The sequence below is a fragment of the Pseudomonas sp. 5Vm1k genome (assembly GCF_056161485.1).
Window position 1 is genome coordinate 57672 of sequence record NZ_JBSPCZ010000008.1, and the last position, 113004, is coordinate 170675.

Annotated in this window: 109 protein-coding genes and 5 pseudogenes (2 of these 114 running past the window's edge); 56 read left to right on the forward strand and 58 right to left on the reverse strand. The window is 57.6% G+C overall.

The genetic code is table 11. The features are described from left to right. The 3 genes from ACWIKB_RS17080 to ACWIKB_RS17090 all read left to right on the forward strand — a co-directional run. Positions 1–975 carry the 3' end of a DUF927 domain-containing protein gene (locus ACWIKB_RS17080; RefSeq protein WP_475268309.1) on the forward strand. 1908 nt of this gene lie to the left of the window's left edge, so 975 of the gene's 2883 nt are visible here — the last part of the coding sequence; the start codon falls outside the window, past its left edge; the stop codon is at positions 973–975. Between the two features lie 92 nt (positions 976–1067). Next, a complete protein-coding gene (locus tag ACWIKB_RS17085) occupies positions 1068–1910 on the forward strand; it encodes a chromosome segregation protein SMC (RefSeq protein WP_475268311.1) in 843 nt (280 codons plus the stop codon). A gap of 64 nt (positions 1911–1974) precedes the next feature. Next, a complete protein-coding gene (locus ACWIKB_RS17090; protein ID WP_475268313.1) occupies positions 1975–2160 on the forward strand; it encodes a hypothetical protein in 186 nt (61 codons plus the stop codon). Between the two features lie 117 nt (positions 2161–2277). On the opposite strand, the gene ACWIKB_RS17095 is transcribed toward ACWIKB_RS17090, so the two are convergent. The 3 genes from ACWIKB_RS17095 to ACWIKB_RS17105 form a co-directional block, all read right to left on the reverse strand. Then, the gene (locus ACWIKB_RS17095; RefSeq protein ID WP_475268315.1) at positions 2278–7548 is read right to left on the reverse strand and encodes a hypothetical protein; all 5271 of its coding nucleotides are present in this window, start codon (positions 7546–7548) and stop codon (positions 2278–2280) included. 349 nt (positions 7549–7897) lie between these two features. Next, complete coding sequence (locus tag ACWIKB_RS17100; RefSeq protein ID WP_475268317.1) at positions 7898–9103, reverse strand: hypothetical protein; 1206 nt, start codon at positions 9101–9103, stop codon at positions 7898–7900. A gap of 1041 nt (positions 9104–10144) precedes the next feature. After that, entirely contained in the window at positions 10145–11230 is a 1086-nt protein-coding gene (locus tag ACWIKB_RS17105; protein WP_475268319.1) for a hypothetical protein, read from the reverse strand. Between the two features lie 595 nt (positions 11231–11825). Between ACWIKB_RS17105 and ACWIKB_RS17110 the strand changes: the two are divergent. The 3 genes and pseudogenes from ACWIKB_RS17110 to ACWIKB_RS17120 form a co-directional block, all read left to right on the forward strand. Beyond that, a pseudogene (locus tag ACWIKB_RS17110) lies at positions 11826–11981 on the forward strand (Arm DNA-binding domain-containing protein); the annotation flags it as partial. A gap of 47 nt (positions 11982–12028) precedes the next feature. After that, positions 12029–12247: a hypothetical protein gene (locus ACWIKB_RS17115; protein ID WP_475268641.1), complete on the forward strand. Its 219-nt coding sequence runs from the start codon at positions 12029–12031 to the stop codon at positions 12245–12247. Between the two features lie 622 nt (positions 12248–12869). Continuing rightward, positions 12870–13601, forward strand: a pseudogene (locus tag ACWIKB_RS17120) (integrase domain-containing protein); the annotation flags it as partial. Between the two features lie 763 nt (positions 13602–14364). Here ACWIKB_RS17120 and ACWIKB_RS17125 read toward each other — a convergent pair. Beyond that, the gene (locus ACWIKB_RS17125; protein ID WP_475268321.1) at positions 14365–15162 is read right to left on the reverse strand and encodes an acyl-CoA thioesterase; all 798 of its coding nucleotides are present in this window, start codon (positions 15160–15162) and stop codon (positions 14365–14367) included. A 239-nt stretch (positions 15163–15401) separates the two neighbouring features. Between ACWIKB_RS17125 and ACWIKB_RS17130 the strand changes: the two genes are divergently transcribed. From ACWIKB_RS17130 to ACWIKB_RS17170, 9 genes are all read left to right on the forward strand, one after another. Further along, a complete protein-coding gene (locus ACWIKB_RS17130; protein ID WP_475268323.1) occupies positions 15402–15974 on the forward strand; it encodes an acyl-homoserine-lactone synthase in 573 nt (190 codons plus the stop codon). Between the two features lie 230 nt (positions 15975–16204). Next, positions 16205–17467, forward strand: coding sequence for a beta-ketoacyl-ACP synthase II (fabF, locus tag ACWIKB_RS17135; RefSeq protein WP_475268325.1), 1263 nt, complete (start codon positions 16205–16207; stop codon positions 17465–17467). Positions 17468–18070: 603 nt separating this feature from the next. Further along, positions 18071–18760 (forward strand): flavin reductase family protein, encoded by a 690-nt coding sequence (locus ACWIKB_RS17140; protein WP_475268327.1) that lies wholly within the window; start codon positions 18071–18073, stop codon positions 18758–18760. Next, entirely contained in the window at positions 18760–18996 is a 237-nt protein-coding gene (locus tag ACWIKB_RS17145) for a hypothetical protein (protein ID WP_475268328.1), read from the forward strand. Before ACWIKB_RS17140 ends, ACWIKB_RS17145 begins: the two co-directional genes overlap by 1 nt. Before the next feature lie 49 nt (positions 18997–19045). Next, a complete protein-coding gene (locus ACWIKB_RS17150; protein WP_475268330.1) occupies positions 19046–20302 on the forward strand; it encodes a beta-ketoacyl-[acyl-carrier-protein] synthase family protein in 1257 nt (418 codons plus the stop codon). A gap of 1 nt (position 20303) precedes the next feature. Next, positions 20304–21098, forward strand: coding sequence for a MaoC/PaaZ C-terminal domain-containing protein (locus ACWIKB_RS17155; protein ID WP_475268332.1), 795 nt, complete (start codon positions 20304–20306; stop codon positions 21096–21098). Then, complete coding sequence (locus ACWIKB_RS17160; protein ID WP_475268334.1) at positions 21095–21829, forward strand: SDR family NAD(P)-dependent oxidoreductase; 735 nt, start codon at positions 21095–21097, stop codon at positions 21827–21829. Before ACWIKB_RS17155 ends, ACWIKB_RS17160 begins: the two co-directional genes overlap by 4 nt. Positions 21830–21901: 72 nt before the next feature. Then, a complete protein-coding gene (locus tag ACWIKB_RS17165) occupies positions 21902–22816 on the forward strand; it encodes an acyl-ACP desaturase (RefSeq protein WP_475268335.1) in 915 nt (304 codons plus the stop codon). A 65-nt stretch (positions 22817–22881) separates the two neighbouring features. Continuing rightward, a complete protein-coding gene (locus ACWIKB_RS17170) occupies positions 22882–23799 on the forward strand; it encodes a metal-dependent hydrolase (protein WP_475268337.1) in 918 nt (305 codons plus the stop codon). A gap of 75 nt (positions 23800–23874) precedes the next feature. Here ACWIKB_RS17170 and ACWIKB_RS17175 read toward each other — a convergent pair whose 3' ends face one another. Then, a complete protein-coding gene (locus ACWIKB_RS17175) occupies positions 23875–24594 on the reverse strand; it encodes a helix-turn-helix transcriptional regulator (protein WP_475268338.1) in 720 nt (239 codons plus the stop codon). 328 nt (positions 24595–24922) lie between these two features. On the opposite strand from ACWIKB_RS17175, the pseudogene ACWIKB_RS17180 reads away from it, so the two are divergent. The 5 genes and pseudogenes from ACWIKB_RS17180 to ACWIKB_RS17200 all read left to right on the forward strand — a co-directional run. Next, positions 24923–25588, forward strand: a pseudogene (locus tag ACWIKB_RS17180) (IS630 family transposase); the annotation flags it as partial. A 32-nt stretch (positions 25589–25620) separates the two neighbouring features. Beyond that, on the forward strand, positions 25621–25824 hold the full coding sequence (locus ACWIKB_RS17185; RefSeq protein WP_475268620.1) for a hypothetical protein: 204 nt from the start codon (positions 25621–25623) through the stop codon (positions 25822–25824). A 339-nt stretch (positions 25825–26163) separates the two neighbouring features. Continuing rightward, positions 26164–26493 (forward strand): hypothetical protein, encoded by a 330-nt coding sequence (locus ACWIKB_RS17190; RefSeq protein ID WP_475268340.1) that lies wholly within the window; start codon positions 26164–26166, stop codon positions 26491–26493. A 57-nt stretch (positions 26494–26550) separates the two neighbouring features. After that, on the forward strand, positions 26551–26916 hold the full coding sequence (locus ACWIKB_RS17195; RefSeq protein ID WP_475268342.1) for a hypothetical protein: 366 nt from the start codon (positions 26551–26553) through the stop codon (positions 26914–26916). Between the two features lie 349 nt (positions 26917–27265). Beyond that, positions 27266–27568 carry a hypothetical protein gene (locus ACWIKB_RS17200; protein ID WP_475268343.1) on the forward strand — a complete coding sequence of 101 codons (303 nt, stop codon included), beginning with the start codon at positions 27266–27268 and terminating at the stop codon, positions 27566–27568. 157 nt (positions 27569–27725) lie between these two features. Here ACWIKB_RS17200 and ACWIKB_RS17205 read toward each other — a convergent pair whose 3' ends face one another. From ACWIKB_RS17205 to ACWIKB_RS17225, 5 genes are all read right to left on the reverse strand, one after another. After that, on the reverse strand, positions 27726–28088 hold the full coding sequence (locus tag ACWIKB_RS17205) for a DUF7079 family protein (RefSeq protein WP_475268345.1): 363 nt from the start codon (positions 28086–28088) through the stop codon (positions 27726–27728). Next, positions 28073–28342, reverse strand: coding sequence for a hypothetical protein (locus tag ACWIKB_RS17210; RefSeq protein WP_475268347.1), 270 nt, complete (start codon positions 28340–28342; stop codon positions 28073–28075). Before ACWIKB_RS17210 ends, ACWIKB_RS17205 begins: the two co-directional genes overlap by 16 nt. Before the next feature lie 170 nt (positions 28343–28512). Continuing rightward, the gene (locus ACWIKB_RS17215; protein ID WP_429528499.1) at positions 28513–28881 is read right to left on the reverse strand and encodes a PH domain-containing protein; all 369 of its coding nucleotides are present in this window, start codon (positions 28879–28881) and stop codon (positions 28513–28515) included. 257 nt (positions 28882–29138) lie between these two features. Next, positions 29139–29921: an ATP-grasp domain-containing protein gene (locus ACWIKB_RS17220; RefSeq protein WP_475268349.1), complete on the reverse strand. Its 783-nt coding sequence runs from the start codon at positions 29919–29921 to the stop codon at positions 29139–29141. Positions 29922–30055: 134 nt separating this feature from the next. Further along, a complete protein-coding gene (locus ACWIKB_RS17225) occupies positions 30056–30493 on the reverse strand; it encodes a hypothetical protein (protein WP_475268351.1) in 438 nt (145 codons plus the stop codon). 377 nt (positions 30494–30870) lie between these two features. Here ACWIKB_RS17225 and ACWIKB_RS17230 point away from each other — a divergent pair, with 377 nt between their 5' ends. The 4 genes from ACWIKB_RS17230 to ACWIKB_RS17245 are packed head-to-tail and all read left to right on the forward strand — an operon-like array spanning position 30871 to position 35976. After that, the gene (locus ACWIKB_RS17230) at positions 30871–31350 is read left to right on the forward strand and encodes a formate dehydrogenase subunit gamma (protein ID WP_475268353.1); all 480 of its coding nucleotides are present in this window, start codon (positions 30871–30873) and stop codon (positions 31348–31350) included. Then, a complete protein-coding gene (locus ACWIKB_RS17235) occupies positions 31347–32879 on the forward strand; it encodes a formate dehydrogenase beta subunit (RefSeq protein WP_475268355.1) in 1533 nt (510 codons plus the stop codon). Before ACWIKB_RS17230 ends, ACWIKB_RS17235 begins: the two co-directional genes overlap by 4 nt. After that, positions 32876–35758 carry a formate dehydrogenase subunit alpha gene (fdhF, locus tag ACWIKB_RS17240; protein ID WP_475268357.1) on the forward strand — a complete coding sequence of 961 codons (2883 nt, stop codon included), beginning with the start codon at positions 32876–32878 and terminating at the stop codon, positions 35756–35758. The genes ACWIKB_RS17235 and fdhF overlap by 4 nt, the downstream gene beginning before the upstream one ends. Continuing rightward, complete coding sequence (locus ACWIKB_RS17245; RefSeq protein ID WP_475268359.1) at positions 35755–35976, forward strand: formate dehydrogenase subunit delta; 222 nt, start codon at positions 35755–35757, stop codon at positions 35974–35976. The genes fdhF and ACWIKB_RS17245 overlap by 4 nt, the downstream gene beginning before the upstream one ends. Positions 35977–36032: 56 nt before the next feature. On the opposite strand, the gene ACWIKB_RS17250 is transcribed toward ACWIKB_RS17245, so the two are convergent. Further along, positions 36033–36776, reverse strand: coding sequence for a tetratricopeptide repeat protein (locus ACWIKB_RS17250; RefSeq protein ID WP_475268361.1), 744 nt, complete (start codon positions 36774–36776; stop codon positions 36033–36035). A gap of 190 nt (positions 36777–36966) precedes the next feature. Between ACWIKB_RS17250 and ACWIKB_RS17255 the strand changes: the two genes are divergently transcribed. Further along, the gene (locus ACWIKB_RS17255) at positions 36967–38229 is read left to right on the forward strand and encodes a VWA domain-containing protein (RefSeq protein ID WP_475268363.1); all 1263 of its coding nucleotides are present in this window, start codon (positions 36967–36969) and stop codon (positions 38227–38229) included. A gap of 72 nt (positions 38230–38301) precedes the next feature. Here the strand turns inward: ACWIKB_RS17255 and ACWIKB_RS17260 are convergent, their stop codons facing one another. The 13 genes from ACWIKB_RS17260 to ACWIKB_RS17320 form a co-directional block, all read right to left on the reverse strand. Continuing rightward, positions 38302–38880, reverse strand: coding sequence for a TerD family protein (locus ACWIKB_RS17260; protein WP_475268364.1), 579 nt, complete (start codon positions 38878–38880; stop codon positions 38302–38304). 33 nt (positions 38881–38913) lie between these two features. After that, positions 38914–39489 (reverse strand): TerD family protein, encoded by a 576-nt coding sequence (locus ACWIKB_RS17265; protein WP_054045429.1) that lies wholly within the window; start codon positions 39487–39489, stop codon positions 38914–38916. 32 nt (positions 39490–39521) lie between these two features. Then, positions 39522–40556, reverse strand: coding sequence for a TerC/Alx family metal homeostasis membrane protein (locus ACWIKB_RS17270; protein WP_475268365.1), 1035 nt, complete (start codon positions 40554–40556; stop codon positions 39522–39524). Positions 40557–40567: 11 nt separating this feature from the next. Further along, positions 40568–41017: a tellurite resistance TerB family protein gene (locus ACWIKB_RS17275; protein WP_475268621.1), complete on the reverse strand. Its 450-nt coding sequence runs from the start codon at positions 41015–41017 to the stop codon at positions 40568–40570. A 48-nt stretch (positions 41018–41065) separates the two neighbouring features. Further along, complete coding sequence (locus tag ACWIKB_RS17280) at positions 41066–42244, reverse strand: TerD family protein (RefSeq protein ID WP_475268366.1); 1179 nt, start codon at positions 42242–42244, stop codon at positions 41066–41068. Further along, positions 42241–42828: a TerD family protein gene (locus tag ACWIKB_RS17285; protein ID WP_475268367.1), complete on the reverse strand. Its 588-nt coding sequence runs from the start codon at positions 42826–42828 to the stop codon at positions 42241–42243. The genes ACWIKB_RS17280 and ACWIKB_RS17285 overlap by 4 nt, the downstream gene beginning before the upstream one ends. After that, complete coding sequence (locus ACWIKB_RS17290; protein ID WP_475268369.1) at positions 42809–43585, reverse strand: HAD family hydrolase; 777 nt, start codon at positions 43583–43585, stop codon at positions 42809–42811. The genes ACWIKB_RS17285 and ACWIKB_RS17290 overlap by 20 nt, the downstream gene beginning before the upstream one ends. Further along, a complete protein-coding gene (locus ACWIKB_RS17295; protein ID WP_475268371.1) occupies positions 43582–44532 on the reverse strand; it encodes an HpcH/HpaI aldolase/citrate lyase family protein in 951 nt (316 codons plus the stop codon). Before ACWIKB_RS17295 ends, ACWIKB_RS17290 begins: the two co-directional genes overlap by 4 nt. Beyond that, positions 44532–45626: a cysteine protease StiP family protein gene (locus ACWIKB_RS17300; RefSeq protein ID WP_475268373.1), complete on the reverse strand. Its 1095-nt coding sequence runs from the start codon at positions 45624–45626 to the stop codon at positions 44532–44534. Before ACWIKB_RS17300 ends, ACWIKB_RS17295 begins: the two co-directional genes overlap by 1 nt. Then, positions 45619–46377 carry an HAD family hydrolase gene (locus ACWIKB_RS17305; RefSeq protein ID WP_475268375.1) on the reverse strand — a complete coding sequence of 253 codons (759 nt, stop codon included), beginning with the start codon at positions 46375–46377 and terminating at the stop codon, positions 45619–45621. Before ACWIKB_RS17305 ends, ACWIKB_RS17300 begins: the two co-directional genes overlap by 8 nt. Further along, complete coding sequence (locus tag ACWIKB_RS17310) at positions 46370–47503, reverse strand: phosphoribosyltransferase domain-containing protein (RefSeq protein ID WP_475268377.1); 1134 nt, start codon at positions 47501–47503, stop codon at positions 46370–46372. Before ACWIKB_RS17310 ends, ACWIKB_RS17305 begins: the two co-directional genes overlap by 8 nt. A 69-nt stretch (positions 47504–47572) precedes the next feature. Continuing rightward, a complete protein-coding gene (locus ACWIKB_RS17315) occupies positions 47573–48712 on the reverse strand; it encodes a trypsin-like peptidase domain-containing protein (RefSeq protein WP_475268379.1) in 1140 nt (379 codons plus the stop codon). A 79-nt stretch (positions 48713–48791) separates the two neighbouring features. Beyond that, positions 48792–49790 (reverse strand): ATP-grasp domain-containing protein, encoded by a 999-nt coding sequence (locus tag ACWIKB_RS17320; RefSeq protein WP_475268381.1) that lies wholly within the window; start codon positions 49788–49790, stop codon positions 48792–48794. Between the two features lie 249 nt (positions 49791–50039). On the opposite strand from ACWIKB_RS17320, the gene ACWIKB_RS17325 reads away from it, so the two are divergent. Then, positions 50040–50216, forward strand: a complete 177-nt coding sequence (locus ACWIKB_RS17325; protein ID WP_475268383.1) for a hypothetical protein — start codon at positions 50040–50042, stop codon at positions 50214–50216. A 22-nt stretch (positions 50217–50238) separates the two neighbouring features. On the opposite strand, the gene ACWIKB_RS17330 is transcribed toward ACWIKB_RS17325, so the two are convergent. Both ACWIKB_RS17330 and ACWIKB_RS17335 read right to left on the reverse strand, forming a co-directional pair. Beyond that, the gene (locus ACWIKB_RS17330; RefSeq protein WP_475268385.1) at positions 50239–51582 is read right to left on the reverse strand and encodes an ATP-binding protein; all 1344 of its coding nucleotides are present in this window, start codon (positions 51580–51582) and stop codon (positions 50239–50241) included. Next, on the reverse strand, positions 51579–52289 hold the full coding sequence (locus ACWIKB_RS17335) for a response regulator (RefSeq protein ID WP_475268387.1): 711 nt from the start codon (positions 52287–52289) through the stop codon (positions 51579–51581). Before ACWIKB_RS17335 ends, ACWIKB_RS17330 begins: the two co-directional genes overlap by 4 nt. Positions 52290–52455: 166 nt before the next feature. On the opposite strand from ACWIKB_RS17335, the gene ACWIKB_RS17340 reads away from it, so the two are divergent. The 3 genes from ACWIKB_RS17340 to ACWIKB_RS17350 are packed head-to-tail and all read left to right on the forward strand — an operon-like array spanning position 52456 to position 55459. Further along, entirely contained in the window at positions 52456–53247 is a 792-nt protein-coding gene (locus ACWIKB_RS17340) for an MlaA family lipoprotein (RefSeq protein WP_475268388.1), read from the forward strand. Continuing rightward, a complete protein-coding gene (locus ACWIKB_RS17345) occupies positions 53237–53488 on the forward strand; it encodes a hypothetical protein (protein WP_475268389.1) in 252 nt (83 codons plus the stop codon). The genes ACWIKB_RS17340 and ACWIKB_RS17345 overlap by 11 nt, the downstream gene beginning before the upstream one ends. Positions 53489–53548: 60 nt before the next feature. Then, positions 53549–55459 (forward strand): alkaline phosphatase D family protein, encoded by a 1911-nt coding sequence (locus ACWIKB_RS17350; RefSeq protein ID WP_475268390.1) that lies wholly within the window; start codon positions 53549–53551, stop codon positions 55457–55459. Between the two features lie 17 nt (positions 55460–55476). On the opposite strand, the gene ACWIKB_RS17355 is transcribed toward ACWIKB_RS17350, so the two are convergent. The 10 genes from ACWIKB_RS17355 to ACWIKB_RS17400 form a co-directional block, all read right to left on the reverse strand. Beyond that, positions 55477–55749, reverse strand: coding sequence for a helix-turn-helix domain-containing protein (locus ACWIKB_RS17355; protein ID WP_475268392.1), 273 nt, complete (start codon positions 55747–55749; stop codon positions 55477–55479). 33 nt (positions 55750–55782) lie between these two features. Beyond that, positions 55783–56391 carry a LysE family translocator gene (locus ACWIKB_RS17360; protein ID WP_475268393.1) on the reverse strand — a complete coding sequence of 203 codons (609 nt, stop codon included), beginning with the start codon at positions 56389–56391 and terminating at the stop codon, positions 55783–55785. Further along, positions 56384–57025, reverse strand: a complete 642-nt coding sequence (locus ACWIKB_RS17365; protein WP_475268395.1) for a site-2 protease family protein — start codon at positions 57023–57025, stop codon at positions 56384–56386. Before ACWIKB_RS17365 ends, ACWIKB_RS17360 begins: the two co-directional genes overlap by 8 nt. 11 nt (positions 57026–57036) lie before the next feature. Beyond that, complete coding sequence (locus ACWIKB_RS17370; protein ID WP_475268397.1) at positions 57037–58344, reverse strand: CDP-glycerol glycerophosphotransferase family protein; 1308 nt, start codon at positions 58342–58344, stop codon at positions 57037–57039. Next, the gene (locus ACWIKB_RS17375) at positions 58341–60185 is read right to left on the reverse strand and encodes a sulfatase-like hydrolase/transferase (protein ID WP_475268399.1); all 1845 of its coding nucleotides are present in this window, start codon (positions 60183–60185) and stop codon (positions 58341–58343) included. The genes ACWIKB_RS17370 and ACWIKB_RS17375 overlap by 4 nt, the downstream gene beginning before the upstream one ends. Beyond that, on the reverse strand, positions 60178–60870 hold the full coding sequence (locus ACWIKB_RS17380) for a YidC/Oxa1 family membrane protein insertase (RefSeq protein ID WP_475268400.1): 693 nt from the start codon (positions 60868–60870) through the stop codon (positions 60178–60180). The genes ACWIKB_RS17375 and ACWIKB_RS17380 overlap by 8 nt, the downstream gene beginning before the upstream one ends. 8 nt (positions 60871–60878) lie before the next feature. Then, positions 60879–61664, reverse strand: coding sequence for a phosphocholine cytidylyltransferase family protein (locus ACWIKB_RS17385; protein WP_475268402.1), 786 nt, complete (start codon positions 61662–61664; stop codon positions 60879–60881). Between the two features lie 13 nt (positions 61665–61677). After that, positions 61678–62877, reverse strand: coding sequence for a pyridoxal phosphate-dependent aminotransferase (locus tag ACWIKB_RS17390; protein ID WP_475268404.1), 1200 nt, complete (start codon positions 62875–62877; stop codon positions 61678–61680). Next, positions 62877–63788 carry a phosphoenolpyruvate mutase gene (aepX, locus tag ACWIKB_RS17395; RefSeq protein ID WP_475268405.1) on the reverse strand — a complete coding sequence of 304 codons (912 nt, stop codon included), beginning with the start codon at positions 63786–63788 and terminating at the stop codon, positions 62877–62879. The genes ACWIKB_RS17390 and aepX overlap by 1 nt, the downstream gene beginning before the upstream one ends. Positions 63789–64196: 408 nt before the next feature. Then, the gene (locus ACWIKB_RS17400; protein WP_475268406.1) at positions 64197–65339 is read right to left on the reverse strand and encodes an MFS transporter; all 1143 of its coding nucleotides are present in this window, start codon (positions 65337–65339) and stop codon (positions 64197–64199) included. A gap of 103 nt (positions 65340–65442) precedes the next feature. Between ACWIKB_RS17400 and gcvA the strand changes: the two genes are divergently transcribed. The 6 genes and pseudogenes from gcvA (at position 65443) to ACWIKB_RS17430 (ending at position 68713) form a co-directional block, all read left to right on the forward strand. Beyond that, positions 65443–66354 (forward strand): transcriptional regulator GcvA, encoded by a 912-nt coding sequence (gene gcvA, locus ACWIKB_RS17405; protein WP_475268407.1) that lies wholly within the window; start codon positions 65443–65445, stop codon positions 66352–66354. Between the two features lie 41 nt (positions 66355–66395). Then, positions 66396–66821 carry a bleomycin resistance protein gene (locus tag ACWIKB_RS17410; RefSeq protein ID WP_475268408.1) on the forward strand — a complete coding sequence of 142 codons (426 nt, stop codon included), beginning with the start codon at positions 66396–66398 and terminating at the stop codon, positions 66819–66821. Continuing rightward, on the forward strand, positions 66806–67390 hold the full coding sequence (locus tag ACWIKB_RS17415) for a DedA family protein (RefSeq protein ID WP_475268409.1): 585 nt from the start codon (positions 66806–66808) through the stop codon (positions 67388–67390). Before ACWIKB_RS17410 ends, ACWIKB_RS17415 begins: the two co-directional genes overlap by 16 nt. A gap of 259 nt (positions 67391–67649) precedes the next feature. Beyond that, positions 67650–68132 (forward strand): annotated as a pseudogene (locus ACWIKB_RS17420) (type 2 periplasmic-binding domain-containing protein); the annotation flags it as partial. A 75-nt stretch (positions 68133–68207) separates the two neighbouring features. After that, positions 68208–68462, forward strand: coding sequence for a type II toxin-antitoxin system prevent-host-death family antitoxin (locus tag ACWIKB_RS17425; RefSeq protein ID WP_475268411.1), 255 nt, complete (start codon positions 68208–68210; stop codon positions 68460–68462). Further along, positions 68459–68713 (forward strand): Txe/YoeB family addiction module toxin, encoded by a 255-nt coding sequence (locus ACWIKB_RS17430; RefSeq protein ID WP_475268412.1) that lies wholly within the window; start codon positions 68459–68461, stop codon positions 68711–68713. The genes ACWIKB_RS17425 and ACWIKB_RS17430 overlap by 4 nt, the downstream gene beginning before the upstream one ends. Before the next feature lie 8 nt (positions 68714–68721). Here the strand turns inward: ACWIKB_RS17430 and ACWIKB_RS17435 are convergent, their stop codons facing one another. Next, positions 68722–69897, reverse strand: coding sequence for an acetylornithine/succinylornithine family transaminase (locus ACWIKB_RS17435; protein ID WP_475268413.1), 1176 nt, complete (start codon positions 69895–69897; stop codon positions 68722–68724). Positions 69898–69999: 102 nt separating this feature from the next. Between ACWIKB_RS17435 and ACWIKB_RS17440 the strand changes: the two genes are divergently transcribed. The 4 genes from ACWIKB_RS17440 (at position 70000) to ACWIKB_RS17455 (ending at position 72922) form a co-directional block, all read left to right on the forward strand. Then, positions 70000–70905: a LysR family transcriptional regulator gene (locus tag ACWIKB_RS17440; protein WP_475268414.1), complete on the forward strand. Its 906-nt coding sequence runs from the start codon at positions 70000–70002 to the stop codon at positions 70903–70905. Positions 70906–70980: 75 nt separating this feature from the next. After that, on the forward strand, positions 70981–71994 hold the full coding sequence (locus ACWIKB_RS17445; RefSeq protein ID WP_475268415.1) for a sensor domain-containing diguanylate cyclase: 1014 nt from the start codon (positions 70981–70983) through the stop codon (positions 71992–71994). After that, on the forward strand, positions 71991–72395 hold the full coding sequence (locus ACWIKB_RS17450; RefSeq protein ID WP_475268417.1) for a GNAT family N-acetyltransferase: 405 nt from the start codon (positions 71991–71993) through the stop codon (positions 72393–72395). Before ACWIKB_RS17445 ends, ACWIKB_RS17450 begins: the two co-directional genes overlap by 4 nt. A gap of 44 nt (positions 72396–72439) precedes the next feature. Then, complete coding sequence (locus tag ACWIKB_RS17455) at positions 72440–72922, forward strand: N-acetyltransferase family protein (protein ID WP_475268419.1); 483 nt, start codon at positions 72440–72442, stop codon at positions 72920–72922. Here ACWIKB_RS17455 and msrA read toward each other — a convergent pair. The 3 genes from msrA to msrB are packed head-to-tail and all read right to left on the reverse strand — an operon-like array spanning position 72917 to position 75981. Continuing rightward, positions 72917–73624, reverse strand: a complete 708-nt coding sequence (msrA, locus tag ACWIKB_RS17460) for a peptide-methionine (S)-S-oxide reductase MsrA (RefSeq protein ID WP_475268421.1) — start codon at positions 73622–73624, stop codon at positions 72917–72919. The genes ACWIKB_RS17455 and msrA overlap by 6 nt on opposite strands. Positions 73625–73655: 31 nt before the next feature. Next, entirely contained in the window at positions 73656–75419 is a 1764-nt protein-coding gene (locus ACWIKB_RS17465) for a cytochrome c biogenesis protein DipZ (protein ID WP_475268423.1), read from the reverse strand. A 43-nt stretch (positions 75420–75462) separates the two neighbouring features. Continuing rightward, positions 75463–75981, reverse strand: a complete 519-nt coding sequence (msrB, locus tag ACWIKB_RS17470; RefSeq protein WP_475268424.1) for a peptide-methionine (R)-S-oxide reductase MsrB — start codon at positions 75979–75981, stop codon at positions 75463–75465. Positions 75982–76132: 151 nt separating this feature from the next. Here msrB and ACWIKB_RS17475 point away from each other — a divergent pair, with 151 nt between their 5' ends. From ACWIKB_RS17475 to ACWIKB_RS17490, 4 genes are all read left to right on the forward strand, one after another. Beyond that, a complete protein-coding gene (locus tag ACWIKB_RS17475) occupies positions 76133–76849 on the forward strand; it encodes a response regulator transcription factor (protein WP_054045482.1) in 717 nt (238 codons plus the stop codon). After that, the gene (locus ACWIKB_RS17480) at positions 76846–78363 is read left to right on the forward strand and encodes a sensor histidine kinase (protein WP_475268425.1); all 1518 of its coding nucleotides are present in this window, start codon (positions 76846–76848) and stop codon (positions 78361–78363) included. The genes ACWIKB_RS17475 and ACWIKB_RS17480 overlap by 4 nt, the downstream gene beginning before the upstream one ends. A 52-nt stretch (positions 78364–78415) precedes the next feature. Continuing rightward, a complete protein-coding gene (locus ACWIKB_RS17485) occupies positions 78416–78919 on the forward strand; it encodes a DUF6622 family protein (RefSeq protein WP_475268426.1) in 504 nt (167 codons plus the stop codon). 229 nt (positions 78920–79148) lie between these two features. Further along, on the forward strand, positions 79149–79853 hold the full coding sequence (locus ACWIKB_RS17490; protein ID WP_475268427.1) for a hypothetical protein: 705 nt from the start codon (positions 79149–79151) through the stop codon (positions 79851–79853). A 75-nt stretch (positions 79854–79928) separates the two neighbouring features. On the opposite strand, the gene ACWIKB_RS17495 is transcribed toward ACWIKB_RS17490, so the two are convergent. Further along, entirely contained in the window at positions 79929–80420 is a 492-nt protein-coding gene (locus ACWIKB_RS17495) for a RidA family protein (RefSeq protein WP_475268428.1), read from the reverse strand. Between the two features lie 138 nt (positions 80421–80558). Continuing rightward, positions 80559–81053 (reverse strand): RidA family protein, encoded by a 495-nt coding sequence (locus tag ACWIKB_RS17500; protein WP_475268429.1) that lies wholly within the window; start codon positions 81051–81053, stop codon positions 80559–80561. Between the two features lie 122 nt (positions 81054–81175). On the opposite strand from ACWIKB_RS17500, the gene ACWIKB_RS17505 reads away from it, so the two are divergent. Next, positions 81176–82585: an aminotransferase-like domain-containing protein gene (locus ACWIKB_RS17505; RefSeq protein ID WP_475268430.1), complete on the forward strand. Its 1410-nt coding sequence runs from the start codon at positions 81176–81178 to the stop codon at positions 82583–82585. 189 nt (positions 82586–82774) lie between these two features. Here ACWIKB_RS17505 and cyoE read toward each other — a convergent pair whose 3' ends face one another. The 7 genes from cyoE to hmpA form a co-directional block, all read right to left on the reverse strand. Continuing rightward, on the reverse strand, positions 82775–83662 hold the full coding sequence (gene cyoE / locus ACWIKB_RS17510; RefSeq protein ID WP_475268431.1) for a heme o synthase: 888 nt from the start codon (positions 83660–83662) through the stop codon (positions 82775–82777). Positions 83663–83673: 11 nt separating this feature from the next. Further along, a complete protein-coding gene (gene cyoD, locus ACWIKB_RS17515; RefSeq protein ID WP_475268432.1) occupies positions 83674–84021 on the reverse strand; it encodes a cytochrome o ubiquinol oxidase subunit IV in 348 nt (115 codons plus the stop codon). Then, on the reverse strand, positions 84021–84647 hold the full coding sequence (locus ACWIKB_RS17520) for a cytochrome o ubiquinol oxidase subunit III (RefSeq protein ID WP_054613570.1): 627 nt from the start codon (positions 84645–84647) through the stop codon (positions 84021–84023). Before ACWIKB_RS17520 ends, cyoD begins: the two co-directional genes overlap by 1 nt. Before the next feature lie 3 nt (positions 84648–84650). Then, positions 84651–86681 carry a cytochrome o ubiquinol oxidase subunit I gene (cyoB, locus tag ACWIKB_RS17525; RefSeq protein WP_213938522.1) on the reverse strand — a complete coding sequence of 677 codons (2031 nt, stop codon included), beginning with the start codon at positions 86679–86681 and terminating at the stop codon, positions 84651–84653. A 3-nt stretch (positions 86682–86684) separates the two neighbouring features. Beyond that, entirely contained in the window at positions 86685–87629 is a 945-nt protein-coding gene (cyoA, locus tag ACWIKB_RS17530) for a ubiquinol oxidase subunit II (RefSeq protein ID WP_475268433.1), read from the reverse strand. Positions 87630–88430: 801 nt separating this feature from the next. Further along, the gene (locus ACWIKB_RS17535; protein WP_149658143.1) at positions 88431–88940 is read right to left on the reverse strand and encodes a disulfide bond formation protein B; all 510 of its coding nucleotides are present in this window, start codon (positions 88938–88940) and stop codon (positions 88431–88433) included. A gap of 275 nt (positions 88941–89215) precedes the next feature. Further along, on the reverse strand, positions 89216–90397 hold the full coding sequence (hmpA, locus tag ACWIKB_RS17540; protein ID WP_475268434.1) for an NO-inducible flavohemoprotein: 1182 nt from the start codon (positions 90395–90397) through the stop codon (positions 89216–89218). Between the two features lie 148 nt (positions 90398–90545). Between hmpA and norR the strand changes: the two genes are divergently transcribed. The 5 genes from norR to ACWIKB_RS17565 all read left to right on the forward strand — a co-directional run bounded on the left by norR (position 90546) and on the right by ACWIKB_RS17565 (position 95028). Further along, positions 90546–92096, forward strand: a complete 1551-nt coding sequence (gene norR, locus ACWIKB_RS17545; RefSeq protein WP_475268435.1) for a nitric oxide reductase transcriptional regulator NorR — start codon at positions 90546–90548, stop codon at positions 92094–92096. Positions 92097–92368: 272 nt separating this feature from the next. Beyond that, positions 92369–93271: a chemotaxis protein CheW gene (locus ACWIKB_RS17550; protein ID WP_475268436.1), complete on the forward strand. Its 903-nt coding sequence runs from the start codon at positions 92369–92371 to the stop codon at positions 93269–93271. 26 nt (positions 93272–93297) lie between these two features. Beyond that, on the forward strand, positions 93298–93756 hold the full coding sequence (locus ACWIKB_RS17555; protein ID WP_475268437.1) for a GNAT family N-acetyltransferase: 459 nt from the start codon (positions 93298–93300) through the stop codon (positions 93754–93756). Between the two features lie 112 nt (positions 93757–93868). Next, on the forward strand, positions 93869–94195 hold the full coding sequence (locus tag ACWIKB_RS17560) for a hypothetical protein (protein ID WP_475268438.1): 327 nt from the start codon (positions 93869–93871) through the stop codon (positions 94193–94195). Positions 94196–94278: 83 nt separating this feature from the next. Then, positions 94279–95028 (forward strand): YkgJ family cysteine cluster protein, encoded by a 750-nt coding sequence (locus tag ACWIKB_RS17565; protein WP_475268439.1) that lies wholly within the window; start codon positions 94279–94281, stop codon positions 95026–95028. Between the two features lie 187 nt (positions 95029–95215). On the opposite strand, the gene ACWIKB_RS17570 is transcribed toward ACWIKB_RS17565, so the two are convergent. The 4 genes and pseudogenes from ACWIKB_RS17570 to ACWIKB_RS17585 form a co-directional block, all read right to left on the reverse strand. Next, positions 95216–96307 (reverse strand): methyl-accepting chemotaxis protein, encoded by a 1092-nt coding sequence (locus ACWIKB_RS17570; protein WP_475268623.1) that lies wholly within the window; start codon positions 96305–96307, stop codon positions 95216–95218. A 210-nt stretch (positions 96308–96517) separates the two neighbouring features. Next, positions 96518–96799: pseudogene (locus tag ACWIKB_RS17575) on the reverse strand (PAS domain-containing protein); the annotation flags it as partial. 118 nt (positions 96800–96917) lie between these two features. Continuing rightward, positions 96918–97376 carry a RidA family protein gene (locus ACWIKB_RS17580; RefSeq protein WP_475268440.1) on the reverse strand — a complete coding sequence of 153 codons (459 nt, stop codon included), beginning with the start codon at positions 97374–97376 and terminating at the stop codon, positions 96918–96920. Between the two features lie 123 nt (positions 97377–97499). Beyond that, positions 97500–97757, reverse strand: coding sequence for a hypothetical protein (locus ACWIKB_RS17585; RefSeq protein ID WP_475268441.1), 258 nt, complete (start codon positions 97755–97757; stop codon positions 97500–97502). Between the two features lie 374 nt (positions 97758–98131). On the opposite strand from ACWIKB_RS17585, the gene ACWIKB_RS17590 reads away from it, so the two are divergent. The 7 genes from ACWIKB_RS17590 to ACWIKB_RS17620 all read left to right on the forward strand — a co-directional run bounded on the left by ACWIKB_RS17590 (position 98132) and on the right by ACWIKB_RS17620 (position 108168). Further along, complete coding sequence (locus tag ACWIKB_RS17590; protein ID WP_475268442.1) at positions 98132–99292, forward strand: efflux RND transporter periplasmic adaptor subunit; 1161 nt, start codon at positions 98132–98134, stop codon at positions 99290–99292. Further along, entirely contained in the window at positions 99289–102390 is a 3102-nt protein-coding gene (locus ACWIKB_RS17595) for a multidrug efflux RND transporter permease subunit (protein WP_475268443.1), read from the forward strand. The genes ACWIKB_RS17590 and ACWIKB_RS17595 overlap by 4 nt, the downstream gene beginning before the upstream one ends. A gap of 9 nt (positions 102391–102399) precedes the next feature. Beyond that, the gene (locus ACWIKB_RS17600; protein ID WP_169373157.1) at positions 102400–103077 is read left to right on the forward strand and encodes a heavy metal response regulator transcription factor; all 678 of its coding nucleotides are present in this window, start codon (positions 102400–102402) and stop codon (positions 103075–103077) included. Next, complete coding sequence (locus tag ACWIKB_RS17605; RefSeq protein WP_475268445.1) at positions 103067–104431, forward strand: heavy metal sensor histidine kinase; 1365 nt, start codon at positions 103067–103069, stop codon at positions 104429–104431. Before ACWIKB_RS17600 ends, ACWIKB_RS17605 begins: the two co-directional genes overlap by 11 nt. Before the next feature lie 320 nt (positions 104432–104751). After that, positions 104752–104976, forward strand: coding sequence for a hypothetical protein (locus ACWIKB_RS17610; RefSeq protein WP_475268446.1), 225 nt, complete (start codon positions 104752–104754; stop codon positions 104974–104976). Positions 104977–105219: 243 nt separating this feature from the next. Next, positions 105220–106488, forward strand: a complete 1269-nt coding sequence (locus tag ACWIKB_RS17615) for an OprD family porin (RefSeq protein ID WP_475268624.1) — start codon at positions 105220–105222, stop codon at positions 106486–106488. Positions 106489–106668: 180 nt separating this feature from the next. Then, entirely contained in the window at positions 106669–108168 is a 1500-nt protein-coding gene (locus ACWIKB_RS17620) for a sensor domain-containing diguanylate cyclase (protein ID WP_475268447.1), read from the forward strand. 83 nt (positions 108169–108251) lie between these two features. Here the strand turns inward: ACWIKB_RS17620 and lpxC are convergent, their stop codons facing one another. The 5 genes from lpxC to ACWIKB_RS17645 all read right to left on the reverse strand — a co-directional run. Next, on the reverse strand, positions 108252–109163 hold the full coding sequence (gene lpxC / locus ACWIKB_RS17625; protein WP_054045542.1) for a UDP-3-O-acyl-N-acetylglucosamine deacetylase: 912 nt from the start codon (positions 109161–109163) through the stop codon (positions 108252–108254). Between the two features lie 112 nt (positions 109164–109275). Continuing rightward, the gene (ftsZ, locus tag ACWIKB_RS17630; protein WP_033061342.1) at positions 109276–110469 is read right to left on the reverse strand and encodes a cell division protein FtsZ; all 1194 of its coding nucleotides are present in this window, start codon (positions 110467–110469) and stop codon (positions 109276–109278) included. A gap of 66 nt (positions 110470–110535) precedes the next feature. Beyond that, a complete protein-coding gene (gene ftsA, locus ACWIKB_RS17635; RefSeq protein ID WP_054045544.1) occupies positions 110536–111795 on the reverse strand; it encodes a cell division protein FtsA in 1260 nt (419 codons plus the stop codon). A gap of 15 nt (positions 111796–111810) precedes the next feature. Then, entirely contained in the window at positions 111811–112680 is an 870-nt protein-coding gene (locus tag ACWIKB_RS17640) for a cell division protein FtsQ/DivIB (protein WP_054045546.1), read from the reverse strand. Positions 112681–112684: 4 nt separating this feature from the next. Continuing rightward, a protein-coding gene (locus ACWIKB_RS17645; RefSeq protein ID WP_475268448.1) for a D-alanine--D-alanine ligase crosses the window boundary here: on the reverse strand, positions 112685–113004 show its final stretch. The gene runs 649 nt beyond the window's last position; only the last 320 of its 969 coding nucleotides appear in the window; the start codon falls outside the window, past its right edge; it ends in the stop codon at positions 112685–112687.

A 113004-nucleotide genomic window follows, 5' to 3' on the forward strand; every position in this document is an offset into this window, starting at 1 on the left:
GGCGAAACGGTGTACATGCTCGGCAACGGCACCGGCAAGGCTCGCGCCAATGATCGCGGGCAAGCAGGCCGACAGGTGCAGGAGTGGCGTTTGCTGTTTCTGTCGACCGGCGAGAAGACCTTGGCGCAGCACATGGCCGAAGCCAACAAAGAACTGAAAGCCGGCATGGAGGTGCGGATGCTCGCCGTGCCGGCAGACGCCAGCAAGGGCCTCGGCATGTTCGACGTACTGAACGGTTTCGATGACGCCGCCGCCCTCTCCGATGCGCTTAAGGCACGAGTAGCGAAATACTACGGCACGCCCCTCACCGCCTTCCTGTCGGCCCTCTGTGAGCCTGGCAAGCGGCATGGCTGGTCGGCGATCTTGCGCCACACCTTGGAGGGATTCATCGCCAAAGCACTCCCGGCCTCTGCCAGTGGTCAGGCGCATCGTGCGGCCGCTCGTTTTGGACTGGCGGCCGCTGCCGGCGAACTGGCCACCGCGATGGGCATTACCGGCTGGCCAGACGGCACCGCCACCACTGCCGCTCGCGTATGTCTGAGTGCCTGGATGAATGAGCGCGGCGGCGCCGGGAACCTCGAAGGGGACGCGATCTTGGCGCGGTTGCGCCAGGTCATCGAGCGCTTCGGTGAAAGCCGCTTCACCCGTTGGGAGTCGGCCGCCGCGAAGATCGATGAGCACGGCCCGCGCACCATCGACCGACTTGGTTTTCGCAAGACGCTGGAGCACGGCTTGGGCGACGCATTGCACACCACCAACACCTACTACGTGCTGCCGGAGTCATGGCGCTCGGAGGTGTTCAAGGGCATGAACATCAACGCCGTGAACAAGGAGTTGATACGCCGAGGCGTCCTTGAGCCCGGGCCGGATGGCAAAGCCTCCTGCTCGGTCCGTTTACCGGGCCTGGGCACTCAGCGTTGTTACGTGGTGAAGACCGTGCCTGGAACGGAAGAAAGTGAGGCTCAGGCGGCCTGACGGTCAGTTAATTGATCGAGGCAATGCTGGCTCTCTTCCGGCCTGACCAGCCACTCATCGACACCACAATCTAATTACATAGGACAAGACACATGAACGGTATTCAAACACTGAAAGACACCCGCGTGAATCTGGTAGTTGAATTGGAAGGCATCCAACAGGAGCTACCACACATTGAGGCGGCACTTCAAAGCGACGAGGTCATCAACGAAGGCCGAGAAAGTAACGTCCGGCATGAGATCAGCGACCGAAAACGCCGAATCGACTCAATCAACCTCAAGATCCATATGCTGGATATGAAATTGGCTCGTCGGGAGGCTTTGGCCGACCGAGAAAGCCTGATGGCGGGTTATATAGCCGACATGGCGAACTGGACAGCGGATGAGCTGGAACTGAACGCGAAACGCGACAGCCTCAACACTCGCCTAGAGGAGATCCGCAAGCAAGCTCAGGAGGATATTGCCAGTGCACGGCGGGCCGAGACCGAGGCGGCCACGGCTTACGCACAAGCCGTGGCCTGGGGCGATGTAGAAGGCGAAAAAGCTGCGAACACCGATGCCCAGAAGGCGGCCAAAAACCTCTCATCTGCTACTGAACAACATCGTCGTCAGCAGCTGATTATCACTGCCCTGGAGCAGGAGCTCACCATCGTTGACCAGCACATCACTGAGGCTCAGGAAGAACACAAGAAAATAGAAAACCAAGCCCTGCACCTCGCGCACGACGCGTTAGAAGAAAAGTGGAATGAGGCCGCCCAGGCTCTACTCGATGTAGGCGGCAGGCTCTATGCCGCGACTCGCATGATCCAGCGGGATCCGGTGTCGCTGTTTAAGCTCGATATTCCTGAACAGGGCGAAAACTTTGGTAGCTGGAGGTGGGGTGACTTGGCAGACCGCGCCAGCGAACATCGTGTGCAAGACGTGCTCGCGATGTAACTGCTGATTACCCTGAAATGGCCCGCTTTCGCGGGCTGTTTAAATCACTCCAAGGATAGACGCCATGAACACAGCGGCACAAAACAGCTCATCCCAATCCGAAACACTGCAAGCGAGAAAAGCCTACCTAACCGCACTGCTCAAGATCGTGGATACCAAGATAGGAAAAAGCACAGCAACGCAGAAGCTCACCATCACCGCGATCAAGGCAGAAATGGGGCTAATCGAGCATAAGCTGAGAAAACGGTGATGAGGATAAGCGGAAGTTCGCAAAAACTTCCGTTATATGGAAATCGGCTGGCAGTTCCCGGCCAATTGCAGACATTGAGATTGGGGCGGCGAGCGAACTTCGTCTCGCCGGCCAAGCCTATCGCAGTTGCTTAATGCGTTCCTGGAGAGCCAGGGCGACTGGAATGTTCATAGCTGCAAGTGCAGCCGCTATCTCAATAAGCGCCAGCCGCGCCTGAGCGTGTTGCGACAGGAGCTGCGCGTCGGAACTCAATGCCGCCGCCACCAGCCCCACCAATGCGTCGCCCGTACCCTCGCGGTACCAGAGAGTGGATGGTTCGCGTTCCTTCAGCATGGCGGCGAGCCAGCGAAGCCCGTCAAGACGAAGCGGGGCTCCGAACTTTGTCGTCAGGAAGTGGCAGAAACGGGTGACGCATTCTTCGTCGCGAGCTAGGTGCGTAGCGGCCCAGCATTTATAGAGATCCTTCATCCGCAGAGCCGCGCCAGGGTGCAGCCGGGACAGAGCATCCTCGTTCCCGAAGCCAAGCAGGTCGCAAGTCAAGCGCTCGCCGTAGAACCAGAGGCCCGGTTGAGACCAATCGGCTGAGAGGCCGTACTCCGCGGTAGCGCGCCAGACGCGCTCAAATGCCACCGGGTCGTCACCTTTCCCGAGGCGCAGGAACAAGCCGCGAATGAAGTGCTGCAGCGCGTAGTGTGCGGCCGGACCGTGGACGAGAACGGGCTCCCAAACCGCGCGCTCTTCCCCTGCGGGCGCTGCGATCGACAGGCCGCCGAGCTTCAGAAGGATGTCGTAGCCGAGGTCCTGGCTCGGCAAGTCGTACTCGCCATGCTTTTTCGCGCGTGCCTTAGCGCGCGTGGTGTCGTAATCCCAGATGCGCAGCGCCAAGCGCGTGTCGAGATTGCGGTCGCCAGTACCACCGCCTTCGATAAGCCAGTTAAAAAGGACTTCGAGGAAGCGCCCGTCCAGCGAACCACCTCGTTCGCGCTCCGGCTTTCCGCGCCAAGTCTGATCGCCGGCATTGTAGAGCCGCGTCCGGCGCTGGAAGTCCAAACGCTCTCGGCCCGCGACAACACGCTTGAAGTCGAGATCATCCGGAGTCGCGTTCGCTCCACGGAGTGGAAAGCGCCGAAGCCGCGCGAGCCACACTTGCCAGGCGCGCTCCGTATAGGCGCCATCGCCATGATGTGGAGCGAGCAAGCAGAGGCCCGACCAGAGGAGACCGGCGCGGAGCAGCCGCCACCACGCGGTGCCGAGCTGCTCTCGATTGGCGTAAGCAACGCCGACCACCACGGCAGTTGCTCGCATGTCGCCGCTCGTCAGGAGGCGCAGGACGGCTGTCTCCCACTCAGGAACGCCATCACCATCGGCGAGCCAAAGGTGCATGATCGCATAGGCAACGAACTTCAGCTTGTCATCGAGGCCTCCTATGCGTTGACCGCGAATATCTTCTCCTGTCGACGCGACCGCCGCCACACAGGCGCGTACGACTTCGAGCGTATGCTTCTGTGCTTCGGGGTTCCGGGCGAGCCATGCGCCTCCCAATACGACAATCGTGCCGGCCGCAGCGATACGGCATTTCGATTTCGCGTCCTCATCTTCGGCTTCCGCTACGACCTCACACCCCTGAAACAGATTAAAGAGGTAAGAGGCTTCATCGTCGGTGAGCGGCTGGCCGCCACGTAGCCGCTGCTCGCACCGGTCCGGCATTTGCAGATACTCAAGGGTTGGCGCGCTTTCGGTCTGCCACGACTGCACTGCGAGGCGCAGTTCATCTGGGTATACGAGTTTCTCAGTATCCGCGCCCGTAGCCGGGTCGGTGACAGTCTGATAGTTGGCCCGGTCGAGTGCAGCGAATAACAGCTTGAACTCCAACGCCTCCTTCGGATCTTCAGGCAGCGCCCAGGTCGGCAGCAGCGCTTGAAGACGCCGTGCAATGTCGTCGTCGACCAATAGGAGTTCGACAACGACATGGAGGAACGTCTGCTGGCGGTGGGGTGCCAACGTCCAATCACGGGCGAAGTCAAACACCGTTTCGCCGTCCCTGAGCCAGCTCCAACCGATGAAGTTATAGGCAACCTGCTTCACGCGGGCATTGTCCCAATCGAACAGGTTCGGGAACGTAATCAGGGCCGCGAGGCCCCCCGTCAGCAGCGATGGCCGATACTTAGCGATGTTTAGGAGCACGCTCACGAACGCTGCAGAATTTCCCTCCAGGAGTATTCTTTCGATGTCAGCGGTAATATCCTCCCCCGCGTCGAGCCGTACTGTCAGCCAGCGCTCCAACGCATCTAGAGCGCAGAACAGGTTTCCGTTTCGCAGCGACTGATTGGACTGCGGCCAACCGAATACCTGCCACCAGCCAGGGAAGGTCTTCTCCGAACCGTCCGCAAATTGCAGCGTCACCCCGGGAGCCTTTCCGGTTCGCCCCTTCATGAATTCGGTGACCCAGCGCTCCGTGCAGAAGTTCACAAGCGCGATGAGCGAGGTGAGCGCAGTTTCCGGAGCCAGCTGCAAAAAGGGGAAGAACGGGCTTTTCCAAAAGGCCGTCGGATAAGCGTCCTGGGAGTACACGAGGCCGAGGTCCACTTCGAAACGCCCTGAGACGTACTCCCGCTCCGGCTGGTCTTCGATGATGAGCGCAAGCAGGATTTCGGCCGCCAACTCAGGCTGCATACGCATAAGAGACAGGATGCCGTTCTTTTTGATGCAGGCGGTCCGGAAATCCATATCGACCTTTTTGCTAGCCCCTAGCGGCCAAGGCGGCAATCGCTCGCTGAGCGATCCAAGGGCGCGCGGTATCTGCTTCCGTTCTTTATGCCACGCCTTATATTTGACATCGGTCATCAGGCGTATGGTGTGCGCCTTCGTCTTCTGTAGTCGAACTTCGGCAATGCGCCGTTTGACTTCAGCGTCGACCTCTCGGCGTCCCGCGAGTTCGAGTGCCCAGTTCCCGACCTCGGTTGGCAAGTCGTCCGCCCCAGCCAGTGGTGCGGTGTACAGCAACGACTCACTCGTCGAGTACATCACACCGTTGCCCTTCTCGACCTGCACGGTCCGAGCCATGGTCAGCGCCATCTCCACCATCTCCAGGCGGAAAGGCATCAGATTGCCGTTGCTCAGCGTGCGCGGCGTTTTCGTCAGCCAGGTCTCGATGACCTTCGCAAGAGCGGACGAAACAAGCCCGGCTACTCGCTCCCGCTGCGCGATGAGGAAGCAGAGAACAGGCGGCCATCGACCAAAAATAATCGAGCGATAGTGTGCCTCCATGTACAAGCCAACTGCCGCGTTCAATCCCATTCCGCCGCCAGTCGGCACGGTCGCGATGTGGTGGAAGCGCAGGAGCAGCCGGGTAAAGTGTTTCGCGCCGTTGTCGAGCAGAAGGTCGACGCGTTCGGTCAGGAAGCGTTCGGCGTCGGGGTCCAAGCAGAGCGCATCAAGGAGGATATCGCCTGCCAGGTCGTTCTTCGCGGCTTCCGCGGCCCCGAAGGCCACGTCCCAGACCGTGCCAGTCTCGGCCGGCTGTCGCAGCAGGAACTGGCCCAACATTCGGAGCGCGCTCGTCCAGAGCGGATTGCCGGCCAGGGCGGCCCACTGCGGCGTATCCGTCCAAATCTGTTTCAGGAACTGGAAGCGCGCCCAATCCGCCGCGAGATCGTGCTCGAACTCAATGCGGTTAGTCCGCTCGTTCAAGCGCAGCGGAAGCTCCACTGGCGGCCGCGTGAGTGTCGCCGCGTCCGCCGGTTCCATGTCGGTCAGCGCGAAGCTGCGCTCGAACGATGCTTCTCGTTGGGCGAGGCGCATCATCAACGCCTGCAAGTCGGCGCGGTCCTTCGTCCAATACTTCCAGAGGCGGTCGGCGATGGAGGTGTGAGACGCCAGTCCACCGACGTTCGCCCCCAGCGCCGCACCCGCCTTGATGACCCACGCCAATGTCCGCAGGTTAGTCAGCGCCGAAATGGTGTCGTCATGCGCGGCCAACCATCCCAAGGTGGGCGAAGGCAGAAGCGCCAGCTTCACCGCATTGCTCTTTAGTGCTTCGACCTCGAAAAGATGCGCTTTTCGCCCGCCAAGAATCGTCTCTTCGTCTTCGACCCAGCTATGCGTCTGCGTAACGATGACGACCCGCCAGGCATCCCCGGTCTCTTCGCCTTCACTCGCCAGGATAGCCTGAAGCAGCTGGCGGATGACGACGAACTCGCTGGTCTCGATCCGTTCCGCAGAGTCGATGACCAACACGTTCTGCGGCTTCACCGTGGCGTTTAGCACCAGCGAAAGTTCGTGCGTGAGAGGGAGGGCGCCGCGACGCGCGGCGCTAAGCGCCATCTTCAGGTCTTCCGGGCCGAACCACACTTGGTTCCAGGAGCGGTACGCGCCGTCCAACACAGACTTGATCAGCGCCGACTTGCCCGAACCCGAATCCCCGAAGACCACCGTGACTGGGTGGTCGGCGACAGCTGCCTGGAACGACGCTTTCTCCGCTGTCCGCGGGATGGCGTAGCCAGACGGTAACTCCGTCTCTATCCGCGCCTTGTAGTCCTCGGTGATGTTGAAGAGCGTCTCCCAATCACGCTCAAAGTCCGGATGATGGCGGAGGCCGAACTGAACCCGGAGCAAGGACAATAAGTCCGGTACGGTGATAGTACCGCTGCGAAGGCGTACCTCCTTCGCAACGTTGATGAGGCTCTTCCAAAGAGTCTGCGCTTCGTCGTCGCAGCCAGACGCGAGCAAGCGGCGGCATTGCGCGATCGCCTGGGTCTCGTTCTCAGAATGCGCGAACTGCAAGTCGGTCGGAAGCACGTGCAGGCGGCGAATTAGCTCGATGGTCTCCTCGTCGGACGCGCCACCGGGCTTCTGGACGCTGTCGAAGACGCCCGACTGCCTTCTGTTACTGCGGATACGGCTCATAGCGAGTGAGGTATCCGTGCCGCTGCACGCGTTCTTCACTTCGCGCCACGCCGGGTCGAACGCATGATGGGTGCCGAGCGTGACCAGGGCCAGCCCGTCGGCTGCTCGGTTGAACAGCCCCTGCGGGTCACGCCACTGTTCCCAAGCGCGCGTCACAAAGTCAGCAGGGAGGCCGGCCGAGGTCACCTGAAAATTGCCCTTCGCGGAGATCGCAAGCCGCCGCGGCGCGGTGGTGGTCTGGGCCGTCAGCAGCAGGTCGTCGATGCACCATCCCAAGGTCGAGACCTGGGCTTGTACTTGTATGACCACTCCGCCAATACCCGGTGCCTGCTCACCTGACAAGGCCTTCACCAACTGCCAAGCGCTTATCAGGTCCTCGAACTCGAACCCGGCGCCGCTCGTCGACCGCAGCGTCGCGGACGCGCGTTCCGCGCTGCCACCGCAAGTCGCTTTCGGCTTCGATTTGTTCTTAGATGGGGCCATTAGCTTCCGAACGCTTGTAGCTGTGCCATCTCGGCGAGAAGCAGGGGTACAGGCTTCTCGCAGCCATATGGTGGGCTTGAAGCGCCTAGTAAAACCCCGATTGCTTGTTCAGCAACACTGAGTTGCGCCGGCAAAGTGTACTGCCGAGGAGGTGCCGAAGCCACTGCGCCAACAATCAATTTTGGGGGTTACATCCGGGACAGGCCTCAGGAACGTTCCCAAAGGGTCGTAAGCGGACGAAGTCTAACGTCCGATGTTGGCCGAAAACAGTCGCTCGTGAACGTCTGCTTTTGGCCGAGAACGGAAATTTAGAGTCCCCCAAACCAACAGAATGGACCAGCCCCTAAAGTTAGGTATAGAAGGCAAGCTGATCGAGAGTAAGTATTACCTGAAGGGCTCGAGTCATTGTGTAGCTATCTTGCGGTGCCGCACCATGTCCTACGGCATGTCTTGAACTTGCGGTCCCAGTGTTGGACTCAGGGTCGAAGTTGGCGAAAGTTTGCTGGACAAGATAGTCAGCGAAGGCTTTGGAAAACATCAGTGTTTGTAATCCGCCGGTTTTCCTTTCTGCTGAATCCATCGCGAACTTCAACAGCCCTTTGAGTTTCGCCCCCTTACCTCCGTTCGCTGCTCGATGAGCATCGTTGAGAGCACCTTCAACCTCGGTCAGCAGTATCTTGATGACTGCAACTGGCTCTTTTCTGTTGAATGCATCAACTGCGGCCCGAAGCAGAGCCATCCTGGTTGCAAGATGCGGTTTTGCAGCCCATCGATTGAGCAACGTCTGCATCCGAGGTTCGTCGAAGCTGTTTAGAATTTTTTGCTCCAAATCCGTGATATCAAAGCCTGCTTCCAAGTGTTCTAACAGGTCTTTAATTTCTTGAATGATCTCCACGAACGGGAACCACCCCACGGATATCAGACGAGCAAAAAGCGCTGTATTTCCGAGAGCATCGTACAAGTGCCGATACCGTAGATCTCGTACAAGAGTCCCCAGTACCCGCTCGAACGCTTTAACGTCCAGATTTTTCCCATGATTGAAGTCGAATGCCATTCCGAATCTCCAACCCTCCCTGAAGATACAAAGCACCTTGTCTTTCGAACCAATGTCCACACGCGGAAAGCTCATTCCAACGATGTCAGCGATGTCATGCTCAAAAATTGCAGTGCCAGCGTTGAGCGCGCGCTTGGCCATGATCAACATCGCTACTGCTGCGGTATCCAACCAAAGCTCTGCGGTGTTATCTGGGCGCATCACCAACAGGGTTATGCTCGCCTGTTGAATGTTGACGGCCGTGCCGGCCTGGTTGGCCATGTGGTTGATTGTTCTCTGGAGGCTATCGGCGATCTTATGGAATATCGGCTCATCCGAGGTCAGAGCGAGTGCAGTCCAGATCTTGACTGGCCCGCCTTCCTGAACTGATTCTAAAGCTACTCCCGAAAAGTCTTCGACGTCCATGAAGCGATGTGGCTCACCAATATTCCCAACCATACCGACGTAGGGTGGTGGGGATAGCGAAGGTCCCTCCGGGATTTCTGCAGTGTCGTCCGCCACTCTGTATCTCCTCTGATCATTTGGCTAAAAATTGACAAAAAGGGAATTGATGAAAAATGGATCAATGATTATCGATTGTTCAAAGGCCCGTAAACTGATTAGTGCCTGGTTTTAACTGGCGAGAATCAACGGTGAAATAGTGGCTACAGCTCAGTTAACCCCCCGTAATTCCTTATTAAATCGAAGCAATACTATTGACTTCCCCTGACCCTAGATTCATCCGAAGATTTGCACTTGTCCGATTGCAGCATACGCCTTACCCAAATTTGCAACCGACGCTGTAACACCTATTTGCCTTGTAACACCCAAAGCACGTGAAAGAAAAACGGTGTGTAACACCAATAAATCCCAATAAATTCAAAGGGTTAATAGCATTCGCCACACCCGCAACACCTGTAACACGTCTTTTCAAGCCCCACACCCCATCGGTGAGAACACCGCCAGCGAAAGCAATACTGGCTTTGTTTCGAGCGTGGGGCAGAAAACGCAAACACGCCTGTGAGGTGCCGTCGAAAGAACAGGGAGATGCATCCACCGGGGCTGACATGGCTGGGGACCCTAGAGATTTTCGGTAGGTACGGGGTCGGAAACCCGCAGGACCTTGTTAGCGGGAGAACTCCCAGCTTAGTGAACAGGTGAACCCGGTGAACTGCCGGTTCACCTGTGCATTTGCCCTATTGAATGGCCTACCTGAGGTCACCATTACCGATACGGTAATGGTGGCTGTTTTTCGATGTGTTTCTTTCAATTTCAATGACTGAAATTTCAGTAACTATTGAGTCCTCCCACTAACGAAGCCCCGCGGGTTTCCGACCCCGTATCGGTTAGAACTCCTCAGGGGCCCCGGCAGAATCTCCCACCATCCCTAATACTTCCCAAACCTGAAGGAGGAAGAGCGACCTTGTGCGCAGAGCTGCCGAGAGACGCTCGATCAGAAAAACCGCAACTGTCCGCATCCCGACCTTAAGTCGTCTCTTGACGCCCAGCTCTGAACCCAATCACGAACGTTGTCCTATCTGAAACTCAATGGAGATTGTCTTCTCACCTCTTTGTAATCTTCAAGTCTATTGGTGTGATGATCGGAACTTCGGGAACAAAGGGGGATATGCCAGCAATTGAATTACAAAGTGCACCGAGCTGCTGCATAGAGATATGGGCATATTCAAGTGCGTCTCTAGCAGACTCCATATCTTCAATAAAGTTTATACCCCGCGCAAAATTCAAATCGGGATCATCAAAGTATTGCCCGGTAGTACGGCTATTCTTTACCTGCGCGGGTTTCAAGGGGATAGGCAACTGTATTGCTGGCAGTAGCTCCCCCTGAAACTCTATTGTCTTCGTAAAAGCCAATAGAGTTTTTGCTGCATTTGCTAAAGGCGCGACATGTACGACTAAATCGCGATACGCTCCAAGTTCATAGAGCCAATTGTCAGGCAGAGATGAAGCTCTCAGCTCTTTACCTACTTTATCCTGGGGAGGCTGAGATCGCCAAACCTTTAACAGGCCAACTAAAGCGGTAATTTTTGACGCAGATGGGTCATCCTTTCTTATTATTGCCTCAGCATAAAATTCCGAAAGATAATCTCTTAGGGTGCAGGCGTCTACCAGAAATGACTGCAGAGCCAAATAGCACAATGAGGTATAACCATCAAGAAAGCGGTCATTGGGCTTGAATGATTTCGAGAGTAAACGCCCATTTAACTGATCAGAGTATGCTTCAGATAGTTGTCGAAGCCTCCACTCACAAGCTCTTATCTGGTGGGAAATACGGGAAGCTATATCGTAAAACAGCCCATCTTTTTGTAAGAACGCGGAGTTTGCTATGAAAGACCAATTGTGCCCTTGATCCGTACAAAGCCACGGTGGGGTGGCTGCTGGATTGATAGACCTCCACTCTGGAGGGGCGAAACTCTTCGCTTGGTCTTCCGTATGGAAAAAATCACACCCGACGATCTGCAACCCTAACCGTTTTATGTCACCATAAAAACTTCCAAAGCTATTAATATTCAAGCTTGCGGATTTTCCACTCATCGCATTGGGGCTAAGATCTGCCTTTTGATCCATCCCATTAAGAACACGTCCACCACCATATAAGTGCAACTCTCTCAAAACCGGTAGCCAATCCATGCCATTGCTCCTTGTTTAGGTTAAATGCATACCGAACTACTGAAAAACACCCCAGCCACTAAGCCAGATAATAGCGAGCAGCTCAATAAAATCAGATCCGAGGCTTCATTGCTTGGGGTGCTTTACGCCTTCTGAAAGGCTTCAAGAACCACCTAAAAACGACCGAGCAAACCTACGGCCATTGTCGAAGGCCCTCAAATCGGCCCCGACGACACCATCTCGACTCCCCTAAAAAGCCCTGACCTAACCCGGTGCCCACCCGAATCATCACACGCTAGGCCCTTCGAAGGGTTTGCATAGTGCGCTACAGACTCTTCATACTTGTCCAGCGAGCGCGATCATGTATCCCTACATGTATCCCTAGATAGCAAACCTCTCTGGAGGCCTTGAGTTTACTGGAACACTACAGTCTCCCTCGGGCACCATTTTGCAGTACATAGACGACTACCAGCGTCTACGCAACACCCCTAGAGCCCGCTAACTGCGGGCTTTTTGGTCTCTGGGGTTCCATCCCCATCTCTTGCAAGCCAGCCTCTTTTTGGTACATTTTCTGTACATATTCCAGTTCGAGAACCGGAGGTGTACAGCGATGCCAATGACCGCCTTGCAAATCAAAGCGTCCAAGCCTGCCGACAGACCGTTCACGTTGAGTGATAGTTCGGGTCTTGCCCTGCTGGTGAAACCCAACGGCAGCAAGTATTGGCACTTCCGGTACACGTATCAGGGGCGGGCGGCGCGCATGTCACTGGGCGTGTATCCGAATATCTCCTTGCAGGAAGCCCGTGAACGAGCGGCAGAATGCCGCAACCACTCAAGCAAGGCACCAACCCCGGCACCAAACGCCGCGATGACAAGCTGCGACAGCAGGAGGCCGGGCTCAACACCTTCAGGCGAGCCGCGGAGCACTGGTACCAATTCAAATCAGACTCCGGCCGCAGGAGCGCGACGCTGAAGAAGATCCGCGACTATCTCGACAAGGATCTACTGCCTGCTCTCGGCGAGCAGCAACCCAGGTAGCCAGAACCTTTAAGGCTACGCCACACCGTGGTGGTTCACCCAAAGTGCGATTAGCGTCCGGCGGCTCGCACGCTCACAGCGATGTGATGGATACCTACTTCTACCAGAGTGCCCACTGCGGCAACTCACCCCCCCTTCGTAACTGCCCTGCAGCAACCTATCCGCTTGGCCATTTCCTTGCACCAACCTGCGCCCGTCTCTTTCTCCCGGAAAGAGACGGGCGATCCTACCGCTGCTGCAGCCCATCTCGTACAAGGCTTTGCGGCATTCCCCCTCGTGACAATCGGCGTGACAAACAACGAAGTCACCAGCAATAGCAATGCCGATGACTGACTGCCAGTCAGGCACGCCCCGGTCATCGCATCGCTGCCTTCACCCGACTCAGGATCACGCGGCGCTGGTCTCGTCAGCCAGCGCAGCCTCCAGCCGCCCACTTCCTCGGAAGTGCTCAGGGGCCAGATCATGAGATGCCCAAGCTCCCGGTCGTAAAGAGCCGCCAGTCCCGCGTTAGTGGACAACCCTCACAGGCCGCAGGGGCCTTGATCCCTGATAACACTCAACATCCGTGGCGGGATGACGTGGGGAAAGCTTCAAGGATTTTGGCTTCGAGATGAGTTGGATCATGGCATTGGTCGGTAGACGGGACGGGCGCAATTTTGGCTATGGACGGCAACTGAGTTATGCCGGGCCACAGGCGCTACGTGATCTGTTTGGCGGAGGGCATTACGGGACGGTCAAAGCGCACAGTGATAGGTGGCGGGCGTTTGTGCGCTGGTGTCGGTCGGAAGATGGGCCCAGGTTTAACGATGCTCGGCAGACTTTGCTCGATTACGCCAGACATCTGCGGCAGCAAGTTGAACAAGGTGAGCTCGCCATCGCCACCGCGCAAAACCGATTGTCCAGCGTGAACCGAACCGTGGCCGCGCTTCGCGGTGATCAGAATGTGAAAGTACCAAGTCTGAGCAAGGCGCTGGGAATGCGGCGCACCGGCGTTCATTGCTCGGTGCCGCAGGGCCAAGACCGCGAACACGTGAAGCGGATCGTCGATGTGCTTTGCGAACACCAAATGCAGCTGGCGCGAGCCACGGGTATGCGCTTTCGTGAGGCCGTTTTGGCCGACCTTCCGCGTCTAAAACGTGAGGCCGAACAGTACGGCAAGATCAACATCCAGGACGGCACCAAGGGTGGTCGCTCGGGAGCCTCGACCCCTCGGTGGATAACGGTAGATGAGTACATCCGCCATGCACTGGCATTCGCCCTTCAAGTCTCGCCCGACGGCAGCCGCAACCTGATTGCGTCGAACGAAAGCTATCTCGATTTCCAACAGCGAATTGTCCGCCCTGCCCGGTACATCTTCCAAATGCGCTCATTCGTCAGCGGCAGACTGCTCAGATTCATCCGTACCAGTATGTTGCCGCCTGCATCGAGTACATGATTGCCCCCCACGCCGGGTGGCAAAACCACGATCCGCGATGAACACATCGCCTTGCTGTACCGAAAATTGTGAAAGTGATTCACCCGTTTTGGTCGATGTCACTTGCACTTCGCAGCAACGCAGCGTGCGGATGTCCATTGTGTAATACAGTCGCCATGTCGATGTGATCGCGCGAGGCTCCGCCACGACACTGCCATCAGCAGCAAGTATCCGTCGCCCTTGCAGCGCCGGGCACTGCATGGCCACGACCGGCGATTGTTGGATCAACGGCTCTGTGATCCAACCCAGCCAGGTGTCCGATTTATTGACTCTCTTTAGAAGGCCCACATCTGATAACTCCACTCATTCCCCGGCGCGTGCTCGCCCTACCGTTTCGACCATCGAGCAATCAGCGCTCAGATACATCAATAAGGTGCGCAATAAACTCTCTGGCCCGCTGAATCGGCGACCAAACTTCAGCGGCCCTAGCTATTTTGCCTTGGCTTCCCATCCCTGCGGCAATAGCGCCAAGAGTTTTGGCCAGTCTTCATTGAGTTTTTGTGTGGCGTCTACTGTCACTGCTGATCACTTCCATGGAGAGTCAGTCTCGATTACATCTTTTGACGTTTGGTTAGCGCATATGGGTCATCACCCTGACGCTTTGATTTATGTAAAAACAGCTGGTCAAAGAATAAAAGCGGGGCTAACCGAACACCGCCACCGTTTGCCGACTGAGTGCCAGCAGTTGCCCATCAGGTGTCCAGAACGATGCCGAACAGGCACTGTAACCTTCCAGTGCGAAATCGGTTGAGGCGTGCATGGCGCACCAGGCATTTGCCGGAAGATTGATAAGCGGTTGTGGGAACTCCACGCTCCAGGTCAACGAGCTGCCCTGCGCCAGGCCGCGGTGCTGGGAGAATACCGCTGGCGGCCAGGCATCGAGCATCGTCAGTAACTGCGTTTCATCCAGCCTTGCATCGCAGGAAGTGTCTTTCAGTTGCATCCATCCGCTCGTCGCCCTTGATGAGGCACCGGTGAAAGGCATCCCGCCATCCCCCCAACGGATGTCGAAATGCTGCAAGTACCGAGGGGCAACATCTGGCAGCAAGGGCAAGGGTTCGCACTCTTCCAGGGTGGGCAATGCCGGCATCTGCGCGGCCGCAAGCATCAGCGTCGATGGTCTGGCGGCTCCAAAACAAGCATGAAACGATGTGACGGTCTGTTCCGACTGCACGGCCCGGCAGTGCAGTTGAGTCACCGCGCTACCTTCACGCAGGACTTCGGTTTCAAAAAAAAGAGGCTCGTTGACGGCCACGGGCCCTACGAATGTCAGCGATAGTGATCGTAGCGTGCGATCTCGAGGGACGAACTGACACATGGCTTCGTGTGCAAGTGCCGCGACGACACCACCGAAAGCGGCACGCCCCTGGCTCCAACTGGCAGGAATCACCAGGGGTCGGTGCTGCAGACGACTTGCTTCGATTAGCACTGAGAGATTCATTATTCGTTCACCGCTTGTATTAGGAACCTAATAATAAGTTAGTCCGCATTTGCTTGCGACCGCTAGTTATTTCCACTATTAGAAGTGATAGTTGCATTTAAAAAATGATGAATAAAAGTTATTGCAAGACTCCAAGTTAAGCCACTTCACTCTCAGCAGAATAGGCCGAGCTAACACTTTTGACAGTTACCATTCAGGGAGGTAAGCCAAATAATAAGAGCTTTGAAAAGGAGATAATAATGGCTATCGCAATTGGTTCCCGAATTGAGCTTGATAAAGCACGTCTTGAGCAAATGCACAGGCTCCGCGCCAAAATTTTCAAGGATCGCAAACGTTGGGATGTGTCGATTATCGCGGACATGGAAATCGATGGTTATGACGCGCTAAATCCCTATTATCTGACTCTGGATGATGAGTCTGCCTCTGAGAGTTTATTTGGATGCTGGCGGATCTTGCCGACCACTGGCCCCTATATGCTCAAGAACACCTTTCCCGAGTTGTTGCATGGTGCTCAAGCGCCCAATTGCGAACGCATATGGGAGTTAAGTCGTTTCGCGATCCTGTCACGAGAGATATCCCCCCAAGGCTTGTCGCTTGATTCCATCATGGCCATCAGAGCGCTGATCCAGTTCGCAATCGAACGGGGTGTCGAGCAGTTTGTGACAGTGACTACGCTTGGCGTGGAAAAATTACTGAAGCGAAAAGGGCTGGACATCAGTCGCTTTGGCCCGGCCATGCGCATCGGCATCGAAAACGCCATCGCCCTTCGAATAGAACTGAACGACGTCACTCGCCAATCCCTTTCCATGTGAAAGATGTACCAGCATAAATTTCTTGAAGACTGCCAATAGGCGAATGTCACGGCGAAATGTCGGCGTGGCTGTAATCGACTATCAGTTCTGATAGTCGCCCCGCACGCGGGTTGACCTGTCGCAGGTGCCCCTATCAAATGTTCTATTTGGTTTCAGCCTCCACGACCCTCCATTCAATGGAATGGGGGGGCTGAATGCTTGCCAAGTACCGAAACAGAGGAATCAACGCTATGACAAAACGAATTGTAATTACTGGCATGGGCGCGGTATCCCCATTGGGTGTAGGCGTTGAACACAGCTGGAAGCGTCTGTTAGAGGGCAAGTCTGGCGTTAGAAAGATCGATCGAATGGGGGATCTGCCGGTTGAGATTGCCGGCACTGTCCCTGACATCAGCTCCGACCCCGAAGCCGGTTTCGATGTCAGCACTTTCGTCAATCCGAAAGACGCACGACGCATGGATCGCTTCATCATTTTCGCCTTGGCCGCCGCCAGCGAGGCACTTCGGCAATCAGGCTGGACGCCGACAACCGATGAAGACAAGGCGCGTACAGCCACTGTCATCGCATCGGGAATCGGAGGCCTGAATTACATTCGTGATGCGGTGAATTCGATCAACGAAAGTGGCGTACGTCGAGTTTCGCCTTTTACCGTTCCTGGTTTTTTGGTGAACATGGCATCCGGACAGGTTTCGATCAAGTACGGTTTCAGAGGGCCGTTGGGAGCACCTGCAACGGCATGCGCTGCTGGTGTACAGGCGATTGGCGATGCGGTTCGCATGATTCAGAACGATGAAGCCGATGTCGCGATCTGTGGCGGCAGCGAGGCATGCATCAACGAAGTCAGCATCGGTGGGTTCGTCGCAGCCAAGGCGATGGCCACTATCTTCAATGACCGTCCACAAGAGGCTTCCCGTCCTTTCGATGTGGATCGCGACGGGTTCATTATTGCCGAGGGCGCAGGGCTGATGGTCATCGAGACCCTAGAGCACGCCTTGGCTCGCGGCGCCAAGCCTATTGCCGAGATTGTCGGTTATGGCACCAGCGCTGACGCCTACCATGTAACTGCCGCTCCTGCAGATGGCGCAGGCGCCCAGAGGTGTATGCGGGTCGCTCTGAAACAAGCGGGCGTTGAGCCAGGTGCGGTGAAGTACATCAACGCTCATTCCACTTCGACAATGGTCGGTGACAAAGGCGAGCTTGCGGCTGTGAAGGCCGTTTTCGGTCCGAAGAACGTTGCGGTGTCTTCTACCAAGTCATCTACCGGCCACCTGTTGGGTGCAGCCGGTGGACTGGCAGGTATTTTCACGGTCATGTCCCTGGTTAACCAAGTGGTGCCATTCAATCTCAACTGCCACCGACCTGATGAAGATGCTTTGGATGTCGATCTGGTGCTGGGCGAGCCGCGCTCGATAGAGATGAATTACGCACTCTGCAATGGCTTCGGATTCGGCGGGGTAAACGCCAGTTTGTTGTTCAAGGCATGGCGCGAGTGACACTTGCGCATGGTTCCTGATCGTCTCTGCTTGTCGCGGACCTGATCCCCGACTTGAACTTTTGGTGACATGTGACTGCCGGGTTCGCTCGGCAGCTCCCTCTTCCTGTACGGAATCACCTTGAGCGGCTAGACGCACTTTCAGTCATGTCTTATGGTTATCCACTAATCAGGGCTTCCTGCCCGCTACTTGCCGAGACGTCGTTTGCCGCAACGTTTTGATGGCAGCCTGGATTTACTCGATTCACTTCTCTCTTGCCGGTCTTTTTTCTTCATAACCCTCGCTTCGTTGTTGCTGTTAGAGCAATGACAAGTTGTGGCTGCGTGCAATTTAAGATTGATCCGCCAACTTGGTTTTTATCTCTGAAAAACCAGGTTTCAAACGAACTAGCAGTTGTGCTAGTTCGCATGCATCGCTGCAGGCACACAAATCTCCCGTGAGAGATCTCACACACGACGCTGTTGCTGTGTCATCAGTATATTGTGCAGCAAGTGCTGTGTTTTGGCTGGCACTGTTCATTGTGATAGTCAATTGGCGACGCCCTTGACTTAAAAAATATCAACTGCAAACATTAGTTAAACAAATAGAGAGCAATGTTTAAAAATGAAATACGATCCACAGGAAGATAACTGTCCGCTGCCTCATTCTCCGTTCAGGAGTTGTGTTGTTCCCCGTCCGATTGCCTGGATTTCCTCAGTTGATGAAAAGGGCAATGATAATCTCGCACCTTTCAGTCAGTGCGGCATTCTTACATTTGATCCGCCTATGGTCATGTTTGCTGCCAATCACTACCCAACAGGTCAGCGAAAGGATTCGGCAGTCAATGCTGAAAAGACCGGATGGTTTGTCTGGAACATGGCGACCGAAGCGCTCAAGGAGGCAGTGAACATCTCGGCGATGATTGTGCCTTCCGATCAGAGTGAGTTCGAACTGGCGGGCCTTGAAAAGATAAAAGCCGATCTTTCCGATGTGCCAATGGTGAAAGATAGTCCGTGTCACCTCGAGTGTCGTTATGTGTCGACGACTGTAGTGAAGGGTAGAAGCGAACTTGGAACAGTGGACCTCATCATCGGCGAAGTGATTCGCGTGCATATTAATGATGAGTACATAAAACCTGATGGCTGTGTCGATATTGAAAAGGTTCGACCTATTGGGCGGATGGGTTACCTCGATTACTCCGTGATCAATAACACCTTCTCCATGGAAGTACCGATGTCCGATGAAGTACGCGCCATTATGAGTGAAATCATGGCTGGCAGCGCCAAGAAAAATGAAACCACAGGAGTGGAATAATGAACGTAGAAACCGTGATTACCAATGTTATTGGGGAACTGACCGACTTCGATGTTGCAACCATTACAGAATATACCCTAATCAGCGATATTCACCTTGTCAGTCTCGATTACGTCAGCATTCAGGTTGCCCTTAAGAAAGAACTTGGCATCGCCATAGACGTTAATAAGCTTCCCGCGGCAAACCTGAGCACTATGGGTGATTTCTATACGTTCTGCCGAAACGAGCAAGCCTGATCCAGCCAGTCGACATGACAACGGTAATACCGCTCGAGAGGGATGCGCAGTGCAAACTAAGAAAAGGGTAGTCGTCACGGGGTTCGGCTCTGTCTGTGCTTTGGGTCGTAACACGGACGAAATCTGGGGTGCCATAAAAGACTATCAAATGGGTTATGCCCGGCACCCGATGAAAGATCAGTCAGTCACAGCAAAGTTTTTTGGAAAGATCGAATTTCCGATAGAGCTCAAGGCGGTGCCGAAACGCATCGCCAAGAATCTTCCTCGCTTTGCGCGAATCGGCATGTCCGCTTCGGAGCAAGCATTGTGCATGGCTTTTGGTGACGATCCGGTTGCAGAGATGGACAAACACTATTCGCCCTTTGATCGGGGTGTAGTGTTGGGAACAGGGTGGGGGGGCGTCGACTCAACCATCGACAATAACGACATGTATGTCGAGTCAGGTCTCGCTTCGCCGCTCAGTACAATTTTCTCCATGCACAGCGTATGGACCGGGTCGGCTTCAATGGCCTGGAATATGAGGGGTTACCAGAACACGCTGGTGGCAGCATGTGCCACAGGCAACATCGCAATCGGTGACGCGTGCGAACTCATTCGTAACGGCAGGGCCAAATGCATGCTTGCCGGAGGTAGTGAGAGCATTACAGGAGACTACAACGTCTGGTCTGTGGACATCCTGGGTGCCTTGAGCAAGGAACAGGAAGACTCGGCAAAGGCTTGTTGTCCGTTCAGTAAGGGGCGAAGCGGATTTGTGCTGTCCGAAGGTAGCGCCGTGCTGGTGCTCGAAGATCTGGATGAGGCGCTCAAGCGAGGCGCTACCATCTATGCCGAGATCGGGGGGTACGCCAACTATTCGGATGCTTACGATATCACCGCGCCGGCCGAGGATTTACTGGGTCGAGCGATGTCAATCGAAAAGGCTATCGAAGATGCGGGTCTTAATGTAACGGACATCGACTACATCAATGCACACGGGACCTCGACTCAGCTCAATGATCTGAATGAGACCAATACCATCAAGAAGGTCTTTGGCGAGCGAGCGCGCTCGATTCCCATCTCCAGTACGAAGTCTTATACCGGCCATCTGATTGCTGCAGCGGGTGCCATTGAGACTGTTTTCTGCATCAAGACCCTTCAGACCGGGATGGCGCCGGCAACAATCAATCTGGAGTGTCCCGATCCTCTTTGCGATCTTGATTACATCCCTAACGAACACCGGTATTTAGAGACTGTCGATAACGTACTGAACATCAACTACGGATTCGGCGGGGCAAATAGCTGCCTGGTTGTCAGAAGGTATTCGTGATATGCGTCGAAACTTTAATCATGAAGACCTTGAGAACTGGGCGGTATTTTCTGGAGATCGGAACCCAGTACATTTCGATGGCGATTTCGCCATCAAAAATGGTCACTCCGGGCGGATTGTTCATGGAATGCTTGCCATGTTGCCACTCAAGAACCATCTGGCGTTCGAAGCTCCCATTTGTGCCCAGACTTGCGAGATAAAACTGCACCTCAAGCATGCAGTGCCGATTGACCAGTTTGTAGACTACACACTAAGCCCGGTACAGAGCATCAAAGTCAGCTCTGACGGGAAGTCGCTGTATACAGGCAGCGTGAGGGCGCGAAGCGCTCCGGAAGCTACGGCGGTGACGGAGTCTGACGAGCGTCGACCGATACTGGAGCGCTATAGCGCCGAAGTGCTGGATGAAAAATACGAACTGTTGTCGACCCTTGTTGGCTCACGTTTACATCCGAGCGTGTACTGGGATGCCATCCTGTTTTCGATTTACATCGAAGACAACCGCAAGACTGCGCTGGCCAGTGATGTTCAGCGGTTTCTCGCCAGAGAAGGGATATCCAGCGACCGCCCTTATGTCGTCTATCAAATCTCCCATGCGCTGACGCTGATAGATACTGATTGGACTCAAGCGCCAGGTTCGAACTACGAATCAATTGCTTACAGCGTTAAGGGCAAGGATCTGATCAGAGTCAACGATTCTATTTTTGCCTCTGTTGTCTTCACCTTGTACTCGCATGACCGGCCGGTGCTGGCTGTAGAAATGGGATTGATCGCCAACCTGCTGGAGGAGTCGGCATGAAGCGTAAATGGATATTCGTCACGGGTGGGTCTCGTGGCATCGGCGCAGAGATCGTTAGTGTGGCCAGCCGGAACTACGATGTTGTATTTACATACAAGTCCAGCATGATCGAGGCCAAGGCACTGGCTGAGCAACTGAATAACGAGCCTGGTAAACAGGTAGAGGCGGTTCACTGCGATGTATCCGATGTGAGCCAGATTGAAGATGTAGCGCAATCGCTTATTCAGCGCTATGGACCGCCCTACGCAGTGATCAACAATGCGGGAGTCGCTGAGGACCGTCTTTTCTCGAACCTCGATGAACAAGCTCTGACCCATATATTCAGTCAAAATGTCTTTTCTGCATTTTCGGTTTCCCGGGCTTTTATCGGTTCGATGATGGGGGAGTCTGATGCTTGCATCATCAACATCAGTTCCGTTTCAGGAATCAAGGGGAATGTCGGCCAGTCAGCGTATTCGGCCACCAAGGCCGCACTGATAGGAATGACACGCTCGCTGGCTCTTGAAATGTCCCGATTTAATATGCGGGTCAACAGCATTGCTCCCGGCTATATCGAGACCGATATGACCAGGCATTTGAAAGACAACGGGGCTGGGCTGAAGAAGAGCATTCCGCTGCGTCGTTTCGGAAGCACGGTTGAGGTGGCGTCATTGGTTGATTACCTGCTAAGCGAGGGAGCGGCCTATATAACTGGCCAAACTCTGGTGATCGATGGCGGCCTGACTTGCTGATCGACTTTATTACCATCCAAGCAATAGCTGAGTTGCCCTCTGCCGGGTGACTCAATTCAGGGAGAATCTTGCATGTCAGGGATTAGCACCATCGTCAACTTCGGCTGCCTTTCCGATGAACAAAGGTGGGACGCGCAGCGTTATGACTGGAAATGGCTGGCCGAACTCGATGAGCATGATCGGGATATTGTCAACTTGCTCGACTGCTTGTCGGATGGAGAGTTTTCCGGACAGGCATCAGCGGTACAGTTTCATGACCTGTTGCTCACTGAAATCCGTGAAGGCTATCCTAAAATCCTGGCCAATGACTGGGGGCAGATTCTTGCCTATGTCAATATCATTGCCTATGAAGAGATGCGTCATGGCATCGCTCTTGCGACCGCCTATCATTATGTCTCTACCGGTGAGTTAGGTTATGTAGACAAACTCTCCGTCCGTGAATATTCGCAAAAGTACATCTGGTGCTATGAAGATAGAAAGTACTGGGATTTGTACAGCTATACTTTTGCCCACCTATTTGGCGAAGTGGTCAACACTGAGTTGTACCGGGATGTACGCAGTCAGGTGCATCACCCGGCCCTCCAGGCCCTAATAACCAACATTATGAAAGACGAAGCACGGCATACCCAGGCGTGGGCGGCTGTCATCGAAGAGTTGGTAAAATCCGATCCTGAGCACCTTGAGCGTTCGCTGGCGGTGATTGATGTCGGTCTTACTTATCATAATGCGATGGTCCACGAGACTTATTTTGAAGGGCAAAACAAACTGATGCAGCTGTTCCTGCCGGCCAAGCGGGGAGAAGGTGCAGTGGATCGCATCGTGCGTAAAAAAACTCAGTTGATGGAGCAGATCTTCGGTAACCGGAGTCCGTACAGCCAGGAACAAATGCGTGCACAGCATGTTTCGTTTTTGGTCAAAGGGTTGGGGCAGACCCGAGCGATTCATTCCCGGGAAAGTGAAGACGGGATTCTGTTTCTTCAGAACTGACAGTGCCGGGTAGGCACTCGTCCGGGGGACGAGTGCCTTTTCGCGATAGGCAGCCAGGACGCAGCATGAAAATTAGAAGAATTCCATTCGATATAAAAAAGGCCATGAAAGTCGGGGCGGATTTTGATTTCCGCTGGGCTTACGACGAACAGACTTCTCTTGTGGGATTGGGGTATTCCTTTTATCTGGAATACATTGAATATTTTTGTAATTTTGTCAGCAAACACTCCCGGTCGTTGATCGCCGATGAAGGACTGCTGGACCTTGAGCACACCTTCCTGGCACAGGAAATGCATCACGCCAAGGCACATAAATATCTGAATTCATTTCTTTGCCCAGGCAGCATATACAAGGATCAATTGCACCCTCGGGTATATCCATACCTTCACGAGTTTCACGTAAACCACTATGAACCTATTCTGCAGAGGGTCGCGAGGGGAGAGCGTGAAGGTGTCAGGGATGCGTTGCTGAAAATTGCGGTATTTGAAAGCAAAAACTGTATTTCCAGTTTTATTTTTTTCGAACAGCTGTTTTCTGGAAAGAATTTCGCTCGTACTTGCAGCATTTCAGCGAATCTCGGTGTGCTCTATCTATTGGGTTACCACTTCGCAGAGGAAATAGAACATTGCGACGTCGCCATCGATGTCTATCAACATATCTACCAGGAGCGGGTCTGGAATGCGGATCGCGTCCGGACGGAAGTCATGGAAGCCAGCCACTCTGAACACGAAGCGCTCGCCGCTGCGTTATATTGCGCAAAACGTCTTGGTATAGACACTGACGCCCGGCGTTTAGCCAGTTCTCCTTTCATGTCATATACCAAAGCCCGGCAAATCGAGCTTATCGGTGCTGACTTCGACTTAAATAGTCCGCAGATCCTAAAACAGCGTGAACACTATATACAACAGTGGGATGAAGTCTGGGAGCCAGCGCTCAGAGAGCGCGTGCTTATAGAAATCAAAAGCCGGACTTCCTTTGCATGAACGGCACAGCGACACATGGATTTTATTAGTGGGGCGCGATTTAGTCAGACAGTTGCCGGTTGACGACTGTCTGGTTCAGAATTCCAGCAAACCGGTTTGCAAGGCTTTAACGATTGCCATCCTCCTCGACCCTACATTGAACTTCTTTCTGACTTTGGCGAAGTGATAATTGATGTTGGCTTCCGAGCAACTGAGAATGCGAGCAATTTCCCAAGTGGTTTTGCCGAATGCACTCCATTTGAGTATTTCCAGCTCCCGATGCGTGAGCGCGATAGGCTCTTCAGCACTTTCCTTGCCAAGCAGATTGAGAAGCGTATCTAGGGCGTAATCGCGGATAAGCGTCAGATTGGGGAGAGTCCGCGCTAAATGGTATTTGAGTTGCCGTTCCGGAGTAGCCTCGAAACGGGCGCTCAGGATCCCCACTTGGCCGGCAGCGCCATGAACAGGCAAACTTACACCTTGTACCAGACCAAATTTTTTGGCTTCTTCTCTGAAACTCAGTTGTTGTACAGAGGTGTAAATATTGTCGAACCATACGATGGGCACTGTCGACGTTAAACAGTGAGAAACGACGGGGTCAATCCGGGCATAACCTTCAGCGTCGTATTTCTTGCGCCAGGCTGCTGGATAGTCGCTGAGGATAATGGCCTGGTCGTTATCAACATTGTTGTTCGATTTATACGCAAACAGCACGCCATCACAACCCAGAGCCGTGGTATTTATCTTAAGGGCTTCGAACCAGTCGCTCTTTCTCGACAAGCCCGACATGATGAGAAGTTCGTCCAATGAAATCATGATCCATTCCTTTACTGATGTCGTGCATTCCGCATAACTGCCCCGATGCCCGGATTACTGCAATCGGGATTCGGTTATGGGACTTTTTATGTTTACTGACGGTATTTAACAATGTCATCGTCAGTGGGCTTTCTCTCTTCTCGTGAGTGAGCTAGAGCTTATTTTCGAGTATTGATCCCAGGTCGGCGGCAGCCACGATTTTACATTGTCGGAGAGGGGTGAATACATTCACAAGTTAAATTTATTTTATAGGGTCATATAGAATCGTTTTGATTCTAACCCTGACCCCGGAAATACCGGTTAGTTAGCACTATAGTTCTAACTCGCCAAAGCTGTCCTGAATGGTACCTTCAAACTGTCAAACGACCCGCAGTTCGAGGAAAAACTCCGGGATGTCGTTGGCCTGTATCTGACCCCGCCAGACAAGGCGTTGGTGCTCTGCTGCGACGAGTGAAGTCAGGTGCAAGCCTTGGAACGCACACAGCCTGGGCTGCCTCTAGGGATCGGTCATGTCCAAACAAAATCCCATGATTACAGTCGTCACTGCACGGTCACGCTGTTCGCCGTACTAGATTATCTCGAGGGCAAACTGATCAGTAGCATTGAGCGTCAGCACCGCCATCAAGAGTGGTTGGCTTTCCTCAAGAAAATCGACAAGCCCCCCCAAGCACCTCCAGCTGTATCTGATCGTGGATAACTATGCGACACACAAGCACGTAAAGGCTTGGCTGGCAAAACATCAGCGCTTCCATGTGCATTTCACACCGAACTCCAGCTAGTGGATGATCATGGTCGAGCGGTTTTTCAGGGACATTACCGTGTTCTTGCGCAACGGCGCTTCGGCTCCGTACGTGAGTTGGAAGGCTCGATTACCGCCTTCCTGGCATTACGGAACGCGCGACTGACCCGGTACGTTTGGAACGCGAAGGGTGAGGAAGTTTTGAGCAAAATCCAGCGAGCACGCGAGGCGATGGAAGCGCAAATGGAAGGGTAAGTTATTTAGAAAACAGCACACTAGGAGCTCGTATCCCCAGATTAGCTTGTTCGCTTACACTCAAGATCAACGAAAACCAGCTCTCCCTTGAGGCCGCCATCATGGGGCTTTCGAACTGGGTAGAGATGCACGGATCGGCGGACGTCGCCGACAATGTTCGGGGCGCCCTGGACACGATCGATCGGAACGAGGAGTTCATCAAAATAACGCTTGCTGTGCTCATGACGCCCGAGTGATCGCATAAGTTCGCCATGTGTCGGTTTCGGCCCTTTTTGGCAGACTAGGGAGTCTATCCGTAACCAGTTTCTTGTAGATCTTATCTACAGCTCGTCGGAAATTGGATGGAGAAATCCGATCAAGCTTCCATCCACACCAGTCATTATTGGAGGCAGGCAGGATGTACACTTCACGGTACAACGTGGAAGCGTACACATGCATAAAACTATTTTCGCCTGCAATAAAGTGGCTGACACCCCACCACCCCGTAGGAGCTGCCGAAGGCCGCGATCTTTTGATCTTGCCTTTAAGGCGCCACAACCCAAACCCGCCCAGCCAACGAATCAAGGATTCACACAATGGAATTGCATCTGGAAACCGTTGCCCTGTTCGCCCTCAAGCTGGCGTATGAGCGGGAGGGGGAAAGCCCGATTCTGCGGGATGACCCGATCATGAGTGATTATGAGCGGGAGGTGTTTGGGTTGTTGGTGCGGCGGGGGGATGTCGATGCGATCCAGCTCAGAGTGGCGCATTGTGTGGGGTTAGCGCTGGAGACCTTGGGTGGGGTCGAGACACCACTCGGGCGCGAGCTGAATAAGTTGCTCACTGATTTCAACGTCGCACAAACGATGGAGCAGCTTGAAGCACCGGTCAATGCGCTTCGGGACTATTTGAAAGTTATTCTGTGAGTGATGGGGCGGTACATAAACCCAGCTCAAGGAAATGGATATCAAGGACAGCATCAAATGGAAGTGATTGGGGTGTCTTCTATCGCCGCTATTACGGCGTGTGTGTGGATTTGGGTGGTGAGGTGTCGCGGCACCAGGAATTTGTTGATTGCTAACCTTGCAGGCGCTGTCGGCGGTTTTATCGTCGCCCTGATGATTGTGTCAGTGGCTATCGAAATCCTCGGTTTGGGGCGACCAGGCAGCGCCGAGAAGTTGATGGTGTCGATGATCACCGCTGGCGCCGGCATAGGAACGTGGATTGGGGTGGATCGCATCCGACGAGCGCAGCATCCTGTCTTGCGCCTTTTAATCGGTGGGATATGCGGCCTCTTCGCGTCAGTCATCGCTTTTTTGCTGTCCGTCGTGATCCTTCAAGGCTCCTGAGCGAATCCGATGCTACGCACCTTGCTCGACTGGACAAGGTTTGAATCGTCTATACATCCGAGACCATCGCATGTCGATTTGCCCTCCTCCACCCGATTCCTCTCGCGTTATCACCAAGGCTTTTCCGTCTTTTCTTAAACAAGAGGCAGAGGCTCTCGACCAGGTTATAGGCCAACTTTTCCAGGCTCGCGTGGCCATGCATCGATTCATAGAAGTCAGCGTCGGAGAGGAAGAATTGGTCATTCCCTACCGGATATATCACCGGGGTCATGAGGAAGCCTTTGACCACTTGACTGAAACACAGAGCATTTTGTACTCGTGTCTTCTGACACGGCACCACGATGGTCATGTGCGGCAACGTCATCTGGAACGGATTCTCTCCGTGCATGAACCATGGGTTGTCCCGTTCGTGGTCCAACTGACGGGCGAGTACGTCATCGAGATACTTGAGACCGTTGAAGCGTATCTGCCGATGCTTGATTCGGCGCTTTACGGGCGCTTCATTCGGAACAATCAGGCGTACTTTCAAACGACCCAAGCACGCATGATCAGTTATTGGGATTGCTACTACCGACGTCTGTACAAATACCCATCCGACTATGTTGGGTTTCGCGTGTTTGCCAAGCTTTGTGAGTTTTCTGAAAGCAGCTAGTGCTCGACGCCGTGATACCCAACGTCAGCCCTCACGTTGCGCCCCCAAGGCTCTCCCGCCATGTGCTTTACCATGAGCAGGTCTTTTTTGGTGTCGACAGTGGGCAATAATAAATCTGTCCCCTTTTCCTCACAGCATCCTTAAAAATGAGAAAGACCTATTTTTCCAACCTACTAACAATCTCCTTCCAAATATACCCATAGTTATATTCCAGCCAACGCACAAATAACTTATCAAATTGCCTACGAAACCAATTGTTCTCCTTGGCCACACGCCGTTCTTCAATCATGGCATTGAGGGAATCAGGATCGAAGCCCGTCCACACTGTAGGAACTGCAGCCGCGATATTGGTGAAGCAGACAGGCGCTACTTCCGAATAAAGTATTTCGTAGAGCGTTTCATGGTCCACTCCTTTTACTTGCTTGGCGATGAAGTCGTAATCCACCGGAGAGTCATTAAATGGGTCCGATAGTGCGACTCTGATGTTTGTCAGCTCAGGCTGACTCAACGAATATCCCAATGTGAAAACTCCTCTAACTCTCCATCGAGCGAGTCCGTTACCGCTTCGTCTCCAATGCTTCCAGCAATCGTTCCCACGATTAGTGCACCTGGACCACAGAGAGTGCTAACTCCAAGCCCTGCGAGTAGACCACCTACCGCACCACTTCCAATTATGATGCCTTGACGCGCCGTCTCTTTCGTTTTGTTTTCAGCATTGAAAATTTGATAAGAAGCTAGGGCGGCGGTCGTCAGGATCCCGAGTTTGCCCATCATCCTCATTTTCCTGGTGACATTGGTGAACTTGCTTGTGACGGGGGTGTGCCAGTTGGTTTCGGAGTTGACTGATACACCGATTTCGCGAGCAAGCTTTGCTCCTACGGGGATTGTGGTTTTTCCAAAAGAGCGTTTTAGCCCCGAGTTTTCGGGGCTTTTTCGTGTTTGGGTCAGAGGACGTGTTGGGAGATCAGTTTTGAGATTTCTACCATTGATGTCCTGCCGGTGAATTCGAATTTCACTTTGCCCAGCGACGAGAAGTAGATCTCCAGTTCGGAATCCAGATCAAACGTGCCGGACGTTTCCACCGAGTACGCGACGATGTTTTTGTACGGCAGCGAGGTGAAGTCTTTTTTGCTGCCGGTGATGCCCTGGACGTTGACAGCGATGATGCGTTTGTTGGTGAAGACCACGCCGTCGCGCATGGATTTGTAGGCGTCGATGACGTGTTCGCCGTCGAGCAAAAGGTCGGCCACGCGTTGGGCGTATTCTTCGTTTTGCTTGAGTTTGAAGAATCCCTTGTTGTTGAAATCAATCATTTGTCGCTCCTTTTTTGTGCTCAAGGAAGGTCTGAAGTAGTCCGCGTTTTTTGATGCCATCGTGGGTAGCGGGTCAGAAATCCGCCTTTCCTGCTCTTAACTAATTGTTTCACCCTTGATCGACGCCTTTTCAAGGCGCAGCTCTCCCACAACCAACAGCCGTTTTCGCATCATCCACAGGTTCGACAGGGCAAATAGCACCGGGTATTGGGTGAATCGACCTCGGTTTTACACATCAGGTTCTATCAGTCGCAGGCTCATCCCGCACGGCTCAACATCCAGGCGAAGTGTTCGGCTGACCATTCCTTGCGGTCTGACACTTGGCCATCGCCCAGCTCGACCACCCGCAGCACGCCATCTGACCTGAGCACCACGTCGATCGAGAAAAATGGACTGTCGATCAGTCGTGCGCATTCGGTCACCAGCCCGGGCACTTCACCGGTGGCCCCATAGGGCTGCCCGAGGAGCACGAAGTAGCGACGCTCGGTTTCTTCGAGGTATTCCTCTTTTCGTCTGACGCATATACCGCCTTCAATCTGGCCACGATATTGGCGCATAGCCTCAACCAGCGGCGCTATGCATTCGGGCTTGTCCACCAGGCTGCCACCCCCCGTATTCAGCGACTTTACGTAGTCCTTGATGAAGTAGCCCGGCCAATGCAGACCGTCGAGTGCCTGAGTGAAGTTTGCGTCGCTGGGCAGCACCACGGTTTCGCTCGTGCAGGCAGCCAACAACGGATACCACTGCGGCAAGTGATGACAGTGTCGGTATTGCGTGGTGTTGGTAAATTCAATGGCGCCTTGGTCGCGCAGACGGACAACCAAAGCAGCATAAGCGTCGGGCGTCAGCATCCACCCCCGGTACAAAACGGAATCGCCGGGTATGAAAGGTACAGACGTCTTAAAAGAACCTATTTCGAAATCTTCAAAAGAGAACAGCGCAGTCTGCAACCCGGCAGCCACTGCCGCGTCGTACTCTTCAGCGTACTGTTCATCAGGACGTTTTTTATCAAATGGGTCACTCGGATAAAGCAGGTGCATATCGCTTCCTACGATGGGACGTGGCGGTTCAAAGACTAACGGGTTCAATACATTATGGCGCCGTGTCGTAAATGAATGTCTGTGCTGGGGCATCTGGCAAAACCAGAGGTCTTTTTCAGATCGTTCTTAAGTGGCTATTCAATCTGAATCGGGCCCTTGGTCCCGGCGTCGCTGTCCATCCAGTAATCCTGATTCTGCAGGCGCCGATCACCCTGAATGGTGAAAACAATCTTGCCCTGGCGAAACTGCAACGTACCGTCGGTGCGTTTGGCGTTGACCCGTTTTCCGTTGACCCACACCTGTTCTTTGGCATCGATGCGAATGGTGGCGACGGTCGCGCCGGCATCGCTTTTGGCCACCCATTGCCCGGCGTAAGGAGTCTCGGCGGCGGGGTTGGTGAAGCCGGCCTTGGCGTTTTCTGCCTTGGACTTGTGGATGTCGCAGCCTTGGGTTTCGCTGACTTGGGTGCAGCCGGATTGCTCCAGTTGTTTGCGGTATTTGTCGTTGATGGCGTAGGCCGGGGATTGCGCCGCGATCAGGAGGACCAGCGCCGGCAGGATAGCTCTCTTCATGTTGACTCCTTTGCGATCAGATCACGTCGAACGGCATCGTACGTCCACTGTAGTTGGCGGACACGCATCGGTTCTGCCACAAAATATTACCGAGAGTGAACGCGTTGGGCTGGGCTCTTCTAGACTTAACGGGTGGTCGTGGAAAGAACCGAGCACGTCGCTTTTGTGCAGTTGAACCGATGCCAGCGTGGCAAGCTGCAATTTATGCCCTGAAGAGGTGCGACAAAGATCGTACCGGGCCCAACAAGATGCCCGCTCAGGGTGCCTGGCCAACGGCCAAAAATGCCACGATACCGTGACGTGGTGTGAACGCCGCAGCCGACACTTTCGGACAACCGACGACCTTCTGGTTTGTCCGTGACCGTGAGGAATGCTGTATGCCTGATGAGATGTTGTTGCACCTGCCGATGGTCAACCGCTTGCTGGAGCGCCACAAAGGCTCTCCGGGTGCACTGTTGCCGATCCTCCATGAAATTCAGGAGGGCATCGGTTACATCCCCGATGTTGCCATTCCCGAGATTGCCCACGCCCTCAACCAGAGTCAGGCCGAGATTCGTGGGGTGATCAGCTTTTATCATGACTTCCGTACCGCGCCGCCCGCCCGGCATATCCTGCGGCTGTGCCGCGCCGAGTCGTGCAAGAGTCGCGGCGCCGAGCAGCTCGCGGCGCAGTTGCGCGAACGTCTGCAATTGGATGACCACGGCAGCAGCGCCGATGGCAACATCAGTCTGCGTCCGGTGTATTGCCTCGGCGCCTGCGCCTGTTCGCCGGCCCTGGAGCTGGATGGCAAGGTGCATGCGCGGCTGAGTGCCGAGCGTCTGGATGCCTTGCTCGACGCTTGCCGGGAGGACGTATGAGCCTCTATTTGCCGAGTGATTCCCTGGCCCGCGCCGTGGGTGCCGATGAGGTGGCGTTGGCCCTTGCCGGCCAGGATCTGCAACGTACCAGTTCTCGTGGCCTCTACTGGCTGGAACCACTGCTGGAAGTCGACACCCCGCAAGGGCGAATCGGTTTCGGCCCGCTGACCGCTGCCGATGTGCCGTCCGTGCTGTATGCGCTGCATGGCGAGCCCTCCGCGCATCCACTGGCCTTGGGCCTGGTGGAAGAATTGCCGTATCTGAAGACCCAACAACGCCTGCTGTTTGCCCGCGCCGGCATCACCCGGCCATTATCGCTGGACGATTACCGGGCCCACGGCGGTTTCGAGGGTTTAACTAGGGCCGTCAACATTGGCGGCGAGCAGAGCGCGACGGAAGTGTTCGATTCCGGCCTGCGTGGCCGTGGCGGCGCAGCGTTCCCGGCGGGGATTAAATGGCGCACGGTCCGCGCCACCCAAGCCGCGCAGAAATACATTGTGTGCAACGCCGACGAAGGCGACTCCGGCACGTTCGCCGATCGCATGTTGATGGAGGGCGACCCCTTCCTGCTGATCGAAGGCATGGCCATTGCCGGCATCACCGTCGGCGCCACCTACGGCTACATCTATGTGCGTTCGGAATATCCACAAGCGGTGGCGACCTTGCGCGAAGCGCTGGAGATTGCCCGGTCGAACGGCTACCTCGGCGCCAATGTCGGCGGCAGCGGTCAGGCCTTCGACATGGAAGTACGTGTCGGTGCCGGCGCTTATATCTGCGGTGAAGAAACCGCGTTGCTGGATTCCCTCGAAGGCAAGCGCGGGATCGTGCGCGCCAAGCCGCCGATCCCGGCGTTGCAGGGCCTGTTCGGCCTGCCGACGCTGGTGCACAACGTGCTGACCCTGGCCTCGGTGCCGCTGATTCTGGCCAAGGGTGCGCAGTTCTATCGCGATTACGGCATGGGCCGTTCCCTGGGCACCATGCCCTTCCAGTTGGCGGGCAATGTTCTTCGCGGCGGCCTGGTGGAACGGGCGTTTGGCCTGACCCTGCGGGAGCTGGTGGAAGACTACGGCGGCGGCACTGCCAGTGGCCGGCCGCTGAAAGCCGCACAAGTCGGCGGCCCGCTCGGCACTTGGGTGCCGCCGTCGCAATTCGACACGCCGCTGGATTACGAAGCCTTCGCCGCCATGGGCGCGATGCTAGGTCACGGTGGTGTAGTGGTGGCGGACGACACCTTGGACATGGCGCACATGGCGCGTTTCGCGATGCAGTTTTGCGCCGAGGAATCGTGTGGCAAATGCACGCCTTGCCGCATCGGCTCGACCCGCGGTGTCGAGGTGATCGATCGCCTGCTCGCCGCGCCGGACCAAAGCGGTCGCGATGAACAGGCGATCATCCTCAGGGACCTGTGCGACACCATGCAATACGGTTCGCTGTGCGCGTTGGGCGGCATGGCCCCATTCCCGGTGGTCAGCGCTCTCAAGTACTTCCCCGCCGACTTCGGTCTGCAGCCCTCGGAGGCCGACCAATGATCACCCTCTTCGACCCGAAAACCGATATCGATCTTGGAACACCCGCCCGCGACAGCCAGGTGCAAGTCACCCTGAACATCGACGGCCGCAGCATCAGCGTGCCCGAAGGTACTTCGGTGATGCGCGCCGCCGCGCTGCTGGGCACCACCATTCCGAAACTGTGCGCCACCGACAGCCTGGAAGCCTTCGGCTCTTGCCGCATGTGCCTGGTGGAAATCGACGGCATGCGCGGCTACCCGGCGTCCTGCACCACGCCGGTCACTGAAGGCATGAGCGTGCACACCCAGACGCCGAAACTCGCCACGCTGCGGCGCAACGTCATGGAGTTGTACATCTCCGATCACCCGCTGGATTGCCTGACGTGCTCGGCGAACGGCAACTGCGAGCTGCAAACCGTGGCCGGTCAAGTTGGCCTGCGGGAAGTGCGCTACGGCTATGAAGGCGAGAATCATCTGGCGGATGTGAAGGACACGTCCAACCCGTATTTCGACTACGACCCGAGCAAGTGCATCGTCTGCAACCGCTGCGTACGTGCCTGCGAAGAAACCCAAGGCACGTTTGCCCTGACCATCACCGGACGCGGTTTCGAATCCCGGGTCGCGGCCGCCGGTGGCGATAACTTCCTCGATTCGGAATGCGTGTCCTGCGGCGCCTGTGTGCAGGCCTGCCCCACCGCGACGCTGATGGAAAAAAGCGTGGTCGAATTGGGTCAGCCTGAGCGCAGCGTGATCACAACGTGCGCCTATTGCGGCGTCGGCTGCTCGTTCCGCGCCGAGATGAAAGGCGACAAACTGGTGCGCATGGTTCCGGACAAAAACGGCCAGGCCAACCACGGCCACTCTTGCGTCAAAGGACGCTTTGCCTGGGGCTACGCCACCCACCCGGATCGCATTACCAAACCAATGATCCGCAACCACATCAACGACCCTTGGCAGGAAGTCAGCTGGGATGAAGCGGTGACCTACGCCGCCAGTGAATTCCGCCGGTTGCAGCAAAAGTACGGCCGCGATTCCATTGGCGGCATCACTTCCAGCCGCTGTACCAACGAAGAAACCTACCTTGTACAAAAACTGGTGCGCGCCGCGTTCGGCAACAACAACGTCGACACCTGTGCGCGGGTCTGCCACTCGCCGACCGGTTATGGCCTGAAACAAACCTTGGGCGAGTCCGCCGGCACCCAGAGTTTCGATTCTGTGATGCAGGCCGACGTAATCCTGGTGATGGGCGCCAACCCCAGCGACGCCCACCCGGTGTTCGCCTCCCAACTCAAACGCCGCTTGCGTGAAGGTGCGCGGCTGATCGTCATCGACCCACGGCGCATTGACCTGGTTGACTCGGTGCACGCCCGCGCCGAACTGCACCTGGCCCTGCGCCCCGGCACCAACGTCGCCATGCTCAACGCCCTGGCCCACACCATCGTCACCGAAGGCCTGCTCAACCAGGACTTTATCGACGCCCGTTGTGAGGGCAGCGACTTCGCGCGATGGAGCGAATTTGTCAGCCGTCCGGAAAACTCGCCGGAAGTGCTTGGCGCCATTTGCGGCGTAGACGCTGCAGACATCCGTGCCGCCGCCCGTTTGTATGCGAACGCCGGTAATGCCGCGATCTACTACGGCTTGGGCATCACCGAACACAGCCAGGGCAGCACCGCCGTCATGGGCATCGCCAACCTGGCCATGGCCACCGGCAATATCGGTCGCGAAGGCGTCGGCGTGAACCCGCTGCGCGGACAGAACAACGTCCAGGGTTCCTGCGACATGGGTTCCTTCCCTCACGAGTTGCCCGGCTACCGGCACATTTCCAACGAAGTGGTGCGCACGCAATTCGAACAGGCGTGGAACGTCACCTTGCAACCCGATCCGGGCCTGCGCATTCCGAACATGTTCGAAGCGGCGCTGGCCGGCAGTTTCAAAGGCTTGTACTGCCAGGGCGAAGACATCGCCCAGAGCGACCCGAACACCCAGCACGTCACCGCGGCCCTGTCGGCCATGGAATGCGTGGTGGTGCAGGACATTTTCCTCAACGAAACCGCGAAGTTCGCCCACGTGTTCCTGCCGGGCAGTTCGTTCCTGGAAAAGGACGGCACCTTCACCAACGCCGAGCGCCGCATTTCGCGGGTGCGCAAGGTCATGGAACCGCTGGGCGGCAAGGCCGATTGGGAAGGCACGGTGGCTCTGGCCAACGCGTTGGGCTATCCAATGAACTACCAACATCCGTCAGAAATCATGGATGAAATCGCCAGCCTGACGCCGACCTTCACCAACGTCAGCTACGCCGCGCTGGACAGCCACGGCAGCCTGCAATGGCCGTGCAACGCCGCTGCGCCGGACGGCACGCCGACCATGCACATCGAACAATTCGTGCGCGGCAAGGGCCGCTTCATGCTCACCGGCTATGTGCCCACCGAGGAGAAGGTCAACAATCGCTATCCGCTGCTGCTGACCACCGGGCGCATCCTCAGCCAGTACAACGTCGGCGCGCAGACCCGGCGTACCGAGAACGTCGCCTGGCATGACGAAGATCGTCTGGAAATTCACCCAACCGACGCCGAGAGCCGTGGCATCAACGAAGGCGATTGGGTCGGTATCGGCAGCCGCGCCGGCCAGACTGTCCTGCGCGCGCGGGTCACCGAACGGGTCGCACCGGGCGTGGTGTACACCACGTTCCACTTCCCGGAATCCGGGGCCAACGTGATCACCACCGACAACTCCGACTGGGCCACTAACTGTCCGGAGTACAAAGTCACCGCCGTGGAAGTCAGCCGCGTCTACCACCCTTCGGAATGGCAAAAACGCTATCAGGCCTTCAGCGACGAACAGGACCGTTTGCTGAAAGATCGCCGTCATGCACGTGGTGCCAAAGCCGAGGTGCGCCGATGAGCACGGACAACCTGATCAAGATGGCCAACCAGATCGCCCAGTACTTCGCCACCGAACCGGATCAGCAATTGGCCGTGCTCGGTGTGCGTAATCACCTGCAGATGTACTGGACGCCGGGCATGCGCAAGGAACTGCAGGCCTGGCAGACGGAGCATCACGGGGCGGACATGCATCCGCTGGCGCAAGAGGCGGTCAGTGGGGCGGGTTGGGAGGCTTAGGTTTACGATCCCTTGGAGTCAGCCCCGAGTTTTTCGGGGCTTTCCCCATTTTCAAACTACAGCTCGACCCGGTTATAAGTCCCTTCAGCGCCCACATTGTGGCCAAAACCGCATGACTCACCTGCCGTGCGATTTACCGTGAGCACATCCTTTTTAATGTCGAAGTCGTATTCACAGTCGCCATCGTCCCCACTCATGGCGTAATGCGCCTTGCCGTTATCAAAGGCTAATACCGTTGAAAACTCACCGAGATTGGGACCGTAATACATCGCCATCATGCCAGCGTAATAACCCTCGAAATCAACTTGGTATTTCATGCCTTGTGGCTTGATCGCCATGGAGTTCCATAACGCAGCCCCGGCATATTGCCAATACTGCCCTTGCGGTTTACTCGCTACTTTCGCCAGCGAGTTTTTGATATCGCCACTGATCTTGCCAAGGTTGAAGATCGACTTTTTGTCGTTCGGTAAAATGCTCAGCCACGCACGAGCCTTCAGGTAATTGCCTTCGTGTATGTAGGTGAGCGCAACGTTGTTGTAGGCCATCGCCAGTTTTTCTTCGTCCAACCCACAACTCTCAGACCAGCCAGCCTGCCGCTCATACTGTTCCCGGGCCTTGGCATATTGCTTGAGCTTGTAATACTTCCCGCCCTCGGCGGAATACTCACTGATCTTGAGGCAATTGGCGGTCGCCTCTTCTTCCGTAACATCGGCATGAGCAAATAGCGGTGTGATGAGAAGCAAGAGGATCGCTGGAACCTGTATCAAGCGACGCACTGAAGGAGAGTGCTTAACGTCCATATTATTTTTCCCTGTTGATAAGTCGACATACCCAGCGCTGCGAAGGGTAGCGTGGTGGCGCAGGGCAGACAATCAGGGCAACGCCCACCTTATAAACTTCGCCCCCATCGATCCCTTACTCCCGCATAATCGCGCACCTGCACTTCCCATGAATGCCAGTTCCACGGTGCAACCATTACAAGGACGCAATATGCAAATCAGCCAAGGACAACGGTTACCCTTGTCCAGCCTCATGCCGGGCTCGCAACTTACCCTTTCGATCAACGTCCAGTCGCCCCATGTGCTCGACTTTGTATGCTTCGGCATCGATGCCCAGGGCAAGCTGTCCGATGATCGCTACATGGTGTTTTTCAATCAGCCGACGACGCCGTGCAATAGCGTGAGTATGTCGAACGGCGGTGATTTCAGCCTCGACCTTGCAAAACTCCCCACCACGATTGATCGTCTGGTCTTCACCACCTCGATCGACGGCACCGGTGCAATGCGCGATATCCAGGCCAGCAGTTTCAGCATCAAGAGCCTGTCTGGCGATGTGTTGGCGCAATGCGCGTTTTCGGGAGCGACCTTCGCCGACGAAAAGGCAATCATGATCGTCGAGCTTTATCGCAAGTCGGGCGAATGGCGCCTGGCGTCCAATCTGCAAGGGTTCAACGCCGGTCTGGAAGCGCTGGTGAAACATTTCGGCGGGGATGTCGCTGACGAACCGGCGCCCGTTCCTGCGCCCGTACCGGCCCCCGTTACAAGCACCATTTCCCTTGAGAAGAAGATCGGCAATGCCGCGCCGCACCTGATCAGCCTGGCAAAGAAAGCCCAGGTCAGCCTCGAAAAAGCCAAGCTCACGGACGTTAAAGCGCGGGTCGGCCTGGTGCTGGACGCGTCCGGTTCCATGAATAACCAATACCAAACCGGTCGTGTTCAGGAAGTGGTCAATCGGCTGTTGCCGCTGGCGCTGCACTTTGACGACGATGGCACTCTCGATTGCTGGGCCTTTGGCGCCGAAACGCTGCAACTGTCTGCCGTGACACTGGCCAACCACAAAGACTTCATCAACACCGACAGCCGAGGCTGGAAAGACTGGAAGATCGGCGCTCGTTACAACGACGAACCCAAAGCCATCAAGAAGGTGATCGACTTTTACAAGCAGTCCCGGGACACCACTCCGATCTATATCCTGTTCATCAGTGATGGAGGTGTGTCAGCCAGTGGCGCGATCAAAAAACTGATGATAGAGGCGGCCAAGCTGCCGATCTTCTGGCAATTCGTCGGCATCGGCGGGCACAACTACGGCATTCTGGAAAAACTCGACACCATGACCGGCCGAGTCGTCGACAACTGTGGTTTCTTCGCCCTGGATGACTTGCACGACATCAGCGAAGAGCAGCTTTACGACAAGCTGATGGAAGAATTCCCACAGTGGCTGAAGGAAGCGAAATCCAAAGGTATTATCTTTTAATCGTCGAGTCATGAATCGACACGCAAGAAAAAGCCCCGCTCGAAAGCGGGGCTTTTTTTCAACCCAAAAGGGTTAGCCGATGCTGACGCCGTGGGCTTCAGCCAGAGGCTTGAGGCCGCCAGCAAAACCCTGGCCGATCGCCTTGAACTTGAACTCTTCACCGCTGCGATACAGTTCGCCAAAGATCATGGCGGTTTCGGTGGAAGCGTCTTCGCTCAGGTCGAAACGTGCCAGTTCTTTACCGTCAGCCTTGTTCACAACGCGAATGTAGCCGTTGGAAACCTGACCGAAGTTTTGTTTGCGCGCGTCGGAGTCGTGGATGGTGACCGCGAACACCAACTTCTTCACCAGCGGAGCCAGGGAAGTCAGTTTTACGGTGACTTGCTCGTCGTCGCCTTCGCCGGCACCGGAGCGGTTGTCGCCCATGTGTTCGACGGAGCCGTCAGCGGATTTTTTGTTGTTGTAGAAAATGAAGCTGTTGTCGTCGAGCACTTTGCCGTTTTCGCCCACAACGAAAATCGACGCATCGAGGTCGAACTCGGTGCCGTCAGTAACGCGAGGATCCCAGCCCAGACCCACGAGCACTTCGCTCAGGCCCGGTGCTTCTTTGGACAGGGATACGTTGCCGCCTTTGGAAAGACTTACAGCCATGGATAAATTCCTTATTCAGTAGACCGAGGGGTTTTAGAAGTTCATACCGTACGAGTTGGCCAGCGCCTTCAGGCCACCGGCATAGCCCGAACCAACGGCACGGAATTTCCACTCGCCGTTGTTGCGGTACAGCTCGGCGAAGATCATCGCGGTTTCGGTTGAAGCGTCTTCTGCCAGGTCGTAACGAACGATCTCGGCACCGGTGATTTCGTTGACAACACGAATGAACGAACCACCAACCTGACCGAAGTTTTGCTTGCGGGCATCAGCGTCGTGGATGGTGACGGTGAACGCGATCTTGTCGATATCAGCCGGAACGCGGCTCAAGTCGATTTTCAGCACTTCGTCGTCGCCATCGCCAGCACCGGTGCGGTTGTCACCGGTGTGCTCGATGGAACCGTCAGCGCTTTTGAGCTGGTTGTAGAAAATGAAGTCGGCGTCACCACGCACTTTGCCGTTGGCACCCAGCAGGAACGCGCTTGCGTCCAGGTCAAACTCCGTGCCGTCAGTTGCGCGAGGATCCCAACCCAGACCGACCAGAATCTTGGTCAGCGAAGGATCGGTCTTCGATAGGGACAGGTTGCCGCCTTTTTGAAGAGTCAATGCCATGAGTACAGCTCCTTGTGGTTAATGCGTTTGAATTACTGGTTGTCCGCCGGGGCAACTTCCTTTTCCGGGAAGATCACACTGGCGAAGATGCCGATGGCCAGCACCACGACAACGATGATCAGGCTGGTGTTCGGATCAATGTTGTAGCCGTGATGGAACAGGTGGTCAGTCGCATTCAGGCCCAGCTTCACCGCAATGAAAAACAGCAGCGCGATGACGGCTTTTTCCAGGTGCACCAGATAGCGCTTGAGAGCTTCCAGTACGAAGTACATGGTCCGCAGGCCGAGGATGGCGAAGAGCATCGCCGAGAACACAATCAACGGTTCGCGGCTGACAGCGATGACGGCCGGGACGGAGTCGAAGGCAAACAACACGTCGGACACTTCCATGACCACCAGGCACAGGAACAGCGGCGTGGCGAACAGACCGCCCTTGGCCGCCAGGGACATGCCCTTGTTTTCCGGTTTGGTCAGTTCGGCTTCCAGCGTCTTGCGGCGCACGAAGAAATCATGACCATGCAACTTCGGCCACACCGGGAACAGCTTCTTCGCGAAGCGATAAGCCATGTGCGTGGAGTAATCCTCTTCCTCCTCGTCGTCACCGCCGCCTCTGAGCATCATGACTGCCGTCCAGGCCACGATCAGGGCAAAGACCACTTCGACCCAAGGACCCAGCGCCAGCAGGCCGGTACCGATGGCCACGAAGATCAGGCGGAAAACGATCGCGCCGATGATGCCCCAGTACAGGACACGGTGGCGCAGGCCATTGGGCACTTTGAACCAGGCGAAGATCGCCATGAACACGAACAGGTTGTCCACGCTCAGGACTTTTTCCAGCGCATAGCCTGTGATGAACAGGGTGGCGACATCCGGACCGTGTTCGACGTACAGGAACCCTGCGAAGCCGAACGAGATGAGAATCCAGAACACCGACCAGGCCGACGCTTTGGCGAGGCTGATCGGCTGGTCACCGCGATGGGTGAACATGTCGAGGATCATCGCGCCGAGCGCCAGCGCCACAAACACAGCGATGGTCAGCGGGGGGAAACCCAGGTGAGTAACTTCCACAGTTTTGTTCCTTAAAGTTCAAAGTCAGCCGGGGGCAGGCCCAGCTCAAGGCAGATCAGGCGGCAAACGGCTTTTTCCTTGTCGTCGAAATTGCCGTCCGACGCGCCGATGGCGCAGGCAACACGCACGAGCAGGCGGCCTGCGCCGTCCTTACCCTTGATCTTGCTGATGTTTTTCAGCGCTTCGGCTTGACCGATCTGATAGTCAAATTCGAACTTGCTACAAGCGTCGTTGAAGACCTTGATGACGTCGGTCAGGTTGAATACCTTCAACTCGGGCGAGTTGTTGATGAACCCGGTCATCTTCATTTTTTCTGCCGAGCTGACTTCACCATCGGCCGCCGCAACCATGGCACAGCTGTTCGCGACAGCTTCCATGAACTCTTTGTTCTTGAACTTGGCCACTTCGGTGGTCAGTTTTTCGCGGGCAAGTGCCGCGTTCGTTTTCAACCATGACAACATGTTGTTCACCTCAAGGGCGGACCGGACCGGACCGCCGTATTCAAATAGTTATTTGGAGCCTGCCGCCCAGCGCATGCCCCAACCGTAAGCCTTGTCCATGAACGAATGGCCTTTGTGGAAGTCGACGCGTCGACTCACCTTGACGCCGCCGCCCACATTTTCCAGCAGGGCGATTGCACACATGCCAAGGCGACCGCCCTCTTCATTCAGGCGGACTTCGATAGGTGGCTGGCCCGGAACATAAATGGTCACGACGCCATCGGTCTCACGCCAGTTCGGTGCACCTTCGTAGATGAAGGCAAACACCAGTACCCGGCGGATTTCACCCCAATGCTTACCGTTGATATGGAGCCATTCGCCATCGCTGACGGCACCGGTACGGTCATCGCCCATCAACTGAATGTAGGGATCGTGATTGAGCTCGCCGAAGCAATTGCCCAGCGCCTGAACAACCCCCTTGGACCCGTCCTGCAACTCAAAAAGGCAACCTACGTCGAGGTCGATGGCGTTGTTGCGCGAGAAGAAACCGCCGCCCTTGCCTTTGTTCCAGTTGAGGTTGACCTTGATCTCGCCGAAGCCTTCGGAGGTTTTCTCCAGGCTGATCGAGGAGCGGGTCTTGTCGAGGGTGATTTTGCTCAGGCTGACCGAAGATTTCGGTGCCGCCGGCGCTGGCGCGGCAGGTGCCGCAACAGGCGCAGGAGCGGCCACCGGAGTCGGGGCAGGTGCGGCAATTTCAACACCGAAGTACTTGGCCAAAGGCTCCAGGCCACCGGCGAAACCCTGGGCGACACAACGGAACTTCCACTCACCCTGGCGGCGGTAAAACTCACCGAGGATCAGGGCTGTTTCCTTCATGCCGCCAGTGGGAATCTGCGCTTCGATTCCACCAGTGACCGCCAGCGAGAGCTGAGACACGCGGTCGAAGCTGGCTTTGTTCTCGTAAATCGTCGCGGTCAACGCCACTTTCTCGACAGCCGCATCCAGGCGCGACAAATCAAGGGTGAAGACCGCGCGACCGGCCGAGGACTCGGTCATCTGCACCGTGCCGCCCAGCACGTTAGTCTGACCGTAGAAGCACATATCGGTGTCGCCACGGACCTTGCCCGCAGCGTTCAGGACGAACGCAGACACGTCGATATCCGCACCCGGGATGGCCGAGTAGCTGATATCGATCCGTACCTGGCCGGTGGCTACCGGCGCATTTCCGCCAGGCACCAGGGTCGTCATGCACGCACCGCCTGAACAGCCAGGTTGACCAGGTCGTCAGCGGTGCGGCCATTGGTCACCTGACCAATCGCCTTGAATTCCCAGCCACCGTTCTCGCGAACCAGACTGGCCATGACGACGCCAGTGTGACGGCCTTTTTCGGAGAGATTGAAGCGGGCCAGTTCGGTCTTGTTGCTCGCGTTGACGATGCGGCAATAAGCGTTGGCAATCTTTTCGAAGTTCTGGCCGGTGAAGCTGTTCACGGTAAACACCAGAGACTTGACGGTGGCCGGCAGGCGCTGCAGATCGACAGTGATGGTTTCGTCATCGCCATCACCTTCACCGGTGCGGTTGTCACCCGAGTGCTGGATCGAACCATCGCGCGAGGTCAGTTGACGGAACCACACCAGGTCCACGGGTTTGAAGTCTGCATCGAAAAGAATGCAGGAGGCATCCAGGTCGACGTCACCACCGTTCCCCATCAATCGCCCCATGAACCCGGCTTTTTCCGGATCCCAACCCAGGCCAAGACTGATCGCCGTGAGGCCACCGCCTGCGGTTTTTTCCAGGGAGATTGTTTGGTTTTTAGTCAGAGTTAGGGCCATCGGTACGCTCCTTGTTGGTGGTCAATTGCTGGGGTTTGTTGCCGTCGTCGACCGATTGACTCGCCGTCGGCGCAACGCCTGCGTCTCGAGCCAAGGTCTTGGTGACCCGAAGGCGCCCACGGCGCCATGCGGGGTGGAAATGTCGCCAGTGCGCATCTTGCGCAGCGGCCAAAAGCTCGTGGTCGCCACGGGTGTCGCCCCAGGCGCGCAATCGGTATTGCGTCAGATCTCCGTACACCGCTTCAAGTCGCTGCACCTTCGCTTCACAGCGGCAGTTGTTACCTGAAATCCGCCCTGTCAGCCGCCCATCGACGACTTCCAGTTCAGTAGCGATCAACTTGATATTGAGGCGATCGGCAAACGGTTTCAGGACCAGCGCCGGTGAAGCCGAGCACAGGGTGACCTCACTGCCGGCCTGTCTTTCGGCGGCCACAGAGATCAAGCCGGCAGGACGCATCAGGCGCGTCCAATACAGGCCGCAAAACTCTGCGGCCTTGTGCCGGACCCACTCTTCTTTGGCGTCTGTCAGAAAAGCAGCGATCAGCCTCGCCTTGAGTTCGTCGCGCGAGAGGCGGCGCGTCAGGTAACGCACCCCCGGCCCGGCGAGCAGACGCAAGCGCTTGGCAAACTCAAGTTTGCCAAATGCATATTTCAGAAAGGGGACGAAGCTGTCGTGCCGGGTCAAGGTGCCGTCGAAGTCAAAAACCGACAGTACCTTGGCCCCGGCCGGGCCGATCTCAAGCATTTCCTGGGTCATCGGCCTGTCTCTGCAAGTCGAATCGACTGATCGGTATGGCTCGGCTCCGCATGCCTGACCCCATGCCATTTGGCACGCTCAAGGATGTTGGTGGCCCATTTGAAGTGAGTGGCTGGTTCGCACATCGTGTCATTGTGATTGAAGACCGCAGGCGCGACCTCGTTCAGCATCAATTTGGCACAATTTAGATCTTCGATACTGACGCGCAGGCTGTCCTGAATGCTGCTGATCTGGCTTGGATGAATCGCCGTTTTGCCCACCAGGCCATGTGCAATGTCGAGGCTCAGTTCTTCCAGCAGCAAATGCGGCGTCGCCAAACGCTCGAACACCGGGGCGGTCAACGCAAACCCTTGCGAACCCATGACCCCGGCAAGCATCGGAATCACGTACCCCATGGGTGTGCTGTAAAGCGTGGTGGCCGGGTTGCGCCGAAGGCCCAGGCAACCCAGCAAGTCATTGCCGCCGATGCGCAACGCAATGATGCGGTGGTCCAGGGTCTGCTTGAGCGCCACGCCCAGTTCGGCCATCGCGACGGGGTTGAAGACCTCTCGGGTTTCCAGTGTCGGCATCAGGAAGATGTCGGGGTTGGTCACCGCCAGCTCCCACGAACGCAGATTGGACAGGCTCAGCTTGGGCAAGACAAAACCGTCCACATGCGCCATCAACGGCCATTCGTTGAGCACCGCAGCCATCTGCGAATCACGCGGTCGCACGAACAGCATGGGGCCATCTACCGAACGGCCGCCCTGTTGCTCAATCGAGAGCAGTAACTTGTGGAGATTGGCCAGCGCCGTATCGACGTCGATTTCCGCGACCGCATCCTCAAGGCACACCACCATCGAGCGCAGTTCAGGCAGTTTTTTATGCAAGACCACATCGAGGATGTCTTCGCGGGTGGCCGGCATGTAGAGCGTCGCACCGAGGGCGTAGGGCGATAGTTTTTTCATCAGCTCAAACTCCGGATGACGGTCACAGCACGATAAGGACCGAGGGCGGCTCCCATCTCTTCAACCGTCACGTTCGCTCGCTCGGTCAGGTGCATCAGCAATTGAACGTCCGGATCGCTGCGATCGCGGACCAGAACGTGATCCGGCACGCGGCGCAGCACGGCGCGCGTGGCCTCGGCAATGCCGGGTTTGACCCGGTTCAGATTGGTAATGCCCCATTGAGCGGCAATCGCGTCGATGACACTCAGTGCCGAAGACTGCAACTCGCTGCGCTGCGCCTCAGTCCAGGGTGCAGCGGCCTCGACCGCAGGCAGCGCCTGACGCACGGCTTCGATCTGGTCGATGAACGCGCGCGTTACGTCGTGCTCGTGCAAATGGTCGTAGACCACGCAGCCATGAAGGCCACCGTTGGCGGGCCAGATGGAGCGCGATACCAGGCCGGAAACCGTGGCCCCGAGGATGCCCGACGGGATTACCCAGTCTTCGGCCGAAGCCGCCAGCCAGGCGCGTCCGCAAGGATCGGCCAGTACCACAAGGCGTGGCTGCTCGGGAAAGCGCGTGTCACCTTTGAGGCTGCGCTGGATTTCCCCAGAGATGGCGCCCTTACCCGTCCAGCCATCCACGAACACAATGTTTTCAGCGCCGTGGGCCTGGATCACCGCTTCCAGGGCAATCATGTCGATGCCCCGATCACGCACGATGCTGATGCCGTAATGGTGGGCGTCACGCCCCTGGTCCAGCAACGCGCGACGCAGTAACACGCCTAGAGGCAGTCCCGCACGCACGAACGAAACCAGCGCGATCGAGGGACCATCACAGGCCTGATCCAGCGCCAGCGCCAGGGACTGAACATCTCGGGCCATCCGGTCCGAATTCTGCAGCATTGCACGCTGGTACAGCCCCTTGTGAACCTCGGTCGGGGCAGATTCCAGGCTGATCATCTCGGAGTAATGCTTCTGCCGCGTCTGGATCAGGCGCTCTTTCTCTTCAACATCCGTCACTTCGATGTCGACGGGTTGCAGCAGGAAGTGCACGTCATCCGGCGCGTAACTGCCACTGCCAACCGTGGTCAGATGGGCAAAGGCATTAACCATGGATCATTGCCTCCACAACCTTGGCCAACTGGCTATTGGCAGGGGTCGCCCAGAAGTTGCATTCGTTCATGAAGCCAAGGTCGGTGACGCTGTCGCCAAACCCCAGCACCGGACGTTCGCCATTGGCGATGCGATCACGGCGAAGCAATTCTTGAACCGCCAGACGCTTGGACAGGCCGTTCGGCAGGAAGGCCAGATTGTTGCCGTTACCGTGGATATGCATGTCGTCCAGCAGACCACGGGCCTGGACCTCGGCCAGAACCTTTTGCAGCACCGAATCGTCGGACTCGTTGTGCTTGGTCACGACGTAATTCAACAAGCCCTGTTCTTCCACTACCCATCCGCGCAGGGAAAAGCCCATTTCCTCACCGATGGCCAATGTTTCAGCACTCAGTGCCGCAAGGCGATTCTGATACGCCGCCAGTGCGTCGGTCATCTGCCCATGCCAATCGCGATCCAGCGAGCCATCGGGCTGAAGGATCACACCACCGTGAGAACACACGGCGCCCGCAACGAAGGGTAATTGCACGCGGCTGTAGGCTTCGACACTGCGCGCCGTGACCGGCACGACGTCTGCCGATGCCAGCAACCACTCGACAAAGTTTTTCTGCACGGCGCTCATGTAGCCGTTGGGCTGACCGTCAACATCCAGCGTCGCTGCATGTCGTTCCGCACCTTGCGGCATCTTGCGAGCGGTCTGGAACAAGGTGTCATCAAGATCGATGAGTATCAGTGGACGCTTATTACTCATCGACAATAACCTCTGCGTTCAGTGCATCAATCAGCGACTGGGGCACCGCTTGCGCAGGCGTTTCGGTACAGATCAACACACGGTCGAACTGCCCGGGACGCACGTTGTAAAGAAAGTTCGGAATGCCGAGACCGTAGTTATCGGAGAACGACAAGGCGTGACCGATCTCATGGCCCAAGGCAATTGGCGAGCGACTGGTGGAGCTGAAATGAACGTCAGCCCCTGCCCGCTCGAGGCGCTCAGCCAGTAGAAACGGACGCCACACGAACTCGCTGGTGCCGACGACCATCACGCGCTCGCCCGGTTTGACCTGAATATCCGGGGCCAGCGTGTCCTCGACATGACGCACGCCCAGACGTCCCCAATCGTTACGCGGATCGATCGGCCATTCGCCCACGGCGACTGCACCCACATCCGGCATTTCGGGCAGTGGCGCGTCTTGATCTTCAGAGAAGCGATAAGCGCCTTGCAGCAGGGACACCTGAGTGGCGGTCTCGCCCAGAACGTTGCGCACTGCGCCGCGGGACCAATCAGTCAGCACGCAGGTCACGACCCGCTCGACTTTGCTTAGCCCGGCATCCACGAGTGCACGATGCAGATTGATAAATGTCTTGCCGGTGGAGGCTTCATCGTCGACCAACACCAGGGAGCGAGCATTCAGCATCATTTCCCGGACATCCGGATCGATGGGCTGGTGAATCAGGTGCGCGCTGGCGTGACTGTGTTCTTCTTCAAAACGAGTAAACAACTCAGTGCCGACCGGATGGCGGGTACTCACCATATAGACGGTGTCCGGGCGGGTCTTGCTGTAAGCGCGGTGCACACCGGCCCCCAGGCCGACAGCTGTCTCTGCCATACCGATCACCAGTACCGGTCCGGGCAAGTCATCGGGAATCTTTGCCGCCAGGTGCTCGTAACTGGTTTGCATGATCGATGGGCGAACAGGAATATGTCGGCCCAGAACGCGGGACACAAAAAGGAACGCACGCTTAGGATTACGGCGCTCGGCGAACCCGAACAGTGAGTGGGGCTCGATGGATGATTCATCGACATCGACTTCCATCAGCCCGCGTTTGAGTTGCGCGCTGAGCCGGGTGGTCGAGGATTTTTCTACTACGAATTCCATTTGCAACATTCCTAAAAGAGGCGAGGTAGTGAACTGACAACCCTTCACTATTTTTAAAGCAGGGTGCCTCTACGGATTTCGGGCTTCGATCCGCCAGAGCGACGACTGAGCTTCACGAGCCATTTCGGCGGTCGAGAAAACTCGACCGGTTGGAGATTTGGGTGGAGAGACATGACAGGCATCCAGAAACGCCAGTAACAACCCGGCCTTGACCGCGAAGTTCATGTTTTGCGCGTCCGGCAACGACGACGTCACCATCCCGATGACCGCACCGCTGGTATCGAACAACGGGCTGCCGCTGGACCCGGGCTGAATGGCTGCGGTGAACTGGAGCAGGCTTGCATCGTTGTGCAACCCGAACAGCCCGGACACACCGCCCTGTGTCACATGAACGCCACCGCCGGCCAGGCCTGCCATCGGAAAGCCCAGGGCAATCACCGACTCGCCCAGTGCACAACCGACCCCGTCCTTGAAGACGACCGGCGACAGTGGCGGGCAATCCTGAATACGCAGCAAAGCCATATCGTTTCGCTGATCGACCACCACCACTTCAGCGCGGTAGCGCCCGGCGAAGGAGGCAATGTGCAGTTCCTCCATCCCCTCGATCACATGGGCGCAGGTCATGACTTGATTAGGAGAAACGGCGAATCCGGTGCCCGTCGCCGAGGTACGACTTCTCGGTGAATCACCCGAGTACGGACGGCGCGTTGGGTGCGCATCATCGATCGTGATGCCCATGCGACGGCCCATCGCGGCCAGGCCATAAGCCGATCCTTCGGCCAGCGCACGGAATTTCCATTGATCGTTGCGGTTATAGAACTCGCCAATGACGATCGCTGATTCGCCGTTACTTTTCAGATCTAGGGACAGTTCGACCTGGTTGTCGACTTGCAGACGCAGGTCTTTGAGCTCGCTGACAGGTCCGGCTGCGGAGAAGGTATAAACGACCAGTAATAGACGCTCACTGCCTCCGGGCAGCCGGGACAAGTCCAGGGAACAACCAATAGACGACGAAGTGCCGCTCCATTCCATCCACTGTTGAGTGACTTGAAACAGAGCCGGGTCACCTGTCGGGAGACGCTTCTCAGTGACGGGCAGCAGCGCTACGGCTGCGTATTCCCCAAAGGCGGTAGAGTGGCTGCACTCCAGCGTCCATGCACATTTAACGCCCGAAATAGCAGCGTTCGCTCCAGGCGTAAGCGCCTTCATCCTGTCGTTCCTTGATCGGTATGCCGGCAATTATGCCAAGACCGTGACAATCATTCACTGTCTGTGTGGCGTTGTAATATCAGGAAGGCGCTACAACGGCAACCGTGATGGGCTTCACCCTAACGTTGTCCACCCACTGCGCCGCGGGTTCCGGCAGCCCCAGCCGACGAACGGCGAAGATGCCTGCCAGGTTTATCCCGGTTTCCCGTGTGTATCCAATCCCGCCGGAATAGCGCGGGTTGATTTCCAACAGATGAGGAACACCGTTCTGGTCGTCTCGGGTCTGGACATTGACCAGTCCATCACACTTAAAGTGCGCAGCGGCCTTGAGGGCAAGCTCAACGGCTGCGGACTCACGCTCGAATGTCTGGTGAACACCCTGCTTTCTTCTGCCGACGAACGCAACCGGCTTGCCCGCCTCGCAAACCATATCGACGGAACACTCGCTACCCGGCAAATAAGGCATGACGAGCATGGGCGCCCGCTCCGTGCCGGATTTATAGATGTTCAGGTAGGTTTGAAAATCAACTTCCCGCGCATCCGGGTTTTCCAGGCAGCGGAACGGGTCGACATCCGCCTTGAACCGCCAGAAACCTTGTCCGTAGATGCCAACGACAGGCTTGATGCAAACCTCACCTTGGCTGGACAACGTCTCGTAGGCAGCCGCCAGCTCCCGGGCATTGCTGACCGTCACGGCGGGAATGCAGGCCAGCCCCGCTCGCTCCGCCTCTGCGGTGAACCGGCTCTTGTCGTCCACATTGTGGAAGGTGTCCATGGACATCCCGCCAGTCACAAGTTGCAAACCGACGGCGTCGAACCGCTCACGGGCCGCTTCGTAGAAACTGCCAATACGGCCGGCAAGAATCACTTTGATGCCATGCTCAAGCGCCGTGGCAATCACCCAGTCGATTCTCTCCTCATTGTCCAGAGGCTCTTGAAAGCTGACGTCGGCCTGCCCGGTGATTTCAGGTCGGTCCTTACGATGGGAAGCAAAGATCCTGACGTTCGCCGGCAGTGCTTCGCGCGCGCCAATAAGAATATCGCGCTGACTGGATTGACCTTCGAGAAACCAGATCACGTTTACGCTCCTGAATGAATATCGACTGGGATGGCTACTCATATTGAGTAACGAAGTCCCGACGCCAGGTAAATTTCCCGTCACGATAACGGACATGAAACAAAAGGCTACTTAATTCCCTGATTGGCCTTATCGCTGCGAGCCGGGCAGTGGTGCAATCCAACTATTTTGATATCGTGCCGTTTATCGTCAGCGCTCAGCAAAAGGCGAGCGTAGTTTTATTGTTACTGCACGTAAGGAAGGGAGCGAATGGAGTTTCTGAGGTTTGTAATATTTGCGGCGACCTGGGGGTTCATGTGGCGCTGGGTAGTGGTCAATCGCGGTAGTTGGAGCCAGATTTTCGGCAACATTGCCGGGGCCGTTTCCGGGTTCATTGTCGGGCTTGTGGTGTTGTCCATTACGCTGTCCGTGGTCCCGATGCAGTAGACGCACCTGACCGGTGTACGCCCTACCCCGCCTGCACCGGCAATACCACCAACGCCGCCAACCCACCCTTCATTCTATTGCGCAGCCTCAACTCCCCGCCATGCTCCAACACAATCGCCCGCGCCGCCGATAACCCCAGGCCAACGCCTCCCGTGCTTTTATTGCGCGAGCCTTCCATGCGAAAGAACGGCACAAACACCTGCTCAAGACTGGCCTGCGGAATTCCCGGCCCACGATCCAACACCTTGATCCGCACCTGCCCATCATCGGCGTTCAACTCAACCGCCGGCTCACTCCCGTACTTGATCGCGTTATCCAGCAAATTGGTCATCACCCGTTTAAGTCCCAATGGCCGTCCGAAATACACCAGCCGCTGCGGTCCGCTAAACGCAATATCGATCTGCTGATCCCGATAATCATCCAGCAACGTTTGCAGCAGTTCCGCGAGGTCAAACTGAGTTGCCGGTTCAAGCCGCGCATCATCGCGAAAGAACTCGAGCGCCGAATTAATCATCGCCTGCATTTCATCCACATCCCGAAACAACCGCTGCTGTTGCTCGGGGTCTTCGATGAATTCACCGCGCAAGCGCATCCGCGTCAGAGGCGCGCGCAGGTCGTGGGAGATGGCGGCGAGCATTTGTGTGCGGTCGCGGATGAAGTGCTGCAACTGGGCCTGCATCGCATTGAACGCAAGGATCGCCTGACGGATTTCCTGGGGGCCGATCGGTTCGATGGGCGGTGCGCGGAAGTCCGTGCCGAAGCGTCGGGCGCCCTCGGCGAAACGTTGCAAAGGGGTGGCGAGGCGGCGAGTGGCGATCAGTGCGACCAAGGCAGTGGAGATCAGCGCCAGTAGGACGACAATCAAATAACGCGGCATTTCGTCGAGGCCCCAACTGCGCGAGGGCGCGGAAAACATCAGCCATGAGGCATCCGGCAACTCGATCACCAGCGCGTAATGCGCCTGCGCCGGGTTCTCCGTCCAGTCGGACGGCTCATAGGCTTCAATTCGCCGGTCTGCGGATTTAAACAGCGGTTGCAGGATGCTCATGCTGTCATGGGAAATGGGATCTTCCACCGTCGGCAGATTGAGTTCCTGCCGATCAAGGTGCCAACTGACGGTGAAACCTTGATCGCTGACGGCCTGAGCCAATTGGCTGCGCAGTGGCGCGGGCGCGGCCTCGATCACGCGGGTGATGGCTCCGGCTTTTTCCAGTAAACCGATTTCGGTCAGCGGCGGCCGCGCCCACACCCCGGCCAGTTGGATAAACAGGCCGTTGAGCGCGAGGGAAATCAGCATGGCCAGGATGATGGTCAAGGCGATCCAGCGCGCCACCGTATTCCGGCGAATCCGCTTCAGCCAACTCATCGCCGCGTCACGCTGGGGGTGAACAGGTAACCGCCATTGCGCACGGTGCGAATCATCGCCGGGCGCTTGGTGTCGGATTCGAGTTTGCGTCGCAGGCGGCTGACCTGAACGTCGATGCTGCGATCAAACGCCTCATGGCTATGCCCTCGCGCCAGGTCCAGCAATTGCTCGCGAGTCAGAATGCGTTGCGGGTGTTCGACGAAGACCAGCAGCAAGTCAAACTCACCGGCCGACAGCGGGATCATCACGTTGTCCGGCGAGCGCAATTCACGGCGCGTGACGTCCAGGTGCCAGTCGGCGAAGTCGATCAGCGGCCGTGGCCGTTCCTGCGACACCGGACGGCGTTCGTCCACTCGACGCAGCACGGCGCGAACTCTGGCCAGTAATTCGCGGGCGTCGAAAGGTTTGGTCAGGTAATCATCGGCGCCCAGTTCCAGCCCAACCACCCGATCACTGAGTTCGCCCATGGCGGTGAGCATGATCACCGGTGTGGCGCAGCGAATCCGCAGTTGCTGGCACAGGATCAACCCGCTGTCGCCGGGCAACATCACGTCAAGAATGATCAGATCTGGCGCCTGACGCTCGATGGCCGACCACAGCGACGCGCCGTCGGTGGCGACCTCGACGCTGTAGCCGTGTTGCACGAAGAATTTTTTCAGCAGATCGAGGACCTCAAGGTCATCGTCCACAATTAACAGGCTGTTCACCGAAGGTCACTTAAGGGCCGAATGGAACCGCCATCTAAAACCATTCACGCCGGCCCGTCATATATTTCAATCGTGCAATAAAGCGTCAGCGCGGCAATAAACCAGACATCTTTGCGCAAGGCTTGGGGCTCAGCATCTCGGCGAATTCCTCCCGAGACTTGCATCCATGTTGCCTTTCAAGTGTGCTCCCTGGCTGGCCCGCAATACTTCGATTGCCGTGTTGGCCGCCGGGTTGGCAGGTTGCAGCAGCCAGCCGCCGTCCACCGCCAGCGTGACCTGTGCCGAAATCGGCTACTCGGTGTACGACCCGGCGGAACCGCTCAATCGCGGCGTGTTCGCCTTCAACCGGGTGCTCGACGACTACGCCCTGGCGCCGGTCGCGCGCGGCTATCGCTACCTGCCGGATTTTTTCCAGGCGGGTGTGCATAACTTCGTGGCCAACTTTGGCGAACCCAAGGTGTTTATCAATGACCTGCTGCAAGGCAACCCGAGGCGTTCGGTCAATACCGTGGGACGGTTCGTGCTCAACACCACGGTCGGCGTGGTGGGTTTGATCGACGTCTCCGGCAAAGTCGGCATCCCACGTCACGACGCGGACTTCGGCCAGACCTTCGGCGTGTGGGGCATCGGCAACGGCCCGATCGTCGAACTGCCGCTGTTCGGCACCTCCAACAGCCGCGACGCCGCCGGCCGTGTGCTGAGTTTTGTGGTCGATCCGTTTGGTAACAACAGCGACACTGTGGACACGCTGTCCACCCTCAATACCGTCGGCGGCATCGTCGACGGTCGCGCAGAAGTGTTGCCGCTGACCGACAGCCTGCAAAAACTGCCGGACTATTACAGCGCGTTACGCAACGTGGTGGCCGAGCACCGCGCGGCTTACGTGGCGGATGGCAAACAAGGCTCGCCGCAGACCACCAAAGCTCAATGCACAGGAGCGCCGGCTGATGGGTTCTGAAAGCAAAAGTTTGATTCTGCAGCAGCGGGTGACGCAGAACGACCAGGCCAATCTGCACTGTCGGGAGATTACCCTGCGCTTGTCGGCGGATTGTCGCGAGTTGGTGCTCAGTCGCTACACCGAACATTACGGCCCGGCGCTGGTGCGCTGGATGGAACGCAGTCATACGGTGTCGGTGAGTGATTTGTTTCGGTGGTTGGTGGCGAATGGTGAGCGAGGGGTCATAAGGTCGGATGCCTAGTTGCAATTCATTGACCTCCGCTGCGCTATCATCCCGCGCATCTTTGTAGCCAGAAACCGGATGTCCATGCCTTTGCCACTGCCCGACGATCACCAATCCCTGCCCCCAGTGCTGGTCGGGCCGTTGTTGCGGCGTCTGGAGCCTACGCGGCTGGTGATGTGGCTTGTAGGGTCCAGGGTGTTGTCGCTGACGTTGCGTCTGCAAGGTGTCGGCGATATCCATTTGGATGCCGGGCAATGCACGGTCATCCCGGTGGGCACCCATGCCTTTATTCATTTGATCGACGTGCCGCTGGACACCGCCCTGCCCTGGGACACGTTGATCGAGTACGACTTGCTGATTGACGACGCGGGCATCGCTGACTGGGCTCCGCATTTGCTCTACGGAGAGGCCCAATCTCCAAACTTCGTCCTGCGCTCAAAAATTGATCAACTGCTACACGGTTCCTGCCGCAAACCTCACCACCCGGCGGCGGATGGTTTGTTGTGTGTCGATCGCTTGTTGATGGCGGAACATACAGCAATCGAGCGCCCGGCCCTGTTGATGATGAGCGGCGATCAGGTCTACGCCGACGATGTCGCCGGGCCGATGCTGCGGGCAATCCATGCATTGATCCAGCGCCTGGGTTTGTTCGACGAGTACCTCGAAGGCGCAGTGGTCAGCGACAGCGCCAAGCTCTACGAACACCCGGCCAGTTACTACCATCGTGCGGATTTGTTACCGGCGCTTGAGAGCAATGAAACCCTGCGCGAGCGATTTTTCGGTGGTGCCCGTAAGCCGATTTTCACCAGCAGCAGCGCCGACAATCATCTGGTGACCTTCGCCGAAGTCATGGCCATGTACCTGCTGGTCTGGTCGCCAACCGCCTGGACGCTGATCGATCCGAAGCCACCGGCACTGACGCCCGAAAGACGCGAGCGCTACACCCTTGAGCAGACCCGCATCGATGCCTTCAAGGCTGGCCTCGGCGGTGTGGGCCGGGCGATGGCGCACTTGCCGTGCCTGATGATTTTCGACGACCACGATATTACTGATGACTGGAATCTTTCCGCGCAATGGGAGGAAACGGCCTATGGGCATCCGTTCTCCAAGCGCATCATCGGTAACGCGCTGCTCGCCTATCTGTTGTGCCAGGGCTGGGGCAATAACCCGGATGCGTTTGCCGAGGTGCTGGAGAAAACCCGCGCACTGAGCACCACCGAGCGCTACCTCGACAGCACGATCCAGGACGACTTGATCGACAAATTGCTGCGCTTCCAGAACTGGCATTACGTCTTGCCGACCACCCCCGCCCTGGTGGTGCTCGACACCCGCACCCGACGCTGGCGCAGCGAGATGAACCTCAAGCAACCCTCGGGCCTGCTGGATTGGGAAGCCCTCAGCGAGTTGCAACAGGAACTGCTGGATCACCCGTCGGCGATCATCGTTTCCCCGGCGCCGATCTTTGGCGTCAAGTTGATCGAGACGGTGCAGCGGGTCTTCAGCTGGTGCGGTTATCCCCTGCTGGTGGACGCCGAAAACTGGATGGCCCATCGCGGCGCCGCCCAGGTGATCCTGAACATTTTCCGACACTCGCGTACACCCGGTAACTACGTGGTGCTGTCGGGGGATGTGCATTATTCCTTCGTCTATGAAGTATTGATCCGACACCGCAAGGCCGGCCCACGGATCTGGCAGATCACCAGCAGCGGGATCAAGAACGAGTTTCCGCGGGCCTTGCTCGAATGGTTCGACCGCCTCAACCGCTGGCTCTACTCACCCCGTTCGCCGCTGAACTGGCTGACCAAACGCCGACGCATGCGCATCGTCCCGCACATTCCCGAACATGCTGAAGCGGGCGAGCGGTTATGGAACTCGGCGGGGATCGGTCAGGTGTACTTCAATGACAAGGGCCAGCCGCAGGACATCTTCCAGCACAACTCAAACGGTTCGCCAAAGACCCGGATGGTTTCGCCCCAAGCGCCTGCCTGAGCACCATCGACGTGTGTCTACTCGCCCACGGCCTTTGGCATTCCGCTACGCGGCAGGTCTTCGAGCCCATCGATCCCGAACGCCAGGTAACGACTGCGCCACTTGAACACGATGGGGGCCGAAATATTCAATCGGAAGCTGACTTCCTTCGGCGATAAACCGCTTTCCAGTAATAGCAGGATCGAAGCCCGTGTCACGCTCCGGTGAGGTAAAAGTCCCGAGCGGGAGATTTTTCTGAGGCGCTCACGGTCCTCGTCCAACAGTACAAAACTGATTGCCTTCCTGGCCATGAAAGCCTCCTGGGTTAGATCGCTTGAGTCCATCTATTTGCTGGCCGACGCCATTAGTACGCCGAAGCAAAAGAACGTGATGCCTGACAGTTTACCGACGACCCTGGCGCCCTTGTTAGTGGATAACCAGCCTCTTGCACCGTTGGCCATGAGCGCATAACCGGTATGAACAAGCACAACGAGCCCACTGTAGGACGACACCAGCAGAAAGAATTGGGTGTAGTAATTACCGTCCGGTTTGATGAACTGTGGGAATACTGCAAGAAAGAAGAAACCCGCCTTGGGGTTCAGCAACTGGATCGATAACGCTTCGACAAATCGACGCCAGGGGCGTGACGAGGTGACTTTAAGTTCAGGGATAAAACTCTTGGTGCGCCACATCTTGATGCCCAGGTACAACAAGTAAAGTGCGCCGATGTACTTGAGGATCGTAAAAGCGGTGGCCGAGGTGGCCAGGATCAGCCCTACGCTACTGGCCGAAATGCCCGCCACGACAAAAGCCCCCAACGCGATACCAAAGATCCCCGGCAGCGAACCGGTCCAGCCATGGCGCAACGAGTTGGAGATGGTCAACACCACACCAGGGCCAGGGCTCAACACCGTGAGGGTCGCCAGAATAATAAAAAGTCCATAACTAGCCATGAATGACTCCATTGGGCAACACATCCAAAAGGCACTGTGTGGCCCAGAAGATGTATCGACTTAACAATCCGGTCAGCAATAAACCGGCACCGGTGACATAGAGACAGGGATGAATCTGCTTGTAGTAATTCCACACGCGATCACTGCTCAACGCCTGAATGCAGGTCGCGCCATCCAGCGGCATGATGGGCAGCATATTGACCACGCAGAGGAATAGATTGAAGGACGCACAGGTCTCCAGAAACGCGACCAACCAGGCGTATTCCGGCACCTGGCCGCGCAAACCGATGCACAGTGCGGCCAGTGACAGGTTCGCCACCGGCCCGGCCAGTGCGGTACACAACAGTCCGGTCTTGCGTAAGGGAAAATCCTCGCTGATCGGCACCGCTTTGCCCCAACCCACCAGTGTCGAGGGCAGGGTCATCAGTGACGTCACGACGAAAACCGAAATCGGTACCACCGCCGTGCCCAGCAGCGAGCAATGCCTCAACGGATTGAGTGAAACCCTGCCGCCCGCCAATGCAGCCCTGTCGCCAAACAACGCGGCCGTCAGCGCGTGACCGGCCTCGTGTACCGTCACGGCCAGTACCAGCGCCGGGAACACGATCAATAAACCAGCCAGCACATCAGCCATGACCTGCCCCCCTACTCCGCCTGTTGCTCAAGAGCGGTGAACGCCTGACTCTCGATTTCGCGTGCCTGGATCAGTGGCTTGATCGCCTCCATGACCGGGTGCACCGCACAGCCGAAATTCACCACGTACTCGGCGCGCAAGGCGCGGATGTTGTGCTTGTAGCGTTCATCCTGAAGGAGGGTCGGCAGATAGTCCGTCAACCGCTCGACGTCTTGCTCGGTCAGGCGCAAACCGATGTCGTTCAACACCGTCAGCTCCCACGGGTCGTAAGGCAGATCGCTGGCCTCGGTGCCCTCGCGCACCGGCTCGATGCCTACGGTGATGACCGGTTTCTCGAACAGAAACGCATAGTCAAAAATCACCCCCGAGATGTCCGAGATCATCACGTCGCTCTTGGCCATGGCATCGAAAGGAATCGGCGAAAAGTCCCACTCAAGACGCGCGTTATTCGGGAACAGCGCCTGCAACCCTTCGATTAATGCCGGCTCCGAAACCAGGCTTTGTGGATGAGGACGAATGATCAGGTTGATGTCTTGCTGCGCCAGCCCTTGAAGAAACTTGCTGCCGTGCAGGTTCAACAAACCGTTGCGCCCCCAAGTCGGCGCCAGCAGAACGGTTTTGACTGCGGTCACACGCTCCGGAGCCAGGTTGTGCAATTGGCTGACCAGATCATCGTAATAAAGGCACCCGCCCATGATCAGTTGCTTGGGCTTAGAACCGCGCAACTGCTCCAGGAAGCGCAATGTGCGCTCCTGATGAGGGCCATTGATCACCACAGAATCGAAGTAATCAAAGGAGTAAGGCCGGTTGAACGCTTTGTCGGTCGGGGCGTGAACCAGGTGCATGTAGTGCTTCACCTGTTTTGAGCGCTTGAACTGCATCACGTCCAGCCCAGGCGTGGTCGAGATGCACACATCAGCCTTGAGCCGGGCAAGCAGCGCCCAAGCCTTGTGGCCATCGCCGATGAAGCAGGCACTCAGGTCAGGATGGGCAGTCAGGCCGGGATCGTTGCTGTCGGAACTCAAGTACAGCGTCTTGATACGGGCTTTGGACAGCTGCGCCAACAAGGGTTTGAACGTGCCGTAATAGCGTGCGCCTTCGGAATAAATCACCACGGACCACGTGTCGAGCACGCTTCGCTCGGCCGAGCCGATCTTGCCTTTGGTCGCCCCGGTCAACTTGTAATAGATGCCTTTGGCCGAGTAGAAAACCGTCGTGACCACCCCGGCAATCAACGAGAACAGCAAGCTACCGGTGCCTGGATCAAGATAAAGGCCGACAAAGGGAGTCGCCACCGCGTTTTCCAGCAAAAGGGTCATTGCAATTTGCTCCAGTTGGCCGGAATCGACACGTCGTCCTTCACTTCATACGTGTTGAGAATCTTGTAGGAGTCGGCGTTCTGCCCTTGGGGTTGCCACGGGGTTTCGTACAACTTCACTGGCTCTGTCAGCGGTTTGTAGGTGATGCGATTGCCGGTGTTACGGTCCACACACCCGCCGATGACCTGACAGACAATGCCCGGCACGCTGGCATTGGAAATGAACTCGCGACTTTCTTGCGGCACGCCGTGGGCGCCGAAGGGTTTGATCAGCAACAGGTTCTGGAACTGCGAATACACTTCCTGTTTTTCGGCATCGTGGAAGCCGTCCAGCAGCGGGTTGCGCGAAGGCCAGCCATGGTCGGAGACCAGCACAAACATGGTGTTGTCATAGATACCCTGCTGTTTGAACCAGTCCAGGTATTTAGTCACACCGCTCATGGCGCAATAAAACGTGTCGTAGATTTCGGCGGTGTCTTCGCTCTTGAAGAACTCAAGTTCCTGCGGGGTGGTTTTCAGGTTTTTGTTGGGTATGCAGCTCTCATCCAGCTTAAGCACCGCGCGGGTGATGTTGTTGGCCATAAAGGTAAAGGTCGGGCCAGGGGCGGCAGTATCGGAAATACTTGGAAGTGCCAACAGCGAGAAGTAGTTTTCGAGAAACTTGTCTTCCCGCTTCCACCAGGACAGCGAGGCACCTTGCCAGTTTCCGGCGTCATACACCTGCCCTTTCACGGCGTTGGGTACCGCCTTGTAGATCGAAATGGCCAGGTACTGCTTGAACACACCCCACAAGTATTCGGTGTGTTTGCCGGACATATGTTTGTTGGTTTCCTGCCGGCCGATGGTGTCGATGACATGGATGCAATCACCGGCGCGCCCCGCAACGAATTTATTGCAGTCGCCACGGCGGGCAAAGCCATACCAGAACGGGTCGACGTATTTAACGCCATAGCCCTTGGCGGCAAAGTTTTCCGGATAGAGCATGTAAGCCTGGTTGATCTTGTCTTCCAGGTTGCCGGGGCGATCATTAATGTTGGCTGCGGTGTAATCGAAACCGCCAAACACCGCCGGCAATGCGTTGAACGTCCGGTTGCCGGTGGACACCACGTTGGAATACCAGGTGAAACCACTCAGGCGTTCGGACATGCCGGCATCACTTTTCAGCAACTTGGGGACGTAACCGGCCATGGAGCCGTCAATCATCAACACGACGATGTTTTTCTCGGTTTTCGAGAACGAGATCGTTTCTTTGCCATCGTTACCCGGCGGCGGGATTGCCCCAATTTTCGAGGCCAGTGTGTAACCCGCAAACAAGGCATAGGCTGCGCAGATCAATACAAATAGCGTGAGGAACTTACCCGCCTGCACAGCGAAACTTTTCAGCACGATCAACGCTGCCAGCAATGCACCGATACACACGGCAACGTCGACAACCAGGTGCTGCCGGGAAACCACCAGGGCTTTGGGGTCAGAGAATTTGAAGTTGTCGATCATCCCCGCATCCAGCGGCAGGAAAAAGCTATAGGCGATACCAACGATCAGCGCCCATAACCCGATCACCGTCAGGACAGAAATCACATGGCGATGTGAAACCGCGCCAATGACAAAGATCAGCGCCAGGTACGCCACAAACACCACCGCATGGGTCGCGGCATAGATCGTCAAGTAGCCACTGAGGCCCGTGACATCGTCCTCGAAACTGGTCAGCGCCAGAGGCGTGGCCAGAAACAGCAGCAGATAAAGCGCTGCGTAAGCCAGAAAAAACAGCTTGAGTGGTTTTTCCCGGGTCTGCGCCACGGCATTCGCCCCCACGGCATACGCGGGGCTCGTTGAATTAAGCATTGGAAATCCTTCGAAGTGTCGAGTCGGGTCGGGCAACGCGATAGACAATATTTTTTATTAGCGAGAAGAGGTTATTGCAGATCCAATACAGCACCAGCCCCGCTGGAGAGGTGTACAGCAGGACAAAAAACACCATCGCCACGATCCAGGTTTGCATGCGCTCCTGGGACGAAAGATCACGGCTGTAAATGTAGGCCGAGATCAGATTGATCACGGTCATGACAATGGGCAGCAGATTGACGCCACCCAACAACGCATCTGGCGCGCCGAGATTGGCGATACCCAGGAAACTCTTTTCCCGGATCGGCGGGTAATCGCTCAGCAAGCCATAGGCGGCGATGAACACCGGCACTTGAATCAACAACGGCACCAGGCCTCGCAGTGCGAAAACCGGGTGATAGTGATGTTGCCGGTACAGGGCCGAGATCATCATGTGCCGTTCATAACCACTGAAGCAGCGTTTGAACTCCTGAACTTTCGGCTCCATTTTTGCCCGGGCCAAGCGCTCTTTGTTCTGCACTTTTTCAGCAAAGTGGTAGACCGGCAGCAACACGAAGTTGAACACCAGGCTGAGGACGACAATCGACGCCCCGAAGCTCTGGGTTCGGGTGTAGCTGGTGTCCAGTACCCATTGAAAACAATGGGCGATGGGCAAGATCAAGACCTCATAGAGAACAGCAAACATGGCTCACCTCAGGAAAGAATCAGCGCCGAGGTGCCGAAAATTTCGTTGGCGATCTCCAGGTCCTCGGCCGTATCGACTTCGAACCATTTCTCATGGCTGACCAGCACAGGCCGAATCACATAGTCATTCTTGATCAAACTATCCATCGCGTATTCCAGGGGTGCCTTGACGCCGTGAACGTCGACAGTGGCCTGGATATGTTCCTGCAACGTGGCGACTGCCTGCGCTGTCATCGCAGTGATATTCACGGTCTTGAATGACGTCAGCAGCGGGAAGTCGGCATCACGTACCGATTCATGCCGCCACGCCGTGACTTTCTGGGTGTCGATCAAGGCAAAGGTGCCGGTCAGTTCGGTGGAGTACGGTGCCAGAATCGTGGAGAACTCGTTCTCGTCCAGGGTTTGCAGGGATGCCAGTGACCGCGTGACAAGCGAGTCCTCGACCACAACATCACCCTCGAACACCACCACGTCGTGACCTTGCGGCACCGCACTCAGGCACAGTTTCAGGGAGTAGACCGAGCCCGTGCGCGCGTAGATCGGGTTATGGACGAAGACCGTCGAAATATCGGGATGGTTACTGCGGATGTAGCTTTCCAGCACATCGGCCAGATAGCCGACGCCCATGATGACGTTCGCCACCTTGTGCGACTCAAGTTGCGTCAGCAAACGGGTAATGATGGTTTTGCCGGCCACTTCGATCAGGCATTTGTTTTTCGATAGCGTCTGATCTTCCAGGCGAGAACCCAGGCCCGCCGCCAGAATAATCACTGAAACAGGGTTTTCCTTTGTCATATCGGGGCGCTCCTCAGTTAAATTTTCCGAAAAACTCAGCCAGACGCTGCATGCCGACTTCAACATCGGCATCACTTACCGCGTAGGAAATGCGAATGCCGCTGGCGTCACCAAAACCGGCGCCAGACACCACGGCCACCTTCGCTTCCGCCAGGATCAACTCGACCAGCGCGTCCGTGGTCGGCACAGGCTTGCCGTTGTACTGCCGACCGATAAACCACTGGATATTGGCAAAGACATAGAACGCGCCTTCTGCCTTCGCCGAGCCAAGATGCTCGATGTGGGCCAGGGCGTTTTGAATGACGAGCAAGCGTCGATCAAGGATCGCGTTGGCGGTATTGATGAAGTCCGTGGAGTGTTCCAACGCCTTGGATACCGCCACTTGCGCGACCACATTCGGGTTGGAAGTGGTATGGCCCTGAAGATTTTCCATGGCCTTGATCACGTCCACCGGGCCGCTCGCATACCCCAGCCGCCAGCCGGTCAAGGCCATGCTCTTGGAGAACGAATTGATGATGACCGTACGTTCTTTCAACGCTGGAATCAGCGAGACAATGTTGTGGTGCTGCCCGCCATGGCGGATCAGTCGGGAATAGCACTCGTCATAGATAATCCACAGGTCGTGCTGGATCGCCAGATCGCCGATCTTGCGCAATTCGGCCTCGTCGTAGACCGCGCCGGTCGGGTTGTTCGGCGTGTTGATCAGGATGGCCTTGGTGCGCGGCGTAATCGCGGCGCCGATCAGGTCCGCCGTCAACTTGTAGTGGTCCGGTTTGGTATCAACCAACACCGGTTTACCGCCCGCCAACTCGATCTGGGTAGGGAACGTCACCCAGTAAGGGATCGGAATGATCACTTCATCACCCGGATTGATCAGCACCATTGCGGTGTTGTACAACGCCTGCTTGGCTCCGGCGGTCATCCCCACTTCGTTCCAGGCGTAATCAACCCCAAGCTCCGTCGAAATGTGCGCGGCCAGTTGCTCACGGATCTTTTTTTCGCCCAGCGCCGGGGTGTAGGTGTTGCACTTGCCCTGAATGGCCTCGATCGCGGCTTTTTTCAGACTCTCGAGCGTGTCGAAATCGAGTTCACCGGCAGCGAAGTTGATGATCGATTCACCCTTTTCTTTCAGCTCGTTGGCAATGCTGCGCATGCGTGAAGTGCTGGGCGCAACCACCTGAGCGTTGCGATCGGCCAAAGACAGTTTTTTCATTATTTTGTACCGGGAATGAGTTCGAGGATTTCTTTGATCGACAGGCAACTGGGTTCAACTTCCAGCGTACGGCCCGAAAACAATATGCTGTCGGCTACCGTCCTCATCGCCATGTAAGCCGAGCGCAACATATGGTTCGCATAAATAACGACATTAAAACCTTCAGCTTCCAGCGCCTCGAACGAGATACTTGAATAACTGGTCGGCACGCAGACCAGTGGCACCGCTGGATGATGTTTACGAAAACGCTTGGCGAATTCGAATATTTCATCAGGCGACTCTTTACGACTATGAATCATCACGCCATCGGCACCGGCGGCAACATAAGCATCGGCACGCGTCAATGCATCTTCGATACCGGCATCGAGAATCAAACTTTCGATGCGCGCGATAATCATGAAGTCCGTGGATATCTGTGCCTGCTTACCGATTCGAATCTTGTTGCAGAAGTCTTCGATACTTTCCTGCTGCTGGAATACATCGTTGCCAAACAGCGAGTTCTTCTTCAACCCGGTCTTGTCTTCGATGATCACCGCAGAAACACCCAGGCGCTCCAGCGAACGGACGTCATAGGCAAAGTGTTCGGGCTTGCCGCCAGTGTCTCCGTCCATGATCAGCGGTTTGCGGGTCACTTCGAAAATATCATTTACGTTGCTCAGGCGGTCTTTGATCGCCAACACTTCAATGTCCGGCTTTCCGCGAGCGGTGGAGTCCGTCAAAGAACTCGACCAGAAGCCATCGTATTCGCGGGTTTGCCCGTCAACCGTTTGCGATGCATTCTCGGCCAATATGGCGGAAATAGGATTGTGTGCTTCAAGAAAACGCAGGCAACGCTTTTCAGCCAACAAACTTCTTAACGCTGCACTTCTGCGATCGGCAGAAATAAACTTGGACACGGCGTCACGACTCATACTTTTCCCCAGGCAATAGTTGACTGTTACGCCGAAACTAAATATCGACGCTCAGAGAGTGTTTTTTTATTTAATACAAACCTGGCTAATAATCAGGATACTTATTCATATGATTCCCTTCATCACTGGCCAACCCCATTGAAAGTGCGCTCAACGCCGATGTAAAAAACCACAGCCATCATTCGAACGCAATAAATTATTACAGTTTGATTAGCGTTTTTTTACTATTCGAATCATGACGTATCTCTAAAACACAGGTTCGTTTACTTATTATTTTTTCAACCCAACTATCCACCGTTGCGGCACCCCGTGATTTACAAGGCCTCGCCGACTTTCCCGCTACACCCCAGCCCTCAACTTGGATAATCGCAGGGGCTTAATTAACTAAACTCACAAGTCGCACCCTGACTACTGCGTTATCTCCAGCGCGACCCTGTTTCGTTGGGTGCAGGCCAGTGCGCTGACGGCCAGACACAACGCTGCAACCGAATACACCCACACCGACGGCGCCAGCGGCAACAGCAAACCGGCAAGCAACGGACCCATGCCTGCCCCGACGTCACGCCAGACCGCGTTGGCTGCAAGCGCCCGAACCCGCCCGACGCCGGGATGAAGTTGCGCAACGACGGTCACCACCAAGGGCAACTGTAGCGCTCGCAACACCAGCACCAGAGCCCCGCCCACCACCAACCAGTGACTGCCAAATCCTGCGAGGGCCATCGAGGTCATTAGCGAAAAGACAATCAGCATTCGCGTCGCGCCCCAACGCTGCGCCGCCGCCCCGCCAAACGGGCTGAGCAGCATCTCCGACACATAGCGCAAGGCCAGAAGCACACCGGCCACCAACACTGCGTTGCCCGCCATCAACTGCTGCGCCTGCAGTGAAAGGCCAAAAATAAAGAGCCCGTCCAGTGTCAGCCCTTCGATAAACGACCAGACCGCGACGCTGTCCGGGCGCCGAAATCGCCGCGTCGTGGTCGGCATTGGATGGGCCGCCGACGGCAAGCCGTTCGCCAGCCACATCCCGATCAACGCGGCCACGCCCATCAGGAAAAAAATCACCCGCGGTCCATAGGCCATGCAAAGCACCGCCCCCAGTGGCAGCGCCAGCATGGGACCAGCGGCAATCAGCGCCCGCGAACGCCCGGTGCGGCGTGCGGCGCCCGTGGGTTCCGCTGTCGCCATGACCTGCGTGGACAAATTCAGCGCGGCATAGGACAACCCCCAACCCAGACGCAACAGCAATAATGCCCAGAACCCCGAAAGCGTCGCATAACCCAAGGCACAAAGCGCCGCAGTCCCGGCGGCCAGCAAGGATGCCGGTCGATCGCCCTTGCTCGCATAAAAATCCATGACGTAGCGGTAACCGAAAATCCTCACCAGCCGGTTGGCGGCCAGCAGGATGCCTGCTTGCGCCAGGTTGATTCCGAAGGCTTCAGGCTGCATGGGCAACAGCAAATACAGCAGCGTGTCGGCGGGCAGGCAAAGACCCAAAATGGAGGCGGCTCGAATTGAGTTTCGATCAGCAGCATGGGTACTTTTAACTGACATTGGGTCAACGGCCGGCAAGACAAAGAGCGGCCTTCAGATTGGCGTGAAGCGAGAACGCTGACAAACGCTTTAATTGCGCCTCATATGTGACTAAATTAGACACATGATTTCAGACCTCCCCCCCTTGAACGCCGTCCGCGCCTTTGCCGCTGCCGCTCGCCATCAGAGTTTCAGCCTGGCGGCCGAAGAGCTGCATGTCAGCCACAGCGCCGTCAGCCGTCACATAAAGCTGCTCGAAGAACATCTGGGTGTGCAGCTCTTCGAGCGTCGAACCCGGCAATCGTCGCTCACGCCCGCCGGCCAGACGTTTTATGAGCAGGTCAACATTGCCCTGACGCAGATCGCCAACGCCGCTACCGCACTGACCCGCGGCGCCTCATTGCGCAAGGTAACCATCAACGTGCGCCCATCCTTTGCGGTGCGATGGCTGATCCCGCGGTTGCCGAATTTCATGGCGCTGTATCCGGATATCCAGCCCGAAGTGGTCACCAGCACCCTGCCGCCGGATCAATCCCGCGAAACATTTGACGTGGTCATTCGCCGGGGACATTCCGGGTGGTCATCCAATGTTCAACCGCAAGTATTGCTGGAAGATGACATGGTGCTGGTCGCGGCACCGTCGCTGCTGCAAACCGTGCCGTTGAACAGTGCCCAGGATCTGGTCCGTCACACGCTCCTGGCAGGCAGAACCCGCGCCACGGACTGGAAAAACTGGGCCGAACACGCCGGCATCGCGCAATTGCGCAATCAACCCACCCTGCAATTCGATCACATGCACCTGGTATTGCAGGCCGCCGTCGATGGGCTCGGCGTCGCGTTGTGCCCGGCATCACTGCTGGGCAAAGACTTGTCCACAGGACGGCTGATCTGTCCGCTGCCTTCCCTGCGCCTGCCGCTGACCCGCTACTACTATGGCGTCTCCCAGGAGGCTGCGGCCGAAACGCAGTTCTTTATCGACTGGATGTTTTCGCATATCCATCAAGACGCGACTGCTCGCACACTAAGCGCAACATAACGAACCGATTGAAGCCAATTACGCGTTTATCAAGGATGCCTATGTTTGCACGGAGCAAGTTAGTCCCCGAATTAATGGTCACCTATATTCAAAAAAGCCTGCACTTCTGGACGTCACTGATCGGTTTCAATATCGCCTACGAACGCCCCGGCTTTGCGTACCTCGATCTACAGGGCGTCCAGCTTATGCTCGAGCAATACGATCCCGACGAAGGCCAATGGCTGACCGGCCCATTGGAAACACCGCTAGGCCGCGGCATCAACTTTCAGATCACCGTCAATTCAGTTGAACCCATTCTTCAGCGACTGGCCAAAGTTCAATGGCCGTTGTTTCGCCCCTGCGCCGATGTCTGGTATCGCGCGGACGCAGTGGAAGTCGGTCAACGGGAATTTCTGGTGCAGGACCCGGACGGCTATCTGGTTCGGTTGGTGGAAAGTCTGGGGGAGCGGCCGTGTTTGAACACATAGATCTCAACTATCTGCTCGGCACTTACGGCTATTGGGCGGTGTTCTTCGGCTGTTTGCTGGAGGGCGAAACCATTCTGATTCTGGGCGGGATGGCGGCGCATCAGCATTTGCTGCACCTATGGCCGGTGATTGGCTGGGCCAGCCTGGGTGGCATGCTGGGGGATCAGTTACTGTTCTGGAGCGGACGCTATTTCGGCGGACGGCTGTTGCCACGCCTGCATCGTCAACAAGCGGCGATTGATCGCGTGACGGGGTTGATCGCGCGTTATCCGTCGACTTCGGTGTTTGCCGTGCGCTTTCTGTATGGCATGCGGCTGGTGGGGCCGATGGTCATTGGGGCCAGTGGTCTGTCACCGTTGCGGTTCACGCTTCTGAATGCGTTGGGCGCGGTAGTCTGGGCCACGGTGTTCGCCAGTGCCGGATATTGGGCTGGTGAGGCGCTGGAAACGATGCTGGGCAATTTGAAACCTTATCGACTGCCGATTGCGCTGGGGGTTTTAGTGTTGGCGGTGGTGATTGCGCTGGTTCGGCATTGGCGGGTGAAAAAGAAAGCACGCCAGCCCAAGTGATCGCACATCCTTAAAGTTTGGGAGCACTATGTTGCTCACTTTTCACGCCTACGAACTTGAACCTTGAGAGCGCCCAACCACCTCAATGCCCTGCGGGCCTTCGAATCAGCGGCCCGGCACGACTGGAACTGACCGATGAGGCGCGGGCGGTGTTATCGGATTTGCAGACCGGCTTCGACTTTCTCGCCTCGCCGTGGAAAGCTCAAGGCGGGAGGCGCCGCCACGTCCATCAGCGTGACCGTACCTACCTCCTGCGTTTGCCGATAAGTGGTTGCTGGCGCGGGTCGAAGGCTTTCAGGCTTTGTATCCGCAATACGAATTGCGCCTGGACACCAACGGCAAACTGGTGGATTTCACCACCGAACGCATCGACCTTGGTATTCGTTTCGGCCATGGTCATTGGCCCGGTTTGCAGATCAACGATTCCGCAGCGGTGCTGCAAACGGCGATTTCAGGCAATGGCATGGCACTGGGCAGAAGCAGCCTGGTAGCGGCTGACCTGGCAGCCGGGAGACCGATCCGACCGTTAGGAGAAGCTCAGCCCTGTGAGATGCCTGGCCGTGCATTCACTATCGCGATCGGCCGTTGGGGTCACAACGCACAAGATCTGTGGGGGTGGGATAGAAAAACTTGGGTGCGGGTGGATGGCGGGATTATAGGAAGGGGATTACAGGGGTCGCAGAAATGTCTCAACGAAGCTTCGGCGATACTCAACGCAGTCGCGGATACGTCATCCGCTTAATGACCACTCGTAGCTATCGCCCTTTCATCCTGTACTCATTTCTGTACGTTCTTTGCATTGAGCGAGGACTACACCATGCAAACCATTAACTACACCACTGCGCGTGCACACTTGGCTGAAACCATGGATCGGGTCAACGAAGATCGTGCGCCATTGTTGGTAACTCGCCAGAAGGGCGAACCGGTTGTGATGATGTCACTAGCAGAGTACAACGCGCTCGAAGAGACCGCGTACTTGCTCCGTTCCCCAGCCAATGCTGAACGCTTGATCAAATCGATCGGCAACCTACGAGCAGGGAAAACCAAAGCCAGGCACCTTATCGAAGAATGAATATCGAGTTCACTCCTGAAGGCTGGGACGACTATTTATGGTTCCCGCAAAACGATAAAGCCGGGCTCAAACGAATCAACTTGTTGATCAAAGCGATTCAGCGTGAGCCTTTCAATGGCCCCGGAAAACCTGAGCCCCTCAAACACAATCTGAGCGGCTTCTGGTCTCGACGGATTACAGCGGAGCATCGCTTGGTCTATGCGATCGATGCTGACGCGATACAGATAGTGATGTGCAGATATCATTACTGAGCACATTTTCAGCTCGGTTTAACCGCCCGGCAAACCCCTCTGACAATCATCTCCACTTCCCGCTCATCAATCGTCAACGGTGGCAGCAGGCGAATGGTTTTGCCGCGTGTCACGTTGATCAGCAAGCCGTGATCCCGGGCAGCGATCAGGGTCAGGTCGCGGATCGGTTGAGCGAGTTCGATGCCGATCATCAAGCCTTGGCCGCGAATCGCCAGAACGTTCGGATCGTCGGCCAGTTCGACGCGCAATCTGGCGAGCAGGCGTTCACCTTGCAGTCGGGCGTTTTCCAGCAGGCCTTGTTCTTCGATGATGTCCAGCACGGTGCAACCAACCCGGCAGGCCAGTGGATTGCCGCCGAAGGTGCTGCCATGACTGCCGGGGGTGAACAGTTCGGCGGCGCGGCCCCGGGCCAGGCAAGCGCCGATTGGGACACCGTTGCCCAGGCCTTTGGCCAGGGTCATGACGTCCGGGACGATGCCTTCGTGCTGGAACGCGAACCACTGGCCGGTGCGGCCGATGCCGGTCTGGATTTCGTCGAGCATCAGTAGCCACGAGCGCCGGTTGCACAGTTCGCGTAGCGCCTTGAGGTAACCGGCCGGCGCCAGTTGCACGCCGCTTTCGCCCTGAATCGGCTCCATCAGAATCGCCACGATTCTTGGGCCGTGAGCCTGCTGTACTTCGTCCAATGCCTTGAGGTCGCCGAACGGCACTTTGACGAAATCCCCCGGCAGTTCATTGAAACCCAGGCGGACCGCCGGGCCGTCGCTGGCGGACAAGGTGCCTAGGGTGCGGCCGTGAAAGGCATTTTCCATGACCACCACCAGCGGTTGCTCGATGCCTTTGTGCCAGCCGTATAGCCGTGCGAGTTTCAGAGCCGTCTCGTTGGCTTCGGCGCCCGAGTTGTTGAAAAACGCTCGGTCCATGCCCGAGAGTCGGGTCAGTTTCTGCGCCAGTTGTTGTTGCCAGTCGATGCTGTAGAGATTCGATGTGTGCAGTAACAACCCGGCCTGCTCGCTGATGGCCGCGACGATTTTCGGGTGAGAGTGGCCAACGTTGGTCACCGCCACGCCCGCCACCGCATCCAGATATTCTCGACCGGCCTGGTCCCACAGGCGCGTGCCCAGGCCTTTGCTGAAACTCAGGGCCAAGGGTTGGTAAGTGCTCATCAGGCAGGCGGCGGTCATGACATCAAGCTCCATCAATTGTCGGTGTTTTTGCAGTATGGTTAGCCACCTGAGCTGGATAAACGCCGCAATACTTCAATCATTTAAAAGCTGGGCTTGATAATGGATTTGTTTCAGGCAATGACCGTTTACGTTCGCGTGGTGGAAACCGGCAGCATGACCGCCGCCGCGTTGCAGTGTGAAATGTCCACGACCATGGTCGGCAATCACTTGCGCGCCCTGGAACAACGGCTCGGCGTACGCTTGCTTAACCGCACGACACGGAGCCAGCGTCTGACGGAGTTTGGCACCGCGTATTACCAGCGCTGCCTTGAAGTATTGGGGTCGGTGGCTGATTCCGAACGATTGGCGGAACAGGCCCTTGATGGACCCAGCGGTACGTTGCGCATTGCCGCGCCGCTTACGTTTGGCACCGAACGACTGGCACCGGCGCTCAGTGAATTCTCTTTGCGCTGCCCGCAGGTCAAGTTGGACGTCGTGCTAACCAACTGCCGTCCAGCGCTGCTGGAAAACGGTTTCGATGTGGCGATTCGCCTGGGCGCCATCGAGTCGTCCAACCTGATTGCCCGCCCATTGATCGATTACACCCTGACCATGTGCGCCTCGAAGGCGTATTTGGCGCGCCGGGGCACCCCGCAGAAACCCGAAGACCTACGGCACCACGACTGCCTGGCCTTCGCTTACCCGGAAGACGATGACTGGCGTTCGGTGGAAAAACAATGGCGCCTGACCGGCCCGGAAGGCGAAGTGATGGTCGCCGTCAGCGGTTCGATGCTGATCAACAGCTCGGCCGGCCTACACCAAGCGGCGCGAACCGGCATGGGCATCGTGATGGTGCCCGATGCGCTGGTCGAACAAGACCTCAGGGACGGCAAACTGGTGGCGCTGATGCAGGATTACCAACTGCCGAGCCGACCGATGAACCTGGTGTACACCCAGGATCGCTACCGTTTGCCGAAACTGCGTAGCTTCGTCGACTTCGCCATGCAGATGTGGGGCAAGCACTAGCCGCGCCAATGCCCCATGGACTAATCTGCTCGACGGGCGAGTCACATCGATATAGGGGCGGCAAGGAGAGCGGTGATGGGCGACGCAACGGATATCGAGCCGTTGAAGTTCAATCTGTCGGACTTCAACGAAGACATGCTGCACACCATTATGGAACTGGTCAGCGACGGCATCTGGGACTGGAATGCCAACACCGGATTCGTCTACCGCAACCCCGGGTGGTACGAGATGCTCGGCTACACGCCGCACTCTCTGGAAAACAGCGTGCTGACCTGGGAAACCGTGATGCATCCCGACGATTATTCGCGGGTCATGGCGTTGTTCGATGACTACCTGAGTCAGCGCGCGCCCGGCTATCAGGCCGAGTATCGTTGCCGCCGAAAGGATGGCTCTTACACCTGGATCGAAGATCGCGGCTATATCCTGGCGCGCAATGCCGATGGCTCGGTCGCGCGGATGGTCGGAGCGCATCGCAGCATCGAAGACAAGAAGCGTCTGCTCGAAGAACTGGAGCGGCGCAATCACTCTCTCGAAGCCCTCGTCGAAGAACGTACCCGGGAGCTGTCCAGGGTCAATCAGCAACTGCAAATCCAACTCGAAGAAAACCGCAAACTGGCCGAGACCGATGCCCTGACTTCAGTCGCCAATCGCTATCGCCTGGAAAAAGCCCTGCCCCAGGAATGCGACCGGGCCCAGCGCTTCCGCCAACCGCTGTCGCTGATTGCCATGGACATCGACGACTTCAAGAACATCAATGATCACTATGGCCACGCGCTGGGCGATGCGGCGTTGGTCCAAGTGGTCGAGTGCCTGAAAAGCTGCGTGCGCGACGGTGACTTGCTGTCTCGCTGGGGCGGCGACGAATTCATCCTGATCCTGCCCAATACCCCGCTGGTCGATGCCCGAGGGGTCGCGGAAAAAATCCGTCAGGGCCTGACGAGTTTGCTGCCCGTGGGGGACTTTCAAGTGACCCTGAGTTTTGGGGTGGTTCAGCGCTTTGACGAGGAACAACAGACCGGCCTCCTGGCCAGGGCCGATCAGGCGCTGTATCGCTCGAAAGTGATGGGCAAAAATGTGATTTCGGGATGAATGCGGTTATGCAAATCCGTGATCTGAAGCCTTCGGATGTCGAATCCGTGAGACTGTTTCTTGGGCAGAACGGCTGGGGCCATCGGACCGGTTCAGCCGAACATTTCGCACAACTGATCGCCAACTCCCAACGCACGGCTCTTGCCGTAATGGACTCGCAAATTGTCGGATTTGCCCGAGGCATTAGCGACGGACTGTCCAACGGTTATCTGTCGATGGTGGTCGTGAGTGGGCAACATCGACGCCAAGGTGTAGGTCGTGCACTGGTTGAGCACGTCATGGGTGAAAACTCCGACATCACCTGGGTTCTACGCGCCGGCCGGGAAGGTGCTTCGGAGTTTTTCTCCAGTCTGGGTTTTAAGGCATCGAGCATTGCCATGGAGCGTCCGCGAGGCGGATAGCCCGATGTGCATTCATTGAAGTAAACAAACGCCAAGGAAAGCCTATGACCTCCTCTCCTCTGTATCGCCGGGCCACACCGGACGATCTTCTCGCCATTTGCGAACTGGGCCAGCAACTCAATAGCCTGCACCACCGAGAACGGCCGGACATCTATGCGCCGGCCACCGAAGATTTTGCGCGGGACAGCGCCCACTGGCAGCCGTACCTCGACGGCGAGCATCAAGTGACTTTTCTCGCCGAGCAGGCTGGCAAAGCGATTGGTTTCATCACCGTGCAAGTCACTTCGTTCAGCAGTCCGCTGATTCAGCATCAACAGGTGGGCCGGGTGGGCTCAGTCTGTGTTGATGACAATGCTCGAGGTCAAGGCGTTGGGCGTGCGCTGATGGAGCGCGCCCAAGCCTGGGCTATCGAACAAGGTGCCACGGATCTTCGGCTCACCGTTTGGGCCTTCAACGCTCCGGCACTTCGGCTGTACGAGGAACTGGGCTATGAAATGCGCGCCTTCGAAATGGGCAAACGCTTATGACCCCGCTTTCACCAATACCGCTTTCTCCTGATACCGGTCCGGATACAGCTGCTTCAACTGCGCCACTTTCGGCATATCGTTGATCACGATGTACGGATACGTCGGGTGCTCCGTCAGGAAGTCCTGGTGGTAGTCCTCGGCCGGGTAGAAGCCGTTGTAGGTTTCCAGTTTGGTCACGATGGGTTTGCTGAACAAATGCGCGGCGTCGAGCTGGGCGATGTAGGCCTGGGCGACGCGTTGTTGTTCCTTGTTTTCCGGAAAGATCGCCGAGCGATATTGAGTACCGCTGTCAGGCCCCTGACGGTTGAGTTCCGTGGGGTTATGGGCCACCGAAAAGTAAATTTGCAGCAAGGTGCCGTAGGTGACTTGAGTCGGGTCGAAGGTGACTTCAACAGATTCCGCATGCCCAGTATCGCCCTCGCTGACCTTCTCGTATTCAGCGGTATTGGCCGCACCACCGGCATAACCGGACACGGCTTTCTTCACGCCTTTGACATGCTGAAACACACCCTGAACGCCCCAGAAACAACCGCCGGCGAAGACTGCAGTTTCGCTGTGGGCCTGAGTGGTTTCGTCAACAGTCGGTGGCGGGATGACCACGGCGTCTTCAGAGGTGCCGAAGGAGAACGCCGAGCATTGGCCGATAACGCTGGCTGCCGCCAGGCCCAGCAAGGTACGGCGCCAGGTGAAGAGAGTTTTCATGGGGCTGACTCCTTGGAAAATGGGATGGTTATCAACCAAACGTAAAGGCGTATGCCGAGACGCCCGGGTCGAGAAACTCGATGCTGAACGTGCGGTCCGTGACATCGCCGGACTGGCGCACCAACTGATACAAGCGTTGTTCGGTCACGCTGCCGCTGCCGTCGGGAGCGACGTCAGTGCCGTGAGCATCGGCCGGTGCCTTACCGTCAATCAGCACTTTGAAGCGCACTGGTTTGCCATCGGTTCCTGGCCCCAAGACCAGATGCAGATCACGGGCATGGAAGCGGTAGACAATGCGGCTGGCCGGCGCGCTGGCCGTAGCTCGCTCCGACCCGACATTCCACTGGCCGCCCAGGCTCCAGTTATTCAGAGCCAATTGGGACGGTGGGGTGTAAGTCGCCACTTTGTCAGCCACGAAACTTTTTTCCGGGACGAAGTTCTCCGCACGCTGATAGCCGACATAGGTTTCCGGTGACTGGACTTCGCTCATATCCGGGGCGAGTTGCACGCCCTCGGCGCTGGCATTGATCAGACCGTCCGCGACCTTGGTTGCCCCTGCTTCCTTCAGCAATTGCTGAATCACCCGCTCCGACTCGGCGTACTCGCCTTCGCCAAAGTGGTGATAACGAATACGCCCCTGGGCATCGGCAAAGTAATGCGCCGGCCAGTACTCGTTGTTGAACGCACGCCAGATCTTGTAATCGTTATCGATGGCCACCGGATAATTGATGCCCAGGTCTTTCATGGCTTTGGTGACATTGCCGACATTGCGTTCGAAGGCAAACTCCGGTGCATGCACGCCGATCACCACTAGGCCCTGATCACGGTATTTTTCGGCCCAGGCTTTCACATACGGCAGGGTGCGCAGGCAGTTGATGCAGGAGTAAGTCCAGAAATCCACCAACACGACCTTGCCCTTCAGCGCCTCGGCGGTGAGCGGTGGCGAGTTGAGCCATTGCACGGCGCCGTCCAGCGGCGGGAGATTGCCTTCAACGGGCAGCGTGCCTGGGGTTTTGTCAGCCACTTGCATTGCACCGCCAGCAGCCGGAATCGGCTCGCTGTTACTCGGTGATTTACCGGCCAGTCGTCCAACCAGCGCTTGTTCGATGCCACCGGTGGAAGCCGTCGAAACCCGCGCCAGAATCCCGGTGTCCAGCCCCAGCGCAATCGCTGCCACGCCGGCCAGCATCATCGCGCCAAGCCCCTTGCGCACCCACTCGCCAGCGCCGATCGAACGTTTCATCGCCGCGAACACCTTACCGCCCAGCAACAGCGCCACGGCCAGGGACGTCGCTGCACCGGCGGCGTATGCCAGCAGCAACAAAGTGGTCCCGATACTCGCCCCTTGCAGCGCCGCACCGGTCAGCACCAGCCCGAGAATCGGCCCGGCGCACGGCGCCCACAGAAGGCCCGTGGCAACGCCGATGAGGAACGAAGCACCGGGACGCGGCCGGGAATCGGCACCCGCGACTTCCGACAACCGACTGCCCGCCGCGACCAGCGGACGGGTCAAACGGTCAGCCAGTTTTGGCAGCAACAGTGTCAGGCCAAACAGCGCGACGAACACCAATGCGAGCCAGCGACCGTACTGATTGAGTTGCACCACCCAACCGCCGCCCACCGCCGCCAACGTGGCGACCAGCGCGAAGGTCATCGCCATCCCCACCAACAGCGGCAAGCCACTTTTCACAAACGGTTGCCCGGTGCGTGCAAAGACGAACGGCAATACCGGCAGGATGCATGGGCTGACAATCGTCAGCACACCACCGAGATAAGAGAGAACCAGAAGCCACATAGTGTCGACCTGCATCAAGTGAGAGAAAGTAAGTGCCTTCGGATCAAGCCGTCTGGGGTTTGAAGGTCATCGCCAGGCCATTCATGCAGTAGCGTAGGCCAGTCGGTTTGGGTCCATCGTCAAAGACATGGCCCAGGTGCCCGCCACAACGCCGACAGTGAACCTCTTCGCGCAACACGCCAAATGAGCGGTCCTGACGCGTGGCCACAGCCTTGTCCAGCGGCGCCCAGAAACTCGGCCAACCGGTGCGGCTGTCGAACTTGGTGTCCGATGAAAACAACGCCAGATCACACCCGGCGCAGGCAAACGTGCCCGCCCGGTGCTCGTTGTTCAGCGGGCTGCTATACGCCCGTTCGGTGCCTTCCTCACGCAGGATTTCGTACTGTTCGGCGCTGAGCAGGGTGTGCCATTCGCTGTCGGTGTGCGTCACTTCGAAAACCTGCGCCGCGCTGGCCTCGCTGATCAGTGCAGAACTCGCCGCAAATTTTGGCAATACACCGATCACCAGGGCTGCAGCCCCTAGCCCGCCGCTCGTTAGAAGAAATTGTCTGCGTGAAAACATGGCCGTCTCCAAAATTCCAGGTGCCTGTCATGGAACACAGCCTAGGCTTGGGTTGATCGCCAAATCCTCACGGGGAGTTAAACAATTCGTGATAACTCCACCCGAGGAAAACCCGCACAATGTGCCCATTCGCAGCAAAGGATTGAGCTTTATGGAACAGACCAAACGCGTCCTGGTGGTCGAGGACGACCTGCATATCGCCGACCTTATCTGCCTGCATCTACGCGATGAGCAGTTCGAGGTGGTGCATTGCGCCGACGGGGACGAAGGCATGCGCCTGTTGCAGCAAGGAAGCTGGGACGCGCTGATCCTCGACCTGATGCTGCCCGGTGTCGATGGCCTGGAAATCTGCAAACGCGCCCGCGCCATGGCTCGCTACACCCCAATCATCATCACCAGTGCGCGCTCCAGCGAACTGCACCGCATCCTGGGTCTGGAGCTGGGGGCCGACGATTACCTGGCCAAGCCGTTTTCCATGCTGGAGCTGGTGGCGCGGGTCAAGGCGTTACTGCGACGGGTCGACGCCATGGCCCGCAACCTGAAGATGGACGCCGGCAGCCTGATCCTCGACGGCCTGTCCATCGACCCGATCACCCGCGAAGTGTCCCTCGATGGCCGGCGCCTCGACCTGACGCCGCGGGAGTTCGACTTGCTGTATTTCTTCGCCCGCCAGCCGGGCAAGGTGTTTTCGCGCATGGACCTGCTCAACGCCGTGTGGGGCTATAGCCACGAAGGCTACGAGCACACGGTCAACACCCACATCAATCGCCTGCGGGCCAAGATCGAAACCGATCCGGCACAACCGGTGCGCATCCTCACCGTGTGGGGACGCGGTTACAAATTCGCGGCATCCGAGGACCAGCCATGAGAATGACCCTGTCTCAGCGCCTGTCCCTGGTGTTCGCCGTGTTGCTGCTGGTGTGCTGCGGCACCTCGGCATGGATGCAGGTGCGCTCCAACCAGATGCATGAGCTGGAAGTGGTGCAAGGGTTGTCCCGGGACCTGGCCCAGCACATCGCCCACGACACCGTGCTGATGGACGCTAAGGGCCTGATGCCGAATGCCGTGCGCGATCTGTTCAGCCAATTGATGCTGGTCAACCCGAGCGTCGAGGTCTATCTGCTCGACAGCCAGGGCCGCATTGTCGGCAGTGCCGCGCCGGAAGGACGGATACGTCGCAATCAAGTCGATCTGCAGCCGATCCAGCGCTTGCTCAAGGGCGACGCTCTGCCGATTCTCGGAGATGACCCGCGCAGCGTCGATGGCCGCAAGGTATTCAGCGCCGCGCCGTTGCAGGTCGATGGCAAACCCGCCGGTTATCTGTATGTAGTGCTGCTCAGCGAAGAACATGACCGCTACGCCGAACGCGGTGCTACCAGCGCGGCGCTGAATACGGCCCTGCTGTCCATCGGATTGGTGGCGCTGTTGTGCCTGATCGCCGGCCTCACAGCCTTTGCCCTGATCACCCGGCCGTTGCGGCGCCTGACCGAAACCGTCAGCCAGTTCGATATCGATGGTGTGCCGGTCACGCCGCCGACCTCGGCCCCGGTGGAAAAAGCCGCCAGCCACGATGAAATTGCCGTCCTCGACGCCGCGTTCCGGCAGATGCAAACCCGCCTCAGTGAACAATGGCGTTCGCTGACGCGCCAGGATCAGGAACGTCGGGAACTGGTGGCAAACATTTCCCACGACCTGCGCACACCGCTTGCCTCGCTGCACGGCTACCTGGAAACCCTGTCGCTCAAGGACGCCACGCTCTCCCCCGCCGACCGCCGCCGCTACCTGGGCATCGCCCTGGACCAAAGCCGCAAAGTCGGTGGCCTGGCACAATCGCTGTTGGAACTGGTGCGGCTGGAACATGGTTTTGTGCAACCGGTGCTGGAGCGCTTCTCCGTGACCGACCTGGTGCAGGACATCTTCCAGAAGTTCGAACTCACCGCCGAAGCGCGTCAGGTGGAACTCAAGGCGACTTTCGCCTCCAACGTTTCCGCCGCTTGCGCCGACCTGGGGCTGATCGAACGGGTGCTGACCAACCTGTTCGACAATGCCCTGCGCCATACCCCTCAGGGCGGCGAAATCGAACTCAGCCTGCGCCCTCAAGGCTCGTTCGTCGAAGTGACCATCAGCGATACCGGCCCCGGCATCGCCGCCGAACTGCGCGAAGGGCTGTTCCTGCGGCCATTCAACATTGGCGGTGCACGGCGCGATGGCGGGCTGGGACTGCGAATCGTGCATCGCATCCTGCAACTGCATGGCCGTGATATCCAGTTGATCGATGTGCCGGGACGCGGTGCAACCTTTCGCTTCACGTTACCCGTGGACGAGCAAACGGCCGAGCAAGGAGTGGTTCGCTCGATGAATCTGAATTCACCGGGGAAATAGTCGAGCGCTACCGCTATGATCCCGGCACCCATTTCGGCAAGGACGCTGCGCAATGTTGAACACCCTGCAAAACACCCCATTGTGGGTTTACGGAGTACTTCTGCTGCTGTGTTACTACGGCTTCAAAGCTCTGTCCCCGACACGGGAAAGCAAAACGTCATTGCTGGTTACGCCACCGATTTTGTTGGCGTGGTCGCTGTATTCGCTGAACCTCACGCTCAACCCACCGTTGTCGTTGACCTGCTGGTTAGTCGCCGTCCTGATCGGCAGCCTGGCCGCGCTGTTGATCTTTTCACGCAAGGGCATCGAGCGGGATGATTCGCATACCGGGTTGATCCTGCCGGGTTCAATCAAGACGCTGGCGCTCTACCTGCTGTTTTTTGCGGTGAACTATTACTTCGGCTATCAGGCAGCAGTGGAGCCCGAATTGTCGGCAACGCTGCAGATGGTGTTGTACAAGGCGTGTGCGTCAGGCTTTGCCAGCGGGTTGTTCTGCGGGCGCTCGCTCAAGCTGTACCGGATTTTCCAATCCCTGAAGCCAATGACAACCGCGTAGGAGCTGCCGAAGGCTGCGATCTTTTGATCTTGATCTTTGTCGGAGCCGAAGGTGCTGAAGATCAAAAGATCACAGCCTTCGGCATCTCCTACGGGTTGGTAGGCATCCAAATAGACCCGCTCGCCTGTTGGGCCGTGACAACGTCGCCTCGGTCCAATAGATTAGGCGGCCTGAAAAGGCCTGGCGCTTTTTCGCCTCAATTCAAGTTAAAAGAAGTAGTGAAATTTCAATGTCCGATTCCAACACCGCTGAATCCGTAGTCACCTTGTCGTCCAAAGCGGAATACGAAAACTCCATCAATCTTTCACAGCACGTGCCCCAGGCCAAGACCATCAGCGAGATGGTGCTGGACGCTTTCCAGTCTACCCGGGAAAGCGACCAGATCCGCGAGCTGCGCGCCGCGATTCGCCAGGCTCACGACGGCTTCGACGACGATAAAGCCTACGAACTGATGGGCGAACTCAAGCAACTCAAGGATGCCGAAGCCTCCGACATTGCTGCCTTGGAAGACCTCAGCAGCAAATTCCCGATCAGCCGTATCCTGTCCAGCTTCAAGGACGACCCGGCGTTTCAGGAAATCGTCTACGGCCTGGCGCTGAAAGTGCTGAACCAGACGCATCAAGCCATCAGCAACCCGAGCAGCGGCAAGAGCAAGGCTGCTCGCGCGAAGAAAGAAGTCGAAGTGTTCACCATCAGCAAGGATGGCGTGAACGTCACCCTGCCGCTGCGCACGCCTCGCTCGCGCCTGAACGTTGACCGTGAAGCCCTGGAATTCCTCGGGTTCACTTTTGTCGGCGAAGGTGAAGAAGCGGAGCTGGAAAGCGAAACCTTCCTCGACAATGCCGGGACGGAACAAGCGGTCAACCGCAAGAACATCATCACTGCGCTGCAGCAGCAAACCGCATTTGACGGTTACAGCATCGCCGCACAGTAAAACGCCTCACCGTTACTGCTAAAACCAAAAGCCCCGTCCTGAAACTCAGTGCGGGGCTTTTTATTGTCTGCAACATCACGTTGCAGGGCGCAACGCCGCGATCATATCCAGTTGGACCGCCGCGTTGTTCGGCAGTTGATAAACCCCAATCGTCGTTCGAGTATGTTTTCCCGCATCGCCCAGCACATGCCTGAAGACATCCGACGCACCATTGGCCACTTCGCTCAGGTCAACAAAGTCCGCCGTGGACTTTACATAAACGGTGACGCGCAACAGCGACTTGATTTTGTCCAGCGAGCCGACGGCATCGACAATCAACGCCAAACCACGCATTGCACAAATGCTGGCGGCGGTTTGAGCATCGGCCAGGGTCAGCTCAAGGCCAACTCTGCCGGGGTACTGAACCTTGCCATGTACACGCGGCACCAAGCCGCTGACATACAGCTCATTGTCATTGCGAATCAGCGGCGCGTAATGCCAATCGGCGGTGCTCTCACCGTAAATGTCGTAGCCGAGTTCCGATGCCAGGGCGATGTAGCGTTCATCGCAGGTCATATGTTCAGTCATTTCCCTCCCAAACTCCTTTATCCATCCATCAATAATCCCTGACTTCAAGATTAGACCAAGGCGCCTTCTCGCCACGCATTTGAATGAAAAAGCCCCGCGCATCTTTCGAAGGCGGGGCTTTTGAATACGTGACGCGTTTTACAACACCGATGGATGCAATGCCGCGATCAAATCTACTTCGACTGGGGCATTTTTCGGCAACTGATAAACACCGACGGTGGTTCGGGTATGTTTACCGGCGTCGCCCAGCACATGGGTAAACACATCCGATGCACCGTTGGCCACTTCACTGAGATCGACGAAATCAAAGGTGGATTTCACATAGACCGTTATACGAATCAATGACTTGATTTCATCCAGTGTACCGACGGCATCCATGATCAGTGCCAGCGCGCGTATGGCGCTGATGCTGGCAGCGGCTTGAGCATCCGCCAGGTTGAGTTCGAGCCCTACTCGGCCGGGGTACTGAATTTTGCCGTTCATCCGTGGCACCAGACCACTGACATATAGCTCATCGTCATGCCGGATCAGCGGGGCGTAATGGCCGCCGGCGGAGTTCTCGTCATAGATGTCGAAGCCATGCTCCTTGGCCAGCTCGATAAAGCGTTCGTCACGGGTGGTTGGCTTGTTCATTGACTGCACCTTCTAGATCAATCATGCGAAACACGCCGTCGAGGGTAGACACAGACGCTTGCCGTGAGCAGAGCAAGTTCGTATAGAATCCAGCGAACTTTACTGCCAGGGAGACCAGTAAAATGCAGGCTCAACGTGCGGTCATTGCCGCTATCGAGCTCCAATCAGGCGTGCCGCTGGTGCAGCAGATCGTCGATCAACTGTCGGTCGCCATCAGCCAGGGTGGCCTGCCCCACGGCGCCAAGCTGCCACCGATTCGCGAACTCGCCGAGCTGCTGAATGTGGGCAAGTCCACGGTGGTCGAGGCCCTCGATCACTTGCGCGCCAAGGGTCTGGTGGTTTCACGCCAGGGCTCGGGGCATTACGTGCACCGCTCCAGCACCTCGATCCCGACCGCAGTCGGCCCCGACCTGCAACCCCAGGACACCCTTAGCGTCGTGCGCCGCGCCGTGCTGCTGGACAACGGCGCCTTGCGCCCCGGCTGCGGATTCCTGCCCTCCTTCTGGCTACCCGCCGAAGAACTGCTCAAAGCCGTGCGCGGCACCCTGCGCGCCACGGCCCTGCGCATGGGCGAGTACGGCGTTGTTGGCGGTTACCTGCCACTGCGTCAGGCGTTGCGGGTCAAGCTGTCGACCTTCGGCATCGACGTGCCGGTGGAACAGATCATCACCACCTCCAACACCATGCAGGCCATCGACCTGCTGATGCGCCTGCTGATAAAACCCGGCGACACCGTGCTGCTCGACGATCCGTGCTACTTCAACATGCACACCAACCTCGCGCTGCATGGTGCCAAGGTCATCACCATCCGCCGGGATTGCGACGGCCTGGACCTCGATGCCTTCGAGCAACAACTGATCGCCCACAAGCCCGTGCTCTACATGACCAACAGCACGCTGCATAACCCGACCGGGCACTCGTTCTCCCCCGCTCAGGCTTATCGGATACTGGAATTGAGCCATCGGTATGGTTTCCACATTGTCGAAGACGATTTGTATGGCGACCTGCAGCAACGCCGAACACCGCGCCTGGCGGCGAGCGGGTTGGAGAATGTGAGTTACGTGTCCGGGTTCTCCAAGACCCTGACGGCCAACAGCCGAGTGAGCTATGCCGTGCTGTCGCCACCACTGGCGGCACGGCTGATCACCCTGAAAATGGCCTGTGGCGGCGTAACCTCGGAGTTTGCCGAGCAGATTACTTGCACGATGCTCAGCAATGGGAGCTATGCCAAACATACGCGGCGGACGGTGGATAGGTTGTATGAATCGAGTAGCCGGGTGGCGCGTTGGTTGGTGGAGGCGGGTTGCTCCGTATCCTCCCTGCCCGGTGAAGGGCTGTTTATCTGGACGCGTTTGCCGGAAGGCCTGCACGCCGAAACCCTGGCCCGCAAAGGGCTTGAAAACGACCTCGTGCTAGCGCCCGGCACCTTGCTCAGCAAAGCCCCCGATGCCAGCCAGTTTTTGCGATTCAACGTGGCGCACAGTGATAACGCCCAGGTTCGCGAGCGGTTTTTTCGGTTGCTTGATCGCTGAGTTTTCCTGATACATCGCGGCGCGGCCTTCGCGAGCAAGCCCGCTCCCACACTGAATGGGGACTATCGCCGAACTCCTGTGGGAGCGGGCTTGCTCGCGAACGAGGCAACACGGTCCACCTGAATCACACCCAATAAAAAACCCCGCTCCTCTTTCGAGGGCGGGGTTTTTCAGTTCAGCAACTAAACCTTAAGGCGCATAAGTCAGCAACAGCTCACTCGGCACTTTGAAGTCCAGCGACATCATCACGCTCAACGCGGTAATGGTGAAGATCGAGAACACGAACAACTTGCGTGCCCAGACCGTGTCATCCACTGCCTTGTAGCCGGTCCAGGCCATGTACAACCAGTACATGCCCATGGCCGCGGCGACGGCGAGGTAGCTCATGCCGGCGTAGCCGCTGAAGGTCAACATCAAGGTCGCGACCAGGAATGCCAGGATGTAGAGCAGGATGTGCTTCTTGGCGACCTCAATCCCGCGCTTCACTGGCAGCACCGGAATCGATGCGGCCAGGTAATCGTTGAAGCGGAAGATCGCGATGGCGTAGGAATGCGGCATCTGCCACAGGCTGAACATCACCAGCAGGGTCAGCGCGGCCATGTCGAAGCTGTTCGTCACGGCGACGTAGCCGATCACCGGCGGCATGGCGCCCGACAGACTGCCCACCAGCGTGCCGTGAACCGACTTGCGCTTGAGGTACAGGCTGTAGAAGCCGACGTAGATGACAAAACCGATCACTGCGAACAGCGCGGCCAGCGGATTAGCCACCTTGTACAACAGCGCAACGCCGGCGATACCCAGGACGGTCGCGTAGACCAGGGCCAGTTTCAGGGAGATCAAGCCCTGGACCAGCACCCGGTTCTTGGTGCGTTCCATCTTCAGGTCGATGTCGCGGTCGATGCAGTTGTTGAACACGCAACCGGAAGCCACCACCAGGGACGTGCCGATCATGGCGGCCAGGAAGATGGCCAGATCGACATGCCCTTTCGAGGCCAGGAAAAATCCGCCTGCCACAGAAAGCACGTTACCGAAAATGATCCCCGGTTTGGTGATTTGGATAAAGTGCTTAAAGGACATCCGGACTTTCCTCAGTGCGCCATCATGACGGTGTGGATGCTGAACATGATCCACAGCGACAAGCCAACCAGCAGGACGATCACCATCGCAGCGAACACAAACGCAATCACGTTGTTACGCTGGGCGGCGGAGCGGTCCAGGTGGAGGAAGTACACCAGGTGAACCAACACCTGGATCACTGCGAAGGCCAGTACGATCCACAGCGTCCAGACTTTCGGCAGCGATGGGTACATCACCAGGCCGAACGGAATGATCGTCAGGATTACCGACAGGATGAAGCCGATGGCGTAGGACTTTACGCTGCCATGGCTATCGTCGTGGCTGTCGTGGCCATGATTTGAGTGAGCTGCATTAGCCATTACAGGGTCCCCATCAGGTAAACAACGGTGAATACGCAGATCCACACCACGTCCAGGAAGTGCCAGAACAGGCTCAGGCAGCTCAGGCGGGTCTTGTTGGTCGACGTCAGGCCGTGCTTGTTGACCTGATACATCATGATCGCCATCCAGATCAGACCGCTGGTCACGTGCAGACCGTGGGTGCCGACCAGGGTGAAGAACCCGGACAGGAAGCCGCTGCGGCTAGGGCCGAAGCCTTCGGAGATCAGCTTGTGGAACTCGTTGATCTCCATGCCGATGAAGCCCAGGCCGAACAGGAAGGTGATGGCCAACCAGCCCAACACTGCCTTCTTGTTGCCCTTGAACAACGCCAGCATGGCGAAGCCGTAGGTGATCGAGCTGAGCAACAGGCAGGCGGTTTCGCCCAGCACGTATGGCAGCTCGAAGATGTCGTGGCCCGACGGGCCACCCGCTACGTTGTTAACCAGTACCGCGTACACCGCGAAGATCGACGCAAACAAAATGCAGTCGGTCATCAGGTAGAGCCAGAAACCGAATACGGTCATCTCGCCCGAGTCGTGGTGATGGTCATCGTGCCCATGTTCATCGACATGGGTGTGTCCAGCATTGGTCACTAAGTTCGACATGGTTTAAGCCTGTTCCAACGAGGTTTCAACACGGGTGGCGCCAGCAGGGACTTTCCCGGCTGCTACCAGACGCTTGTGCTGCTCGGCTTCGATGCGCTCGATCACGTCGACCGGCACCATATAGCCCTGGTCATCACGGGCAGCATGGATAACGAAGTAGATCACGGTACCGGCGAGGCCGAAGATGGCCATCCACCAGATGTGCCAGATCATCGCGAAACCGAACACGGTCAACAGAGCACCCATGACCAGACCGGTCGCGGTGTTGTTTGGCATGTGGATCGGCTCGTACTTGACCGGAGTCTGGTACGCAGTACCGTTTTCCTTGGCTTCAGTGAACGGGTCAATGCCTGGCGCTTTCGGCAGTACGGCGAAGTTGTAGAACGGCGGTGGCGAAGAGGTCGACCATTCCAGGGTATGGGCATTCCACGGATCGCCGTGTTCGCACATGTTCTCTGGCTTCTTGCGGTCACGCACACTGACGTACAGCTGGATCAACTGGCAGGCAATACCGACGGCGATCATGACCGCGCCGAACATTGCTACGTGCAGGTAAGGCACCCACTCAGGGTTGGTAGTGGCGTTCAGACGACGGGTCATGCCCATGAAGCCCAGTGCATAGAGCGGCATGAACGCGACGAAGAAGCCCGAGATCCAGAACCAGAACGCTGCCTTGCCCCAACCTTCGTGCAGCTTGAAGCCGAACGCTTTAGGGAAGAAGAAAGCGAAACCAGCGATGTAGCCAAATACTGCGCCGCCGATGATCACGTTGTGGAAGTGAGCGATCACGAACAGGCTGTTGTGCAGCACAAAGTCAGCACCCGGGATGGCCAGCAGTACGCCGGTCATGCCGCCGATGGCGAAGGTCACCATGAAGCCCAGGGTCCAGAGAACCTGGCTGGTGAACTGCAGACGACCGCGATAGATGGTGAACAGCCAGTTGAATAGCTTCACCCCCGTCGGAATCGAGATCAGCATCGTCGCCAGACCGAAGAAGGCGTTAACGCTAGCACCCGAACCCATGGTGAAGAAGTGGTGCAGCCAAACCATGAAGCCCAGGATCGAGATCGCGCCAGAGGCGTAGATCATCGAGTGATGGCCGAACAGACGCTTGCCGGAGAAGGTCGAGATGACTTCAGAGAAGACCCCGAACGCCGGCAGAATCAGGATGTAAACCTCGGGGTGACCCCAGGCCCAGAACAGGTTGACGTACATCATTGGATTGCCACCAAGTTCATTGGTGAAAATGTGGAAATCCATGTAACGGTCAAGCGTCAGCAGTGCCAGGGTAGCGGTCAGAATCGGGAACGAAGCGACGATCAGAACGTTGGCCCAGGTGCAGGTCCAGGTAAAGATCGGCATGTCCATCATCTTCATGCCAGGTGTACGCATTTTCAGCACGGTGGCCAGGAAGTTGACCCCCGTCAGTGTCGTACCTAGCCCGGACAGTTGTAATGCCCAGATGTAGTAGTCAACGCCAACGCCCGGGCTGTAGCCCAGTTCCGACAGCGGCGGATACGCAACCCAACCGGTACGGGCGAATTCGCCGACACCCAGGGACACGTTCACCAGCACGACGCCGGAGACCAGCAGCCAGAAGCTCAGGGAGTTCAGGAACGGGTAGGCAACGTCACGCGCGCCGATCTGCAGCGGCACTGCAAGGTTCATCAGGCCGGTGAAGAATGGCATCGCCATGAAGATGATCATGATCACACCGTGAGCGGTGAAGATCTGGTCATAGTGTTCAGGCGGCAGGTAGCCAGGCGAACCCTCGGTGGCCAGGGCCAGCTGGGAACGCATCATGATGGCGTCGGCAAAGCCGCGCAGCAGCATGACCATGGCAACGATGATGTACATCACGCCGATTTTCTTGTGGTCGACCGACGTCAGCCACTCGGTCCACAGGTAGGTCCACTTCTTGAAATAGGTGATCAGCCCGAATACCGCCAGACCACCGAGCGCGATCATGGCGATGGTAATCATCACGATCGGTTCGTGGAACGGGACCGCTTCCCAACTTAATTTACCAAACATCGTTTACTCCTCTGCCCCGGCAGCTGAATGCGAACTCATGTCCATCCCTTCCATGGCGGCCATTTCGTGCTCTTTACCTTCGTGGTGCATTGGCTGACCTGGTTTCATGCCTTCGTACTTGTCGACGATGATCTGGAACAGGTTTGGCGTGAACGAGGAGTAGAGCTCGACTGGGTTGTTCTGGCTTGGTTTGGAAAGGGCTTCGTATTCAGCTTTTTCCAGCTGTTTAGGTGCCTTCTTGACATCACTGACCCAGGCATCGAAATCCGCCTGGGAAGTGGCGATAGCTTTGAACTTCATGCCGGTGAAACCCGCGCCGCTGTAGTTGGCGGAGATACCGTCGAATTCAGCGTTCTGGTTGGCAATCAGGTGCAGCTTGGTTTCCATGCCCGCCATCGCGTAGATCTGGCCACCCAGGCCCGGGATGAAGAACGAGTTCATCACGGTGTCGGAGGTGATTTTGAAATTAATTGGCGTGTTGGCCGGGAACACCAGTTTGTTAACGGTGGCGATGCCTTGTTCCGGGTAGATGAACAGCCATTTCCAGTCCATGGAGACCACTTCAACGGTGATCGGCTTGACGTCGGATTCCAGCGGCTTGTACGGGTCCAGTGCGTGGGTCGACTTGTAGGTCACGTAACCCAGGGCAATGATGATCAGGACCGGAACAGCCCACACCGCGATTTCAATCTTGGTGGAGTGCGACCACTTAGGCGCGTAGACCGCGTCCGGGTTGGAAGCGCGATATTTCCAGGCGAACAGGAACGTCATGACGATGACCGGCACAACGACCAACAGCATCAGCAGCGTTGCGGTGATGATCAGGTTTCGCTCATCCAGGCCGACCTGGCCCTTGGGGTCGAGCAAGGTCATGTTGCAGCCTGACAGCAGCAACGTGCCGAGCAGCGGCAATAAGCCTAGTAGTCTGGGGTACCTGTTTTTACTCATCTCACGACCTCTAAAGCAGCTTGCGCAATGCAGTTGGGTTTTGATCGCCAACACTTCACCCTGCCAAGGGTTGGCATTTTTCTTGGATTGAATAAGGGCTGCCCGTCGCGCGTCAGACGCTGTTCGACAAATCCTGGGCTAGCGGTGAGTTCTTATTCGAATTCGTGGTCAAAGGCCTTGTTACAGACCAATTCCATTTGGTGCGGATAGTCGGAAAGGCACCGACACCTGGGAGTCGCATGAAGCCGCTAAGCCTCTCGACGCCCTATTCTGCTCAGTCGAGAGCAGCGCCGGGAATTCAGTGCGGGCGATTGTAGATACGTCGCCGCCTATAAACCATGTCTCATCTCGAAATAATTTTTATCCGTTCCAGCAACAATCATTAACGGATTTTGCAAAAGTTCAGCATGGTATCGAAATTAATTCTCAACAAAAACACCAAAATTTGTGGGGCTACCACCCGCAGTTCAGACAGCCTTCATGGCACCTTGCCTTCCGTTACCCCCGCCAAAGCCCCGATAAGCAAGGGGTCTGGCGATTCGCCAAGGCCTGTTAAAACTGCCTGTTACCCCATGAAGATGAACAAATGGGTAGCGGCTCAAATCGGGGCAATTCGTTGCGTAGCTATGCACCAATTCCACCCTTTGAAATGCCCTGCGACACTCTGGCTGTGACAACATGTCGCACACGTTGCGCCCCCTTCGCTGTCTCACATCACGGTCTGTTTACCTGTGCTCTGAAATGCAAAACGCCCCGGCCCTCTTCACGAGGACCGGGGCGTTTTTTGTTTAACGCGACGGGTTAGCGCAGCGCCTTGCGGTTACGCGAGACCAGCAGCGGCACCAGCACCACCACCAGCACGAACGACACCAGCGCCCACTGTGCCAGCGACAAGCCGAGGATCGGCGGATAAGGCGTGTCGCAGAAGCCGTCGACCTGGAAGCCCAGCGGGAAGATCTTCGCCAGAGGCAGGCCGTCGACTATCGGTTGCAGCACATCGACGCCGCAGCTGACCGCCGGATAGAACTGCGTATAGACGTGATGCCCGGCCGCCGCGACGCCGCCAAGTGCAGCGATGACCACCAGCACCTCGAACACCGTGAGGCTGCGACGGGTACGCATGGCCGCGCCGATGAAGGCGAAGATGGCGATCAGCAGCAACGCATAGCGCTGCAGGATGCACAGCGGGCACGGTGCCTCTTCCAGAACCACCTGCATGTACAGCGCACCACCGATCAGTGCCAGGCAGATGATACCCAGCAACACCAGATAACGCCGCTCACGGCCCAACCGCATCGTTTCGTCACTCATCGCGTTTCCCTTCTAAATATCGATTGCCGGAAGTCTACACGCAGACCATGACGGTTGAGAGCCTGGCGCGCGCCGGTAGATGTCGGGGAATAGACGACAGGCCGGTTAAGCAGGGATTAACTTTTGAGTGATTTGCAAGAATTGGGACTGCGGTGCGGCCATTCGCGAGCAAGCCCGCTCCCACAGGGACCGGTGTGAACACAAATCCTGTGTTCAACCGAAATCCCATGTGGGAGCGGGCTTGCTCGCGAAGCAGGCGACTCGGTATTTAAGAGTTACTCAAGCGCCGAAGCCGGCCCAAAGAACTCATACCGACTCTGCTTCTCCGGCACACCCAGCGCTTTCAGATGCCGCTTGATCGCCGCCATAAACCCTTTTGGCCCCAGGAAGTACGCATCCAGGTCCCGCTGTTGCGGCAACCACGCGCCCAATTGCTCCTGACTCAACAACCCGACCTTGTCCGCCGCCGGGCTCACGCCATCATCTTCGGCATAGCAATAGAAGCGCTTGAGCTGCGGATGACGCGCCGCCAGGCCGTCGATCCAGTCACGGAACGCGTGAACGCTACCGTTACGCGCACAGTGGATAAAGTGCACTGGCCGCTCGGTGGCCAGCGCCGCTTCGAGCATCGCCAGGGTCGGAGTGATGCCGACGCCGCCGCTGATCAGCACCAGCGGTTTGTCGCTGGCGGTCAGGGTGAACTCGCCCGATGGCGGGAACAGTTGGATGCTCGCGCCCACATGCAATTGATCGTGCAAGTGGTTGGAGGCACGGCCACCGGTTTCGCGCTTGACGCTGATGCGGTACTGACCGTTGTCCGACAGGGAGGACAGTGAATAGTTACGACGAATTTCTTCGCCATCCAGCACCAGTTTCATGCCGATGTACTGACCAGGCTCGGCAGCGAGGATCGGGCCTTTGTCGGCGGGTTCGAAGTAGAACGAGGTGATTTCCGCGCTTTCCTCGACCTTGGCCGCAATGATGAACTCCCGCGCCCCGCGCCAGCCGCCCGGTGCTTGTTCTTTCTGGTCGTAGATGCTGGTTTCGGCGCCGATCAGGATGTCGGCCAATTGGTTGTAAGCCGCGCCCCACGCGCCGATGACTTCAGGCGTCGCGATCTCTTCACCCAACACTTCGGCGATGGCGCGCAGCAAACAGGTGCCAACGATCGGGTAGTGTTCCGGAAGAATCTGCAGGGCCACGTGCTTGTTGATGATCTTGGCCACCAGATCGCCCAACTGGTCGAGCTGATCGATGTGTCGCGCATACATCAACACACCGTTGGCCAAGGCGCGGGGCTGATCACCGCTAGCCTGGTGGGCCTGGTTGAACAGCGGGCGGACTTGCGGGTATTCAGAAAGCATCATGCGGTAGAAGTGGGTGATCAGCGCTTCGCCACCGCTTTCCAGCAGCGGTACGGTGGATTTGACGATGGCACGATCTTGAACGCTAAGCATTAGGGCAACTCCTGAGCTTCGATGTGAATGCCTTAGGCTTATCAGTTTCCATGCCAACAATTAAAACCTTATAAATCAACAAGTTGAATTCTACGTAGTCATATCGACACAGGCTGTTTTATAGTCACACCGACTACACGGAGTCACTATGACTGCAAAATCCCTGCTTACCGCCCTGCTCCCCCTGGTCTCGGACCTCTCGCGCGAACTGCCCGAAGGCGAGCGCTATCGGCGCCTGCTCGAAGCCATGCGCGCCCTTTTGCCCTGCGACGCTGCCGCCCTGTTGCGACTCGACGGTGAATGGCTGGTGCCGCTGGCCGTGGACGGCTTGAGCACCGACACCCTGGGCCGACGCTTCAAAGTCAGCGAACACCCGCGCTTCGAAGCGTTGCTTAGCAGCCCCGGACCGACGCGCTTCGCCGCCGACAGTGAATTGCCCGACCCTTATGATGGTTTGGTCGAAGGGCTTGATGAGCATCTGGAAGTCCACGATTGCATGGGTTGCCCACTGTTTATCGATGAGCGCCCGTGGGGCCTGCTGACCCTTGATGCGCTGGACCCGGAGCGCTTCGAGCCGATCGAGCTCGACGCCCTGCAAGCTTTTGCCAGCCTCGCCGCCGCCACCGTCAACGCCGCCGAGCGCATCGAGCGGCTGGCCAATCGCGCCGAAGATGAACACCAGCGTGCCGAGGTTTACCGACAGGCCAGCGGCCAGCAGAGCCGCGAAATGATCGGCCAGAGCAAGTCTCACAAACGCCTGGTGGAAGAAATCAATCTGGTGGGCGGCAGCGACCTGACCGTGCTGATCACCGGGGAAACCGGGGTCGGCAAGGAACTGGTAGCGCAAGCGATTCATGCCGCCTCGCCCCGGGCCGACAAGCCGATCATCAGCCTCAACTGCGCCGCCCTGCCGGACACGCTGGTCGAGAGTGAATTGTTTGGCCACGTGCGCGGTGCGTTCACCGGGGCAACGAGCGACCGGCGTGGCAAATTCGAACTGGCGAATGGCGGCACGCTGTTTCTCGATGAAGTCGGCGAACTGTCCCTGACCGTGCAAGCCAAGTTGCTGCGGGTGTTGCAAAGCGGTCAGCTGCAACGCTTGGGCTCGGATAAAGAACATCAAGTAGACGTGCGGTTGATCGCAGCCACCAACCGCGACCTGGCTGAAGAAGTGCGTAGCGGCCGTTACCGCGCCGACTTCTATCATCGTTTGAGCGTCTATCCACTGCTGGTGCCGGCATTGCGCGATCGTGGGCGTGATGTGTTGCTGCTCAGCGGCTTCTTCCTGGAACAGAACCGCTCGCGCATGGGCCTCAACAGCTTGCGCCTGAACAGCGATGCCCAGGCGGCGCTGCTGGCTTATCCGTGGCCGGGGAACGTGCGGGAACTGGAACACTTGATTGGCCGCAGCGCATTGAAAGCGCTGGGCAACTGCAAGGAACGGCCGAAAATCCTCAGCTTGAGTGCGGCGGACCTGGATCTGCCCCATGGCAGCGTCGAGGTGCCCGTCGAGCAACCAACCGTCAGTCCTTTGCCTTTAGTCTCGGGTGACTTGCGGGCGGCGACCGAGGATTATCAACGGCAACTGATCAACGCCTGTCTGGAACGCCACCACAACAATTGGGCGAGCGCGGCCCGTGAGCTAGGCTTGGATCGAGCGAATCTGGGGCGCATGGCCAAGCGATTGGGGATGAAGTAACCCCATTCTGAGTTGAGTGAAACCTTGTGGCGAGGGGGCTTGCCCCCGTTGGAGTGCGAAGCGCTCCCCCCCGTTTTACAGAGAGAACGTCATCGCTGGTTTTACGACCGCTTCGCGGCCGAACGGGGGCAAGCCCCCTCGCCACAGAATCGGTGTTGGACCAATGGACCGGGAATATCCCTAAAGCCTGCCCCCAACAAGTCGATAACCCGGCATCGATAGCTTTTGGCGACTCTTTACTCGCCCATCACCTTTCTCCAAAGAAGGTTTTTATGTCCTCCACCAAAGCCCGCGCAGATTCACTTTCGCTTCTTCTGTTTACCTTGCGCAGCGGCAAGCTGATGGCGATCAACCTGCTGAAAGTCAGTGAAATCATCCCCTGCCCGCCGCTGACCAAGCTGCCGGAGTCGCATCCCCACGTCAAAGGCATCGCCACCCTGCGCGGCACGTCGTTGTCGGTGATCGACCTGAGCCGCGCCATCGGCGAGCGGCCACTGGAAGACCCCAACGGTGGCTGCCTGATCGTCACCGACGTCAGCCGCTCCAAACAGGGCCTGCACGTGCAGGCCGTGAGTAAGATCGTGCATTGCCTGACCACCGACATCCGTCCGCCGCCCTTCGGTTCCGGCGGTGTGCGTTCGTACATCACCGGCGTGACCTCGGTCGACGGTGTGCTGGTGCAAGTACTGGATATCGAAAAAGTCATCCACGGTATCGCCCCGGCGCAGATCGAAATGGTCCCGACCGAACTGAGCATGGAAGACGCCGAAGTGCTGGGCAATGCAAGAATTCTGGTGGTCGATGACAGCCAGACCGCGCTGCAACAATCGGTGCACACCCTGCGCAACCTCGGCCTGCAATGCCACACCGCCCGCAGTGCCAAGGAAGCCATCGACTGCCTGCTAGACCTGCAAGGCACTGCGCAGCAGATCAACCTGATCGTCTCGGACATCGAAATGTCGGAGATGGACGGCTACGCCTTCACCCGCACCCTGCGCGAAACCCCGGACTTCTCACACCTTTACGTGCTGCTGCACACCTCGCTGGACAGCGCGATGAACAGCGAAAAAGCCCGTTTGGCCGGCGCCAACGGGGTACTGACCAAGTTCTCCTCGCCAGAACTGACCAAGTGCCTGATCGAAGCCGCCAAGGCCGTCGCCGAGCAAGGTCACTGAGTTTGGCCGAGGACTTTTGCTTTTTGATGCGGCGCAACCTCGCTGAGGCGGTGCCGGCCATCGCCTGGCCAACCGGTATCGAACTGCGCCAATACCGCCCCGAACTCGCTGAATCCGTACATCAACTGATGGAACTGGGTTATCGCGAAGGCGGCGGCCGCGTGCCGGCGCTGGACGTCTGGCAGCAGCGTTTTGAAACCGATCCTGAATACGATCCGAGCCTGTGCTTCATCGCCCTCGACGCCGAAGGGATCGTCGGTGTGTGCCAGTGCTGGACCAGCGCCTACATCAAGAACCTGGTAGTGCATCCCCGCACTCAAGGCCTCGGCCTGGGTCGCGCTCTGCTGCTACATGCTTTCAAAGCGTTTCAGCAGCGCCGCGAAGGGTTTGTGGATTTGAAAGTGCTGGAAGACAACGTTCGGGCGCAGCGTTTGTATGAAAGTGCCGGCATGCGGGTGGTACGCCGGGAGCCGGTGCCGGCCTGACAGCGCGTCCCCTGTAGGAGCGAGGCTTGCCCGCGAAGAGGCCGACACAAACACCCCACAACCATCAGGCATACTCCAACCTTGGCCAACACGCACAAGGATGCCCACCTCCATGAAAACCACCACCCTGCTGCTCCTCTCCCTCACCGCCCTCGCCACCCAAGCCCACGCCTCCAGCCCCGACGCCTGGGCCGCCTATGACAAAGCCGTACTCACCAGCTGCACCAAGGCCAGCGGCCTGAAGGACGCCAAACCCGTCGGCAGCGCCGCGCAATTCGACGACCGCGTCGGCTACACCGCGCTCCTGCTGCAAGGCCAATACCCGCAAAAACACATGAAAGGCCAGCAAGGCACCGAGTTATGCCTCTACAACAAACAGAGCAAAACCGCCTACGTCACCGAATGGGACTCCATCCGCCCGACCGCAAAAAAGCCGTGAGTGGCGCATAACTTGCTTCGATGCAGGCCTGTGCGGTGGCTTTCTGTCACCCTTTCATGCCCTGACATCCGACCGGTCGATCAATGAACACGACGTTTTCCTGCGTAGGTTGTGGCAAATGCTGCAACGATCACCACGTACCCCTGACCCTGACGGAAGCCCGCATGTGGGCGAACGATGGCGGGCAGGTGATCGTGTTGGTGGAAGGCTTCCTGGGCAATGGCCTGGGCTTGCCGATGCAGCAACGCGAGCACGCCGAACGTCGCTCGGTAAGGGTTCGAAGTGGCGTCAGCGATGCCTACGTCGCGATCACCTTCGCCGCCTACAACGTCGGCCCCTGCCGGAATCTTGACGAAGACAACCTCTGCCGCATTTACGAGCGCCGGCCGTTGGTGTGCCGCATCTACCCAATGGAAATCAATCCGCATATTCCCCTGAACCCGGCGGTAAAAGAATGCCCGCCCGAGTCGTGGGAACAGGGCCCGGACCTGATTGTGGGAGGTCAATTGGTGGATCAGGAACTGGTCACGCTGATCCAGCGCTCGCGCCAGGCGGATCGCGATGATGTTCAGACCAAGGATGCGATTTGTGGGTTGTTGGGGATTCGCACCACCGCGCTGAAGGGCGATGGCTTTACCGCTTATCTGCCGGAGATGGGCGCTTTTGCTTCGGTGATCGATCAGGTCGTGGCCCAGCCGTTGGAAGTACTGGACAGTGAATGGTCGTTTCATGTCTCGGGCGAGGACATCGCCGGGCAAGTGCTGGCGGCCGGGGCTGAAGTGGCGACTGAAGCAGCGCTGAACTATGCGTTCATTTCATTACGGGCGGCTTGATCCAAGAGATGCGTTGCCAGTGGAGGCCCCTTCGCGAGCAAGCCCGCTCCCACATGAGATCTGTGTTGTTCACGCATTCCCTGTGGGAGCGAGCCTGCTCCCACATGAGATCTGTGTTGTTCATACATTCCCTGTGGGAGCGGGCTTGCTCGCGAAGGCTTAGGATCAGGCACTACACATCTTGAATCTAACGACGCTGCCCCCAAAACTCCCGAGCCAACAACCGCAAATCCCCAGCCAGCCCCGCCACATCCTCTGAGTTGACCTGACTTTTGCGCCCCTCATTCACCGTCACCTCGCAAGCCATGCGAATGCTGGTGATGTTGCGGTTGATGTCTTCACTGACCGCGCTCTGCTCTTCCACTGCCGCAGCGATTTGCAGGCTCATTTCGGTGATCTGGCTGACCCGCTGGCTGATCCCGTCCAGCGCGTCCGCGGCACGACGGGCCTGACCGACGCTGTTTTCCACGTGTTCACTGCTTTGCTGCATCGCCACCACCGCATCCCGAGCGCCGTTTTGCAGGGTGCTGATCATCCGCTGAATCTCGTTGGTCGACTGCTGGGTTCGCTGGGCCAGCCCGCGAACCTCATCGGCCACCACCGCAAAACCGCGTCCAGCGTCCCCGGCGCGCGCCGCTTCAATTGCCGCGTTCAAAGCCAATAGATTGGTTTGCTCGGCGATGCTGCGAATCACCTCCAGCACCCCGGAAATATCGCTGCTGTGGCCTTCCAACTGATGAATGACCTCAGTCGCCCGCGCCAGCTCTTCGGCCAGGCGCAACACCGCGCCACGGCTTTCGCCCACCAGTTGATGCCCTTCGCGGGTTTCGTTGCCGGCCAGATCAGCCGCCACAGAGGCTTGCTGGGCATGGCTGGCGACTTGCGCCACGCTGGCGGCCATCTGATGAATCGCTGCCGCTACCTGATCGGTTTCGGCCTGCTGGGCCAGGGTGCTGGTGTGACTGCTTTGCAAATGCACGACCAGTTCCGCCGCATGCCCGGCCAGCCGTTGCGAGGCATCACCGATGCGCCCCACCACTGCCCCCACTTGGGCCTCAAGCATCTGCAAGGCGAATTCGATCTGGCCGAACTGGTCCCGGCGACCGGTGTAAATACCTTGGCTCAACGGGTTATCAGCCACCTGACGCGCGCGCTCGGTCAATGTCCTCAGCGGTCGACATAACACCCCCACGCCGAACGCCGCCAAACCGCTGCCCAGCACAAACACCAGCAACCCGAAGACTGCTGACGACGGCTGCAACCACACCTCGGTACCCATCACAACCGCCAGCACCAGGCTGAAAAGCGCCGACACCTTCAAACCAATCCCCACCACCGGCAAGCGTTGCAGCAAGGTCCGACGCCCACTGCGAAGTTGCGCGTAGGCTTTTTCTGCGGCCTCTATTTGCCGAATACCCGGCTTGGTGCGAACCGACTGATATTCCACAGCCTGGCCATTTTGCGTGACCGGAGTGGCGTAGGCGCTGACCCAATAGTGATCGCCATTCTTGCAGCGATTCTTCACCAGCCCCATCCACGAGCGGCCACTTTTAAGGGTTTGCCACATATGGGCGAAAGCCGCTGCCGGCATGTCCGGGTGGCGCAACAGGTTGTGCGTCGAGCCCAACAGCTCATCCCGGCTGTAGCCACTGATGTTGATGAAGTCGCCGTTGGCGTAGGTGATTGCGCTGGTCAGATCGGTGGTCGAGAGGATGTTCGCATCAGAAGCAAAGTCGACATTGCGACCCGTCACCGGGAGGTTGATCTTCATGGAAAGCGCGCTCGTTTTATGGAAAGAGTCGGCAGGGCTGCTGACTCTAAGCGCGCTGAAACCACAAATACTGATCTGGCTCAGTGTCCAGGCATTTAGCCATCACTTGTGGGGCGAATCAGCGGGCGGCAACCGCCAGGCACTCGACTTCAACCCGTGCGTCCAGCACCAACGCCTTGGCGACGAACGACGTATGCGCCGGCAAACGATCCACCGGGAAGTAGCGCTGATACACCGTATTCATTGCGCTGAAATCCTTGATATCCGCCAGGATGACCGTGCATTTGGTCACATGGGCCAGGGACGAACTGCTACGTTGCAAGGCGCTGCGCAGGTTCTCCATGGTCTGGGTCATCTGCGGGACGATACCGCCCTTCACCAATTCGCCATCCGCCCCCAAGCCTAGTACGCAGGACAGGTAAATGGTCTCGCCGAACTGCACCGCATCGGAAAAAGGCAGACCTTCGTCGTTCAAGAGATAGCTGGGAGAGCGGATCTGTGACTCGGTCGCGGACGATACGCAACCGGCGGTCAGAGCGACCAACGTCAGTACAAAGAGGATTTTCAGCAGGAGCATTTCGGTGGCCTTCGTCGAGAATTCATGAGCATGAATCTTCGACGAGTGGCCACCGACTTTCCCAGAGGACGATTCGCTCATCCTTGTGGGAACAGTCTCGATATCACAGAGGCATTTTGCCGCTCAGCGTTTACCCATCGAACGACGAGTACCCGGTGGCGCTGCACCAGGGGTCTTGGTGTGACCGTTCTTGGCGCCGTTCTTGTACCACGGCTGGTTGGCGTTTTTGGCCGAGGCCAGTTCGCCCGGTTTGAACGGAAACTTGAACGCCGGGATCGCGGCTTTGGTTTCGCTGTCTGCGCTGGAGTCGACGCTGTCTGGCAGGTCTGCCTGGTCTTCGCTCAAAGCGTCGGCGACCGGCGGTTGTGTCGGGGAAGTCATGAAAGCTCCGGGTGGTGCACAAAGAGTCGGGCCCGGTGGGTGGGCCGCGAAAGGCGGCAGTATACCTGTGTCGGGGGCGGCAAGCTGCAAGCGGCGAACTTCATGCGACAACAAGTAGTCGGCCTGTGGGTTTTGTGCTGACGGGTCTGGCGTCTTCGCGGGCAAGCCTTGCTCCCACAAGGACGGCGCTGTGCCTGTAGGAGCGAGGCTTGCCCGCAAAAAACGATAACGCGGTCCCTCTGAATCCCGCCGACGCCTCCCAAACTGACAGCGCCGTCAGTTAGCAGTCACCTTGCTGACCGGGTAACAGGGCTATAAGGGGAGGTATAAAATCTGACCTTATTCCCGTCCCTCTAGCCCGGCGCCCCACTCGCATGCGAATTCAGAAAAAATCCGCGTTGATCGCAGCCCCTCTGATTGTCCTGGCAGCGCTGGGTCTGTGGTACGCCACCAAGCCGGCCACCGCCAAACTGGCCGCCCCGACGGCCATCCCGGTGCGGGTCGTCGCGGTCACCGCGAAAGATGTTCCGCGCTTCGTCAGTGGCATTGGTTCGGTGTTGTCCCTGCACAGCGTGGTGGTGCGCCCGCAAATCGACGGCATCCTTACCAAGTTACTGGTCAAGGAAGGTCAATTGGTCAAGACCGGCGACCTGCTCGCCACCATCGACGACCGCTCGATCCGCGCCAGCCTCGATCAGGCCCGCGCGCAACTGGGTGAAAGTCAGGCGCAGCTGCAAGTGGCGCTGGTCAACCTCAAGCGTTACAAACTGCTGAGCGTCGATGATGGCGTGTCCAAGCAGACCTACGACCAGCAACAAGCCCTGGTCAACCAGCTCAAGGCCACGGCCCAAGGCAATCAGGCATCCATTGATGCCGCCCAGGTGCAACTTTCCTACACGCAGATTCGCTCCCCGGTCACCGGTCGCGTCGGGATTCGTACGGTGGACGAAGGCAACTTCCTGCGCATGACCGACGCCCAAGGCTTGTTCACGGTGACGCAGATCGACCCGATCGCCGTGGAGTTTTCCCTGCCGCAGCAAATGCTGCCGACCCTGCAAGGCCTGATTGGCGATCCGCAACGCGCCCAGGTCAAGGCCTACATCGGTGCCGACACCGATGGCGAAACCGGCAACTTGCTGGGCGAAGGTCACCTGACCCTAATCGACAACCAGATCAACGCCAACACCGGGACCATCCGCGCCAAGGCTGAATTCAACAACCCGAACCAAAAGCTCTGGCCGGGCCTGCTGGTGACGGTAAAGATTCAGACAGCGCTGGATAAAGATGCGCTGGTGGTGCCGCCGACCGTCGTACAACGGGGCCTCGATCAACATTTCGTGTACCGGATCAACGGCGACAAAGTAGAAACGGTGCAAGTGCAGATGGTCTATCAAGGCAGCGGCCAGGACATCATCACCGGGGTCAAACCTGGCGACGTATTGGTCAGCGATGGCCAGTCGCGCCTCAAACCCGGTTCGACGGTGCAAGTGCTGACGGAGCCGCCGCAAGTGGTGCAAGCGGAGCCTAAACAATGAGAGGCCCATCCGCGTGGTGCATCGACCACCCGGTCGCCACCATCCTGCTGACCTTTGCCCTGGTGCTGCTCGGCGTAATTGCTTTCCCACGGCTGCCGATCGCCCCACTGCCGGAAGCGGAGTTCCCGACCATCCAGGTGAACGCGCAATTGCCCGGCGCCAGCCCCGACACCATGGCATCGTCGGTGGCCACGCCGCTGGAAGTGCAATTCAGCGCCATCCCCGGCATGACCCAAATGACCTCAAGCAGTGCCTTGGGCTCAAGCCTGCTGACCCTGCAATTCACCCTCGATAAAAGCATCGACACCGCCGCCCAGGAAGTCCAGGCCGCGATCAACACCGCCGCCGGCAAGCTGCCCAAGGACATGCCGACCCTGCCGACCTGGAAGAAGGTCAACCCGGCCGACAGCCCGGTGCTGATCCTCAGTGTCAGCTCGACGCAAATGCCCGGCACCGAACTCAGCGACCTGGTGGAAACCCTGCTTTCGCGTCAGATCAGTCAGATCGATGGCGTAGGCCAAATCAACATCACCGGCCAGCAACGTCCGGCGATTCGCGTCCAGGCCTCGGCCGACAAGCTGGCCGCCATCGGCCTGACCCTGGCGGACATTCGCCTCGCGATCCAGCAGACCAGCCTCAACCTGGCCAAAGGTGCGTTGTATGGCGAGTCGAGCATTTCGACCCTGTCCACCAACGACCAGTTGTTCCATCCCGACGAATACAGCCAACTCATCGTTTCCTACAAGGACGGCGCACCGGTTCACCTGAAAGATGTCGCCAAAGTCGTCAACGGTTCGGAAGATGCCTACGTTCAGGCCTGGGCTGGTGATCAACCCGGTGTGAACCTGGTGATCTCCCGGCAACCGGGGGCGAATATCGTCGAGACAGTGGATCGCATTCAGGCCGCATTGCCAGGCCTTGAAGCGATGCTGCCGGCCTCGGTGCAGGTCAAGGTGTTGATCGACCGCACCCAGACCATTCGCGCCTCCTTGCATGAAGTGGAAATCACCTTGTTTATCGCGATCATGCTGGTGGTCGCGGTGATGGCGCTGTTCCTGCGCCAGTGGTCGGCGACCATGATTGTGTCTGCGGTGCTCGGTGTGTCGCTGACCGCCAGTTTCGCCCTGATGTACATCATGGGCTTCAGCCTGAACAACCTGACCCTCGTGGCCATTGTGGTGGCCGTGGGGTTTGTGGTGGACGATGCGATCGTGGTGGTGGAGAACATCCACCGGCACCTGGAGGCCGGCGACGGCATGCGCGAGGCAGCGATCAAAGGCGCTGGCGAGATCGGTTTCACCGTGGTCTCGATCAGTTTCTCGCTGGTCGCCGCGTTTATTCCGCTGCTGTTTATGGGCGGCGTGGTCGGGCGGTTGTTTAAAGAGTTCGCCCTGACCGCCACCTCGACCATCATGATTTCGGTGGTGGTGTCCCTGACGTTGGCGCCGACCCTGGCGGCGCTGTTTATGCGTGCGCCGGTGCATCACGCCCACAGCAAACCGACCTTCGGCGAACGCTTGTTGGCCGGTTATGAAAAATTGCTGCGCCGTGCCCTCGCCCATCAGAAAACCATGATCGGCGTGTTCTGCCTGTCTTTGTGCCTGGCCATCACCGGTTACATCTTTATCCCCAAGGGCTTCTTCCCGATTCAAGACACCGGCTTCGTCCTCGGCACCACCGAAGCGGCTGCCGACATTTCCTACGGCGACATGGTGAAAAAACACCTGGCGATGGCAGAAATCGTCGCGGCTGACCCGGCGGTTCAGGCGTTTTCCCATTCGGTGGGCGTTTCCGGCAGCAACCAGACCATCGCCAACGGCCGGTTCTGGATCGCTCTGAAAAAACGTGGTGACCGTGATGTCACCGCCAGCCAGTTCATCGACCGCATTCGTCCGCAACTGATGAAAGTCCCCGGCATCGTGCTTTATTTACGCGCTGGCCAGGACATCAACCTCAGCTCCGGCCCGAGCCGAGCCCAGTACCAATACGTGCTCAAGAGCAACGACGGCCCGACACTCAGCACCTGGACCCAGCGTCTGACGGAAAAACTGCGGACCAACCCGGCGTTCCGCGATATTTCTAACGACTTGCAACTGGGCGGCAGCATTACCCATATCAGCATCGACCGCAGCGCGGCGGCGCGTTTCGGCCTGACCGCCAGCGATGTCGATGAAGCGCTGTACGACGCTTTCGGTCAGCGGCAGATCAACGAATTCCAGACCCAGATCAACCAGTACAACGTGATCCTGGAACTGGACACTAAACAACGGGGCAAGGCCGAAAGCCTGAACTATTTCTACCTGCGCTCGCCGTTGAGCGGGGAGATGGTGCCGCTGTCGGCGCTGGCGAAGTTCGATGCACCGACCATTGGCCCGTTGTCCATCGCCCACGACGGGATGTTCCCGGCGGCCAACCTGTCATTCAACCTGGCGCCTGGCGTTGCGCTGGGCGACGCGGTGATTTTGCTCAACCAGGCCAAGGCCGAAATCGGCATGCCGGCGGCGATCAGCGGCAACTTCCAGGGCGCGGCCCAGGCGTTCCAGAGTTCGCTGGCCAGCCAACCGTGGTTGATTCTGGCGGCGCTGGTGGCGGTGTACATCATTCTTGGCGTGCTCTATGAGAGTTTCGTGCATCCGCTGACCATCATCTCGACGTTGCCGTCGGCGGGGCTCGGCGCGGTGATCATGCTGTGGATCTGGGGCCAGGACTTTTCGATCATGGCGTTGATCGGCCTGGTGCTGCTGATCGGTATCGTCAAGAAAAACGGCATCCTGATGATCGACTTCGCCCTCGAAGCCCAGCGCAAAGGTGGCTTGCCGCCAGAAGAGGCGATTTTCCAGGCCTGTATCACGCGATTCCGGCCAATCATTATGACCACCCTCGCCGCCCTGCTTGGCGCCTTGCCGCTTATGCTCGGCTACGGCACCGGCGCCGAACTGCGCCAGCCATTGGGCATTGCGGTCGTCGGCGGCCTGCTGGTGAGTCAGGCGCTGACGCTGTTTACCACTCCGGTCATATACTTGTGGCTTGAGCGGCTTTTCCATCGGCACTCTCCTACACCAGCGCCCGCACCACCGGCGTTGGCGACCACAGACTGAGGCGGGGTCATGCGCGTTCTGATTATCGAAGATGAAGAAAAAACCGCGGATTATCTGCACCGCGGCCTGACGGAACAGGGTTACACCGTTGATCTGGCGCGGGACGGCGTCGAAGGCCTGCACCTGGCGCTGGAAAGCGATTACGCGGTGATCATCCTCGACGTCATGCTGCCGGGCCTCGACGGCTTCGGTGTGCTGCGTGCCTTACGGGCGCGCAAGCAAACCCCGGTGATCATGCTCACCGCCCGCGAGCGCGTCGAAGACCGCATCAAAGGCCTGCGCGATGGCGCCGACGATTACCTCGGCAAACCGTTTTCCTTCCTGGAACTGGTGGCGCGCCTGCAAGCCCTGACCCGGCGCAGCGGCGGCCATGAACCGGTGCAAGTGAGCATCGCTGACCTGTGGATAGATTTGATCAGCCGCAAGGCCACCCGCGCCGGCGCTCGCCTGGACCTGACCGCCAAGGAGTTTTCGCTGCTCAGCGTATTGGCCCGGCGTCAGGGTGAAATCCTCTCGAAAACGGCGATTGCCGAGATGGTCTGGGACATCAATTTCGACAGCGACGCCAACGTCGTCGAAGTCGCGATCAAACGCCTGCGAGCCAAGCTCGACGGGCCGTTCGACGAGAAACTGCTGCACACCATTCGCGGCATGGGTTATGTGCTGGAGAGTCGTGGTGTCCAGTAATTCCATCGCACTGCGCCTGAGCGGGATGTTCACGCTGGTGGCGCTGCTGGTGTTTCTGTTGATTGGCTGGGCGTTGTACCAGCAGGTCGACAAAGGCCTGGGTCTGTTGCCGGAAGCCGAGCTGGATGCGCGCTACAGCGTGCTCGAATCCACCGTCGGCCGTTACGGCACGCCCGAGCATTGGGTGAAGATCAACAACAAGCTCAAGCTGTTGGGCGAAGAAGACAAGCGCATCAGCTTCTGGATCATCAGCGGCGATCCGCAGTACGAATACGGCAACATTACCCCGCAGATCCGCGCCTTCGCTGAAGGGCCGCTGGGCCGGCGTGACATGAAATTGCCGGATCACGACTACCCGCTGAAAGTGTTGGTCAGCCAGTTCCCGGCCAAGGATCAGCGCCCGCCGTTGCGCTTCATGATCGGCATCGATACCGAAACGTTTTTGCAGACTCAGCATTCCTTATTGATCGCCCTGATCAGCCTGGCGATTATCGGCGTGTTGCTGGCCTCGGCCTTGGGTTACTGGGTGGCGCGAATCGGCCTCAAGCCGTTGATCAAGTTGTCCCAGGAAGCCCAGCGCCTGGCGCCGCCGCTGCGTTCGGGGCGGTTGCGCCTGTCACCGTTACCGCCGGAGCTGGATCAGTTTGTCAGCTCGTTTAACTCCACGCTGGAGCGGGTCGAGCAAGCCTATTCGCGGCTGGAGTCGTTCAACGCCGACGTCGCCCATGAACTGCGCTCGCCGCTGACCAACCTGATCGGTCAGACCCAAGTGGCGCTGACCCGCGGGCGTTCGGCGGAACATTATTTCGAAGTGCTGCAATCGAACCTTGAAGAGCTGGAACGGCTGCGTTCGATCATCAATGACATGCTGTTCCTGGCCAGCGCCGACCAGGGCAGCAAGGCGACCAAACTGACTTCCACGTCCCTGGCCGATGAAGTGGCGACGACCCTGGAGTACCTGGATTTCATTCTGGAAGATGCACAGGTTCAGGTGCAGGTCAGCGGTGACGCGCAGGTGCGGATCGAGATTGCACATCTGCGTCGGGCGCTGATCAACTTGCTGAGCAATGCGGTGCAGCATACCGAGCCTGGGCAGGTGATCGAGGTGCGGATCGAGGTGGCGGAGCATCAGGTGAGTATCGGCGTGGCCAACCCTGGATCGCCGATTGCCAGTGAGCATTTGCCACGGTTGTTCGAACGGTTTTACCGGGTGGATGCGTCGCGCAGCAATAGCGGGAACAACCATGGGCTGGGGCTGGCGATTGTGAAAGCGATCGCGCTGATGCATGGCGGCGATGTGTTTGTGCGCAGTGATCATGGGATGAACACATTCGGCATCCATCTGCCGGTCTGACGTGGATCGACTCTGGATCCACCCCTCACCCTAACCCTCTCCCCAGAGGGTAGAGGGGACTGACCGAGTTGTTCTTAGAGCCACATCGACCTGAAATATCGAGTTGAACGCGAGTTCTGAAAAGCCCCCGATCGGCTCCCTTTCCCCCTCTCCCCTATGGGGAGAGGGTTGGGGTGAGGGGTGGTTCTTCCATCCGACGCAAAACCCAACTATTGCTTCCCACGCAATAGTCCTTTCTGAAATCCGCTCTGTTTCCCCTCGTCTCCGAACCTTAACCTTGGCGCACCAAACAGCACTTGCCAAGCAAGAAGGTTTTATAGATGTCCAACACTATGGGTATTGCCAGCGCTTTCGTTTTGTCCGCTATGTTCCTGTCCCCGGTCGCCATGGCTGAAGAGTCGCCAGCCTTTGTCGCGCAAAATGCGGCGCGGGCCAAAGCGTTCGAACAGTCGCAGGCCGAGATGACCGCCAAAGCGCACGATGCCGAGCAAACCCCTCAAGCGTCCACTTCTGCAGCCCAGCCACAGGTTGAGAAAGACAGCTGATTCAACGTATCGCTCTGTTTCCCTCGACACTTTTCATCGGCTCTTTCCTTTGAAAAGTTGTCTTCAAGCCGCTGCTATCAGCGGCTTTTTTTATTGTGCAGAAAACACGTTCCACTTCGTCTCCCTTAACAAGAAGTAAAAAACGTCGATCCATGAACTGACGTTAATGACCCAAAAGGAGCTGTACCGCACGTGTCTTTTTCTCTGAAACTCAGCCCGTTGTTCATTGCAATCGCTGCAACGATGGCCGCCAATACCCAAGCCGCCGATGAATCCAGCCGCGAAGGTTTTGTCGAAGGGTCGAGCCTCAACCTCAACGCCCGCAACTACTACATGAACCGTAACCGGCACCAGCACACCGATGACAACATCGAGTGGGGCCAGGGGTTTCTCGGCAAGTTCGAATCCGGTTTCACCCAAGGCACCGTCGGTTTTGGCATTGATGCCCACGCCATGCTCGGATTGAAACTTGACGGCGGTGGCGGCACTGACAGTTCGAGCATCCTGCCGATCAGTGACGGCAACGGCAAAGCGCCGGGCTCGTTCTCCACAGCGGGCGGTACGTTGAAAATGCGTGCATTCGATACCGAGTTGAAGGCCGGCGACCTGTTTCTCACCAACCCGGTGATCGCCGGCGGTGAAAGCCGCATGCTGCCCCAGACTTTTCGTGGCGTCAGCCTGACCAACCACAGCTTCGACGGTTTCCTGATCGAAGGTGGCCAGGCCAGCTTCACCAAGCCTTACAACCAGAGCGGTCATACTCGGATCGGCACTTCTTATGGCAGCCTGGCCGACGGCGATGAAAGCCAGCACCTGAACTGGGCCGGCGTGGCCTGGAGCGGTCTGCCGGGGCTGACCAGCAGCCTGTATGCGTCTGAGCTCAAGGACATCTGGAACCAGTACTACTACGATCTGGATTACACCTATCAACTCAATGATCTGGTGAGCCTCAACCCGGGCCTGCATTTCTATCACACGCAAGACACCGGCGATGCGCTGCTGGGCAACATCGACAACAACACCTACAGCCTGCATTTCACCGTAGGCGTGGGAAATCACAGCGTCACTGCCGCCTACCAGCGGGTCAACGGCAACACGCCGTTCGACTACATCAGCCAGGGTGACAGCATCTACCTGGACAACTCCCAGCAGTACTCGGACTTCAACGGCCCGAACGAGCGCTCGTGGAAACTCAAGTACGCCTACGATTTCGTCGGCCTCGGTCTGCCTGGCCTGACCTCGGCGGTTTCCTACTCCCGGGGTGAAACTGACCTGAGCAAAGTCGATCCGGACAGCAAGGGCTACGCCTCGTGGTACAGCGCCGACGGCAAACATGCCAAGCACTGGGAACGTGATATCGATCTGAAGTATGTGGTCCAGGGCGGTAAGGCCAAAGACCTGGCGCTGCGCCTGCAATGGGCGACCAACCGTGGCGGCAATGGCTATGGCGCACTGGATCAGGACACCGATGAATACCGCGTAATCGTCGATTACCCGATCAACGTGTTCTGACACCGGGAATTAAATCAAAAGGCCAGCATGTTTTGCTGGCCTTTTTTTCACCCCACATTTATACCTTTGCTCACTAACACCCAAATATCCATGACTGATTGCTGCGATGAGCGCGCTCCCTTCGGGAAACGACGTTTATGGAACTACGCTTATAAAGTCCCTTCAGCAGACATCAGAACCATGACCGTGAGCCGAACCCCCTACATTCCAGGCCGGACCGGACGTCCTGAGCTTCTGCTGATCCTCGGCAGTTGCCTGACTGTGATCGCGATCCTCAGCATCGTGACCTTCCTGCTGATCCGCGAGCACGCCAACGCCCAGTTGGATGCGACCCGCGGCGCGACCACCATCGCCCAATTGATCGATGCCGATGTGTTGCGCACGGTCGAACTCTACGACTTGACGCTGCAAGGACTGATTGCCGCCTCGCAACGCGATGACCTGAAACAGATGCCGCCGCAGGTTCGCCATCTGGTGCTGTTCGATCGCTCCACCACGGCGCGCTTCAAAGGCGACATTCTGCTGCTGGACCAGCACGGCGATGTATTGGCCGACTCGTCGCTGATCGAACCCAAACCAGGTAACTTCGCCGATCGTGATTACTTCACCGCCCATGTGTCGAATCCCGACACCGGGATGTTCATCAGCCGCCCGTTCAAGCCCCGCTGCGATTGCGAAGACAACGACCAGTGGCGAATCAGCTTCAGCCGGCGAATCTCCTCGCCTACCGGGGAATTCCTTGGGGTGGCCGTGGCATCGATGCGCCTGGCTTACTTCGACGAGTTGTTCAACAGCCTGAACATCGGCAAGGACAGCACGTTGAACATCATCAACAACGACGGCCTGCTGCTGGCGCAAAAGCCCTACCTGGAAAACGACTCGATCGGCAAAAGCTTCGCCAGCCGACCGAACGTCGTGCGCATCCTGCGCGAGGGCACTGGCAGCTTCAACAGCGTGTCGAGCATTGACCACCAGAAGCGCCTGTACACCTTTTCCAGGGTTGGAAATCTGCCGCTGACGGTGATTGTCGCCCTCTCCAGTAACGAAGTGTTCGCCACCTGGGAACGCACCGCAGTGGTGATCAGCGGCGCTACCGGCGTGTTGTGCATCGGTCTGCTGTGGCTGGCCTGGTTGCTGAGTCGCGAATTGCGCCTGCGCCACAACGCCGAACGGGAGCTGGCGCAACTGGCCGCCACCGATCCCCTGACCGGCATGGCCAACCGCCGGACCCTGGATCAGGTCCTGCGCCACGAATGGTTTCGTGCCCAACGCTCCGGCAAACCGTTGTCGGTGTTGATGATCGATGCCGACCACTTCAAGGCGTTCAATGACCGACATGGCCATCAGGGCGGTGACGATGCGCTGCGCGCGCTGGCCAAGGTGATCAGCGCCAATGTGCGACGGCCGGGTGACTTGGTCGCTCGCTATGGTGGTGAGGAGTTTTCAGTGATCCTGCCGGAAACCGACAGCGCCGGCACGCAGCAGATTGCCGAACACATCCGTGCGGCGGTGGAACAACTGCCGTTGATGACGGGTGCCGAGTCGCCAATGACTGTCAGTATCGGGATTAGCACCTGGACCAGCTCGAGCGAGATCAGCCTGGAGCAACTGCTGTTTGCAGCGGACAAGGCGTTGTATCAGGCCAAGGAAGGAGGGAGGAATCGGGTGGTGGCCGGATGATCGTTCCCACGCAGAGCGTGGGAACGATCGGCATAAAAAAAGGCCACCCGAAGGCAGCCTTTAAAAACTAGAGAGGTTTTTGCTTACACGGCCGCAACAGGACGCATGTAAGAGATCGGTGCAGTGCTGGCGTCTTCGAAAGTCACGACTTCCCAAGCATCTGTCTGCTCAATCAACTTGCGCAGCAGCTGGTTGTTCAATGCATGTCCGGACTTGAAGCCCTTGAACTCACCAATCAGGCTATTGCCCAGCAGGTAGAGGTCACCAATTGCATCGAGGATCTTGTGCTTCACGAATTCGTCTTCATAGCGAAGGCCGTCTTCGTTCAGTACACCATCCGCGTCGACCACAATAGCGTTTTCAACGCTGCCGCCGAGTGCGAGGTTGTGCTTGCGCAGGTACTCGATGTCACTCATGAAACCAAAGGTACGGGCGCGGCTGACTTCTTTTACGAACGAAGTGCTGGAAAAATCCACGCTTGCACTTTGTGTGCGGTTACGGAAAACCGGGTGATCGAAATCGATCTCGAAGCTCACTTTGAAACCTTCGAAAGGGACGAAAGTGGCGCGCTTGTCGCCGTCTTCCACTGTCACTTCCCGCAGGATCCGGATGAACTTCTTGGCGGCGTCCTGCTCTTCCAGGCCGGCCGATTGAATCAGGAATACGAAAGGTCCAGCGCTACCATCCATGATCGGGACTTCGGACGCGGAGAGCTCGACGTAGGCGTTATCGATGCCCAGGCCAGCCATGGCCGAGAGCAAGTGCTCAACCGTATCCACTTTGACGTCACCGTTGACCAACGTGGTCGACATCGTGGTTTCGCCAACGTTTTCCGCGCGAGCAGGAATCTGCACCACAGGGTCCAGATCGGCACGAACAAACACGATGCCGGTGTCGATAGGTGCAGGCTTGAGGGTCAGGTATACCTTCTCCCCGGAGTGCAGGCCTACACCTGTGGCACGGATAATATTTTTCAGTGTGCGTTGTTTAATCATGGCTTGGGCCGCTTCAGCGCAAATTGCGAACTGGTATCAACAAAGGCTGGCGATAATAGCAGACCAGACCTTTGCTGAACACCAATCACCTTCATAGCCCTGATACATTCCATCAATCAGCCTGACGACGCAGGAATGCCGGGATGTCCAGGTAGTCCAGATCGTCTTGCGGATTCATCTTCGCGGCAGTCGCAGCACCGGCCTGAGCCTGGTTGCGCATGACGGTCGGACGGTCCAGGTCACGGTAGTTCACAGCAGGCGCTTCTTGACGCGAAGGCGCTTGTTGCTGCGGCTGCGATGCCACGGACGTATGCATGGTGTTGTCGATAACCTTCACAGGCTTCTCGATTTTTGCGCCCAGACCAGTGGCAACCACGGTCACGTGCAGTTCGTCACGCATGTCCGGATCGATAACAGTACCGACCTTGACCATCGCGTGCTCGGAAGCGAAGGCTTCGATGATGCTACCCACGTCGGAGTACTCACCCAGGGACAGGTCAGGGCCGGCGGTGATGTTCACCAGGATGCCGCGTGCACCTTGCAGGTTCACGTCTTCGAGCAACGGGTTGCGAATGGCCGCTTCGGTGGCCTCGCGTGCACGGTTCGGACCGCTGGCGCAGCCAGTGCCCATCATCGCCATGCCCATTTCGCTCATGACAGTCCGTACGTCGGCAAAGTCGACGTTGATCATGCCCGGACGCTTGATGATGTCGGAAATACCGCGAACGGCACCCGCCAGTACATCGTCAGCCTTGGCAAAAGCCGACAGAAGGCTGGCGTCTTTACCGAGGATGGTCAGCAGCTTCTCGTTGGGAATGGTGATCAACGAGTCAACGCTTTCAGACAGCAGACGGATACCTTCGTCGGCAATCTGCATACGCTTGCGACCTTCGAACGGGAACGGACGGGTCACCACCGCAACGGTGAGGATCCCCATTTCCTTGGCCACTTCGGCAATGATCGGCGCAGCCCCGGTACCAGTACCGCCGCCCATGCCAGTGGTGATGAACACCATGTTGGTGCCCTGCAGGACTTCGGCAATGCGCTCACGGTCTTCGAGAGCGGCCTGACGACCTACTTCAGGGTTGGCGCCGGCGCCCAGACCTTTGGTCACACCGGTACCCAATTGCAGGATGGTCCGCGCGCCGATGGATTTCAGCGCCTGGGCATCAGTGTTGGCGCAGATGAATTCAACGCCTTCAATGTTGCTCTTGACCATGTGATTTACGGCGTTTCCGCCGCCACCGCCAACACCGATAACTTTAATAACCGGGCTTGCGGGGATGTTGTCTACGAGTTCGAACATTTTCCCTCTCCTTACATTCTCTAGTTTTTTCGCCTACTGCGTTTGTTGCGGTGTTGCGGTAATTCTTTAGAAGTTGCCTTGTACCCAGCTCTTGATGCGATCGAGCAACGCGGGTTTGGCTTCTTCATTGCTGTAACTGTCGCGGCTGCTGATGCCCGAGAACGAAATCCCGTCGGACTGCTTTTGCAGGCCGTACATCAACAGGCCAACGCCGGTTGAATAAATCGGGTTGCGCACCACGTCATCCAGGCCCTTGACGCCATGAGGCACGCCCAGGCGGACCGGCATATGGAAAATCTCTTCGGCCAGTTCGACCGCGCCTTCCATTTTCGAGGTGCCGCCGGTCAGCACGATGCCGGCCGGGATCAGGTCTTCGTAGCCGCTGCGACGCAGTTCGGCCTGGATCAGCGTGAACAGCTCGTCGTAACGCGGCTCGACCACTTCGGCCAGAGCCTGGCGGGACAGTTCGCGCGGTGGACGGTCGCCAACGCTTGGGACCTTGATGGTTTCACCGGCACCGGCCAGTTTGGCCAGGGCGCAGGCGTAACGAATCTTGATTTCTTCGGCGTACTGGGTCGGGGTGCGCAACGCCATGGCGATGTCGTTGGTCACCTGGTCGCCCGCAATCGGGATCACCGCGGTGTGACGGATCGCGCCTTCGGTGAAGATGGCGATGTCGGTGGTACCGCCACCGATGTCCACCAGGCACACGCCCAGCTCTTTCTCGTCGTCGGTCAGGACCGAATAGGCCGAAGCCAGTTGCTCGAGAATGATGTCGTCGATTTCCAGACCGCAGCGACGCACGCATTTTTCAATGTTCTGAGCGGCGTTGACGGCGCAGGTCACCACGTGGACCTTGGCTTCCAGACGTACGCCCGACATGCCCAGCGGCTCACGAACGCCTTCCTGGTTATCGATCACGTAATCCTGCGGCAGGGTGTGCAGCACGCGCTGGTCAGCCGGGATCGCCACAGCCTGGGCAGCGTCGAGTACACGCTCAAGGTCAGCAGCGCTGACTTCGCGATCACGAATCGCCACGATGCCGTGGGAGTTCAGGCTGCGGATGTGATTGCCCGCCACGCCGACGAACGCCGAGTGGATCCGGCAACCGGCCATCAGCTGCGCTTCTTCGATGGCGCGCTGGATCGACTGCACGGTGGATTCGATGTTCACCACCACGCCTTTCTTCAGGCCGCGGGACGGATGAGTGCCGATCCCGACGATTTCCAGCGTGCCGTCGTCCGAGACCTCGCCTACCAGCGCCACCACCTTGGAGGTGCCGATATCGAGACCGACGATCATTTTGCCGCTTTGCACGTTTGCCATGGGTCCTGCCTCTTCTTAATTCTTCGCGACAGCGGGTTGGGCTGTCGTGGGCGCTACAGGTTCCCGCCAGCCAACAGCGAGGCCGTTGGCGTAGCGCAGATCGATGCGCGCAATGTTCGTAATCTGTTCTTTAAGCGTTTTGTCGTAGATGGCAATGAAGCGGCGCATCTTTTCCACCAGGTTGCCGCGTCCCAGCAGCAGTTCGATTCCCGGGCCGGAACTGCCGGCTCCGGTGGTCAGGAACCAGCTGCCTCGTTCACGCAATTCCAGGCGTGCAATCGAGAAGCCCAATGGCCTGAGCATCTGGCTCAGCACCTGGTATTGCTGCATCACTTGCTGCTGGGCCCGCTGTGGGCCGAACAGCTGTGGCAAGTGTTCGTAGTTCGCCAGCTCACGCGGGGTAAACGCCTGGCCCTGGTTGTTCAACAGCGACTCATCGCCCCAACGGGCCACCGGCAGTTGTTCTTCCAGGCGAATCACGACTTGATCCGGCCACACCCGACGCACTTCGGCGTGGGCAATCCATGGCATCGTTTCAAGCTCGGTGCGCATGCTCTCCAGGTCGATGGTGAAGAAGCTCGACGCCACGTAAGGGGCGATCCGCTGCTGCACCGCTTGCTGGCTGATGTAACTCAAATCGCCCTGCACGTTGATCTTGGTGATCGGCCGGTCGGCGTAGGGCAGCAAACGCTGCGCGCCTTCGTAAGTGCCGAACCCCAGCGCTACCAGCAGCACTGGCCAGAACAAGGCTTTGAGAAAACCAAAATTGGCTTTCGGCAGGCGCGCAGACATCGGCTCTTTGGCCACCATTCGGCTGGCACCCCGCGGTACCGGCTTGCGGCCGGGTGGTGCGGGAGGCTGATGTCTCAGCTGAGCGCCTTGCATGGTCTTAACCTCGCGGCTCGTTGTTGCCGGCAATGCTGGCGGCCAGAATCGCCAGAACCAGTTGCTGGAAATCCAGGCCGGCGGCACGGGCTGCCATCGGCACCAGACTGTGATCGGTCATGCCCGGTGCGGTGTTGACTTCGAGAAACCAGAACTGCCCGTCGGCGTCCTGCATCACGTCTGCCCTGCCCCAACCGGCGATACCCAGCGCCTCACAGGCTTTCGCCGTCAGGTCCATCAGTTCTTTTTCTTTGGTGCTGTCCAGGCCACATGGGATCCGGTACTGGGTATCGGAAGCCACGTACTTGGCGTCGTAGTCGTAGA

Bases quoted from the DNA above. Each gene is read 5' to 3' on its own strand.
- ACWIKB_RS17195 (WP_475268342.1), top strand. From the start codon at position 26,551: ATGGAAGTGATTGGGGTGTCTTCTATCGCCGCTATTACGGCGTGTGTG.
- ACWIKB_RS17265 (WP_054045429.1), bottom strand. From the start codon at position 39,489: ATGGCATTGACTCTTCAAAAAGGCGGCAACCTGTCCCTATCGAAGACC.
- cyoD (WP_475268432.1), bottom strand. From the start codon at position 84,021: ATGGCTAATGCAGCTCACTCAAATCATGGCCACGACAGCCACGACGAT.
- ACWIKB_RS17390 (WP_475268404.1), bottom strand. From the start codon at position 62,877: ATGAAAAAACTGTCTTTGGCCGATCGCAACGCTCAGGTGGTTGCGCCC.
- ACWIKB_RS17125 (WP_475268321.1), bottom strand. From the start codon at position 15,162: ATGAATCTCTCAGTGCTAATCGAAGCAAGTCGTCTGCAGCACCGACCC.
- ACWIKB_RS17255 (WP_475268363.1), top strand. From the start codon at position 36,967: ATGCAAATCAGCCAAGGACAACGGTTACCCTTGTCCAGCCTCATGCCG.
- ACWIKB_RS17350 (WP_475268390.1), top strand. From the start codon at position 53,549: ATGTCCATGCCTTTGCCACTGCCCGACGATCACCAATCCCTGCCCCCA.
- ACWIKB_RS17130 (WP_475268323.1), top strand. From the start codon at position 15,402: ATGGCTATCGCAATTGGTTCCCGAATTGAGCTTGATAAAGCACGTCTT.
- ACWIKB_RS17555 (WP_475268437.1), top strand. From the start codon at position 93,298: ATGCGGCGCAACCTCGCTGAGGCGGTGCCGGCCATCGCCTGGCCAACC.
- fdhF (WP_475268357.1), top strand. From the start codon at position 32,876: ATGATCACCCTCTTCGACCCGAAAACCGATATCGATCTTGGAACACCC.
- ACWIKB_RS17550 (WP_475268436.1), top strand. From the start codon at position 92,369: ATGTCCTCCACCAAAGCCCGCGCAGATTCACTTTCGCTTCTTCTGTTT.
- ACWIKB_RS17290 (WP_475268369.1), bottom strand. From the start codon at position 43,585: ATGACCCAGGAAATGCTTGAGATCGGCCCGGCCGGGGCCAAGGTACTG.
- ACWIKB_RS17175 (WP_475268338.1), bottom strand. From the start codon at position 24,594: ATGATTTCATTGGACGAACTTCTCATCATGTCGGGCTTGTCGAGAAAG.
- ACWIKB_RS17500 (WP_475268429.1), bottom strand. From the start codon at position 81,053: ATGAACAAGCCAACCACCCGTGACGAACGCTTTATCGAGCTGGCCAAG.
- ACWIKB_RS17370 (WP_475268397.1), bottom strand. From the start codon at position 58,344: ATGACCCTTTTGCTGGAAAACGCGGTGGCGACTCCCTTTGTCGGCCTT.
- ACWIKB_RS17465 (WP_475268423.1), bottom strand. From the start codon at position 75,419: ATGTGGCTTCTGGTTCTCTCTTATCTCGGTGGTGTGCTGACGATTGTC.
- gcvA (WP_475268407.1), top strand. From the start codon at position 65,443: ATGATTTCAGACCTCCCCCCCTTGAACGCCGTCCGCGCCTTTGCCGCT.
- ACWIKB_RS17535 (WP_149658143.1), bottom strand. From the start codon at position 88,940: ATGAGTGACGAAACGATGCGGTTGGGCCGTGAGCGGCGTTATCTGGTG.
- ACWIKB_RS17600 (WP_169373157.1), top strand. From the start codon at position 102,400: ATGCGCGTTCTGATTATCGAAGATGAAGAAAAAACCGCGGATTATCTG.
- ACWIKB_RS17385 (WP_475268402.1), bottom strand. From the start codon at position 61,664: ATGACAAAGGAAAACCCTGTTTCAGTGATTATTCTGGCGGCGGGCCTG.
- ACWIKB_RS17445 (WP_475268415.1), top strand. From the start codon at position 70,981: ATGGGCGACGCAACGGATATCGAGCCGTTGAAGTTCAATCTGTCGGAC.
- ACWIKB_RS17480 (WP_475268425.1), top strand. From the start codon at position 76,846: ATGAGAATGACCCTGTCTCAGCGCCTGTCCCTGGTGTTCGCCGTGTTG.
- ACWIKB_RS17565 (WP_475268439.1), top strand. From the start codon at position 94,279: ATGAACACGACGTTTTCCTGCGTAGGTTGTGGCAAATGCTGCAACGAT.
- ACWIKB_RS17590 (WP_475268442.1), top strand. From the start codon at position 98,132: ATGCGAATTCAGAAAAAATCCGCGTTGATCGCAGCCCCTCTGATTGTC.
- ACWIKB_RS17340 (WP_475268388.1), top strand. From the start codon at position 52,456: ATGTTGCCTTTCAAGTGTGCTCCCTGGCTGGCCCGCAATACTTCGATT.
- ACWIKB_RS17430 (WP_475268412.1), top strand. From the start codon at position 68,459: ATGAATATCGAGTTCACTCCTGAAGGCTGGGACGACTATTTATGGTTC.
- ACWIKB_RS17560 (WP_475268438.1), top strand. From the start codon at position 93,869: ATGAAAACCACCACCCTGCTGCTCCTCTCCCTCACCGCCCTCGCCACC.
- cyoE (WP_475268431.1), bottom strand. From the start codon at position 83,662: ATGTCCTTTAAGCACTTTATCCAAATCACCAAACCGGGGATCATTTTC.
- ACWIKB_RS17230 (WP_475268353.1), top strand. From the start codon at position 30,871: ATGCCTGATGAGATGTTGTTGCACCTGCCGATGGTCAACCGCTTGCTG.
- ACWIKB_RS17285 (WP_475268367.1), bottom strand. From the start codon at position 42,828: ATGGCCCTAACTCTGACTAAAAACCAAACAATCTCCCTGGAAAAAACC.
- ACWIKB_RS17095 (WP_475268315.1), bottom strand. From the start codon at position 7,548: ATGGCCCCATCTAAGAACAAATCGAAGCCGAAAGCGACTTGCGGTGGC.
- ACWIKB_RS17315 (WP_475268379.1), bottom strand. From the start codon at position 48,712: ATGAAGGCGCTTACGCCTGGAGCGAACGCTGCTATTTCGGGCGTTAAA.
- ACWIKB_RS17440 (WP_475268414.1), top strand. From the start codon at position 70,000: ATGGATTTGTTTCAGGCAATGACCGTTTACGTTCGCGTGGTGGAAACC.
- ACWIKB_RS17165 (WP_475268335.1), top strand. From the start codon at position 21,902: ATGTCAGGGATTAGCACCATCGTCAACTTCGGCTGCCTTTCCGATGAA.
- ACWIKB_RS17585 (WP_475268441.1), bottom strand. From the start codon at position 97,757: ATGACTTCCCCGACACAACCGCCGGTCGCCGACGCTTTGAGCGAAGAC.
- msrB (WP_475268424.1), bottom strand. From the start codon at position 75,981: ATGTTTTCACGCAGACAATTTCTTCTAACGAGCGGCGGGCTAGGGGCT.
- ACWIKB_RS17190 (WP_475268340.1), top strand. From the start codon at position 26,164: ATGGAATTGCATCTGGAAACCGTTGCCCTGTTCGCCCTCAAGCTGGCG.
- ACWIKB_RS17375 (WP_475268399.1), bottom strand. From the start codon at position 60,185: ATGCTTAATTCAACGAGCCCCGCGTATGCCGTGGGGGCGAATGCCGTG.
- fabF (WP_475268325.1), top strand. From the start codon at position 16,205: ATGACAAAACGAATTGTAATTACTGGCATGGGCGCGGTATCCCCATTG.
- cyoB (WP_213938522.1), bottom strand. From the start codon at position 86,681: ATGTTTGGTAAATTAAGTTGGGAAGCGGTCCCGTTCCACGAACCGATC.
- ACWIKB_RS17485 (WP_475268426.1), top strand. From the start codon at position 78,416: ATGTTGAACACCCTGCAAAACACCCCATTGTGGGTTTACGGAGTACTT.
- ACWIKB_RS17160 (WP_475268334.1), top strand. From the start codon at position 21,095: ATGAAGCGTAAATGGATATTCGTCACGGGTGGGTCTCGTGGCATCGGC.
- ACWIKB_RS17410 (WP_475268408.1), top strand. From the start codon at position 66,396: ATGTTTGCACGGAGCAAGTTAGTCCCCGAATTAATGGTCACCTATATT.
- cyoA (WP_475268433.1), bottom strand. From the start codon at position 87,629: ATGAGTAAAAACAGGTACCCCAGACTACTAGGCTTATTGCCGCTGCTC.
- ACWIKB_RS17495 (WP_475268428.1), bottom strand. From the start codon at position 80,420: ATGACTGAACATATGACCTGCGATGAACGCTACATCGCCCTGGCATCG.
- ACWIKB_RS17360 (WP_475268393.1), bottom strand. From the start codon at position 56,391: ATGGCTAGTTATGGACTTTTTATTATTCTGGCGACCCTCACGGTGTTG.
- ACWIKB_RS17155 (WP_475268332.1), top strand. From the start codon at position 20,304: ATGCGTCGAAACTTTAATCATGAAGACCTTGAGAACTGGGCGGTATTT.
- ACWIKB_RS17455 (WP_475268419.1), top strand. From the start codon at position 72,440: ATGACCTCCTCTCCTCTGTATCGCCGGGCCACACCGGACGATCTTCTC.
- ftsA (WP_054045544.1), bottom strand. From the start codon at position 111,795: ATGGCAAACGTGCAAAGCGGCAAAATGATCGTCGGTCTCGATATCGGC.
- ACWIKB_RS17220 (WP_475268349.1), bottom strand. From the start codon at position 29,921: ATGCACCTGCTTTATCCGAGTGACCCATTTGATAAAAAACGTCCTGAT.
- ACWIKB_RS17210 (WP_475268347.1), bottom strand. From the start codon at position 28,342: ATGATGGGCAAACTCGGGATCCTGACGACCGCCGCCCTAGCTTCTTAT.
- ACWIKB_RS17215 (WP_429528499.1), bottom strand. From the start codon at position 28,881: ATGATTGATTTCAACAACAAGGGATTCTTCAAACTCAAGCAAAACGAA.
- ACWIKB_RS17580 (WP_475268440.1), bottom strand. From the start codon at position 97,376: ATGCTCCTGCTGAAAATCCTCTTTGTACTGACGTTGGTCGCTCTGACC.
- ACWIKB_RS17520 (WP_054613570.1), bottom strand. From the start codon at position 84,647: ATGTCGAACTTAGTGACCAATGCTGGACACACCCATGTCGATGAACAT.
- lpxC (WP_054045542.1), bottom strand. From the start codon at position 109,163: ATGATTAAACAACGCACACTGAAAAATATTATCCGTGCCACAGGTGTA.
- ACWIKB_RS17295 (WP_475268371.1), bottom strand. From the start codon at position 44,532: ATGAAAAAACTATCGCCCTACGCCCTCGGTGCGACGCTCTACATGCCG.
- ACWIKB_RS17330 (WP_475268385.1), bottom strand. From the start codon at position 51,582: ATGAGTTGGCTGAAGCGGATTCGCCGGAATACGGTGGCGCGCTGGATC.
- ACWIKB_RS17610 (WP_475268446.1), top strand. From the start codon at position 104,752: ATGTCCAACACTATGGGTATTGCCAGCGCTTTCGTTTTGTCCGCTATG.
- aepX (WP_475268405.1), bottom strand. From the start codon at position 63,788: ATGAGTCGTGACGCCGTGTCCAAGTTTATTTCTGCCGATCGCAGAAGT.
- ACWIKB_RS17505 (WP_475268430.1), top strand. From the start codon at position 81,176: ATGCAGGCTCAACGTGCGGTCATTGCCGCTATCGAGCTCCAATCAGGC.
- ACWIKB_RS17085 (WP_475268311.1), top strand. From the start codon at position 1,068: ATGAACGGTATTCAAACACTGAAAGACACCCGCGTGAATCTGGTAGTT.
- ACWIKB_RS17365 (WP_475268395.1), bottom strand. From the start codon at position 57,025: ATGGCTGATGTGCTGGCTGGTTTATTGATCGTGTTCCCGGCGCTGGTA.
- ACWIKB_RS17615 (WP_475268624.1), top strand. From the start codon at position 105,220: ATGGCCGCCAATACCCAAGCCGCCGATGAATCCAGCCGCGAAGGTTTT.
- ftsZ (WP_033061342.1), bottom strand. From the start codon at position 110,469: ATGTTCGAACTCGTAGACAACATCCCCGCAAGCCCGGTTATTAAAGTT.
- ACWIKB_RS17595 (WP_475268443.1), top strand. From the start codon at position 99,289: ATGAGAGGCCCATCCGCGTGGTGCATCGACCACCCGGTCGCCACCATC.
- ACWIKB_RS17235 (WP_475268355.1), top strand. From the start codon at position 31,347: ATGAGCCTCTATTTGCCGAGTGATTCCCTGGCCCGCGCCGTGGGTGCC.
- ACWIKB_RS17225 (WP_475268351.1), bottom strand. From the start codon at position 30,493: ATGAAGAGAGCTATCCTGCCGGCGCTGGTCCTCCTGATCGCGGCGCAA.
- ACWIKB_RS17475 (WP_054045482.1), top strand. From the start codon at position 76,133: ATGGAACAGACCAAACGCGTCCTGGTGGTCGAGGACGACCTGCATATC.
- ACWIKB_RS17490 (WP_475268427.1), top strand. From the start codon at position 79,149: ATGTCCGATTCCAACACCGCTGAATCCGTAGTCACCTTGTCGTCCAAA.
- ACWIKB_RS17380 (WP_475268400.1), bottom strand. From the start codon at position 60,870: ATGTTTGCTGTTCTCTATGAGGTCTTGATCTTGCCCATCGCCCATTGT.
- ACWIKB_RS17105 (WP_475268319.1), bottom strand. From the start codon at position 11,230: ATGGATTGGCTACCGGTTTTGAGAGAGTTGCACTTATATGGTGGTGGA.
- ACWIKB_RS17310 (WP_475268377.1), bottom strand. From the start codon at position 47,503: ATGGAATTCGTAGTAGAAAAATCCTCGACCACCCGGCTCAGCGCGCAA.
- ACWIKB_RS17140 (WP_475268327.1), top strand. From the start codon at position 18,071: ATGAAATACGATCCACAGGAAGATAACTGTCCGCTGCCTCATTCTCCG.
- norR (WP_475268435.1), top strand. From the start codon at position 90,546: ATGACTGCAAAATCCCTGCTTACCGCCCTGCTCCCCCTGGTCTCGGAC.
- ACWIKB_RS17260 (WP_475268364.1), bottom strand. From the start codon at position 38,880: ATGGCTGTAAGTCTTTCCAAAGGCGGCAACGTATCCCTGTCCAAAGAA.
- ACWIKB_RS17450 (WP_475268417.1), top strand. From the start codon at position 71,991: ATGAATGCGGTTATGCAAATCCGTGATCTGAAGCCTTCGGATGTCGAA.
- ACWIKB_RS17305 (WP_475268375.1), bottom strand. From the start codon at position 46,377: ATGAGTAATAAGCGTCCACTGATACTCATCGATCTTGATGACACCTTG.
- ACWIKB_RS17115 (WP_475268641.1), top strand. From the start codon at position 12,029: ATGCCGCAACCACTCAAGCAAGGCACCAACCCCGGCACCAAACGCCGC.
- ACWIKB_RS17355 (WP_475268392.1), bottom strand. From the start codon at position 55,749: ATGGCCAGGAAGGCAATCAGTTTTGTACTGTTGGACGAGGACCGTGAG.
- ACWIKB_RS17170 (WP_475268337.1), top strand. From the start codon at position 22,882: ATGAAAATTAGAAGAATTCCATTCGATATAAAAAAGGCCATGAAAGTC.
- ACWIKB_RS17435 (WP_475268413.1), bottom strand. From the start codon at position 69,897: ATGACCGCCGCCTGCCTGATGAGCACTTACCAACCCTTGGCCCTGAGT.
- ACWIKB_RS17325 (WP_475268383.1), top strand. From the start codon at position 50,040: ATGGAGTTTCTGAGGTTTGTAATATTTGCGGCGACCTGGGGGTTCATG.
- ACWIKB_RS17245 (WP_475268359.1), top strand. From the start codon at position 35,755: ATGAGCACGGACAACCTGATCAAGATGGCCAACCAGATCGCCCAGTAC.
- ACWIKB_RS17300 (WP_475268373.1), bottom strand. From the start codon at position 45,626: ATGGTTAATGCCTTTGCCCATCTGACCACGGTTGGCAGTGGCAGTTAC.
- ACWIKB_RS17145 (WP_475268328.1), top strand. From the start codon at position 18,760: ATGAACGTAGAAACCGTGATTACCAATGTTATTGGGGAACTGACCGAC.
- ACWIKB_RS17400 (WP_475268406.1), bottom strand. From the start codon at position 65,339: ATGTCAGTTAAAAGTACCCATGCTGCTGATCGAAACTCAATTCGAGCC.
- ACWIKB_RS17090 (WP_475268313.1), top strand. From the start codon at position 1,975: ATGAACACAGCGGCACAAAACAGCTCATCCCAATCCGAAACACTGCAA.
- ACWIKB_RS17345 (WP_475268389.1), top strand. From the start codon at position 53,237: ATGGGTTCTGAAAGCAAAAGTTTGATTCTGCAGCAGCGGGTGACGCAG.
- ACWIKB_RS17570 (WP_475268623.1), bottom strand. From the start codon at position 96,307: ATGGGTACCGAGGTGTGGTTGCAGCCGTCGTCAGCAGTCTTCGGGTTG.
- ACWIKB_RS17640 (WP_054045546.1), bottom strand. From the start codon at position 112,680: ATGCAAGGCGCTCAGCTGAGACATCAGCCTCCCGCACCACCCGGCCGC.
- ACWIKB_RS17275 (WP_475268621.1), bottom strand. From the start codon at position 41,017: ATGTTGTCATGGTTGAAAACGAACGCGGCACTTGCCCGCGAAAAACTG.
- msrA (WP_475268421.1), bottom strand. From the start codon at position 73,624: ATGAAAACTCTCTTCACCTGGCGCCGTACCTTGCTGGGCCTGGCGGCA.
- ACWIKB_RS17425 (WP_475268411.1), top strand. From the start codon at position 68,208: ATGCAAACCATTAACTACACCACTGCGCGTGCACACTTGGCTGAAACC.
- ACWIKB_RS17280 (WP_475268366.1), bottom strand. From the start codon at position 42,244: ATGACGACCCTGGTGCCTGGCGGAAATGCGCCGGTAGCCACCGGCCAG.
- ACWIKB_RS17250 (WP_475268361.1), bottom strand. From the start codon at position 36,776: ATGGACGTTAAGCACTCTCCTTCAGTGCGTCGCTTGATACAGGTTCCA.
- hmpA (WP_475268434.1), bottom strand. From the start codon at position 90,397: ATGCTTAGCGTTCAAGATCGTGCCATCGTCAAATCCACCGTACCGCTG.
- ACWIKB_RS17620 (WP_475268447.1), top strand. From the start codon at position 106,669: ATGACCGTGAGCCGAACCCCCTACATTCCAGGCCGGACCGGACGTCCT.